At 60.3% G+C, this 100,047-nt stretch carries 92 protein-coding genes and 1 pseudogene; 59 read left to right on the top strand and 34 right to left on the bottom strand.

Features of this window, described 5'->3' with window-relative positions; all coding sequences use genetic code 11:
* Positions 1–25: 25 nt before the first annotated feature.
* From APH28_RS10365 to APH28_RS10340, 6 genes are all read right to left on the bottom strand, one after another.
* Positions 26–679 carry an HAD family phosphatase gene (locus APH28_RS10365; RefSeq protein ID WP_060509043.1) on the bottom strand — a complete coding sequence of 218 codons (654 nt, stop codon included), beginning with the start codon at positions 677–679 and terminating at the stop codon, positions 26–28.
* A 14-nt stretch (positions 680–693) separates the two neighbouring features.
* Entirely contained in the window at positions 694–1,683 is a 990-nt protein-coding gene (locus APH28_RS10360) for an ABC transporter ATP-binding protein (RefSeq protein ID WP_060509042.1), read from the bottom strand.
* 1 nt (position 1,684) lies between these two features.
* The gene (locus APH28_RS10355; protein WP_060509039.1) at positions 1,685–2,479 is read right to left on the bottom strand and encodes an ABC transporter permease; all 795 of its coding nucleotides are present in this window, start codon (positions 2,477–2,479) and stop codon (positions 1,685–1,687) included.
* Positions 2,469–3,299 carry an ABC transporter permease subunit gene (locus tag APH28_RS10350; RefSeq protein WP_060509037.1) on the bottom strand — a complete coding sequence of 277 codons (831 nt, stop codon included), beginning with the start codon at positions 3,297–3,299 and terminating at the stop codon, positions 2,469–2,471. Before APH28_RS10350 ends, APH28_RS10355 begins: the two co-directional genes overlap by 11 nt.
* Positions 3,296–4,102: an alkaline phosphatase family protein gene (locus APH28_RS10345; RefSeq protein WP_060509035.1), complete on the bottom strand. Its 807-nt coding sequence runs from the start codon at positions 4,100–4,102 to the stop codon at positions 3,296–3,298. Before APH28_RS10345 ends, APH28_RS10350 begins: the two co-directional genes overlap by 4 nt.
* A gap of 146 nt (positions 4,103–4,248) precedes the next feature.
* The gene (locus APH28_RS10340) at positions 4,249–5,313 is read right to left on the bottom strand and encodes an ABC transporter substrate-binding protein (protein WP_060509034.1); all 1,065 of its coding nucleotides are present in this window, start codon (positions 5,311–5,313) and stop codon (positions 4,249–4,251) included.
* A 317-nt stretch (positions 5,314–5,630) separates the two neighbouring features.
* Between APH28_RS10340 and APH28_RS10335 the strand changes: the two genes are divergently transcribed.
* Entirely contained in the window at positions 5,631–6,344 is a 714-nt protein-coding gene (locus tag APH28_RS10335) for a UTRA domain-containing protein (protein ID WP_060509032.1), read from the top strand.
* A gap of 4 nt (positions 6,345–6,348) precedes the next feature.
* Here APH28_RS10335 and APH28_RS10330 read toward each other — a convergent pair whose 3' ends face one another.
* The 7 genes from APH28_RS10330 to minC all read right to left on the bottom strand — a co-directional run bounded on the left by APH28_RS10330 (position 6,349) and on the right by minC (position 12,983).
* The gene (locus APH28_RS10330) at positions 6,349–8,502 is read right to left on the bottom strand and encodes a mechanosensitive ion channel family protein (protein WP_060509030.1); all 2,154 of its coding nucleotides are present in this window, start codon (positions 8,500–8,502) and stop codon (positions 6,349–6,351) included.
* A gap of 44 nt (positions 8,503–8,546) precedes the next feature.
* Positions 8,547–8,714, bottom strand: a complete 168-nt coding sequence (locus tag APH28_RS28845; RefSeq protein WP_177334254.1) for a hypothetical protein — start codon at positions 8,712–8,714, stop codon at positions 8,547–8,549.
* Between the two features lie 205 nt (positions 8,715–8,919).
* Positions 8,920–10,209, bottom strand: coding sequence for a M18 family aminopeptidase (locus APH28_RS10325; protein ID WP_060509028.1), 1,290 nt, complete (start codon positions 10,207–10,209; stop codon positions 8,920–8,922).
* Between the two features lie 44 nt (positions 10,210–10,253).
* Positions 10,254–10,889 (bottom strand): RluA family pseudouridine synthase, encoded by a 636-nt coding sequence (locus APH28_RS10320; RefSeq protein ID WP_060509026.1) that lies wholly within the window; start codon positions 10,887–10,889, stop codon positions 10,254–10,256.
* A gap of 152 nt (positions 10,890–11,041) precedes the next feature.
* The gene (gene minE / locus APH28_RS10315) at positions 11,042–11,296 is read right to left on the bottom strand and encodes a cell division topological specificity factor MinE (RefSeq protein WP_003252572.1); all 255 of its coding nucleotides are present in this window, start codon (positions 11,294–11,296) and stop codon (positions 11,042–11,044) included.
* Between the two features lie 3 nt (positions 11,297–11,299).
* Entirely contained in the window at positions 11,300–12,112 is an 813-nt protein-coding gene (gene minD / locus APH28_RS10310; RefSeq protein ID WP_054893840.1) for a septum site-determining protein MinD, read from the bottom strand.
* A 100-nt stretch (positions 12,113–12,212) separates the two neighbouring features.
* Positions 12,213–12,983: a septum site-determining protein MinC gene (minC, locus tag APH28_RS10305; protein WP_060509023.1), complete on the bottom strand. Its 771-nt coding sequence runs from the start codon at positions 12,981–12,983 to the stop codon at positions 12,213–12,215.
* Between the two features lie 111 nt (positions 12,984–13,094).
* On the opposite strand from minC, the gene APH28_RS10300 reads away from it, so the two are divergent.
* Complete coding sequence (locus APH28_RS10300; RefSeq protein ID WP_060509021.1) at positions 13,095–14,030, top strand: lipid A biosynthesis lauroyl acyltransferase; 936 nt, start codon at positions 13,095–13,097, stop codon at positions 14,028–14,030.
* A gap of 64 nt (positions 14,031–14,094) precedes the next feature.
* The gene (locus APH28_RS10295) at positions 14,095–15,243 is read left to right on the top strand and encodes a patatin-like phospholipase family protein (protein ID WP_060509019.1); all 1,149 of its coding nucleotides are present in this window, start codon (positions 14,095–14,097) and stop codon (positions 15,241–15,243) included.
* A 12-nt stretch (positions 15,244–15,255) separates the two neighbouring features.
* Here APH28_RS10295 and APH28_RS10290 read toward each other — a convergent pair whose 3' ends face one another.
* Positions 15,256–15,999 carry a VacJ family lipoprotein gene (locus tag APH28_RS10290; RefSeq protein WP_060509059.1) on the bottom strand — a complete coding sequence of 248 codons (744 nt, stop codon included), beginning with the start codon at positions 15,997–15,999 and terminating at the stop codon, positions 15,256–15,258.
* Positions 16,000–16,075: 76 nt separating this feature from the next.
* On the bottom strand, positions 16,076–17,374 hold the full coding sequence (locus tag APH28_RS10285) for a serine/threonine protein kinase (RefSeq protein WP_060509018.1): 1,299 nt from the start codon (positions 17,372–17,374) through the stop codon (positions 16,076–16,078).
* Between the two features lie 189 nt (positions 17,375–17,563).
* Here APH28_RS10285 and APH28_RS10280 point away from each other — a divergent pair, with 189 nt between their 5' ends.
* Complete coding sequence (locus tag APH28_RS10280) at positions 17,564–17,932, top strand: hypothetical protein (protein ID WP_060509016.1); 369 nt, start codon at positions 17,564–17,566, stop codon at positions 17,930–17,932.
* Between the two features lie 25 nt (positions 17,933–17,957).
* Here the strand turns inward: APH28_RS10280 and APH28_RS10275 are convergent, their stop codons facing one another.
* Entirely contained in the window at positions 17,958–19,520 is a 1,563-nt protein-coding gene (locus tag APH28_RS10275; protein WP_060509014.1) for a hypothetical protein, read from the bottom strand.
* A gap of 196 nt (positions 19,521–19,716) precedes the next feature.
* Between APH28_RS10275 and APH28_RS10270 the strand changes: the two genes are divergently transcribed.
* The 3 genes from APH28_RS10270 to APH28_RS10260 all read left to right on the top strand — a co-directional run bounded on the left by APH28_RS10270 (position 19,717) and on the right by APH28_RS10260 (position 22,794).
* Positions 19,717–20,577: a glycine betaine ABC transporter substrate-binding protein gene (locus APH28_RS10270; RefSeq protein ID WP_060509012.1), complete on the top strand. Its 861-nt coding sequence runs from the start codon at positions 19,717–19,719 to the stop codon at positions 20,575–20,577.
* A 244-nt stretch (positions 20,578–20,821) separates the two neighbouring features.
* Positions 20,822–21,133 carry a DUF485 domain-containing protein gene (locus APH28_RS10265; RefSeq protein ID WP_060509010.1) on the top strand — a complete coding sequence of 104 codons (312 nt, stop codon included), beginning with the start codon at positions 20,822–20,824 and terminating at the stop codon, positions 21,131–21,133.
* Positions 21,130–22,794, top strand: coding sequence for a cation acetate symporter (locus tag APH28_RS10260; protein ID WP_060509008.1), 1,665 nt, complete (start codon positions 21,130–21,132; stop codon positions 22,792–22,794). Before APH28_RS10265 ends, APH28_RS10260 begins: the two co-directional genes overlap by 4 nt.
* Positions 22,795–22,848: 54 nt before the next feature.
* Here APH28_RS10260 and APH28_RS28035 read toward each other — a convergent pair whose 3' ends face one another.
* Positions 22,849–23,001 (bottom strand): DUF3309 family protein, encoded by a 153-nt coding sequence (locus APH28_RS28035; protein WP_012271016.1) that lies wholly within the window; start codon positions 22,999–23,001, stop codon positions 22,849–22,851.
* Positions 23,002–23,205: 204 nt separating this feature from the next.
* Between APH28_RS28035 and APH28_RS10255 the strand changes: the two genes are divergently transcribed.
* Entirely contained in the window at positions 23,206–24,015 is an 810-nt protein-coding gene (locus APH28_RS10255) for an SDR family oxidoreductase (RefSeq protein WP_060509006.1), read from the top strand.
* A 128-nt stretch (positions 24,016–24,143) separates the two neighbouring features.
* The gene (gene csrA / locus APH28_RS10250) at positions 24,144–24,332 is read left to right on the top strand and encodes a carbon storage regulator CsrA (protein ID WP_060509004.1); all 189 of its coding nucleotides are present in this window, start codon (positions 24,144–24,146) and stop codon (positions 24,330–24,332) included.
* A gap of 51 nt (positions 24,333–24,383) precedes the next feature.
* Here csrA and APH28_RS10245 read toward each other — a convergent pair whose 3' ends face one another.
* The 5 genes from APH28_RS10245 to mnmC all read right to left on the bottom strand — a co-directional run bounded on the left by APH28_RS10245 (position 24,384) and on the right by mnmC (position 31,601).
* Complete coding sequence (locus APH28_RS10245) at positions 24,384–24,611, bottom strand: YheU family protein (protein ID WP_060509002.1); 228 nt, start codon at positions 24,609–24,611, stop codon at positions 24,384–24,386.
* 55 nt (positions 24,612–24,666) lie between these two features.
* Entirely contained in the window at positions 24,667–25,851 is a 1,185-nt protein-coding gene (locus tag APH28_RS10240; RefSeq protein ID WP_060509000.1) for an osmoprotectant NAGGN system M42 family peptidase, read from the bottom strand.
* Between the two features lie 109 nt (positions 25,852–25,960).
* Positions 25,961–27,706 carry an N-acetylglutaminylglutamine synthetase gene (gene ngg, locus APH28_RS10235; protein WP_060508997.1) on the bottom strand — a complete coding sequence of 582 codons (1,746 nt, stop codon included), beginning with the start codon at positions 27,704–27,706 and terminating at the stop codon, positions 25,961–25,963.
* Positions 27,707–27,709: 3 nt separating this feature from the next.
* Entirely contained in the window at positions 27,710–29,497 is a 1,788-nt protein-coding gene (locus APH28_RS10230) for an N-acetylglutaminylglutamine amidotransferase (RefSeq protein ID WP_060508995.1), read from the bottom strand.
* Positions 29,498–29,633: 136 nt separating this feature from the next.
* On the bottom strand, positions 29,634–31,601 hold the full coding sequence (mnmC, locus tag APH28_RS10225; RefSeq protein ID WP_060508993.1) for a bifunctional tRNA (5-methylaminomethyl-2-thiouridine)(34)-methyltransferase MnmD/FAD-dependent 5-carboxymethylaminomethyl-2-thiouridine(34) oxidoreductase MnmC: 1,968 nt from the start codon (positions 31,599–31,601) through the stop codon (positions 29,634–29,636).
* A 106-nt stretch (positions 31,602–31,707) separates the two neighbouring features.
* Here mnmC and pap point away from each other — a divergent pair, with 106 nt between their 5' ends.
* Both pap and APH28_RS10215 read left to right on the top strand, forming a co-directional pair.
* Positions 31,708–33,201, top strand: a complete 1,494-nt coding sequence (pap, locus tag APH28_RS10220; protein ID WP_060508991.1) for a polyphosphate:AMP phosphotransferase — start codon at positions 31,708–31,710, stop codon at positions 33,199–33,201.
* A 117-nt stretch (positions 33,202–33,318) separates the two neighbouring features.
* The gene (locus APH28_RS10215) at positions 33,319–34,278 is read left to right on the top strand and encodes a DMT family transporter (protein ID WP_060508989.1); all 960 of its coding nucleotides are present in this window, start codon (positions 33,319–33,321) and stop codon (positions 34,276–34,278) included.
* Positions 34,279–34,419: 141 nt separating this feature from the next.
* Here APH28_RS10215 and APH28_RS10210 read toward each other — a convergent pair whose 3' ends face one another.
* Positions 34,420–35,814 carry a class II fumarate hydratase gene (locus APH28_RS10210; RefSeq protein WP_060508987.1) on the bottom strand — a complete coding sequence of 465 codons (1,395 nt, stop codon included), beginning with the start codon at positions 35,812–35,814 and terminating at the stop codon, positions 34,420–34,422.
* A gap of 154 nt (positions 35,815–35,968) precedes the next feature.
* Between APH28_RS10210 and APH28_RS10205 the strand changes: the two genes are divergently transcribed.
* From APH28_RS10205 to APH28_RS10175, 7 genes are all read left to right on the top strand, one after another.
* A complete protein-coding gene (locus APH28_RS10205; protein WP_060508985.1) occupies positions 35,969–36,493 on the top strand; it encodes a DUF2059 domain-containing protein in 525 nt (174 codons plus the stop codon).
* A 10-nt stretch (positions 36,494–36,503) separates the two neighbouring features.
* Entirely contained in the window at positions 36,504–36,800 is a 297-nt protein-coding gene (locus APH28_RS10200) for a BolA family transcriptional regulator (RefSeq protein WP_060508984.1), read from the top strand.
* Positions 36,801–36,909: 109 nt separating this feature from the next.
* Positions 36,910–37,842: a rhodanese-related sulfurtransferase gene (locus tag APH28_RS10195; protein WP_060508982.1), complete on the top strand. Its 933-nt coding sequence runs from the start codon at positions 36,910–36,912 to the stop codon at positions 37,840–37,842.
* A 3-nt stretch (positions 37,843–37,845) separates the two neighbouring features.
* A complete protein-coding gene (locus APH28_RS10190; protein ID WP_060508980.1) occupies positions 37,846–38,478 on the top strand; it encodes a DsbA family protein in 633 nt (210 codons plus the stop codon).
* Positions 38,471–40,303 carry an ABC transporter ATP-binding protein gene (locus APH28_RS10185; RefSeq protein WP_060508978.1) on the top strand — a complete coding sequence of 611 codons (1,833 nt, stop codon included), beginning with the start codon at positions 38,471–38,473 and terminating at the stop codon, positions 40,301–40,303. The genes APH28_RS10190 and APH28_RS10185 overlap by 8 nt, the downstream gene beginning before the upstream one ends.
* Before the next feature lie 223 nt (positions 40,304–40,526).
* Entirely contained in the window at positions 40,527–42,983 is a 2,457-nt protein-coding gene (locus APH28_RS10180; protein ID WP_060508977.1) for an EAL domain-containing protein, read from the top strand.
* 39 nt (positions 42,984–43,022) lie between these two features.
* On the top strand, positions 43,023–43,808 hold the full coding sequence (locus APH28_RS10175) for a TenA family transcriptional regulator (RefSeq protein ID WP_060508975.1): 786 nt from the start codon (positions 43,023–43,025) through the stop codon (positions 43,806–43,808).
* A 125-nt stretch (positions 43,809–43,933) separates the two neighbouring features.
* Here the strand turns inward: APH28_RS10175 and APH28_RS10170 are convergent, their stop codons facing one another.
* The 3 genes from APH28_RS10170 to ubiG all read right to left on the bottom strand — a co-directional run bounded on the left by APH28_RS10170 (position 43,934) and on the right by ubiG (position 46,194).
* Positions 43,934–44,674: a YciK family oxidoreductase gene (locus tag APH28_RS10170; protein WP_060508973.1), complete on the bottom strand. Its 741-nt coding sequence runs from the start codon at positions 44,672–44,674 to the stop codon at positions 43,934–43,936.
* A 147-nt stretch (positions 44,675–44,821) separates the two neighbouring features.
* Positions 44,822–45,493 (bottom strand): N-acetylmuramic acid 6-phosphate phosphatase MupP, encoded by a 672-nt coding sequence (gene mupP / locus APH28_RS10165; RefSeq protein WP_060508971.1) that lies wholly within the window; start codon positions 45,491–45,493, stop codon positions 44,822–44,824.
* A gap of 2 nt (positions 45,494–45,495) precedes the next feature.
* Positions 45,496–46,194: a bifunctional 2-polyprenyl-6-hydroxyphenol methylase/3-demethylubiquinol 3-O-methyltransferase UbiG gene (ubiG, locus tag APH28_RS10160; RefSeq protein WP_027918179.1), complete on the bottom strand. Its 699-nt coding sequence runs from the start codon at positions 46,192–46,194 to the stop codon at positions 45,496–45,498.
* A 112-nt stretch (positions 46,195–46,306) separates the two neighbouring features.
* Between ubiG and mtnA the strand changes: the two genes are divergently transcribed.
* The 7 genes from mtnA to rpsA all read left to right on the top strand — a co-directional run bounded on the left by mtnA (position 46,307) and on the right by rpsA (position 57,605).
* Entirely contained in the window at positions 46,307–47,383 is a 1,077-nt protein-coding gene (gene mtnA / locus APH28_RS10155) for an S-methyl-5-thioribose-1-phosphate isomerase (protein ID WP_060508969.1), read from the top strand.
* Between the two features lie 303 nt (positions 47,384–47,686).
* Positions 47,687–50,458 carry a DNA gyrase subunit A gene (gene gyrA, locus APH28_RS10150; RefSeq protein WP_060508967.1) on the top strand — a complete coding sequence of 924 codons (2,772 nt, stop codon included), beginning with the start codon at positions 47,687–47,689 and terminating at the stop codon, positions 50,456–50,458.
* A gap of 70 nt (positions 50,459–50,528) precedes the next feature.
* Complete coding sequence (serC, locus tag APH28_RS10145) at positions 50,529–51,614, top strand: 3-phosphoserine/phosphohydroxythreonine transaminase (RefSeq protein WP_060509057.1); 1,086 nt, start codon at positions 50,529–50,531, stop codon at positions 51,612–51,614.
* Entirely contained in the window at positions 51,614–52,708 is a 1,095-nt protein-coding gene (pheA, locus tag APH28_RS10140; protein ID WP_060508965.1) for a prephenate dehydratase, read from the top strand. Before serC ends, pheA begins: the two co-directional genes overlap by 1 nt.
* A 160-nt stretch (positions 52,709–52,868) precedes the next feature.
* Positions 52,869–55,121, top strand: a complete 2,253-nt coding sequence (locus APH28_RS10135; protein WP_060508962.1) for a bifunctional prephenate dehydrogenase/3-phosphoshikimate 1-carboxyvinyltransferase — start codon at positions 52,869–52,871, stop codon at positions 55,119–55,121.
* Complete coding sequence (gene cmk, locus APH28_RS10130; RefSeq protein WP_060508960.1) at positions 55,118–55,804, top strand: (d)CMP kinase; 687 nt, start codon at positions 55,118–55,120, stop codon at positions 55,802–55,804. The genes APH28_RS10135 and cmk overlap by 4 nt, the downstream gene beginning before the upstream one ends.
* Positions 55,805–55,928: 124 nt before the next feature.
* Entirely contained in the window at positions 55,929–57,605 is a 1,677-nt protein-coding gene (gene rpsA / locus APH28_RS10125) for a 30S ribosomal protein S1 (protein ID WP_027918186.1), read from the top strand.
* Between the two features lie 141 nt (positions 57,606–57,746).
* Here the strand turns inward: rpsA and APH28_RS10120 are convergent, their stop codons facing one another.
* Positions 57,747–58,340 carry a hypothetical protein gene (locus APH28_RS10120; RefSeq protein WP_060508959.1) on the bottom strand — a complete coding sequence of 198 codons (594 nt, stop codon included), beginning with the start codon at positions 58,338–58,340 and terminating at the stop codon, positions 57,747–57,749.
* A 364-nt stretch (positions 58,341–58,704) separates the two neighbouring features.
* On the opposite strand from APH28_RS10120, the gene ihfB reads away from it, so the two are divergent.
* From ihfB to APH28_RS09990, 26 genes are all read left to right on the top strand, one after another.
* Entirely contained in the window at positions 58,705–59,001 is a 297-nt protein-coding gene (gene ihfB, locus APH28_RS10115) for an integration host factor subunit beta (RefSeq protein WP_054886605.1), read from the top strand.
* Between the two features lie 18 nt (positions 59,002–59,019).
* Complete coding sequence (locus APH28_RS10110) at positions 59,020–59,283, top strand: LapA family protein (RefSeq protein ID WP_027918188.1); 264 nt, start codon at positions 59,020–59,022, stop codon at positions 59,281–59,283.
* A 101-nt stretch (positions 59,284–59,384) separates the two neighbouring features.
* Entirely contained in the window at positions 59,385–60,812 is a 1,428-nt protein-coding gene (locus APH28_RS10105; RefSeq protein ID WP_060508957.1) for an MBL fold metallo-hydrolase RNA specificity domain-containing protein, read from the top strand.
* Between the two features lie 212 nt (positions 60,813–61,024).
* Positions 61,025–62,074: an LPS O-antigen chain length determinant protein WzzB gene (locus tag APH28_RS10100; protein ID WP_060508955.1), complete on the top strand. Its 1,050-nt coding sequence runs from the start codon at positions 61,025–61,027 to the stop codon at positions 62,072–62,074.
* Positions 62,075–62,243: 169 nt separating this feature from the next.
* Positions 62,244–63,623: a Wzz/FepE/Etk N-terminal domain-containing protein gene (locus tag APH28_RS10095; protein ID WP_256249023.1), complete on the top strand. Its 1,380-nt coding sequence runs from the start codon at positions 62,244–62,246 to the stop codon at positions 63,621–63,623.
* A gap of 273 nt (positions 63,624–63,896) precedes the next feature.
* Positions 63,897–65,207 (top strand): UDP-N-acetyl-D-glucosamine 6-dehydrogenase, encoded by a 1,311-nt coding sequence (gene wbpA, locus APH28_RS10090; RefSeq protein WP_060508953.1) that lies wholly within the window; start codon positions 63,897–63,899, stop codon positions 65,205–65,207.
* Between the two features lie 69 nt (positions 65,208–65,276).
* Entirely contained in the window at positions 65,277–66,227 is a 951-nt protein-coding gene (gene wbpB / locus APH28_RS10085; protein WP_060508951.1) for a UDP-N-acetyl-2-amino-2-deoxy-D-glucuronate oxidase, read from the top strand.
* A 72-nt stretch (positions 66,228–66,299) separates the two neighbouring features.
* Entirely contained in the window at positions 66,300–68,192 is a 1,893-nt protein-coding gene (locus tag APH28_RS10080) for an acyltransferase family protein (RefSeq protein WP_256249022.1), read from the top strand.
* On the top strand, positions 68,189–68,764 hold the full coding sequence (wbpD, locus tag APH28_RS10075) for a UDP-2-acetamido-3-amino-2,3-dideoxy-D-glucuronate N-acetyltransferase (RefSeq protein WP_060508949.1): 576 nt from the start codon (positions 68,189–68,191) through the stop codon (positions 68,762–68,764). The genes APH28_RS10080 and wbpD overlap by 4 nt, the downstream gene beginning before the upstream one ends.
* Positions 68,765–68,766: 2 nt before the next feature.
* Positions 68,767–69,864, top strand: a complete 1,098-nt coding sequence (locus tag APH28_RS10070; protein ID WP_060508947.1) for a DegT/DnrJ/EryC1/StrS aminotransferase family protein — start codon at positions 68,767–68,769, stop codon at positions 69,862–69,864.
* On the top strand, positions 69,861–71,129 hold the full coding sequence (locus tag APH28_RS10065) for a lipopolysaccharide biosynthesis protein (RefSeq protein ID WP_060508945.1): 1,269 nt from the start codon (positions 69,861–69,863) through the stop codon (positions 71,127–71,129). Before APH28_RS10070 ends, APH28_RS10065 begins: the two co-directional genes overlap by 4 nt.
* 91 nt (positions 71,130–71,220) lie before the next feature.
* On the top strand, positions 71,221–72,633 hold the full coding sequence (locus APH28_RS10060; RefSeq protein ID WP_256249021.1) for a hypothetical protein: 1,413 nt from the start codon (positions 71,221–71,223) through the stop codon (positions 72,631–72,633).
* Positions 72,634–72,815: 182 nt separating this feature from the next.
* Entirely contained in the window at positions 72,816–73,238 is a 423-nt protein-coding gene (locus APH28_RS29335) for a CatB-related O-acetyltransferase (RefSeq protein WP_305729009.1), read from the top strand.
* Positions 73,235–74,377 carry a glycosyltransferase family 4 protein gene (locus APH28_RS10050; RefSeq protein ID WP_060508941.1) on the top strand — a complete coding sequence of 381 codons (1,143 nt, stop codon included), beginning with the start codon at positions 73,235–73,237 and terminating at the stop codon, positions 74,375–74,377. The genes APH28_RS29335 and APH28_RS10050 overlap by 4 nt, the downstream gene beginning before the upstream one ends.
* 15 nt (positions 74,378–74,392) lie before the next feature.
* On the top strand, positions 74,393–75,529 hold the full coding sequence (locus APH28_RS10045; RefSeq protein ID WP_060508939.1) for an N-acetyl sugar amidotransferase: 1,137 nt from the start codon (positions 74,393–74,395) through the stop codon (positions 75,527–75,529).
* The gene (gene hisH, locus APH28_RS10040) at positions 75,526–76,140 is read left to right on the top strand and encodes an imidazole glycerol phosphate synthase subunit HisH (protein WP_060508937.1); all 615 of its coding nucleotides are present in this window, start codon (positions 75,526–75,528) and stop codon (positions 76,138–76,140) included. The genes APH28_RS10045 and hisH overlap by 4 nt, the downstream gene beginning before the upstream one ends.
* A gap of 13 nt (positions 76,141–76,153) precedes the next feature.
* The gene (locus APH28_RS10035) at positions 76,154–76,936 is read left to right on the top strand and encodes an AglZ/HisF2 family acetamidino modification protein (protein ID WP_060508935.1); all 783 of its coding nucleotides are present in this window, start codon (positions 76,154–76,156) and stop codon (positions 76,934–76,936) included.
* Positions 76,937–76,967: 31 nt separating this feature from the next.
* A complete protein-coding gene (locus APH28_RS10030) occupies positions 76,968–78,002 on the top strand; it encodes a polysaccharide biosynthesis protein (RefSeq protein WP_060508933.1) in 1,035 nt (344 codons plus the stop codon).
* A gap of 3 nt (positions 78,003–78,005) precedes the next feature.
* A complete protein-coding gene (locus APH28_RS10025) occupies positions 78,006–79,118 on the top strand; it encodes a capsular polysaccharide biosynthesis protein CapF (RefSeq protein ID WP_060508931.1) in 1,113 nt (370 codons plus the stop codon).
* Positions 79,119–79,146: 28 nt separating this feature from the next.
* Positions 79,147–80,277, top strand: coding sequence for a non-hydrolyzing UDP-N-acetylglucosamine 2-epimerase (gene wecB / locus APH28_RS10020; RefSeq protein WP_060508929.1), 1,131 nt, complete (start codon positions 79,147–79,149; stop codon positions 80,275–80,277).
* Between the two features lie 6 nt (positions 80,278–80,283).
* Positions 80,284–81,504: a glycosyltransferase family 4 protein gene (locus tag APH28_RS10015; RefSeq protein WP_060508927.1), complete on the top strand. Its 1,221-nt coding sequence runs from the start codon at positions 80,284–80,286 to the stop codon at positions 81,502–81,504.
* Positions 81,505–81,548: 44 nt separating this feature from the next.
* Positions 81,549–82,145, top strand: coding sequence for a sugar transferase (locus tag APH28_RS10010; protein ID WP_060508925.1), 597 nt, complete (start codon positions 81,549–81,551; stop codon positions 82,143–82,145).
* Entirely contained in the window at positions 82,142–82,765 is a 624-nt protein-coding gene (locus tag APH28_RS28030; protein WP_082432285.1) for an acetyltransferase, read from the top strand. Before APH28_RS10010 ends, APH28_RS28030 begins: the two co-directional genes overlap by 4 nt.
* Positions 82,766–82,854: 89 nt before the next feature.
* The gene (locus APH28_RS10000) at positions 82,855–84,030 is read left to right on the top strand and encodes a DegT/DnrJ/EryC1/StrS aminotransferase family protein (RefSeq protein WP_060508920.1); all 1,176 of its coding nucleotides are present in this window, start codon (positions 82,855–82,857) and stop codon (positions 84,028–84,030) included.
* A 49-nt stretch (positions 84,031–84,079) separates the two neighbouring features.
* On the top strand, positions 84,080–86,077 hold the full coding sequence (locus tag APH28_RS09995; RefSeq protein ID WP_177334253.1) for a nucleoside-diphosphate sugar epimerase/dehydratase: 1,998 nt from the start codon (positions 84,080–84,082) through the stop codon (positions 86,075–86,077).
* A gap of 116 nt (positions 86,078–86,193) precedes the next feature.
* Positions 86,194–88,206: a nucleoside-diphosphate sugar epimerase/dehydratase gene (locus tag APH28_RS09990; protein ID WP_060508918.1), complete on the top strand. Its 2,013-nt coding sequence runs from the start codon at positions 86,194–86,196 to the stop codon at positions 88,204–88,206.
* A gap of 80 nt (positions 88,207–88,286) precedes the next feature.
* Here APH28_RS09990 and APH28_RS29130 read toward each other — a convergent pair.
* Both APH28_RS29130 and APH28_RS29125 read right to left on the bottom strand, forming a co-directional pair.
* Positions 88,287–88,815, bottom strand: a pseudogene (locus APH28_RS29130) (DegT/DnrJ/EryC1/StrS family aminotransferase); the annotation flags it as partial.
* Entirely contained in the window at positions 88,796–89,272 is a 477-nt protein-coding gene (locus tag APH28_RS29125) for a hypothetical protein (protein WP_060508916.1), read from the bottom strand. The pseudogene APH28_RS29130 and the gene APH28_RS29125, both read right to left, overlap by 20 nt.
* A 234-nt stretch (positions 89,273–89,506) precedes the next feature.
* On the opposite strand from APH28_RS29125, the gene rfbB reads away from it, so the two are divergent.
* The 3 genes from rfbB (at position 89,507) to APH28_RS09965 (ending at position 91,998) form a co-directional block, all read left to right on the top strand.
* Positions 89,507–90,589: a dTDP-glucose 4,6-dehydratase gene (gene rfbB, locus APH28_RS09975; RefSeq protein WP_060508914.1), complete on the top strand. Its 1,083-nt coding sequence runs from the start codon at positions 89,507–89,509 to the stop codon at positions 90,587–90,589.
* A complete protein-coding gene (rfbA, locus tag APH28_RS09970) occupies positions 90,586–91,479 on the top strand; it encodes a glucose-1-phosphate thymidylyltransferase RfbA (protein ID WP_060508913.1) in 894 nt (297 codons plus the stop codon). Before rfbB ends, rfbA begins: the two co-directional genes overlap by 4 nt.
* A gap of 186 nt (positions 91,480–91,665) precedes the next feature.
* Complete coding sequence (locus APH28_RS09965) at positions 91,666–91,998, top strand: ComEA family DNA-binding protein (protein WP_060508911.1); 333 nt, start codon at positions 91,666–91,668, stop codon at positions 91,996–91,998.
* Positions 91,999–92,049: 51 nt separating this feature from the next.
* Here APH28_RS09965 and APH28_RS28020 read toward each other — a convergent pair whose 3' ends face one another.
* A complete protein-coding gene (locus APH28_RS28020; protein WP_003252762.1) occupies positions 92,050–92,217 on the bottom strand; it encodes a DUF2897 family protein in 168 nt (55 codons plus the stop codon).
* Positions 92,218–92,400: 183 nt separating this feature from the next.
* On the opposite strand from APH28_RS28020, the gene pyrF reads away from it, so the two are divergent.
* The 3 genes from pyrF (at position 92,401) to APH28_RS09950 (ending at position 94,107) form a co-directional block, all read left to right on the top strand.
* A complete protein-coding gene (gene pyrF / locus APH28_RS09960) occupies positions 92,401–93,102 on the top strand; it encodes an orotidine-5'-phosphate decarboxylase (protein ID WP_060508910.1) in 702 nt (233 codons plus the stop codon).
* Between the two features lie 422 nt (positions 93,103–93,524).
* Positions 93,525–93,806, top strand: coding sequence for a hypothetical protein (locus APH28_RS09955; RefSeq protein WP_060508908.1), 282 nt, complete (start codon positions 93,525–93,527; stop codon positions 93,804–93,806).
* A 37-nt stretch (positions 93,807–93,843) separates the two neighbouring features.
* Positions 93,844–94,107: a DUF3077 domain-containing protein gene (locus APH28_RS09950; protein ID WP_060508906.1), complete on the top strand. Its 264-nt coding sequence runs from the start codon at positions 93,844–93,846 to the stop codon at positions 94,105–94,107.
* A 74-nt stretch (positions 94,108–94,181) separates the two neighbouring features.
* Here APH28_RS09950 and kdsA read toward each other — a convergent pair whose 3' ends face one another.
* The 3 genes from kdsA to APH28_RS09935 form a co-directional block, all read right to left on the bottom strand.
* Positions 94,182–95,024, bottom strand: coding sequence for a 3-deoxy-8-phosphooctulonate synthase (gene kdsA, locus APH28_RS09945; protein WP_060508905.1), 843 nt, complete (start codon positions 95,022–95,024; stop codon positions 94,182–94,184).
* Between the two features lie 37 nt (positions 95,025–95,061).
* A complete protein-coding gene (locus tag APH28_RS09940) occupies positions 95,062–95,901 on the bottom strand; it encodes a lipopolysaccharide kinase InaA family protein (RefSeq protein WP_060508903.1) in 840 nt (279 codons plus the stop codon).
* 135 nt (positions 95,902–96,036) lie between these two features.
* Positions 96,037–97,038, bottom strand: a complete 1,002-nt coding sequence (locus tag APH28_RS09935; protein WP_060508901.1) for an NADP-dependent oxidoreductase — start codon at positions 97,036–97,038, stop codon at positions 96,037–96,039.
* 172 nt (positions 97,039–97,210) lie between these two features.
* Between APH28_RS09935 and APH28_RS09930 the strand changes: the two genes are divergently transcribed.
* Positions 97,211–97,972, top strand: a complete 762-nt coding sequence (locus APH28_RS09930; protein ID WP_060508899.1) for an SDR family oxidoreductase — start codon at positions 97,211–97,213, stop codon at positions 97,970–97,972.
* Between the two features lie 90 nt (positions 97,973–98,062).
* Positions 98,063–98,890: a hypothetical protein gene (locus tag APH28_RS09925; protein WP_060508897.1), complete on the top strand. Its 828-nt coding sequence runs from the start codon at positions 98,063–98,065 to the stop codon at positions 98,888–98,890.
* A gap of 17 nt (positions 98,891–98,907) precedes the next feature.
* Here APH28_RS09925 and APH28_RS09920 read toward each other — a convergent pair whose 3' ends face one another.
* Complete coding sequence (locus APH28_RS09920; RefSeq protein WP_060509045.1) at positions 98,908–100,044, bottom strand: MFS transporter; 1,137 nt, start codon at positions 100,042–100,044, stop codon at positions 98,908–98,910.
* Positions 100,045–100,047: the final 3 nt, after the last annotated feature.

The raw sequence follows: 100,047 nt of genomic DNA, 5'->3' as shown, positions 1-100,047 counted from the left end.
CCCGCGAAGAGGTCCACACTAATCTTCAGGACCAGCTCAGAATCGGCCAGCCATTCTTCTCGGCATGCTCGCGCAACACCGCATCCGGGTTCACTGCGTGCGGATAATCGACCTTTAGCAACAACGGCAAGTCATTGCGCGAGTCGGAATAGAAACTCGCTCCCTCCAGATTCTCCTGCTCCTGGTCCAGCCATTCCAGCAACCGGGTGATCTTGCCCTCGCGGTAGGTCAGCACCCCGTGGGTCCTGCCGGTATACACCCCGTTCACTGCCTCCAGCTCGATCGCCAGGTACTCATCCACCCCCAGCCGCGCCGCAATCGGCCCGACCAGGTGCGTGCCTGAAGCAGAAATGATGAGGATGCGATCGCCCCGCTGGCGATGCTCGGCAATGCAGCGGCAGGCGTCACCGTAGATGATCGGCTCGATCACGTCCTCGACCCACGGCGCCACCAGGTGCTCGACTTCCTCCAGCGTGCGCCCGGCAATCGGCTCCAGGCTGAAGGCCATGTAGTCTTCCATCTGCAGGTGGCCCTTGCCGTAAGCTTCCATCAGTTCATGGTCGCGGCGCAGGAACGCCTTGCCGTCGACCCAGCCCAGCCGGGCCATCTGTTCGCTCCACAGCGACGCGCAGTCGCCGTGGATCAGGGTTTCGTCCAGATCGAAAATTGCCAATGCCATGGTGTTGATTCTCCTTAGGCCACTTCGCGCAGCGCAGTGGGGTCGATCGACAGCGACACCCGCTGGCCATCGGCATGCAGGTCGCCAGGCGAACGGTTGAGCACGTCGACCACCAGTTCCACCTCACGCACTTTTACCCGGTAGCGGATGACGTTGCCAAGCAGACTGTGACTGCGTACCTCGGCATCCAGTTCGCCGTTGACGCCCAAGGTGATTGACTCCGGGCGGATCGCCAGGCGGCCGGCCACCGGGCGTTGCAGCAGGCGGCTGGCGCTTTCGGCGTCAAGCAGGTTGTAGTTGCCGATAAACCCGGCGGCGAACAGGTCCACGGGCGCGGTGTAGAGGGTTTCGGCATCGCCGCTCTGGACGATGCGCCCCTGGTTCATCAGGAAGATGCGGTCGGACATCGTCAGCGCCTCCTCCTGATCATGGGTGACGAAGATGGTGGTCAACCCCAGCTCGCGCTGGATCGCGCGGATCTGCTCACGCAGGTGCTTGCGGATGCGGGCATCCAGCGCCGACAGCGGCTCGTCGAGCAGCAGCAGGCGCGGGCGGGTGACCAGCGAGCGGGCCAGGGCCACGCGCTGGCACTGGCCGCCGGACAGCTGGTGCGGGTAGCGCCCGGCAAAGTTGCCCAGCTCCACCAGGTCCAAAGCTTCGCGCACGCGCTGCTGGCTTTCATCCGCCTTGACCTTCTGCATGCGCAGGCCGAAGGCGACGTTCTGTTCCACGGTCATGTTAGGGAACAGCGCGTAGCTCTGGAACACCATGCCGATGCCACGCTTCTGCGGGCTGACCGGCACGATGTCGTGGCCGTCGAGGAGGATCTTGCCGCCGTCCACCGGGGTCAGCCCGGCGATGCAGCGCAGCAGGGTGGACTTGCCGCAGCCGGAGGGGCCGAGCAGGGTGACGAACTCGCCGCGCTCGATCTGGCAGTCGATGTTCTCGAACACCGGGCTGCCGGCATAGCTTTTTTGCAGGTTCTGTACGCTGACGAAGCTCATGTCAGGGTTTGTCCTTGTTCAGGCGGTTGGCGACCCAGGTCAGCACCAGCACGAAGGCGAAGTACGAGATCACCAGCGCGCTGTTGAAGTGGCCGCTGCTGTTGCGCATGTTGTTCAGGTACACCTGCAGGGTTTCGTAGCGGGTGCCGACCAGCAGGTTGGCGAACACGAACTCGCCGAACAGGAACGAGAACGACAGCAGCAGCGCCACCATCAGGCCCTTGCGCAGGTTTGGCAGTACCACCAGCAGTGCGGCCTGCCAGGTGCTGGCGCCGAGCAGCTGGGCGGCGTCCATCAGGTCGCGCAAGTTGATCGCCTGCAGGTTGTTGGTGATCGCCCGGTACATGAATGGCAGGGCAATGGTGAAGTAGCAGCCGATCAGGATCCACGGCGTGCCGACCATCGCCATCGGGCCGCTGCCATACAGCTGCAGCAGGCCCACTGATGACACCACCGGCGGTACCGCGAACGGCAGCAAGATAAGGATGTTCATCAGTGCATCGAGTTTCGGGAAATGGTAGTGCACCACGAACAGCAGCGGCAGGATCAGTAGCACCGACAGCAGCAGCGCGCCCACGCACACCAGCAGCGATTGGCCGAACGCGGCCAGGAAGCGTGGCTCGCTCCACAGTGCGATGTACCACTTGAAAGTCAGGCCGCTGGGCAGCAGGCTCGCCGACCAGCTGGTGGCCAGCGAGTAGAGCAGGGTGCCGGCCAGCGGCAGCAGCAGGATCAGGAACAGCAGGTACACCACCACACGGTGGTAGAGCCCGGCAGAAGGCGTTTCAGCGCGCATGGTAGCTCCTCTTGAGCAGCCATTGGTGGACCACCGTGACCAGCGTCATCAACCCCACCAGCACCATCGCCAGGGCGCTTGCCAGGTTCGGGTCGAGGCTGATGTCACCGGCCACCAGGCCGGCGATGCGGATCGGCAGCACGTTGAAGTTGCCGGTGGTCAAGGCGTACACAGTGGCGTAGGCGCCAAGGGCGTTGGCCAGCAGGATGACGAAGGTGCCGAGCAATGCCGGCGTCAGCACCGGCAGGCCGATATGCCGCCAGAACTGCCAGTGGCTGGCCCCGAGCAGCGCGGCCGATTCACGCCAGTCTTCGCGCAGGGCGTCGAAGGCGGGGTAAAGCAGCAGCACGCCGAGCGGTATCTGGAAGTAGGTGTACACCAGGATCAGGCCGCTCTTGGAGTAGATGCTGAAGTCCTCCAGCAGGCCGATCTGTTTCAGCAGCAGAGTCAGTGCGCCGTTGAAACCGAGCAGGATGATGAAGGCGAAGGCCAGCGGCACCCCGGCGAAGTTGCTGGTCATGTTGGCGAAGGCGCTGACGAAGTCGCGCAGCTTCGAATCAACCTGGCGCAGCGAGTAGGCGCCGAGGGTGGCGATGACGATGCCGAACAGGCTCGACCAGAAGCTGATCTCCAGGCTGCGTTGCAGCGCCTGCAGGTAGAACTTCGAGGCGAACACCTTGCTGAAGTTGGCCATGCCCCAACCCGCTTCCGATTGCAGGCTGTTGATGGCCACCCAGGCCAGCGGGGCAATCTGGAAGATCACGAAGAACACGGCGAACGGCAGCAGGCAGAGCAGGGCCAGGTAGCGGCCGCGGTTCACTTGAGCAACTCCCGGCAAACCGTCTTGTCGTGGGCAGCCCCCAGCAGTTCACAGATGGTCCCGCACAGTTCGGTCTGCAGCGGCTTGGCGGCCGGATCGAGGCTGAAGGCATCGCCGAACACGAACAGCGGCACTTCACGCTCCTCGGCCAGCAGGCCGTTGTGCGACCGGTCGTTGTTCATGCCGTGGTCGGCGGTGACCAGCACTTGGTAGCCCTCTTCCAGCCAGCCCGGCAGGTAATCGGCCAGCAGAATATCGACACTGCGCGCAGCGTTGCGGTACTGGCTGCTGTCGAGACCGTGGCGGTGGCCGATATCGTCGATGCTCATCGGATGCAACAGGAGGAAGTTCGGTGCGTGGCGGCGACGCAGGTACTCGCCATCGGCCAGCAAGTGCGAATCAGGGTAGCGATCGTCCCAGTAGAACAGGCCATGCTGGATCGGCAGCTTTGGCGCATGGGTGTGGCGGTCCCGCTGGGGGTCGAAGGGGGAGCGGTTGTACAGCTCGCTCATCCAGTGATAAGCCGCTGCTGCAGTGCCCAGGTTGGCCTCGCGGGCGTAGTGGAACACGCTGCGCTGGTTGGACAGGCGGTTGATGTTGTTGTGCACGATGCCGCTGTCGATAGGGGCCACGCCCGTGAGGATGCACTCGTACAGCGGCCGGGACAGCGACGGCAGTTCGCATTCCATGCGGTATAGCGCGGCGCGGTCGGCCTCGACGTAGGCGTGCAGGTGGCCCATGGCGTGGTGGGCGACCTGGTAGTTGAGGCCGTCTAGCAGGACCAGGATGACGTTGTGGTTCATGTGAAGCTCCGCGGGGTTTCAAGAGCGGCCGCTTTGCGGCCTTTCGCGGGGCAAGCCCGCTCCTACAGGTCATTCACAGGCGTTGAGGCATGGGGTGTTCCTGTAGGAGCGGGCTTGCCCCGCGAACGAGGGCGTAGCCCTCGCCGTTACTCCATCTCGATGATCACTTGCTCCTGCCACTTCTGCGGCAAGGCCTTGGAGGTCGCTTCCCATGCCGCAGCATCCTTGATCGGCTGCGCTGCCTTGTATTGCTCGTTCGGCAGCAGCTTGGCCTGCACGTCTTCAGGCAGCTTCAGGTGCTCGGCACGGATCGGCCGCGCATGCCCTTTGGCCAGGTTGATCTGCCCGGCATCGCTGAAAATGTATTCACGCGCAAGCTTGGCCGCGTTCGGGTGCTTGGCGTATTTGTTGATCACGGTGGTATAGCCGGAAATCACCGAGCCGTCCGACGGGATCAGCACTTCGAAGCGCTTGGGGTCGATCTGCTCGCGGTAGCTCAAGCCGTTGAAGTCCCACACCACACCGACCTCGACCTCACCCTTTTCGATGGTCTGGATGGTCGGGTTGGCCAGCGACAGGCGCTTCTGCTGGGCCAGCTTGGTGAACAGCTGCAGGCCAGGTTCAATGTTCTTTTCGTCACCCTTGTAGGCAATGGCTGCAGCCAGCACGCCATTGGCGGCCTGGGCTGCGGTGCTGACGTCACCGATGGCGACCTTGTACTTGCCTTTTTCCAGGTCGTGCCAGCTGGTCGGGCGATCGCCTTCCTTGACCAGGTCCTTGTTGATGATGAAGGCGATGGTGCCGGTATAGGCCAGCGCCCAGTGGCCGTCCTGGTCCTTGGCCCACTCAGGCACCTGGTCCCAGGTGCTCGGCTTGTACGGCAGGGTGACGCCCTTGCTGGCGGCGATCGGGCCGAAGGCGGCACCCACGTCGCCGATGTCGGCACTGGCGTTGTCCTTCTCGGCTTCGAACTTGGCGATCTCCTGGGCCGAACTCATGTCGGTATCGCTGTGTTTGAGTCCGTACTTGCTGGCCAAGTCTTCCCAGGTGCCTTTCCAGTTGGCCCAGGCATCGGGCATGCCGACGCTGTTGACGGTGCCTTCCTTGCGGGCGGCGTCCTCCAGGGCCTTGAGGTCGGGGCCTGCGGCCATCGCCGAGGTGCAGAGGGCAATGGCCGAGCCGAGCAGTGACGCCATGAACAACTTTTTCATCCGAAGCTCCTTGAGTGGGTGCCTTTAGCGATCGTTGTTATGAGTGAAGCTGTTTTTGCTGACCCTTGGTCTAGGTCAGCAAAGCTTGAGCCAAGGTAGGCCGCTTGCGTGACAGTTTGATGTAGGGCAGGGCGCGCAGCGGCCTTGAAGCTACAGCGTAGACCACGCAATCGCCCCGGCCCTGCTGGCCTGGCGCGTTTCTGGCAGCGGCTGGTCAAGGCCTTTGTCACAGGATGTTCATCAGCCCTGCCTAGGCTTGCACTATTCTCCAAAGGCCCTGGAATGGGGCTGGACTAGTCCAGATAGGTAACCTTTTGATGCAGTCGACGCCACCGCGCGCGGTAACAGCCATCTGCCATGCGCTGCAGGAGCAGATCGAGCACGGCCTGCTGGCGCCGGGCGGCAAGCTGCCGGCCGAACGCAAGCTCAGCGAAGTGTTCGCTACCACGCGCATCACCCTGCGCGAAGCGCTGGTGCAGCTGGAAGCCCAAGGGTTGATCTACCGCGAAGAACGGCGTGGCTGGTTCGTCGCACCGCAGCGGCTGACCTATGACCTGATCGAGCGTAGCCATTTCCATGCGATGGTGCGGAACCAGGGGCGGGATGCCAGCACCGAGCTGCTCTCGGCGCGCCTGCAGCCGGCTTCGGCAGCCATCTGTGCACGCCTGCAACTGCCGGCGCTGTCCAGTGTGGTGTGCATCTGCCGCTTGCGGCGCATCGATGGGCGGGCGGTGTTGTATGCAGAGCACTACCTGAACCCGAAGTATTTTCCCGGTATCCTCGACCAAGACCTGGCGCAGTCGCTGACCGAGATCTACGGGCGGGTGTATGGCATCCAATATGGGCAGGTGTGCTTCGAGATCCTGCCGACCGCCTTGCCGGTGGAGGCTGCGGGGGCGTTGAAGGTATCGGTGGGTAGCCCGGGCCTGCATATCACCCGGGTCAACAGCGATCAGCATGGGCACCTGATCGACTGTGACCTGGAATATTGGCGGCACGATGCCATCCGCATTCGTGCCCAAGCGGGTTAGGGCCCTAGCGGGAGGCCCCGGTCTCTGTCATGCCACCCCCACCTGCAGTCACCACCTGCACCGACAGGCGCGGTGTTGCCAGGTCCAGCCCGGCCTCATCGAGCTGGCGCTTCAACGCCAGGTTGAATGCCCGTGACACTTCCCACTGCTTGATCGGTGCGGTCTTGAACCGCGCCCGCAGAATCGCCGAGCCAGACTCGAAACTCTCCACCCCCTGCAACTCCAGCGGCGACCAGATGTTGCGGCGCATCAGCGGGTCGTTGCGCAGCTTCTGCCCCACTTCGCGGATCAGCGTGATGGCCTGGTCGATGTTCATGCTGTGCGGAATCGCCACGCGGAAGATCGCATAGCCGAACTCGCGGGAGTAGTTCTTGATGCTCTTGATCTCGCTGAACGGGATGGTATGCACGATGCCGTCGATGTCACGCAGGCGCACAGTACGGATGGTCAGGCCCTCGACCGTGCCCAGGTGGCCGCCGACATCGACATAGTCGTCGATGGCCAGTGAGTCTTCGATGATGATGAACAAACCGGTGATCAGGTCGGCCACCAGCGACTGCGCGCCAAAACCGATGGCCAGGCCGATCACACCGGCACCGGCCAGCAGCGGCGTGACGTTCATGCCCATGTTGGCCAGGGCGACGATCACCGCAATGATGAAGATCACCACGAACATCACGTTGCGGATCAGCGGCATCATGGTCTGCGCGCGGGCGTTGGCCAGGCCCCGGCGCGAACGCACCAGGGCATGGTGCACGGCAGTGTCGGCGAGGATCCACACCAGCCAGGCGACGATCAGCGTGCCGGCCAGGCCCAGCAGGCGCAGGCTCACTTCATGGCCGTCGCCTTCGGCGAAGCTGATCATCGACAGGCCCCACACGCGCAGCCCCAGTTCGATGAACACCAGCCAGATGAACAAGTGCACCAGCAGGTAGCCGAAGTTGCGCAGGCGCTCGGCGTAAACCGCCTGGCGCTTGCTGGCGCGTTTGGGGTTGGCCGCATGGCGGCGTACCAGGCCATTGAGTACCATGCTCAACACCACCAGCACGGTGCACATCAGTGATTGGCGCAGGGCGGTGCTGGTGTCACCGGCGGAAATGAAAGTGGCGAACAGCGACACGGCCACCAGGATCAGCGCCGGCACGAACCAGAAGCTGCCGAGAATCTCGATGGTGTCGCTCAGGGTGCGCCGGGTCAGGCGCCGGGCCAGCGGCTGGTTGCGGATCAGGTGAGCAATCGGCCGGCGGAAGCGCAGGATGAACAGCCCGGACGACAGCGCCGCGATGACATTGGCCAGGGTCGCCAGGGCATGGGCCAGGTGAGTACCCAGGGCCACCAGCATGCGCGGGTCGCTCATGGCCTCGCCAAAGGCGGCGAAGCTGCCGATCAGCCACAGCGGGCGGAACGCCTGGTGGCGCAGGATGTGCAGGGCGCGGTGGCGATGAGGGCCGTCGAGCAGTGAGAAGGCGATCACGCAGATGGCCGAGAAGCAGGTCCCGACCACCAGCGCATAGGCCAGCACCATGGCCAGCGATTTGCCCAGCGACGGCGGCAGGGCGAAGCTCAGGTAGACGGTGAAGATCAATGCCACCAACCACGGCCCGAGCTTGCGCAGGGCAAAGCGCACCAGGTCCCAGGTGCGCGGGTGTTGTGGCAGTTCCTCGCTCAGGCCGAAGCGCAGCCGCACGCGGTGGCCGACCCAGTTGAAGGCATAGGCCAGCAGGCTCCACACCGCGATGACCGCGGCGAAGCCGAACAGGATCGCCGGCCACTGATGCACCGGTACGATCAGTTCGGTCAGTTCGGCCTGGGCCTGTTCGATTTCCTTTGACCAACGGTAAAACGGGCTGGAATCACCGCTGAATTGTTGTTCGAAGTCGTGCAGGGCGCCGCCGATCAGGCCTAGAACACCTTGTTCGACGGTGGGTTGCGATTGTTTGGTGGCGTCGCGCAGTTTCTTCAGGTCGGCCAGCAGTTTGGCGCGTTGCTGGTCGTTCTCGAGGTTCTTGATCACCTCATCCAGCGATTTGCCCAAGGGCTCGGTGGCTTCGGGTTGGGCGGGGGCGCTGGAACCCAGCAGGCTGGGCAAGCCCGCCGCCTGGACCGGGGACATGAAGATGAACAGCAGCAGGGCTAGGCAACGCAGAAAGGCTGGCACCGGGAAATCTACCTCAGGTCAAACGATGGACCGAGTGTAGAGGTTTATGTCGGCAGTTTCTCCAGGATCGTCCAGCAGGTGAGGCCAAAGATGCCCAGCGTGCCGATCCACATCATTACCACGCCGATATTACGTTCGCGCAGGCTGAAGCCGATGGTCAGCAGCATCAGGAACAGGAACACCGGCACGAACAGTGAGAGGAAGGGGGACATGGGCAGCGATCCTTCTGCTTTGGGGGGCCATACAACAAGCATAGCGGGTTGGGCAGAACGGGGATTGATCCCGGGCAGTTGTTTGCAGGTCCGGCCCTTTCGCGGGTGAACCCGCTCCCACAGGGACCGCACAGGATTTGAGTCGTGTGGAGACCTTGTGGGAGCGGGTTCACCCGCGAAGAGGCCGGACCTGCTTAACCCGATCTTACGGCAGCTCGCGGCTGCGGTAGAACGCGCTCAGCACCTTCACCAGGTGCGCCAGGTCATGGCTGCCACACAGCTCGCGGATCGAATGCATGGCGAAGGTCGGCAAGCCAATGTCTACCGTACGCACCCCCAGATGACTGGCGGCAATGGGCCCGATGGTCGAGCCACAGCCCATGTCGCTGCGTACCACGAAGCTCTGCACCGGCACTTCCTCGGCCATGCACAGGTGGCGGAAGAAGCCTGCGGTTTCGCTGTTGGTGGCGTAGCGCTGGTTGTTGTTGACCTTGATCACCGGCCCGGCGTTGAGCTTGGGCCCGTGGTTGCCGTCGTGCTTGTCGGCGTAGTTGGGGTGCACGCCGTGGGCGTTGTCGGCGGAGACCATCAGCGAGCGCTGGATGGTGCGCACATAGGCGTCGCCGTCCGGCAGCAGGCGCTGCAGAGTCTGTTCAAGCATCGGGCCGTCGGCACCGCAGGCCGAGCAGCTGCCGACTTCTTCATGGTCATTGCACACCAGCACGCAGGTCTCGTCGCTGTCGGCACCCAGCAGCGCCTGCAGGCCGGCATAGCACGACAGCAGGTTGTCCAGGCGGGCGCCGGCGATGAAGTCGCCATTGAGGCCGATCAATGCAGCATCCTGGGTATCGTAGAAGCTCAGCTCGTAATCCAGCACCACGTCAGCGTTGAGGTCGTGCTCGCGGGCCAGCTGCTCGGTGAGCACGGCGCGGAAGTCGATACGCTCGTCACCGGCCACCTGGGCCAGAACCGGCGGCAGTTCGTTCTGCGGGTTGATCTGCCAGCCTTCATTGGCGGTACGGTTCAGGTGGATCGCCAGGTTGGGGATGATCGCGATCGGCAGCTTGAAGTCGATCAGCTGGCTTTCGACCTTGCCGTCACGGCGGAAGGTGACCCGCCCGGCCAGCGACAGGTCACGGTCGAACCACGGCGCCAGCAGCGCGCCGCCGTACACTTCCACGCCCAGTTGCAGGAAGCCCTGGCGCTGCAGCTCGGGCTGCGGCTTGACCCGCAGGCACGGGCTGTCGGTGTGCGCGCCGACCATGCGGATGCCATTGAGCAGCGGTGGCTGCTTGCCCAGCTTGATGGCGATGATCGAGGAGTCGTTGCGGGTGACGTAGTAGCGCCCGCCCGGCACCGTGGCCCAGCTGTCACGCTCGTCCAGGCGCTGGTAGCCGGCCGCCTCCAGGCGCTGGGCCAGGCTGGCGGTGGCATGGAAAGGCGTCGGTGAGGCCTTGAGGAATTCGATCAGGCCGGTATTCAGTGCTTCGCGCATAACTCACTCCAGACAGCAGTGGCGCGAGTTTAGCGCAGATACCTTCAGAAGGGGGCAGGGCACTCGAACTTCAAACGCTCGCCGCTGACCGGGTGAGTGAAGCTCAACATCGAGGCATGCAGGCACAGCCGCTCATGGGCTGCCAGCGCCTCTGGGTTGGCATACAGGCGGTCGCCCAGCAGCGGATGGCCGATCGACAGCATGTGCACGCGCAACTGGTGCGAGCGCCCGGTGATCGGCGTCAGCTCGACCCGGCAGTGGTCCCCGCAGCGCTCGACGATGCGCCAGAAGGTCAGTGCATGCTTGCCTTGCTCATGGTCCACCACGTGCCGTGGCTTGGTTGGCGGGTCGTAGCGCAGGGGCAGGTCGATGCTGCCGCTGTCCAGCGCCGGCTGGCCCCAGCACAAGGCAGTGTAGGCCTTTTCGGTTTCGCGGTCGTGGAACTGGCGCGACAGCTCGCGGTGGCTGTCGGCATCGCGGGCCAGGAGGATGATGCCGGAGGTTTCCCAGTCCAGGCGGTGCACGATCAGCGCGTCCGGGTAGCCGTTTTCCTGCAGGCGGGTGATCAGGCAGTCCTTGTTGTCCTCGGCGCGGCCGGGTACCGACAGCAGCAGGGTCGGTTTGTTGATCACCAGGACAGCGGCGTCTTCATGGAGGATCTGGATATTCGACAGCGGCATTGCTTGATCTCGGTTATATCGGGGGAAAACAGCGGGGGCCGCTTTGCGGCCCATTCGCGGCACAAGGCCGCTCCTACAGGGATCGCGTAACCCCTGTAGGAGCGGCCTTGTGCCGCGAATGGGCTGCAACGCAGCCCCAGCTTTTAGCCGGATCAGCGATCAGGCAAGGTGATGTTCAGCTCCAGAATCGAGCAGCTGCCCTGGTTCTCCAGCTCGATATGCACATCATCGTTGCCGATGTTCACATACTTGCGGATCACTTCCAGCAGTTCTTTCTGCAGCGCCGGCAGGTAGTCCGGTTCGCTGCGCTGGCCGCGCTCATGCGCCACGATGATCTGTAGACGCTCTTTCGCTACCGACGCGCTGGTCTGTTTCTGTCTGCCACGAAAGAAGTCAAAAAGGTTCATGGTTTACTTGCCTCCAAACAGGCGCGCGAAGAATCCTTGCTTCGGCACTTCGATGAAACGCAGGGGTTTCTCTTTGCCCAGGAGGCGGTCGACCGTGTCGCTGTACGCCTGGCCGGCATCGCTCTGGTCGTCGAGGATGACCGGGATACCCTGGTTGGAGGCCTTGAGCACGGCCTGCGACTCGGGGATCACACCCTTGAGTTTGATCGCCAGGATCTCTTCGACGTCGGCGATGCTGAGCATTTCGCCTTTTTCGACGCGCTCCGGGTGGTAACGGGTGATCAGCAGGTGTTCCTTGATCGGCTCTTCACCGTTCTCGGAACGGCGCGACTTGCTCGACAGGATGCCCAGCATGCGGTCCGAGTCACGTACCGAAGACACTTCAGGGTTGGTCACGACAATGGCTTCGTCGGCGAAGTACATCGCCAGGTGCGCGCCTTTCTCGATACCGGCCGGCGAGTCGCAGATGACGTAATCGAACTGTTCTTTCAGCTCCATCAGCACCTTTTCGACGCCTTCCTGGGTCAGCGCGTCCTTGTCGCGGGTCTGGCTGGCGGCCAGCACGAACAGGTTCTCGAGGCGCTTGTCCTTGATCAGGGCCTGTTGCAGGTTGGCTTCGCCGTTGACCACGTTGACGAAGTCGTACACCACGCGGCGCTCGCAGCCCATGATCAGGTCGAGGTTACGCAGGCCCACGTCGAAGTCGACGATGACAGTCTTGTGGCCGCGCAGTGCGAGGCCGGTGCCGATGGCGGCGCTGGTGGTGGTCTTGCCCACACCCCCTTTGCCGGAAGTAACGACGAGAATCTTGGCCAAGGTGTTTCACCCCTAAATAAGTCGGGACACGTGTCCCAGCAAAATGCAAAAAAACGGCAACAGATAAAAAAGTTGCTCTAAAAATGACGGCAAGTATCCGTTAAAGACGGGTGATGTTCAACACGTCACCGGACAGGCTGACTTGCACGCCGGCGCCCCACAGCGGGTCGCGGCGCAGGTCTTCGCACACCTTGTACTGGCCAGCGATCGAGACCATTTCGGCGGTCATCTGCTGGCAGAAGATACGCGCCTTGGTATTGCCTTTGATCCCGGCCAGGGCGCGGCCGCGCATGGCGCCGTACACATGGATGTTGCCATCGGCGAGAAGTTCCGCACCCGGGCTGACCGAGGCGGTGACGATCAGGTCGCCACCCTGGGCGTAGATCTGCTGGCCGCCGCGCACGGGCGAAGTGATGATCCGGGTAGGGCGCACCTCTGGTTCGGGGGCTGGCGCCGGAGCCGGGGCCGGCTCAGGGACGGGCTCGGCCTTCTTTACCTCGGGTTCGGGTTCCAGCGGCCGCTCGCGGGCGCCGGACGGCGGCAGCACCGGCAGGTCGATGGCGATCGCCGCGGCGATGTCCTCGATGCGGTTGGCACGGATCGCCAAGGTCCGCAGGCCATGGTGGCGGCAGATACGCATCAGCCCAGGCAGGTCGATCGCCCCTTCGTTGGCCGGCAGCTTGTCCAGCGCCAGCACCAGCGGCGTATTGCTGAAGAAATTCGGGGCCTGGGCCACTTTCGCCGCCAGCTGGCGGTCGAGGGCTTCCAGGTCGTTACGCCCCAGTTCCAGCACAGTGATGGCGAGCATGCTGCCCTTGAGCTGGAACACGGAGGCGGTATCGGGTGTGTGGTTTGGGCTCATGGTCTGCATAGACGGCTTGTTGCGAAAAAAGTGCCCTGACTTATAGCGATAAGACCGGTTGGCCGCAACCGGTGCCGATCCGTTGTAGAATGCTCGGCCTTTGTCTTGCCGGAAGCTTCAATGGAACGCCCGCGTTTTCGACCCTACTTCCTCCACCCGCGATTCTGGGGCCTGTGGCTGGGCCTGGGCCTGCTGTGGCTGGTGGTGCAGTTGCCGTACCGTGCCCTGCTGTGGCTCGGCAGTGCCCTGGGCGCGCTGATGTACCGTGTGGCCGGCGAGCGCCGGCGCATTGCCGCGCGCAACCTTGAACTGTGTTTCCCGGAGCTGTCCGACGACGAACGGCGGCGGCTGCTCAAGGCCAACTTCGCCTCCACCGGTATCGCCTTTTTCGAAATGGCCATGAGCTGGTGGTGGCCCAAGGCCCGCCTGGCGCGCCTGGCCCATATCGAGGGCATCGAGCACCTGCAGGCTGCGCAGCAGGCCGGGCAGGGCGCCATCCTGATGGCGGTGCACTTCACCACCCTGGAAATCGGCGCCGCGCTGCTGGGCCAGGCCCACACCATCGACGGCATGTACCGCGAGCATGGCAACCCGCTTTTCGACTTCATCCAGCGCAGTGGCCGTGAGCGGCACAACCTGGATTCGCTGGCCGTGGAGCGTGATGATGTGCGCGGCATGCTGAAGCTGCTGCGCTCGGGCCGCGCGATCTGGTACGCACCGGACCAGGACTACGGCGCCAAGCAGAGCATCTTCGTGCCGTTGTTCGGTATCCCGGCGGCCACGGTCACCGCAACCACCAAGTTCGCCCGGCTGGGCAAGGCGCAGGTGATTCCGTTCACCCAGAAGCGCCTGGAGGACGGCAGCGGCTATCGTCTGGTGATCCACCCGCCGCTGGAGGGCTTCCCTGGTGAGAGCGAAGAAGCCGATTGCCTGCGCATCAACCAGTGGGTCGAAGGCGTGTTGCGCGAGTGCCCCGAGCAGTACCTGTGGGCACACCGGCGCTTCAAGTCGCGGCCAGAAGGTGCGCCTCGGCTGTACGACAAGAAAAAACGCTAAGCCGTTTGTTGCCTGTGCCCGCGAAGAGGCCGGGCCTGAAAACAGCTGATCCAGGAAGCAATCCATGGCACCACCCCCGGTAACCGGTCTGATCCTCTCTGGCGGTGGCGCCCGTGCTGCCTATCAGGTCGGCGTCCTCGCGGGCATCGCCGAGCTGCTGCCGCCCGGTGCGCACAACCCGTTCCCGGTCATCGTCGGTACTTCGGCGGGCGCCATCAACGCCGTGACCCTGGCCAGTGGCGCCACCCGCTTCAACGACGCCGTGCAGCGCCTCACCACCTTCTGGCAGAATTTTCGCAGCCGCCTGGTCATCCGCAGCGACTGGCCCGGGGTAATGCGCCAGGCCAGCCGTTTCGTCGGCCACAGCCTGCTGGGCCTGGGCGGCCAGGTGCCGGTGGCCTTGCTCGACAGCAGCCCCCTGCGCGGCCTGCTGCAGTCGCACCTGGACCTGGATGGCATCGGCCACTCCATTGCTGCCGAGCAACTGCGGGCAGTCGCCGTGACCGCATTCGGCTACGAAAGCGGCCAGGCGGTGACCTTCTACCAGGGCCGCGGCACCATCGATGCCTGGCTGCGCCACCGGCGCATCGGCGTGCCCACGCCGTTGACCATCGACCACCTGCTGGCCAGCGCGGCGATCCCGCTGCTGTTCGCCCCGGTGCGTCTGGGCGATGAGTACTACGGTGACGGCGCAGTGCGCCAGTCGGCACCGATCAGCCCGGCCCTGCACCTGGGTGCCAGCCGGGTGCTGGTGGTCGGGGTCAGCGGCAACCCGCAGCGCCCGGCGGCGCCGTTGCCAACCCAGCGTGTGTTCAGCGGCCAGCAGCCCAGCCTGGCGCAGATCGGCGCGCACATGCTCAACAGCACTTTCATCGACAGCCTCGAAGACGATATCGAACTGTTGCAGCGGCTCAACCACCTCAGCCGGCTGTTGCCGGCGCACCTCGATGCACGGCGCCTGGGGTTGGCGCCGATCGAAGTGCTGGTGGTAGCGCCCAGCCAACCGCTGGACGAGATCGCCGCGCGGCACCGGCGCGAGTTGCCGGCGGCGTTGCGCCTGTTCCTGCGTGGGCCGGGGGCGACCCGGACCAGCGGGGCAGGGGTGTTGAGCTATTTACTGTTCGAGGCCGGCTATTGCAGCGAGCTGATCGAACTGGGGCGGCGCGATGCCCTGGCCAAGAAGCGCGAGCTGTGCCAGTTCCTGGGCATTTAAGGCCGGGCCTGCTTACTCGGCAATTTGCAGCTTGCGCGCCTGGGTATACACATACCGCACCTTTTCATACTCGAACGGCGAGTTGAGCTGCCCATAGCGGAATTTGGTGGTGTAGCGCTTGTCCACCACGCGCAAGGCGAAGATCTCCGGGTGATGCTCGCTGGCCTCGGCCACGTTCAGGTAATTGACCGCTTGCTCGCCGGCATAGTCCACCACCAGCCCGGTGGTGTCGCGCAGGTTCGATGGGCCGAGCACCGGCAGCATCAGGTACGGCCCTTCTGGCACGCCATAGAAGCCCAATGTCTGGCCAAAGTCCTCGCTCTGGCGCGGCAGGCCCATGCTGGTAGCCGGGTCCCACAAACCACCCACACCGATGATGGTGTTGAACATCAGCCGGGCGGTGATTTCCGCCGAGCGCTTGGCCTTGAGCTGCAGCACGCTGTTGAACAGGTTTGGCACGTCACCCAGGTTGTTGAAGAAGTTGCTCACTCCAGTGCGCACGAAGCTAGGGGTGACGTACTGGTAGCCGTTGACCAGTGGCAGCAGCACCCATTGGTCGAGGCGGTAGTTGAAGTGGTAGATGCGCCGGTTCATCGACTCCAGCGGGTCGTACACGTTCAGCGCTTCGAGGGTCGAGCGCTCGAACTCGCGCTGGTCGAGCCCAGGGTTGAATTTCAGTTCGCGCAGCGGGTCGATGAAGCCGTCGGCCTCGGGTGACAGCGGCGCTTGAGTGACCTGCGGGTCGGCTTCGATCACGCTGGCCCGTGGCGCGGTTTCCGCGGCCAGGGCATTGCCGGCGACGACTAGCAGCGCGGTTGCGAGGAGGTAGGGGTTAGCCACGGAAGAACTCCAGCATGGCGTCGCTGTTGACGCGGTAATTGAGGTTGCCGCAATGGCCTCCATGGGGGTAAAGGGTCAGGCGATCGCCGAACACCTTGCGCAGGAAGCCGATATCACCGGGGCCGAGGATGACGTCGTCGGCGTTGTGCATCACGGCGATCTTGTCGCTGTTGTGCAGGTAGTCTTCCAAGGCATACAGGCTGACCTGGTTGACCAGTTGCAGGATGCTGTTGCCATCGGTGCGGGCGCGCCACATCGGGATCACCTGCTCGGTCATGTAGCAATCGAAGTCGCACTGCAGGGCCCGCTTGAAGAACGGCGTCAGGCTGCTGCCTTCGGTGATCGGGAATTTCGGCGGAATGATCAGGCCGCGGCGGTTGATCAGGTCGGAGGTGAAGGCGATGTCGGCCGCCGAGAAGCGGAACGAGGTGCCGATGAGCATGGCCATCTGTTCGTTGGACAGGTGCTGTTTGGACTGCTGGAAGTCATACAGCAGGGCGTCGTTGAGGTCGATGTAGCCCTTGTCCTGGAAGTAGCGGGTGAGCTTTTCCAGCATCAGCTCATAGAAGGTGGTGCTGCGGTCGATGCCCTTGACCTGGGTCTGCACCAGTTTGTCGAGGTTGTTGATCGAGGTGTACAGGTTCACCGGCGGGTTGAGCAGCAACACGCGCTTGAAGTTGAAACTGCGGCGGGTTTCGTCGAGGTGGCTGACGAAGGCCGCGTCCAGCGCACCCAGGCTGTAGCCAGTGAGGTAGTACTCACTAACCGGCAGGCGCGGGTGCTGGGCACGCACGGCCTGCATCACCCGGTACATGTCTTCGGCGTCTTCCTGGCTGACGCCGGGGGTGGCGAAGCGTGAGGCGGCGCTCATGAAGTCGTAGCTGGTCGGCGATGACAGCTGAACCACGTGGAAGCCGGCCTGGTAGAACAGCTTTTTGAGGTATTCGTTGATGCTGCTGGAGTAGGGCGCACCGGTACCGGCGATGAGGAAGATCAGCGGTGCCGCGTGGTCCTGGCGCGCCAGGCGGTACTTGAGCTTCTTCACGGCCCAGAAGTTGTCGGGCAGGGTGAACTCGCGCTCCGGGCGCAGGTTCAGGCTGTAGTCGGACTGGTCGATTTCGTCGTCGCTGAGCAGGGTCGGGCGTTGATCCGGCGGCGTGGTGGCGATGGTCGCCTCGAACGGGTTGGTCAAGGGGTAGCCGTAGCTCGCGGCGTCGATATCCCGCGCCGAAGCGGCCGCAGCCATGAGCAGGCCGCCAAGAAGGGCGGCAAGGCGCCAAGATCGAAGCATGTAGTCCCCCAGAAGGATCAAGGTCGTGCAGTACGCAGGCTAGGACCACAGTTGCCTGGGCAAAGTTGCCAGGTGCGGTGGCCTTTGGTGTGCTTGTTATCTGCAACATAGCTGCAGGGTTGTGATTTTGCCTTACAACATGGCTTGGGCGATCATGGATGATTTCGATTACCGCTATTGGAGAATGGGATGTCTCGATCATTGCCAGCCGCTCTACTGCTGATGTTTCTGGGGCTTTGGCTCGCGGCCAGTTATGGCGTGCGCTATGGGTTGATGGAAGACGGACAGTGGGTCGGGCTGTGCACAGTGCCAGGCGACCACTGGCAGTGCCAGGCACGTGCGCTGCTGGGGTTGGGCATTCACTTTCAGATCATGGCCTGGGCCGGATTGGCGCTGGCGTTGCTCGCGCAGCTGGTTGCCGGGCGCGCCGGCTGGTGGCTGGCGGTATTGGCGCTGGTGTTCGGCATTCCTGCCCTGGTTTTGTATACCGCCAGCATTGCGGTGTTTGTGGTGGTGCTGGCGGGGTTGCGCCTGGTTCGGCAACCGCACCGGGGCTGACGGGCCGCAAAGCGGCCCTGGTATTTCAAGCCTGACGCAATCGCAAGCTGCGCCACAGAGCTGCGGTCATCAGCACACTGACCACCGCCCACCCCCAAGCCTGCTGGTTTTCCAACCCTTCCCGATACAGCTGCGGCAACACCCCGGCCCCGACGATGAAGGCCAGCAACGCCACCTCCGCTCGCCGTGCAGCCACTGGCCTCAGCAAGTACACCACCGCCGGCAAGGCCAGCGCCACGCTAGGGAAGCTGCGGTAGCGCGGGTCGAACACCATCGCCAGCATGCTCACCGCCGCTGCAAAACCGGCCGCGAGCAACAGCCAACCCGCCCGAGCCTGCAAATAACCGAACAGCCGTTCACGCCAGCCATTACGCCGGGCCAGGGCAAGGGCTGCATGCATCAGCACCAGCAGGTTCAACCCGGCCAGCACCACCGCCCACACCCATTCCCCGGCAAACCGCGCATGGGTGCGCATCAACTCGCCCCACAACCCCAGGCATCCCGCGCCGAATGCGGCCAGCAGCGGCAGCAGCATGGCCGTCAGCGGTGTAGCGGGGCGCCCGGCCATGAGCAGCGTGGCCGCCATCAACAGCACGCTCGCCAGCAACCACTGCGGCCAGTAGTGCAGGTTGCTGACCGGCCCTTCGAGCACGCCCTTGTCCTGCCGGTCGGCATCGTACAGCCCCCAATAGCCACCCACAGCGCCCTCGCTGGCACGCTTCCACGGCTGGTCGAACGCTTCAATCAGGTTGTAGTGCCAGCCATTGGCCTCGGCCAAGCTGACGAAGCCGCGAATGAAGCGCGCCTCGTTGGCCCGGCTGGGCACGGCGGTTTCGCGCTGGCGGCCTTCGCTGGGCCAGCCGGTTTCGCCGATGAAAATATCCTTGGGCGCGAAACGGTTGCCGAACACCTGGCGCACCTCGGCGACATGGGCCAGGGCATCGTCGATGCCGCGCGGTTCGTCTTCCCAGTAGGGCAGCAGGTGGATGGTCAGAAAGTCCACCGCTGGCGCCACCTGCGGGTGCTGCAGCCAGAACTCCCAGACATCGGCATAGGTCACCGGTACCTTGACCTGGCTTTTTACGGTGTTGATCAGCGTGGCCAGCTGCTCGCCAGTGACTTCCTTGCGCAACAGCGCCTCGTTGCCGACGATCACCGCGCTGACCACGTCCGGGTTGGCGTTAGCGGCGGCGATCAGCGCATCCACTTCCTTCTTGGTGTCAACCGGGTTTGCGTTGACCCAGGCGCCAAGCATCACCTTCAGGCCATGCTTGCGCGCCAGCGCCGGGATTGCCTCAAGGCCGGTCATCGAATAGGTGCGGATGCACTGGAACCGCTCGGCCAGCAACGCCAGGTCGGCATCCATGCGTGCCGGGCGCAAGCGGAAAGGCTGGTCGAAGGGTGACTGATCCTTGTCGAACGGCGTGTAAGACGCGCACTGCAGTTTATGGGTGGGGCTGGCCGCGTCGGGCAGCACGACGGGCTTGCCCAGCCCGTACCAGAGCGCCCCCAGCCCGAGCAGGGCGAGCAGGCAGGCGAGCAGGTACAACGGCAGCAAGCGGGAAGCATCAGGCATCGGGCGGTCCATCGTCAGGCGCAAAGGGTTAGATAGTAGCCCGGCGCCAAACCTTTGGCATGCAAGGATCGCGCAGGCCGGCGTAGGTCGATGCCGCTAATGGCACAGTGCTGTCGCCCATGGCGCGATACAGGTCGCAGTGGGAGCAGGTCGCGCTTTGTTGCAGGAAGATGATGCAAACTCCAAGACCTGACGAGGGGATGCTTTGATGGCAACTTTTACAAGAATGCGCCGTTTCCTGGGTGTGGGCACTGCCCTGGTATTGGCCATGGGCGCTGCACAGGCCATGGCTAAAGAAGTCAGCATTGGTTACGTGGATGGTTGGGCCGACAGTGTGGCGACCACCAACGTCGCCGCCGAAGTGATCAAGCAGAAGCTCGGCTATGACGTGAAGCTGCAGGCCGTGGCCACCGGCATCATGTGGCAGGGTGTGGCCACCGGCAAGCTCGACGCCATGCTCTCGGCCTGGCTGCCGGTCACCCACGGTGAATACTGGACCAAGAACAAGGACAACGTGGTCGACTACGGCCCGAACTTCAAGGATGCCAAGATCGGCCTGATCGTCCCCGAGTACGTCAAGGCCGTGAGCATTGCCGACCTCAAGACCGACAGCAGTTTCAAGCAGAAGATCGTGGGTATCGATGCCGGCTCCGGGGTGATGCTCAAGACCGACCAGGCGATCAAGGACTACGACCTGACCGGCTACAAGCTGCAGGCCAGTTCCGGCGCGGCAATGACCGCCGAGCTGGGCCGTGCCTATGCGAAGCAGCAGTCGATTGCAGTGACTGGCTGGGTGCCGCACTGGATGTTCGCCAAGTGGAAGCTGAAGTTCCTCGAAGACCCGAAAGGCGTGTACGGCGCGGCTGAAACCGTCAACAGCATCGGCAGCAAGGAACTGGGCACCAAGGCGCCGGAAGTGGCCGAGTTCCTGAAGAAATTCCAGTGGCAGTCGAAAGATGAGATCGGTGAGGTGATGCTGGCGATCCAGGAAGGTGCCAAGCCTGAGGCGGCGGCCAAGGACTGGGTGGCCAAGCACCCGGACCGGGTGAAGGAGTGGACTGGCAAGTAACCACCCTTCTAGGGCCAGTTTTGCTGCTTCGCGGGCGCGCCCGCTCCCACAGGTATGTCACTGCCCTCAGGCCTTGTGATGTCCCTCTGGGAGCGGGCGTGCCCGCGAATGGACCGCAAGGTTTGTTACGCAATCGGTAAAACACCGTTGCATCTAAGACTAAGGTCGTCTGGTTGCCGTCCAACAGCTGCATAAAGTAAGGGTGTGGGTTCCATCCCCTACTCGTGCTGCTAGGACAAAAACAATGAACGACAGCATTTACCTCTCGATACAAAACAGCCCGCGCTTCAAGGAGCTGGTCAGCAAACGTGAACGGTTCGCCTGGATTCTCTCGGCGATCATGCTCGGCCTCTACTGCGCCTTCATCCTCCTGATCGCCTACGGTCCTCAGCTGCTGGGCACCAAGCTCAGCCCTGGCTCGTCGATAACCTGGGGCATTCCCCTGGGCGTCGGCCTGATCGTTTCGGCATTCGTCCTGACCGCCATCTACGTGCGCCGCGCCAACGGCGAGTTCGATGAGCTGAACAAGGCCATCCTGAAGGAGGCGCAACAATGATTCGCCACGCCAAAGCCCTGGCCATACTGGCCTGCGGAGCCTTCGCACCCGCCGTGTGGGCCGCCGATGCCCTGACCGGCGAGGTGCAGAAACAACCGCTGAACGTCCCGGCGATCGCCATGTTCGTGGCCTTCGTCGCCTTCACCCTTGGCATCACCTATTGGGCCTCCAAGCGCAACAAGTCGGCGGCGGACTACTACGCTGCCGGCGGCAAGATCACGGGCTTTCAAAATGGCCTGGCGATTGCCGGCGACTACATGTCGGCGGCCTCGTTCCTGGGCATTTCCGCGCTGGTGTTCACCTCCGGCTACGATGGCCTGATCTACTCGATCGGCTTCCTGGTCGGCTGGCCGATCATCCTCTTCCTGATTGCCGAACGCCTGCGCAACCTCGGCAAGTACACCTTTGCCGACGTCGCCTCCTACCGCCTCGGGCAAAAGGAAATCCGCACCCTGTCGGCCTCCGGTTCGCTGGTGGTGGTGGCGTTCTACCTGATCGCGCAGATGGTTGGCGCGGGCAAGCTGATCGAGCTGCTGTTCGGCCTGGACTACCACGTCGCGGTGATCCTGGTGGGTATCCTGATGTGCCTGTACGTGTTGTTCGGCGGCATGCTGGCTACCACCTGGGTACAGATCATCAAGGCGGTGCTGCTGCTGTCCGGTGCCAGCTTCATGGCGCTGATGGTGATGAAGCACGTCGGCTTCGACTTCAATACGCTGTTTGCCGAAGCGATCAAGGTGCACGCCAAAGGCGAGGCGATCATGAGCCCGGGCGGCCTGGTGAAAGACCCGATCTCGGCGTTTTCCCTGGGCCTGGCGCTGATGTTCGGTACCGCTGGCCTGCCACACATCCTGATGCGCTTCTTCACCGTCAGTGACGCCAAAGAAGCCCGCAAAAGCGTGCTGTACGCCACCGGCTTCATCGGCTACTTCTACATCCTGACGTTCATCATCGGCTTCGGCGCGATCCTGCTGGTCAGCACCAACCCTGAGTTCAAGGATGCCGCTGGCGCCCTGATCGGTGGCAACAACATGGCGGCGGTGCACCTGGCCGATGCTGTGGGTGGCAGCGTGTTCCTCGGCTTCATCTCGGCCGTCGCCTTCGCCACCATCCTGGCGGTGGTAGCCGGCTTGACCCTGGCCGGTGCCTCGGCGGTGTCCCATGACCTGTACGCCAGCGTCTGGCGCAAGGGCAAGGCCAACGACAAGGATGAGATCCGCGTGTCGAAGATCACCACCATCGCCCTCGGCGTGTTGGCGATCGGCCTGGGTATCCTGTTCGAGAAGCAGAACATCGCCTTCATGGTCGGCCTGGCGTTCTCCATCGCCGCCAGCTGCAACTTCCCGGTGCTGCTGCTCTCGATGTACTGGAAGAAGCTGACCACCCGTGGCGCCATGATTGGCGGCTGGCTGGGCCTGATCAGTGCGGTGACGCTGATGATCCTCGGCCCGACCATCTGGGTGCAGATCCTCGGTCACGAAAAAGCCATCTACCCGTACGAATACCCCGCGCTGTTCTCGATGATCATCGCCTTCGTCGGCATCTGGTTCTTCTCGATCACCGACAAGTCCAAGGCAGCGGATGACGAACGCGCCAAGTTCTTCCCGCAGTTTGTCCGTTCGCAGACTGGTCTGGGGGCTAGCGGGGCGGTTTCGCACTGATCCGACCGTAAATGAAAAAACCGCGCCTTGGCGCGGTTTTTTCATTTACGGCGGCTAGATCATGCCTAGCAGCAATAGCACCAACAAAATCACTAGCACCACGCCGACGATGCCGGATGGGCCATAGCCCCAGCTGCGCGAGTGCGGGAAGACCGGTAAGCCACCAATCAGCAGAAGGATCAGGATGATGATGAGAATCGTGGTCATGAAGGAGTCCTTGCGTGGTTGAGGGTCAAAGGGCCTCGGACTGCTGGCCTCTTGTAAAATCGGACCGGTGCCGCTTGCAAAAGATTCCATTTGAGTACCGACCACTCGGTCATGCCTGCCCATTCACTATCCTGATGAACCCTGCCGGCCATCGAGGCCTTGATTAGACTCGTTGCACAACCTGTCAGAACAAGGCGTGCCACCATGCAAAACCGCATCATGATCACTGGCGCCGGTTCCGGCCTTGGCCGCGAGATCGCCCTGCGCTGGGCGCGCGAGGGCTGGCGCCTGGCACTGGCCGATGTCAACGAAGTGGGCCTGCGCGAAACCTTGGTTTTGGTACAGGCGGCAGGTGGCGAGGGCTTTGTCCAGCGCTGCGACGTGCGCGACTACAGCCAGCTCACCGCCCTGGCCCAGGCCTGTGAAGAGAAGTTCGGCGGCATCGATGTGATCGTCAATAATGCCGGCGTCGCCTCGGGCGGCTTCTTCGCCGAGTTGTCGCTGGAAGACTGGGACTGGCAGATCGCGGTCAACCTGATGGGCGTGGTCAAGGGCTGCAAGGCCTTCCTGCCGCAGCTCGAGCGCAGCAAGGGGCGCATCATCAATGTCGCCTCCATGGCGGCGCTGATGCAGGGGCCGGGCATGAGCAACTACAACGTGGCCAAGGCCGGGGTGCTGGCGCTGTCGGAGAGCCTGCTGGTGGAGCTGCGCCAGCTTGAAGTGGCGGTGCACTGTGTGTGTCCGTCGTTCTTCCAGACCAACCTGCTCGACTCGTTCCGCGGCCCGAACCCGGCGATGAAGGCCCAGGTCGGCAAGCTGCTGGAAGGCTCGCCAATCAGCGCGGCAGATATCGCCGACTACATCCACCAGCACGTTGCGGCAGGTGAGTTCCTGATCCTGCCCCATGAGGCCGGGCGCCAGGCCTGGCAGCTCAAACGGCAGGCGCCGGAGCGGCTCTACGACGAGATGGCGGACATGGCGGTAAAGATGCGGGCCAAGGCGCAGCCGCGTTGATTGTAGGAGCTGTCTGTAGGAGAAGTTACCCGCCCCTGTAGGCTCGTTCTGAATTGCAGGTGAAGTATTGTCCAGAGGAATATCCCCAAGCACTCTGCGGTCTTTTCCTGTAGCGAGAGGGCCGGAGCATGTTGGTGATCACGCGTGAAATCGGTGAAGTCATCACCATTGGTGACGATATTCGGGTCAAGGTCGTGGAAACGCGCAATGGCGTGGTGCGGTTTGGCGTGGATGCGCCGCGCAAGGTGCCGGTGCACCGTGCCGAGGTCTATCGGCGCATCAGGGCAGCGCAGGCGCGCAAGGCTGAACAGCCCTGATCGGCCTGTGCCGGCCTCTTCGCGACTATAGCCGCGAAGAGGCCGGACCTGTCAGTCGCGCAGCTCGCGCGGCACATCATGCTTGGCCAGCAACTGGCATTGCTGGCTTTCCGGGTCGAACAGGATGAGCGCCTGGCCCTTGGCCAACGCCTGACGCACCCGCAGTACCCGGGTTTCCAGCGGGGTGTCGTCGCCGTTGTCGGTGCCGTCGCGGGTGACGAAGTCCTCGATCAGGCGGGTCAGGGTTTCGGCTTGCAGTTGGTCGTAGGGGATCAGCATGGGCGGCGCACAGTCTTGTTCATGAATACCTGCATGCTACGCGATTCCACCGCGCTCAGCTTTTGTTTCCTACCAGGCTGTCAACCGCTGGCACCCGAGTTTCGCTTTCCATCTGCGCATCGTGCTCCAGCTGGTGACTGAAGCGCTCCAGTGAGGCATTGGCCGGTTGCGAGTCGCTGGCGAACACCGGCGGGCTGAGCAGGTAGGCCGAGAGCAGGCGGCTGAGTGCGGCCAGGCTGTCGATATGGGTACGCTCATAGCCATGGGTGGCATCGCAGCCGAAGGCAACCAGTGCGGTGCGGATGTCATGCCCGGCGGTCACGGCCGAGTGCGCGTCGCTGAAGTAGTAGCGGAACAGGTCACGGCGCACCGGCACATCCTGATCGCCGGCCAGCTTCAGCAGGTGGCGTGACAGGTGGTAGTCATACGGCCCGGAAGAGTCCTGCATGGCCACGCTGACCGTATGCTCGCTGGAGGCCTGGCCAGGGGCGACGGGGGCGATGTCGATGCCGACGAATTCGCTGACATCCCAGGGTAGCGCGCCAGCAGCGCCAGAGCCGGTTTCTTCGGTGATGGTGAACAGCGGGTGGCAGTCGATCAGCGGCTGGCGGCCGCTTTCTACCACGGCCTTGAGTGCCGCCAGCAGGGCTGCCACGCCGGCCTTGTCGTCCAGGTGGCGGGCGCTGATGTGGCCGCTTTCGGTGAACTCCGGCAGCGGGTCGAAGGCCACGAAGTCACCGATGGCAACCCCTAGCGCCTCACAATCGGCGCGGGTGGTGCAGTAGGCGTCCAGGCGCACCTCGACGTGTTCCCAGCTGATCGGCATCTGGTCGATCGCAGTGTTGAAGGCGTGGCCGCTGGCCATCAGCGGCAGCACGCTGCCGCGAAAAACGCCGGTGTCGGTGAACACGCTGACCCGGCTGCCCTCGGCGAAGCGGCTCGACCAGCAGCCCACCGGGGCCAGCGCCAGGCGGCCGTTGTCCTGCAACTGGCGCACGCTGGCGCCGATGGTGTCGAGGTGAGCCGAGACGGCGCGGTCGGGCGAACTCTGCCGGCCCTTGAGGGTGGCGCGGATGGTGCCGCGACGGGTCAGTTCATAGGGAATGCCCAGTTCATCCAGGCGTTCGGCCACGTAGCGCACGATGGTGTCCGTGAAACCGGTCGGGCTGGGGATGGCGAGCATCTCCAGCAGGACGCGCTTCATGTAATCAAGATCGGGTTCGGGGAGTCGGTCGGTCATGGGGTCCTCTCTTTCCTGTGATGGCCCTTTCGCGGGGCTAGCCCGCTTCTACAGGAGATCGCATGCCCCTGTAGGAGCGGGCTTGCCCCGCGAAAGGGCCATCACTGTGTTACGCCAAAGCCCGGCTATGCGGGAACAGCAGGTCGACAAACCGCTCAGCCGTCGGCTGCGGTTCGTGGTTGGCCAACCCGGCGCGCTCGTTGGCTTCAATGATCACGTAGTCCGGCTGCTCGGCATCGCGAACCATGAAGTCCAGGCCTACCACCGGGATCTCCAGCGCGCGCGCCGCCCGTACTGCAGCGTCGGCCAGCACCGGGTGCAGGCGCTCGGTGACGTCTTCCAGGATACCGCCGGTATGCAGGTTGGCCGTGCGCCGTACCGCCAGGCGCTGGCCGGCCGGCAGCACATCGTCGTAGCCCAGGCCCTCGTCATGCAGGGTGCGTTCGGTTTCGTCGTCCAGGGGTATGCGGCTTTCGCCACCGGTGGCCGCCTGGCGCCGCCGGCTCTGCGCCTCGATCAGTTGCCGAATGCTGTGCTTGCCATCTCCGATCACCTGAGCAGGGTGTCGAATCGCCGCCGCTACCACCTCATAGCCGATCACCAGGATGCGCAGATCGCTCCCGGCATGGAAACTCTCCAGCAGCACGCGGCTGTCGAAGCGGCGGGCGTTTTCCACGGCCTGCGTCACTTCCTCGATGGTGGTGAGATTGACTGCGACGCCCTGACCTTGCTCGCCGTCCACCGGCTTGACCACCACGGCGCCATGCTCGTCGAGGAACGCCAGGTTGTCGTCGGCATTGCCGGCCAGCTGCTGCGCTGGCACTTGTAGCCCGGCGTTTTGCAGGGCTTGCTGGGTCAGGCGCTTGTCCTGGCACAGGGTCATGGTCACGGCGCTGGTCAGGTCGCTCAGCGACTCGCGGCAACGGATGCGGCGCCCGCCCAGGCTGAGGGTGAACAGGCCGGCAGCAGCATCCTCGACCTGGACCTCGATACCTCGGCGCAAAGCCTCATCGACGATGATGCGGGCGTACGGGTTGAGCTTGGCTTCAGGCCCCGGGCCGAGAAACAGCTGTTGATTGATGCCGTTCTTGCGCTTGACCGCGAAGGTCGGCAGGTTGCGGAAACCGAGTTTCTCGTACAGGCGCTTGGCTTGGCGGTTGTCATGCAGCACCGACAGGTCCAGGTACGCCAGGCCTCGGCTCATGAAGTGCTCGACCAGGTGGCGCACTAGCACTTCGCCAACGCCCGGGCGGGTGCACTGCGGGTCCACCGCCAGGCACCACAGGCTGCTGCCGTGTTCCGGGTCGTCGAACGCCTTGCTGTGGTTCAGGCCCATGACGCTGCCGATCACCGCGCCGCTGTCTTCATCCTCGGCCAGCCAGTACACCGGGCCGCCAAGATGGCGCGGGGTGACCAGATCGGGGTCGACCGGCAGCATGCCACGGGCCTGGTACAGGGTGTTGATTGCCTGCCAGTCGCCAGGGTTCTGCGCCCGCCGCACGCGGAAGCCGCGGAACACCCGTTGCGCCGGGCGGTAGTCGGTGAACCACAGGCGCAAAGTGTCGGAGGGGTCGAGAAACAGTTGCTGCGGGGCCTGCGCCAGCAATTGCTGGGGTGCCGCTACGTACAGGGCGATGTCGCGTTCGCCGGGGTGCTCGTCTTGCAGGGCAGCGGCCAGGCTGGCGGGGTCCGGGTAAGTGTGGCCGATCAGCAGGCGGCCCCAGCCACAGTGCAAGGCCCGCGGCTGGTCGTGGGGTTCGCTGCCGTCGCCGGCCAGGCGCGCCTGCAGGCGCTCATAGGACGGCGCCTGGCCGCGCAGCAGGCGCTGACCGTAAGCGATTTCGTGGGCTTTCATCGGTCAGAGTCCTTGTTCGCTGAGCCACAGGTTAAGGGCCGCCAGCTGCCACAGCTTGGAGCCGCGCAGCGGGGTGAGCTGGCCGTGCGGATTGCTCAGCAAGCGGTCGAGCATGGCCGGGTTGAACAGGCCACGGTCCTGGCTCGGGTCGGTCAGCAGGTCGCGTACCCAGCCCAGGGTCGCGCCTTCCAGGTGCTTGAGGCCGGGCACCGGGAAGTAGCCTTTCTTGCGGTCGATCACCTCGTGGGGAATCACGCGCCGTGCGGCCTGCTTGAGCACCTGCTTGCCACCGTCGGGCAGCTTGAAACGTGCCGGGATGCGTGCCGACAGCTCGACCAGGCGGTAGTCGAGGAACGGCGTGCGCGCCTCCAGCCCCCAGGCCATGGTCATGTTGTCGACCCGTTTGACCGGGTCATCGACCAGCATCACCGTGCTGTCCAGGCGCAAGGCCTTGTCCACGGCATCGGGAGCGCCGGGCCGGGCGAAGTGCTCGCGGACGAAATCTCCGGCGGCGTCGGTCTCCAGCAGCCAGGGGGCCTGGACCGTGTCGCGGTACTCGTCATGGCTGCGGTCGAAGAAGGCCTCGCGGTAGGCGGCGAAGGCATCGTCGGCGCCGTCCACCTTCGGGTACCAGTGGTAACCGGCGAACAGTTCGTCAGCGCCTTGGCCGCTCTGCACGCCCTTGCAATGCTTGGCCACTTCACGCGACAGCAGGTAGAAGGCGATGCAGTCGTGGCTGACCATCGGCTCGCTCATGGCGCGGAACGCCGCTGGCAACTGCTCGATGATCTCGTGCTCGGCGATGCGCAGCTGATGGTGGCGGGTGCCGTAGTGCTTGGCGATCAGGTCGGAATATTGGAACTCGTCACCGCGCTCGCCCCCGGCATCCTCGAAGCCGATGGAGAAGGTCGACAGGTCGTCGACGCCGACGTCGCGCAGCAGGCCGACCAGCAGGCTGGAGTCGACACCGCCAGACAGCAGTACACCGACGTCCACGGCGGCGCGCTGGCGGATCGCCACAGCATCGCGGGTGGCGTCGAGCACGCGGGTGGTCCAGCCTTCCAGGTCGAGTTCGCGCTCGTCCGGGTTGGGGCCGTAGTGCAGCTGCCACCAGGTCTGGCGCTCGACTTCACCGTGGCGGTCGACGCGCATCCAGGTGCCAGGCTCGAGCTTCTGCACATTGGCCAGCAACGTGCGTGGCGCCGGCACCACGGCATGGAAGTTCAGGTAGTGGTTGAGCGCCACAGGGTCGATCATCGGGTCGATGTCGCCACCCTTGAGCAGCGCCGGCAGGGTCGAGGCGAAGCGCAGGCGCTCGCCGTTGCGCGACAGATACAGCGGCTTGACGCCCAGGCGATCGCGGGCCAGGAACAGGCGCTGGTTGTCGCGCTCCCAGATGGCCAGGGCGAACATGCCGTTGAGCTTGGGCAGCAAGGCTGCGCCCCAGGCGTGGTAGCCCTTGAGCAACACTTCGGTGTCGCCGTCGGACCAGAAGCTGTAGCCCAGGTCCTGCAGTTCCTGGCGCAGTTCGGGGAAGTTGTAGATGGCGCCGTTGAAGGCCAGCGACAGGCCTAGGGTGTTGTCGACCATCGGCTGCGCCGAACCGTCGGACAGGTCCATGATCTTCAGCCGCCGATGGCCGAGGGCGATCGGGCCCTGGCTATGGAAGCCCCACGCATCTGGGCCGCGGGGCGCCAGGTGATGGGTGATACGCTCTACCGCAGCCAGGTCGGCTGGGCGAGGGGCCTGGTTGATGGGGGTGAATCGCAACTCTCCAGCTAATCCGCACATAGGTCCTTACCGGTTTTTCCGTTGGGGAATGAGTGCCCCGGATTAGGGCACCCTGTAAGGAACTGACCTGTGTGGTTTGTGGGAGTTTTAGATCGATCTGTTATATGCAACGGGATCGCGCATTCGCCCCAGCCTTTCACTTCCCTCGAATCAGCCTGCGCAGCATGAAGCGATTCGGGTGGCAGGCCTCGGTCACTGCTCGTGGCAACGGCAACGGTTCGCCACTGGCCCAGGCGGCAATCAGCTCGCCACTCAATGGCGCCGTGATCAGCCCGCGCGAGCCATGCCCACTGTTCACATACAACCCGTCCAGCCACGGGCACTCCACCTCCGGCACCTGCCGCGCATCCTTGCCAAGCACGGCATAAGCCCCGGCAAACAACGCAGGGTCAGCCACCGGGCCGACAATCGGCAGGTAATCCGGGCTGGTGCAACGAAACGCCGCTCGCCCCTGCAGCTGCCCGGCGTCGAGTGCCTGTGCCCCCAGGCGCGAGGCCAAGTCGGTGGAAATCTCGTCCAGCAACGCCAGGTTGCCCTGGTGTTCGGCCGTCGTCGGTGTCAGGTCGTCGCTGTTGAAGTCGAAACTGGCGCCCAAGGTGTGCTCATCACCCCGGGGTGGTGCGACGTAGCCATCGGCACAGACCACGGTGCGCAATGCACGGCTGGCGTCGGTGGCTGGCAGCCGGGTGATCTGCCCGCGAATGCGCTTGAGCGGTAGCTGCGTGCAAGGCTCGAAACGGCGCACATCGGCGGCCCCGGCCAGTACCACCAGTGGCGCACTGGCCAGCAAGCGCTCGCCATCCCAGGCCTGCCACAGGCCGTCGGCCTTGCGCAGTTCGGCCACATTCTGGTGCAGCTGAACGCGAATGTTCGGGTGCTGCAGCTGCGCCTGGCACAGGGCGGGCGGGTGCACCCAGCCACCTTCCGGGTAGAACAGGCCGCCCGCTGGCAGCGCCACCCCGGCAATCGCTTCGGCTTCGGCCTGCTCCAGCACCTGTAGCAGGCTGCTGTCGAAGGCTCCGGCAAGCTTGGCCTGGCGCTCGCCTTCTTTGCTGTCGAAGGCCAGCTGGAGCACGCCGCAAGCGTCCCAATCGCGGCCACGCTGCAACCGTTCGAGCTGGCGTCGGGTGTAACCGAAACCGGCCAGAATCATCTGCGACAGGGCGGTGCCATGGGCTGACAACTTCAGGTACAGCACGCCTTGCGGATTGCCCGAAGCTTCCTGCGCGGGGGCCGCGTGACGCTCCAGTACCGTCACCTGCCAGCCGCGTGCGGCCAAGCTGGCAGCACTGGCGCTGCCCGCCAGGCCGGCACCGATCACCAGTGCCTGACGCGGGCCGGCCACGGGAGCAGGGCGAGCGTACCAGGGCGCGGCGATGGTTGCCGATGAATGCCCGGTGTATTCGCCGCTCATCACCTCCCACTTCTTGCCGATGCCTGGGATCTTTTTCATGGTGAATCCGGCATCGATCAGGCCACGACGGACCCAGCCGGTGGTAGTGAAGGTGCCCAGTGCGGTACCGGGGTGTGCCAGCCGAGCCAGTTGTGCGAACAGCTCGGGGGTCCACATGTCGGGGTTCTTCGCGGGGGCGAAGCCGTCGAGGAACCACACGTCGATGCTGGCGTCGAGCTGCGGCAGCTGCTCCAGTACGTCACCGATCAGCAGAGTCAGGGTGACCCGGCCGTTGTCGAAGCTGAACTGCTGGAAGCCGGGGTGAACCGCCACGTACTGCGCAAGGAACGGCTCGGTGAAGGCCGCCATCTCCGGCCACAGGCGCATGGCGCGGGCCATGTCGGCATGGCCGAGCGGGTATTTCTCGACACTGATGAAATGCAGGCGCGCATCGGCATGGGCCTGTTCGGCGAACAGCTGCCAGGCGCAGAAGAAGTTCATGCCGGTGCCGAAGCCGGTCTCGCCGATCACCAGGCAGCCGTTTGGCGCCAGGTCGGCGAAGCGCTGCGCCAGGCGGGTCTGCTCAAGGAATACGTAGCGGGTTTCGTCGGTGCCTTCGTTTTTTGAAAAGTAGACGTCGTCGTACTGCCGCGAGTGGGGGCGGCCCTGGTCGTCCCAGTCGATCTGGGCGTGCTGAAGGAGGGTGGACATGGTTGGCTCGGTTGCAGCGGATGTGCGGATTTTATGTCATCTGTTGGGTTTGCACAGGCACAACGCAAATCCGCTAGTCTTGCTTATCCAATGAAGGAGCCAGTGCATGTTCGAATCCGCAGAAATCGGTCACAGCATCGACAAGGAAACCTATGACGCAGAAGTCCCCGCGTTGCGCGAGGCCCTGCTGGAGGCTCAGTACGAACTCAAGCAGCAGGCGCGGTTCCCGGTGATCGTGCTGATCAATGGCATCGAAGGCGCCGGCAAGGGCGAGACGGTCAAGCTGCTCAACGAGTGGATGGACCCGCGCATGATCGACGTGCTCACCTTCGACCATCAGACCGACGAAGAGCTGGCCCGGCCACCGGCCTGGCGCTACTGGCGGGCGCTGCCGCCCAAAGGGCGGATGGGTGTGTTCTTCGGCAACTGGTACAGCCAGATGCTTCAGGGGCGGGTCCATGGCCAGTTCAAGGACGCTGTGCTCGACCAAGCCATCACCGGCGCCGAACGGCTTGAGCAGATGCTCTGCGACGAAGGCGCACTGATCATCAAGTTCTGGTTCCACCTGTCCAAGAAGCAGATGAAGGCGCGCCTGAAATCGCTCAAGGACGACCCATTGCACAGCTGGAAGATCAGCCCCCTGGACTGGCAGCAATCGGAAACCTACGACCGTTTCGTGCGTTTCGGCGAACGCGTGCTGCGCCGCACCAGCCGCGACTACGCGCCTTGGCATATCGTCGAAGGCGTTGACCCGAACTACCGCAGCCTGGCGGTGGGGCGCATCCTGCTGGAGAGCCTGCAGGCGGCGCTGGCCAACAACCCCAAGGGCAAGCACCAGGGCAACGTCGCCCCGCTGGGCCGGAGCATCGACCAGCGCAGCCTGCTCGGCGCCCTGGACATGACCTTGAGCCTGGACAAGCGCGACTATCAGGAACAACTGGTCACCGAGCAAGCCCGCCTGGCCGGCCTGCTGCGTGACAAGCGCATGCGTCGGCATGCCCTGGTGGCGGTGTTCGAGGGCAACGACGCTGCCGGCAAGGGCGGAGCCATCCGCCGCGTGGCGGCCGCGCTGGACCCGCGCCAGTACCGCATTGTGCCGATTGCCGCGCCCACCGAAGAGGAACGCGCGCAGCCTTACCTGTGGCGCTTCTGGCGGCACATCCCGGCACGCGGCAAATTCACCATCTTCGACCGCTCTTGGTACGGCCGGGTGCTGGTGGAGCGGGTGGAGGGCTTCTGCAGCCCGGCCGACTGGATGCGCGCCTACAGCGAAATCAACGATTTCGAAGAGCAGCTGGTGAATGCCGGTGTGGTGGTGGTCAAGTTCTGGCTGGCGATCGACCAGCAGACCCAGCTGGAGCGCTTTGAAGAGCGTGAGCAGATCCCGTTCAAGCGCTACAAGATCACCGAAGACGACTGGCGCAACCGCGACAAGTGGGACGACTACACCCAGGCCGTGGGCGACATGGTCGACCGCACCAGCAGCGAGATCGCGCCCTGGACCCTGGTCGAAGCCAACGACAAGCGCTGGGCGCGGGTGAAGGTGCTGCGCACCATCAACGAGGCCATCGAGGCGGCATTTGCCAAGCACAAGAAATGACCAGGCATGCCATTAGGGAATGACCCGGTGAATTTATTTCCGGGCATTTTCCTCCGGCCCGGAGCTTCAAGCCCTTAGAATTCGGTTACCCCCACCAAGGGCTAATTCGAGGACTGTATGCACACAACTTCTGGCCGTTGGGGCTACGGCCTGTTTCTGGCACTGCTGACCGCGCTGCTCTGGGGCATCCTGCCGATCAAACTCAAGCAGGTATTGCAGGTGGTCGACCCGGTGACAGTCACCTGGTATCGCCTGCTGGTCTCCGGCGGGGTGCTGTTCGCCTGGCTGGCCGCCCAGCGGCGCCTGCCTTCGCTGCGCAAGCTTGCGCCCAGAGGAAAAGGCCTGGTGGCAGTGGCCGTGTTCGGCTTGATGGGCAACTATGTGCTCTACCTGATCGGCCTGAACCTGCTGAGCCCAGGCACCGCCCAGCTGGTGGTACAGATCGGCCCGGTGCTGTTGCTGGTGGCCAGCGTGTTCGTGTTCAAGGAACGCTTCAGTCTGGGGCAGGGTATTGGCCTGCTGGTGCTGCTGGGCGGTTTCGGCCTGTTTTTCAATCAGCGCCTGGAAGAACTGCTGACCTCTCTGGGCACTTACACCACCGGTGTGCTGACTATTCTGCTGGCCACCAGCATCTGGGTGTTCTATGCCCTTAGCCAAAAGCAGCTGCTGACGGTGTGGCATTCGCAGCAGGTGATGATGGTCATCTATCTGAGCTGTGCGGCACTGCTGACGCCTTGGGTGCATCCGCTGGAGGCGCTGCAACTGACGCCGGTGCAGGGGTGGCTGTTGCTGGCCTGTTGCCTGAATACCCTGGTGGCCTATGGCGCGTTTGCCGAGGCGTTGGCGCATTGGGAGGCATCTCGGGTGAGCGCCACGCTGGCGCTGACACCATTGGTGACCTTTGTTGCGGTGGCGCTGGCGGCCATGGTGTGGCCGGACTATGTGCACGCCGAAGACATCAATACCCTGGGGTATGTCGGTGCAGTGACGGTGGTGGCAGGGTCGACCCTGGTGGCCCTGGGGCCATCGCTGGTGGCCGGGTGGAAGGCCAGAAGGGCACGATTGGCACACCTGTAGGAGCGGCCTTGTGTCGCGAAAGGGCCGCGAAGCGGCCCCAGGTTTTCTGCATTTGCGCTGATATTGCCGGGGCCGCCCTGCGGCCCTTTCGCGACACAAGGCCGCTCCTACAGGTTTCGCGCCGGCCTCGGAATCGGCTGCTCAGCCCTTGCCGCCGGGCGCAAGCATGTTCTCTGGCCTTACCCACTGGTCGAACTGTTCATTGGTCAGGTACTTCAACTCCAGCGCCGCTTCACGCAAGGTCTTGCCCTCGCCATAGGCTTTCTTGGCAATCTCCGCCGCTTTGTCATAGCCAATGTGCGGGTTCAACGCCGTCACCAGCATCAGACCGCGCTCCAGGTGCGCCGCCATCTGCTCGGCATCCGGTTCGATCCCGGCCACGCAGTGCTGCTGGAAGTTGCGACAGCCATCGGCCAGCAGTTCGACCGACTGCAGCAGGTTGTGGATGATCACCGGCTTGAACACGTTCAGCTGCAGGTGCCCCTGGCTGGCGGCAAAGCCGATCGCCGCGTCATTGCCCAATACCTGGCAGGCCAGCATCGACAGCGCTTCGCACTGGGTTGGGTTGACCTTGCCAGGCATGATCGAGCTGCCCGGTTCATTGGCCGGCAGACGCACTTCGGCCAGCCCCGCACGGGGGCCGGAGCCGAGCAGGCGTAGGTCGTTGGCGATCTTCATCAGCGCCACTGCCAAGGTCTTCAGCGCACCGGCCAAGCTAGTCAGCGGCTCATGGCCGGCGAGGGCGGCGAACTTGTTCGGGGCCGTGACGAAGGGTAGGCCAGAGAGGGCGGCCAGCTCGGCGGCCACGGCTTCGGCAAAACCATGCGGGGCGTTCAGCCCGGTGCCCACGGCCGTGCCGCCCTGAGCCAGCTCGCACACTGCAGGCAAGGTGGCGCGGATGGCGCGCTGGGCGTAGTCGAGCTGGGCGACGAAGGCCGACACCTCCTGGCCGAAAGTGATCGGCGTGGCATCCATCATGTGCGTGCGGCCGGTCTTGACCAGCTTGCTGTGGCGCGCCGACAGCTCGGCCAGGCCCGACGACAGCTCGGCAATCGCCGGCAGCAGCTTGTCGTGTACCGCCTGGGCGGCGGCGATGTGCATGGCGGTAGGGAAGCAGTCGTTGGAGCTCTGCGAGCGGTTGACGTGGTCGTTGGGGTGCACCGGCGCCTTGCCACCGCGGCCCTTGCCGGCCAGTTCGTTGGCGCGCCCGGCGATCACTTCGTTGACGTTCATGTTGCTCTGGGTGCCGCTGCCGGTCTGCCACACCACCAGCGGGAACTGATCGTCGTGTTCGCCGTCGAGCACTTCGTTGGCGGCCTGTTCGATCAGCCGGGCGATGTCGGCAGGCAGGTCGCCGTTGCGGTCATTGACCCGCGCGGCGGCTTTCTTGATGAGTGCCAGGGCGTGCAGCACCGCGAGCGGCATGCGTTCCTTGCCAATGGCAAAGTTGATCAGCGAGCGCTGGGTCTGGGCGCCCCAGTAGGCGTCCTCAGGAACTTCGACCGGGCCCAGGCTGTCTGTCTCGATACGGCTCATGCTGCGTTCACTCCTTTGTCAGTCAGAATCAGCAGTTTAGGCCCTCATGCGATCGAGCGGTTCATTCGCTTGTCGTGCCACTTGAGCGCTGCGCCCCTGCGGGAGCAGAATGCTCTACTCTGAGGTACCGCCTCCCCCTCCTGAAGGAAATGCAATGACCCGTCTCCGTGTCCTCTGTGCTGCCGTCGCCCTGGTCTGTGCCAGCGGCCAGGTACTCGCTGCCACCGCCAGCCACAATGCTGCCGCCGAGAAATTCCTGACCCTGGCCAATGCCGACAAGCTGGGCACCCCGGTGTACATGCAGGTCCAGCAGATGTTCGCCCAGCGCTTTGCCCAGACCAAGGCCCCGGCCTCCAAGCAACCGGTGCTCGAGAGCTACCAGGCCAAGGCCAACGCCGCGCTGGACAACGCCATCGGCTGGAACAAGCTGAAGCCGAAGATGGTCGACCTGTACACCCAGACCTTCACCGAGCAGGAACTCAAGGACCTGGTCAAATTCTACGAGTCGCCGCTGGGCAAGAAAGTGCTGCGCGAAATGCCCAAGGTGACCCAGCAGTCGGCCCAGCTGACCCAGACCAGCCTGGAGCCCGCAGTACCTGTGGTCAACAAGCTGCTCGACGACATGACCAAGGAGCTGGACCCGAACGCAGGCAAGGCCGCCGCTCCAGCCAAGAAGTGAGTCACAGCCGATGAGCATGCAGCAACGCATCGAGCAGCAACTGGCCACACTGGCCGCACAACACCTTGAAGTGCTCAACGAAAGCCACATGCACAGCCGTGGCCAGGAAACCCACTACAAGGCCGTGATCGTCAGCGAGCAGTTCGCCGGGCTCAACAGCGTCAAGCGCCACCAGAAGGTCTACGCCACCATGGGTGAGCTGATGGGCGAGATCCACGCCCTGGCGATCCACACCTACACCGCCGAGGAGTGGGCCAAGGCAGGTGTGGCACCGGCCTCGCCGGTGTGTGCTGGCGGCGGGCACTGAATCCTTTCCGGCATTCTGGTAGACTGCACAACGCGCCGCTTGTCGGCGCGTTTTTATTTGTCATTCCGGTCCGCCCCTTACGAGGGTGACCACCTGGAGAACCGATTTCATGTCCCAAGCTATCGTCGTGGCGGCGCTGTACAAGTTCGTTACCCTGGAAGACTACGTCGAGCTGCGTGAGCCGCTGCTCAAGGCCATGCTCGACAACGGCGTCAAAGGCACCTTGCTGCTGGCTCACGAAGGCATCAACGGCACCGTTTCGGCCACCCGCGAAGGCATCGACGGCCTGCTCGCCTGGCTGCGCAGCGACCCGCGCCTGGTCGATATCGACCACAAGGAATCCTACTGCGACGAGCAGCCCTTCTATCGCACCAAGGTCAAGCTCAAGAAAGAGATCGTCACCCTCGGCGTGCCGGGCGTCGACCCGAACCAGGCCGTTGGCACCTATGTCGATCCCAAGGACTGGAACGCCCTGATCAGCGACCCTGAAGTGCTGCTGATCGACACCCGCAACGACTACGAAGTGGCCATCGGTACCTTCAAGGGCGCCATCGACCCGAAGACCGAGACCTTCCGCGAGTTCCCCGAGTACATCAAGGCCAATTTCGACCCGAGCAAGCACAAGAAGGTTGCGATGTTCTGCACCGGCGGCATCCGTTGCGAAAAAGCGTCGAGCTATATGCTCGGTGAAGGCTTCGAGGAGGTCTATCATCTTAAAGGTGGCGTCCTAAAATACTTCGAGGAAGTGCCTCAGGAAGAAAGCCTCTGGGACGGCGACTGCTTCGTCTTCGACAACCGCGTCACGGTGCGCCATGACCTGAGCGAGGGCGAGTACGACCAGTGCCATGCCTGCCGCCACCCGGTCGATGCCAAGGACCGCGAGTCGGAGCACTATTCGCCAGGCGTGAGCTGCCCGCATTGCTGGGACACCCTGAGCGAAAAGACCCGCCGCAGCGCCATCGACCGGCAGAAGCAGATCGAGCTGGCCAAGGCCCGCAACCAGCCGCACCCGATTGGTTACAACTACAAAGCCGAGGCTTGAGCCATGACCGCCCGCCTGATCTATGTGATGGACCCGATGTGCTCCTGGTGCTGGGGTTTTGCGCCGGTGGCCGCGGCCCTGATCGCACAGGCCGCCGAGGCGGGCGTCAGCACCCGGCTAGTGCCAGGCGGCCTGCGCACGGGCGGCAGTGCGCTGGACAGCTCCACCCGCAAGTACATCCTTGAGCACTGGCAGGCAGTGGCCGAAGCCACCGGGCAGCCGTTCCGTTTCGATGGCGCCATGCCGGACGGCTTCGTCTACGATACCGAGCCCGCCTGCCGCGCCTTGGTCACTGCCCGTGAGTTGGACGCCGAGCGTGTCTGGCCGCTGCTGGCGCTGATCCAGCGTGCCTTCTACGAGCAGGGCATGGATGTCACTCGCGCCCCGCAACTGGTCGAGCTGGCCGAGCAGGTCGGCTTTGATCGCGAGCGCTTTGCCCAGCAGTTCGCCAGCCATGACATCCGCGCCGCCACCAGCGCGGACTTCAGCTGGGTACAGGACCTGGGCATCGCCGGCTTCCCGACCCTGCTGGCCGAGCGCAATGGCCAACTGGCCCTGCTGACCAACGGCTACCAGCCGCTGGACAGCCTGCAACCGCTGCTTGGCCGCTGGCTGCAGCAGGCCGTCTGTGCTTGACCTGCCAGGGTCGCCAGACCCTGTGCCAGGGAAGCCCGCTGCTGTGCCTGATCGCCTGAGCTGGGCGGAAATCCGCCGCCTGGCCCTGCACCACAAGAAAAACCTCTGGACCGCCAACCTGGTTGCTGTGCTGGCAGCCTGCTGCAGCGTGCCGATCCCGTTGCTGCTGCCGTTGCTGGTCGACGAAGTGCTGCTGGGCAACGGCGATGCGGCGCTGAAGTGGATGAACCAGCTGCTGCCGAGTGGTTGGCAAGTGGCGGCCGGCTACATCGGCCTGATGCTGGCGGCCACACTGTGCCTGCGCCTGGCAGCGCTGGCCTTCAACGTGGTGCAGGCCAAGCTGTTCGCCGGACTGGCCAAGGACATCGTCTATCGCCTGCGCATTCGCCTGATCGAGCGCCTCAAGCGCATCTCGCTCAAGGAATACGAAAGCCTTGGCAGTGGCACCGTGACGACGCACCTGGTCACCGACCTGGATACCCTCGACAAGTTCGTCGGCGAGACCCTCAGCCGCTTCCTGGTGGCCATGCTGACCCTCACCGGCACGGCGGCGATCCTGATCTGGATGCACTGGAAGCTGGCGTTGCTGATCCTGCTGTTCAACCCGCTGGTGATTTACTTCACCGTGCAGCTGGGCAAGCGCGTCAAACATCTGAAGAAGCTCGAGAACGACAGCACCTCGCGCTTTACCCAGGCGCTGTCGGAAACCCTGGATGCCATCCAGGAAATCCGCGCTGGCAACCGCCAGGGCTACTTCCTCGGGCGCCTTGGCTTGCGTGCCCGTGAAGTGCGCGACTATGCCGTGGAGTCGCAATGGAAGAGCGATGCCAGTGGCCGGGCCAGCGGCCTGCTGTTCCAGTTCGGTATCGATATCTTCCGCGCGGCGGCGATGCTGACTGTGCTGTTCTCCGACCTGTCGATTGGTCAGATGCTGGCGGTGTTCAGTTACCTGTGGTTCATGATCGGCCCGGTGGAGCAGCTGCTCAACCTGCAATATGCCTACTACGCCGCCGGCGGCGCGCTGAGTCGGCTCAACGAGCTGCTGTCGCGAGCCGACGAGCCGCAGTACCCGGCGGCCAGCGACCCGTTCGCCGGCCGTGAGACGGTGGGCATCGAGGTACGCGACCTGCGCTTCGCCTATGCCGACGAACCGGTGCTCGACCAGTTGAACCTGGCCATCGCCCCCGGTGAAAAGGTCGCCATCGTGGGTGCCAGTGGTGGCGGCAAGAGCACCCTGGTGCAATTGCTGCTGGGCCTGTACAGCGCCCAGGCCGGGACCATTCGCTTTGGCGGTGCCAGCTTGCAGGAGATAGGCCTTGAGACCCTGCGCGAGAACGTTGCAGTGGTGCTGCAGCACCCGTCGCTGTTCAACGACAGCGTGCGCGCCAACCTGACCATGGGCCGCGACTGCACCGACGAGGCCTGCTGGCAGGCGCTGCGCATCGCCCAGCTGGACGCCACCATCGCGGCCTTGCCGCAAGGGCTGGACAGCGTGGTCGGCCGCTCGGGGGTGCGCCTGTCTGGCGGCCAGCGCCAGCGCCTGGCGATTGCCCGCATGGTCCTGGCCGAGCCCAAGGTGGTGATCCTCGACGAGGCCACCTCGGCGCTGGATGCGGCCACCGAGTACAACCTGCACCAGGCATTGGCGCGTTTCCTCAGTGGCCGGACCACGCTGATCATTGCCCACCGCTTGTCGGCGGTGAAGCAAGCCGACCGCGTGCTGGTGTTCGACGGCGGGCATGTGGCCGAGGATGGCGATCACCAGCAGCTGATTGCCGAGGGTGGGCTGTATGCCAAATTGTATGGGCATCTGCAGCAAACCTGACGGCTTCATGTTGCCTATGCCGGCCTCTTCGCGGGCACGCCCGCTCCCACAGATGCCGCACTGATTTCAGATCCACTGCTGTACCTGTGGGAGCGGGCGTGCCCGCGAAGAATTCAGCGCCGTCCATGAAGGTATGAAATTCCCCTCCACTCAGATGGCAAATGGCCTACGCTGTGCTTGTCTGGGTTGATCCAAGCCTTATCTGCTCTGCGACAGGGACTAAATGAAGGGAAATCGCACTCAAGAAGCGCCAAGGTTGGTAGGTATCATCTGGCCCTTCATCGCCGTTGTCGTGTTCCAGGTATTGCTGGGTAGCCTCAGCCTTTATGCATTGTCGGCGGTCCGCGCTTACGTGGCCGGCGAAAGCCTTTGGTCCAAGGCGCAGAAAGACGCCATCTATTACCTCAACCTGTATGCCGATGACCGCGACGAGCGCACCTATCAGCGCTACCGCCAGGTAATGGCCGTGCCCCAGGGCGATCACGAGCTGCGCGAACTGCTGGACCAGGCCAGCCCGGACCTGGAAGGCGCCCGCCTGGCCGTGCTGCAGGGCGGCAACCACCCGGACGATGTCGACCGCATCATCTGGTTCTACCGCAACTTCCGCCAGATCAGCTACATGCAGACGGCAATCGAATACTGGAACATCGGCGACGACTACCTGCGCAAGCTCGATGTGCTGGCCGGTGAGATGCACGATGGTTTCGCCTCAGGGCAGGCCAGCGCCGCCCAGCTCAACGAGTGGAAGGGTCGCATCGTTGCGATTAACGAAGGCGTGACGCCGGCTGCCAAGGCCTTCAGTGATGCCTTGGGCGAAGGCTCGCGGATGCTGCTGCGGGTGCTGCTGGTCACCAACCTGCTGACCGCACTGTTTCTCATCACGATAGCCTGGCGCCGTTCGAGCAAGCTGCTGGCTCAGCGCCAGGCCTTTGCCAATGCCCTGCGGGCGGAGAAAGAGCGGGCGCAGATCACCCTCGAGGCGATTGGTGACGCGGTGATCACCGCCGATGTCGAGGGCAATATCGGCTACATGAACCCTGCGGCCGAGCAGTTGACCCACTGGCAGTCCGGCCAGGCGCTTGGCCTGCCGCTGGGGGCGCTGTTCAGCCTGCTCGACGAGCAGGAGGAGGGCGAAGGGTGCTCGCTGGTCGAGCAGGTGCTTAGTGGCAGCCTCAAGGGCGGCGCCGAGCATGCTCGGCTGATTCAGCGCCTGGATGGCAGCACGGTGTCGGTCAACCTGGTCGGCTCGCCGATCATCAATAACGACCAGGTGGCCGGTATCGTGCTGGTGCTGCACGACATGACCCAGGAGCGGCAGTACATCGCCAACCTGTCGTGGCAGGCCACCCATGACGCCTTGACTGGCCTGGCCAACCGCCGCGAATTCGAATACCGCCTGGAACAGGCACTCAACGGCCTTGTGCGCCAGGCCGGGCGGCACTCGCTGATGTTCCTCGACCTCGACCAGTTCAAGCTGGTCAACGACACCAGTGGCCATGCGGCCGGTGACGAGTTGCTCAGGCACATCTGTGCGGTGCTGCAGTCGGGGCTGCGCGAAGGCGATACCCTGGCCCGCCTGGGGGGCGACGAATTCGGCGTGCTGCTGGAAAACTGCCCGGCCGAACAAGCCGAGCGCATCGGCGAAAACCTGCGCCAAGCCGTGCAGAGCCTGCATTTCGTGTGGAAGGGCAGGCCGTTTGTGACCACCGTGAGTATTGGCCTGGTGCACATGGCCCAGGCGCCGGCCACGCTGGAGGCCTCGTTGCGGGCTGCCGACATGGCCTGCTACATGGCCAAGGAAAAGGGCCGTAACCGGGTGCAGGTGTACCACGCTGACGACAGCGAGCTGTCCATGCGCTTTGGCGAGATGGCCTGGATCCAGCGGCTGCATGTGGCCCTGGAGGAAAACCGCTTCTGCCTGTATTGCCAGGAAATCGCCGCCCTGAAGGCCATTGAAGGCCCGGGCCACATCGAGATCCTGCTGCGCTTGCACGACGAAAGCGGCCGCACCATCCTTCCGGACAGTTTCATCCCGGCCGCCGAGCGCTATGGCCTGATGACGGCCCTGGACCGTTGGGTGGTGCGCAGCGTGTTCCAGGTCATCCGCCAATGCCTGGACGAGGGCCGCGATGGGCCACTGGCGATGTGCGCGATCAACCTTTCGGGCACCAGTATCGGCGACGACAAGTTTCTCGACTACCTGCAGCGGTTGTTCGTCGAATATGCCATTCCGCCGCGGATGATCTGCTTCGAAATCACCGAGACCAGTGCCATTGCCAACCTGGGCAGCGCCATCCGCTTCATCAATGAATTGAAGGGGCTGGGTTGCAAGTTCTCCCTGGACGACTTCTGTGCCGGGATGTCGTCATTTGCCTATTTAAAACATTTACCCGTCGACTTCTTGAAGATCGACGGAAGTTTTGTCAAAGATATGCTCGACGACCCGGTCAACCGTGCCATGGTCGAGGTGATCAATCACATCGGGCATGTCATGGGCAAGCGGACCATTGCCGAGTTCGTCGAAACACCGTTGATCGAGCAGGCCTTGCAGGAGATCGGCGTGGATTACGCCCAGGGCTATCTGATTGAACGACCGCAGGTGTTCACTTGCGACAGTCTGCAGCGCCAACGGATTGCTGCGCGGCCCTTGCTGCATCGGGCGCCAGGTACTTTTCGCTGAAAACACGTCCGCAAAATCACAAGGATCAAGGAGCTGAAAGTGATTGATGCATTCGTACGTATCGGGCCCTTGATGGACCCCGCCAGTTACCCTCAGTGGGCCCAGCAGCTGATAGAGGACTGCCGTGAAAGCAAGCGGCGGGTAGTTGAGCATGAGTTCTATCAGCGCCTGCGCGACGGCGAGCTGCGCCAGTCGACCATCCGCCAGTACCTGATCGGTGGCTGGCCGGTGGTCGAGCAGTTTTCCCTGTACATGGCCCATAACCTGACCAAGACCCGCTATGCCCGCCACCCCGGCGAGGACATGGCGCGGCGCTGGCTGATGCGCAACATCCGCGTCGAGCTCAACCATGCCGACTACTGGGTGAACTGGTGCCATGCCCATGGCGTGCACCTGCACGACCTGCAGGCCCAGGATGTTCCGCCGGAGCTCAATGGCCTGAACGACTGGTGCTGGCGCGTGTGCACCACCGAGTCACTGGCGATTGCCATGGCGGCGACCAACTATGCGATCGAGGGTGCGACCGGTGAGTGGTCGGCGGTGGTGTGCGCCGAGGACACCTATGCCATGGGCTTCCCGGAAGACCAGCGCAAGCGGGCGATGAAGTGGCTGAAGATGCATGCCCAGTACGATGATGCGCACCCGTGGGAGGCGCTGGAGATCATCTGCACGCTGGCGGGCGAGAACCCGACCCTGGGGCTGCGCAACGAGCTGCGCAAGGCGATCTGCAAGAGTTACGACTGCATGTACCTGTTCTTGGAGCGGTGCATGCAGCTGGAAGGCCGGCAGCAAGGGCGCATGCGCCCGGCATTGGCTGCGGGCTGACATTTCTGGGGCCGCTTTGCGGCCCTATCACGACACAAGGCCGCTCCTACAGGAGGTTGCATATCCCTGTAGGAGCGGCCTTGTGTCGCGATAGGGCTGCAAAGCAGCCCCGGCAATTTCGAGCCTTACTGAGCGTTGAGCGCCTGCCCGTTCACCGCTTTGCTATCCGGCCCCATCAGGTACAGATAGACCGGCATGATTTCTTCCGGCAGCGGGTTGTTCTGCGGGTTCTCGCTCGGGTAAGCCTGCGCCCGCATTGCCGTGCGCGTGGCGCCTGGGTTGATGCTGTTGGAGCGCACCGGCGCCACACCTTCCAGCTCATCGGCCAAGGTCTGCATCAGCCCTTCGGTGGCGAACTTCGAGACCCCGTAGGCACCCCAGTAGGCCCGGCCCTTGCGCCCGACGCTGCTGGAGGTGAACACCACCGAAGCGTCCTCAGACAACTTGAGCAGCGGCAGCAGGGTGCTGGTGAGCATGAAGGTGGCGTCGACGTTGATGTGCATCACGCGCATGAAGTTGTCGCCCGACAGTTGTTCCAGCGGCGTGCGCGGGCCGATGATCGAAGCATTGTTGAGCAGGCCGTCGAGGCGGCCGAACTGCTCCTCGATCATCACCGCCAGCTCGTCGTACTGGTGGGGCAAGGCGGTTTCCAGGTTGAACGGGATCACCACCGGCTGCGGGTGGCCGGCGGCCTCGATCTGGTCGTAGACCTCGTTGAGGTTGGCCTCGGTCTTGCCCAGCAGCAGCACGGTGGCGCCTAGCGCGGCATAGGCCTTGGCGGCGGCGGCGCCGATGCCGCGGCCGGCACCGGTGACCAGGATGACGCGGCCGGCGAGCAGGCCGGGGCGGGCGGTGTAGTCGAACATTGAAATTTCCCTGTGTTCGTGAGGGCGAATGCGATCCCTGTGGGAGCGGGCGAGCCCGCGAACACGGGCGCAGCCCGTGCCAGCCACCGAGGTGTCTGCTTCGCGGGCTTGCCCGCTCCCACAGGGTCAGCCGTCAGTCGTTATGGATCAGCAGCCGCACAGGGCGCTGTCGATCACCTTGCGCAGCTCCAGTGGGTGGTCCACCACCACATCGGCGCCCCAGTTGTTCGGGTTGTCCTCTGGATGAATATAGCCGTAGCGCACCGCGGCCGTGCGGGTGCCAGCGTCGCGGCCGGATTCGATGTCGCGCAGGTCGTCACCGACGAACAGCACGCTGGCCGGATCCAGGTCCAGGGTTTTGCAGGCGAGGATCAGCGGCTCAGGGTCGGGCTTGCTGTTCTTCACGTGGTCCGGGCAGATCAGCAGGGCCGAACGCTCGGCCAGGCCCAACTGCTGCATGATCGGCTCGGCGAAGCGCACCGGCTTGTTGGTCACCACGCCCCACAGCAGGTTGCCTTTTTCGATGTCGGCCAGCAGCTCGCCCATGCCGTCGAATAGCTTGCTGTGCACCGCGCAGTCACGCTGGTAGCGCTCGAGGAACTCCAGGCGCAGGGCCTCGAAGCCTTCGGCCTCGGGGTTCATGGCGAAGGTTGCTGCCACCATGGCGCGGGCGCCGCCGGAGATCACGTCGCGGATCAGCTGGTCATCGATGGCCGGCAGGCCGCGCTCGGCGAGCATGGCCTGGCAGATGGCGATGAAGTCCGGCGCCGTGTCCAGCAGGGTGCCGTCCATGTCGAAGAGTACTGCTCGCAAACGCATGCTCATTCCTCGCGCAGTGTCTGGATCATGTAGTTGACGTCAACGTCGCTGCTCAGCTTGTAGTGCTTGGTCAGCGGGTTGTAGGTCAGGCCGATGATGTCCTTGACCTCGAGGCCGGCGACGCGGCTCCAGGCGCCGAGCTCGGACGGGCGGATGAACTTCTTGAAGTCGTGGGTGCCGCGCGGCAGCATCTTGAGGATGTACTCGGCGCCGACGATGGCCAGCAGATAGGCCTTGGGGTTGCGGTTGATGGTCGAGAAGAACACCTGGCCGCCGGGCTTGACCATGCGGTAGCAGGCGCGGATGACCGAGGACGGGTCAGGCACGTGCTCGAGCATCTCCAGGCAGGTGACCACGTCGAACTGCTCGGGCATCTCTTCGGCCAGGGCTTCGGCGGTGATCTGCCGGTATTCGACCTCGACGCCCGATTCCAGTTGGTGCAGCTGGGCAACGGCCAGTGGTGCTTCGCCCATGTCGATGCCGGTGACGGTAGCGCCACGCAAGGCCATGGCCTCGCTGAGGATGCCCCCGCCGCAGCCGACGTCCAGCACCTTCTTGCCCGCCAGGCCGACGCGCTCGTCGATCCAGTTGACGCGCAGCGGGTTGATGTCGTGCAGCGGCTTGAACTCGCTTTCACGGTCCCACCAGCGGTGGGCCAAGGCTTCAAACTTGGCGATTTCGGCGTGGTCGACGTTGCTCATTGAACAATCCTCTGGAACTTGCACTTCAAATGGGGCGCAGTATACCCGAGCGTCTGCGGCCGAGGGTCGCTATAATCGCCGGCTTTTGATATCCGAACGACGGGGAGAGGCGATGCGCGAGCGACTTTTGGCGGCGGAGAAGGTGACCGGGATGCGCTGGCACGGCGGCGCCCTGCACCTGCTCGACCAGCGCCTGCTGCCGTCGGAAGAACGCTGGCTGACCTGCGACAATGTCGCGCAGGTGGTGGCGGCAATCCGCGACATGGCCGTGCGCGGCGCTGCAGCCATTGGCATTGCTGCGGCCTACGGCCTGGTCCTGGCTCTGGAAGAGCGCCTGGCCCAGGGCGGCGACTGGGAAATGGACCTGGAAGAGGACTTCCTCAGCCTGGCCGAAGCCCGGCCGACCGCAGCCAACCTGTTCTGGGCGCTGAACCGCATGCGTGAGCGCCTGCTGCGGGTACGCGGCGAAGAAAACGTGCTGGCAGTGCTGGAGGCCGAAGCGATTGCCATCCATGAAAGCGATCGCGAAGCCAACCTGACCATGGCCCAGCACGGCATCGAGCTGATCCGTCGCCACCAGGGCAATGCGCAGACCTTGCTGACCTACGGCAACGCCGGCGCCCTGGCCAGTGGCGGGATCGGCACGGCGCTTGGGGTGATTCGCGCCGGTTATCTGGAGGGCATGGTGGAGCGGGTGTATGCCGGCGAAACCCGCCCCTGGCTGCAAGGCTCGCGCCTGACGGCCTGGGAGCTGGCCAACGAAGGCATCCCGGTGACCCTGTGCGCTGATTCGGCGCTGGCCCACCTGATGAAGACCAAAGGCATCACCTGGGTGGTGGTCGGCGCCGACTGCATCGCCGCCAATGGCGATGTGGCGAGCAAGATCGGCACTTACCAGCTGGCCGTCAGTGCCATGCACCACGGCGTGCGCTTCATGGTGGTGGCGCCGAGCACCAGCATTGACCTGAACCTGGCCACCGGTGAGGATATCCCGCTGGAAGAACGCGAGGCCGATGAGTTGCTGGATTACGCCGGTACCCGTGTGGCGCCGCAGGTCGAGGCCTTCAATCCGGTGTTCGACGTGACCCCGGCCGACCTGATCGACGTGATCGTGACCGAGCGCGGCATCGTCGAGCGGCCGGATACCGCCAAGCTAGCCCAGTTGATGTGTCGCAAGCGGTTGCATTGATCTTTTCTTGCGCCGGCCCTTTCGGGGCGTCGAACCGCCGCGAAGAGGCCGGCGCAGGTGATGAAATTCTGAAGATTCACACCGGCTTGCAGCAACCTGCCACATCTCCCCACCGCCCCGCCTTTGTGATAACATCCGGCAGTTTCCAAGACCGCCCACGAAGGCGGCCTTCATTGCGCAGATCCATGCAACAACTCATTGATTTGTCGTAAGTCGTCGCACCCCTATGCGTTGCGGCGGCGAGCTTCGTTCGGCCCTTGATGGAGCTGCGAAGTTTCACCAGAAAAAGGAATCAGGCTTCTCATGGGCGAACTGGCCAAAGAAATCCTCCCGGTCAATATCGAAGACGAACTGAGACAGTCTTACCTCGACTACGCGATGAGCGTGATTGTCGGGCGAGCGCTGCCCGATGCGCGTGATGGCTTGAAGCCCGTGCATCGTCGCGTCCTCTATGCGATGAGCGAACTGGGCAACGACTGGAACAAACCGTACAAGAAATCCGCCCGTGTGGTCGGTGACGTGATCGGTAAGTACCACCCGCACGGCGACACTGCGGTCTACGACACCATCGTGCGTATGGCCCAGCCGTTCTCGCTGCGCTATTTGCTGGTCGACGGTCAGGGCAACTTCGGTTCGGTCGACGGCGACAACGCCGCGGCGATGCGATACACCGAAGTGCGCATGACCAAGCTGGCCCACGAACTGCTGGCCGACCTGCACAAAGAGACTGTTGACTGGGTGCCCAACTATGACGGCACCGAGCAGATCCCGGCGGTCATGCCGACCCGCATCCCGAACCTGCTGGTCAACGGTTCCAGCGGTATCGCCGTGGGCATGGCGACCAACATCCCGCCACACAACCTCGGTGAAGTCATCGACGGTTGCCTGGCGCTGATCGACAACCCGGAAGTCACCATCGATGAGCTGATGCAGTTCATCCCGGGCCCTGATTTCCCGACTGCCGGCATCATCAACGGCCGCCAGGGCATCATCGAGGCCTACCGCACCGGCCGTGGCCGCATCTACATGCGCGCCCGCTCCGAGATCGAAGACATCGACAAGGTCGGTGGCCGCCAGCAGATCGTCATCACCGAGCTGCCGTACCAGCTGAACAAGGCCCGCCTGATCGAGAAGATCGCCGAGCTGGTCAAAGAGAAGAAAATCGAAGGCATCACCGAGCTGCGCGACGAGTCCGACAAGGACGGCATGCGCATCGTCATCGAGCTGCGCCGCGGCGAGGTGCCGGAGGTGGTGCTCAACAACCTCTACCAGCAGACCCAGCTGCAGAGCGTGTTCGGCATCAACGTGGTTGCCCTGGTCGACGGTCGTCCACGCCTGCTCAACCTCAAGGACCTGCTCGAAGCGTTCGTCCGTCACCGCCGTGAAGTGGTGACCCGCCGTACCGTGTTCGAGCTGCGCAAGGCCCGTGAACGTGGCCATATCCTTGAAGGTCAGGCAGTCGCGCTGTCCAACATCGACCCGGTCATCGCCCTGATCAAGGCCTCGCCGACGCCGTCCGAAGCCAAGGAAGCCCTGGTGTCCACGCCATGGGAATCCAGCGCCGTGCAGGTCATGGTCGAGCGCGCCGGCGCCGATTCCTGCCGTCCTGAAGACCTGCCGGAGCAGTATGGCCTGCATGATGGCAAGTACTTCCTGTCGCCGGAACAGGCCCAGGCCATCCTCGATCTGCGCCTGCACCGCCTGACCGGCCTGGAGCACGAGAAGCTGCTGGCCGAGTACCAGGAGATCCTGGAGCAGATCGGCGAGCTGATCCGCATCCTCAGCAGCGCCCAGCGCCTGATGGAAGTGATCCGCGAGGAACTGGAAGCGATCCGTTCCGAGTACGGCGATGCCCGTCGCACCGAAATCCTCAATGCCAGCCACGACCTCAACTACGGCGACATGATCCCGGAAGAAGAGCGCGTGGTGACCATTTCCCATGGTGGTTATGCCAAGACCCAGCCATTGTCCGCTTACCAGGCCCAGCGCCGCGGCGGCAAAGGCAAGTCGGCGACCGGTGTGAAGGACGAGGACTACATCGAGCACCTGCTGGTCGCCAACAGCCACGCCACGCTGCTGCTGTTCTCCAGCAAGGGCAAGGTGTACTGGAAGAAGACCTACGAGATCCCTGAAGCATCCCGTGCTGCCCGCGGCCGCCCGCTGGTCAACCTGCTGCCGCTGGAGGAGGGTGAGCGCATCACCGCCATGCTGCAGATTGACCTCGAAGCGCTGCAGCAGAACGCCGACCTCGACGAAGAGCTGGAAGAGGCTGACGACACCGTGCTCGAAGGGGAGCTGGTAGAAGCCGAAGAAGTCGACGAAGAAGACGGCGACACCCCTGAATGGGTTGCAGAGCCGACCGGCGCGTACATCTTCATGGCCACTGCCTCGGGTACCGTCAAGAAGACCCCGCTGGTGCAGTTCGCCCGTCCGCGCTCCAACGGCCTGATCGCCCTGAAGCTCAAGGAAGGCGACACCCTGATTGCCGCCGCCATCACTGACGGCGCCAAGGAAGTCATGATGTTCTCCGACGCCGGCAAGGTCATCCGCTTCGCCGAGAGCGTGGTCCGTGAAATGGGCCGTACTGCTCGCGGTGTGCGCGGTATGAGGCTGGGTAAAGGTCAGCAGATCATCTCGATGCTGATCCCCGAGTCCGGCTCGCAGATCCTCACCGCTTCCGAGCGTGGTTTTGGCAAGCGCACGCCGCTGTCCAAGTTCCCGCGCCGCGGCCGCGGTGGCCAGGGTGTGATCGCCATGGGTACCAAAGGGCGCAATGGTCTGCTGATCGGCGCCATCCAGGTGCAGGAAGGCGAAGAGATCATGCTGATTTCCGACCAGGGCACGCTGGTGCGTACCCGGGTTGGCGAGGTGTCCAGCCTCAGCCGTAATACTCAGGGCGTGACCCTGATCAAGCTGGCTGCCGATGAGACACTGGTGGGGCTGGAGCGTATCCAGGAGCCCTCCGAGGAAGAGCTCGATGAAGTGATCGAGACGGACGAGGAGGGCGTCGATGCCGGCGCGCCGGATGCGGCAGACGATGAAGCTGCAGGCGCCGAAGAGGCTCCGCAGGAATAAGCAAGCGTAAACCCGAGCGGGGCGACCAAGGTCGCCCCGTTTGACTGATAAGAGCAGAGCGAGAGTGGATGTGAGCAAACGAGCCTTTAACTTCTGCGCAGGCCCTGCCGCGCTTCCTGACGCTGTGTTGCAGCGTGCCCAGGCCGAGATGCTGGACTGGAACGGCAAGGGCTTGTCGGTGATGGAAATGAGCCATCGCAGCGACGACTACGTGGCCATCGCCGAAAAGGCCGAGCAGGACCTGCGTGACCTGCTGTCCGTCCCCTCCAACTACAAGGTCCTGTTCCTGCAGGGCGGTGCCAGCCAGCAGTTCGCCGAAATCCCGCTGAACCTGCTGCCGGAAAACGGCACTGCCGACTACGTCGAAACCGGTATCTGGTCGAAAAAGGCCATCGAAGAAGCGCGCCGCTTCGGCACCGTCAACGTTGCCGCCAGCGCCAAGCCTTACGATTACCTGGCCATCCCTGGCCAGAACGAGTGGAAGCTGACCAAGAACGCTGCCTACGTCCACTATGCGTCCAACGAGACCATTGGTGGCCTGCAGTTCGACTGGGTTCCTGAAACCGGCGACGTCCCGCTGGTGGTCGACATGTCCTCCGACATCCTCTCGCGCCCGATCGACGTCTCGCAGTACGGCATGATCTACGCCGGTGCACAGAAGAACATCGGCCCGAGCGGCCTGGTGGTGGTGATCGTCCGTGAAGACCTGCTCGGTCGAGCCCGCAGCAGCTGCCCGACCATGCTCGATTACAAGGTCGCGGCTGACAATGGCTCGATGTACAACACCCCGGCCACCTATTCCTGGTATCTCTCGGGCCTGGTGTTCGAGTGGCTCAAGGCGCAAGGTGGCGTCGAAGCCATGGAGCAGCGCAACCGCGCCAAGAAAGACCGCCTGTACGGCTTCATCGACGCCAGCGAGTTCTACACCAACCCGATCGCGCACAACGCCCGGTCGTGGATGAACGTGCCGTTCCGCCTGGCTGACGAGCGCCTGGACAAGGCCTTCCTGGCTGGCGCCGACGCCCGTGGCCTGCTCAACCTCAAGGGCCACCGTTCGGTCGGCGGCATGCGCGCCTCGATCTACAACGCCCTGGGCCTTGAAGCAGTAGAAGGCCTGGTGGCCTACATGGCCGAATTCGAGAAGGAGCACGGCTGATGTCCGAACAGGAACTCAAAGCCCTGCGCGTTCGCATCGACAGCCTCGACGAGAAGATCCTCGAGCTGATCAGCGACCGCGCCCGCTGCGCTGAAGAAGTGGCGCGGGTCAAGACGGCTTCGCTGCCTGAGGGCGAAAAGCCGGTGTTCTACCGCCCAGAGCGTGAAGCCGCCGTGCTCAAGCGCGTGATGGAGCGCAACAAGGGGCCGCTGGGCAACGAAGAGATGGCGCGGCTTTTCCGCGAAATCATGTCGTCCTGCCTGGCCCTGGAGGAGCCACTCAAGGTTGCCTACCTCGGCCCTGAGGGTACCTTCACCCAGGCGGCGGCGATGAAGCACTTCGGCCACGCCGTGGTCAGCCGCCCGATGGCGGCCATCGACGAAGTGTTCCGTGAAGTGGCGGCCGGTGCCGTCAACTTCGGCGTGGTGCCGGTGGAAAACTCCACCGAGGGCGCGGTCAGTCACACCCTGGACAGCTTCCTCGAGCACGACATGGTGATCTGCGGCGAAGTCGAGCTGCGCATCCACCACCATCTGCTGGTGGGCGAGAACACCAAGACCAACAGCATCACCCGCATCTACTCCCACGCCCAGTCGCTGGCCCAATGCCGCAAGTGGCTGGACGCGCATTACCCGAACGTCGAGCGCGTGGCTGTGTCGAGCAATGCTGAGGCGGCCAAGCGGGTCAAGGGCGAGTGGAACTCGGCGGCGATCGCCGGCGACATGGCGGCCAACCTGTATGGGCTGACCCGTCTGGCTGAAAAGATCGAAGACCGCCCGGACAACTCCACGCGCTTCCTGATGATCGGTCAGCAGGAAGTGCCGCCGACCGGCGACGACAAGACCTCGATCATCGTCTCGATGAGCAACAAGCCAGGTGCGCTGCATGAGCTGCTGGTGCCGTTTCACGAGAACGGCATCGACCTGACCCGTATCGAAACCCGCCCATCGCGCAGCGGCAAGTGGACGTACGTGTTCTTCATCGACTTCGTCGGCCACCACCGCGACCCGCTGATCAAGGCGGTGCTGGAGAAGATCAGCCAGGAGGCCGTGGCGCTCAAGGTGCTGGGTTCCTATCCAAAGGCAGTGCTTTGATTCAGGGGCTTTGGGGCTGCTGCGCAGCCCTTCGCGGGGCAAGCCCGCTCCTACAATGATTCGCAACCCCTTGTAGGAGCGGGCTTGCCCCGCGAAGGGGCGCGCAGCGGCCCCAGTCGGCCTCACAGACTGCCAAGATTTCTGAACAGGGTTCGCACCAGTGGTAAATGCAGCAAACACCAAACCCGCGCCAATCATCAATCGCCTGGTCGTGGTCGGCCTCGGCCTGATCGGCGGTTCCTTCGCCAAGGGCCTGCGTGAAAGCGGCCTGTGCCGTGAAGTGGTCGGCGTCGACCTTGACGCTCCGTCGCGCAAGCTGGCCGTGGACCTGGGCGTAGTCGACCGCTGCGAAGCCGACCTCGCCACCGCCTGTGTCGGCGCCGATGTCATCCAGCTCGCCGTGCCGATCCTGGCCATGGAAAAGGTATTGGCTCGCCTGGCCCGGCTCGACCTCGGCGACGCGATCATCACCGACGTCGGCAGCGCCAAGGGCAATGTCGTGCGCGAGGCTCGTGCCGTTTTTGTAAACGAGAGCAGCCAGCGCCTGCCGCGCTTCGTGCCCGGCCACCCGATCGCCGGCTCCGAGCAGAGTGGGGTAGAGGCCGCCAACGCCACCCTGTTCCGTCGTCACAAAGTCATCCTCACGCCCCTGGAAGAAACCGACCCGGCCGCCCTGGCGTTGGTCGATCGCCTGTGGCGCGCACTGGATGCCGATGTCGAGCACATGCCGGTGGAGCGCCATGACCAAGTGCTGGCCGCCACCAGCCACTTGCCCCACCTGCTGGCCTTCGGCTTGGTCGATTCGCTGGCCAAGCGCAATGAAAACCTCGACATCTTCCGGTACGCTGCGGGAGGTTTCCGCGATTTCACACGAATCGCCGGCAGCGACCCGACCATGTGGCACGACATCTTCCTCGCCAACCGCGAGGCTGTCCTGCGCACCCTGGACACATTTCGCAGCGACCTCGACGCCTTGCGCGACGCGGTCGATGCTGGGGACGGGCACCAGCTGCTGGGTGTTTTCACCCGTGCACGCGTTGCCCGCGAGCATTTCAGTAAAATCCTGGCCCGCCGGGCCTATGTGGACGCTATGAACGCCAACGATCTGATTTTCCTGGCCCAACCGGGTGGCCGCCTGACCGGGCGAATCCGCGTACCGGGCGACAAGTCGATTTCCCACCGTTCGATCATGCTCGGCTCGCTGGCCGAAGGCACGACCGAAGTCGAAGGTTTCCTCGAAGGCGAGGACGCCCTGGCGACCCTGCAGGCATTCCGCGACATGGGTGTCGTCATTGAAGGCCCGAACCACGGCCGCGTGACCATCCATGGCGTTGGCCTGCACGGTCTCAAGCCGCCGCCTGGTCCGCTGTATGTCGGCAACTCCGGCACCTCGATGCGCCTGCTCTCCGGCCTGCTGGCCGGCCAGCCGTTCGACGTCACCATGACCGGCGATGCCTCGCTGTCCAAGCGCCCGATGAACCGTGTGGCCAACCCGCTGCGGGAAATGGGCGCTGTGGTCGAAACCGGCCCTGACGGCCGTCCGCCGCTGACCATTCGCGGTGGCAGCAAGCTCAAGGGGCTGACCTACACGCTGCCGATGGCCAGCGCCCAGGTCAAATCCTGCATCTTGCTGGCCGGCCTGTACGCCGATGGCAAGACCACCGTTACTGAGCCTGCGCCGACCCGTGACCATACCGAGCGCATGCTGCGCGGTTTCGGCTACTCGGTCGAAAGCAACGGCCCGGTCGCCTCACTGCAGTCCGGTGGCAAACTCACCGCCACCCGTATCGAAGTGCCGGCTGACATCTCGTCGGCGGCGTTCTTCCTGGTCGCTGCATCGATTGCCGAAGGCTCCGAGCTGGTGCTCGAACACGTCGGCATCAACCCGACCCGTACCGGCGTGATCGACATCCTGCGCCTGATGGGCGGCGACATCACCCTGGAGAACCAGCGTGAAGTCGGCGGCGAGCCAGTGGCCGACCTGCGCGTGCGTGGCGCCAGGCTGAAGGGCATCGACATCCCTGAAGAGCTGGTCCCGCTGGCCATCGACGAATTCCCGGTGCTGTTCGTTGCCGCCGCCTGCGCCGAAGGGCGTACCGTGCTGCGTGGCGCCGAAGAACTGCGGGTGAAAGAATCCGACCGCATCCAGGTCATGGCCGACGGCCTGATTACCCTGGGCATCAAATGCGAGCCGACCCCGGACGGCATCATCATCGAGGGTGGCCAGCTTGGCGGTGGCGAAGTGCACGGTCACGGCGACCACCGTATCGCCATGGCCTTCAGCGTCGCTTCGCTGCGTGCCAGCGCGCCGATCCGCATCCATGACTGCGCCAACGTCGCCACCTCGTTCCCGAACTTCCTCAAACTGTGCGCCGATGTCGGTATCCGCGTCGCCGAAGAGGGCAAAGCGTGAATACCCAGGTACCGGTCATCACCATCGACGGCCCAAGCGGCTCCGGTAAAGGCACGGTCGCCGGATTGCTGGCCCGCGAGCTCGGTTGGCACCTGCTGGACTCGGGCGCGCTTTACCGGTTGTTGGCCTTCAATGCCAGCAACCACGGCGTCGACCTGACCAACGAAGAGCTGCTGACCAAGCTTGCCGCCCATCTGGACGTGCAATTCATTGCCGCCCAGCCCGGTAAGCTTCAGCAGACCATCCTTGAAGGTGAGGACGTCAGCCAGGTCATCCGTACCGAAACCGTCGGTGCCGGTGCTTCGATGGTCGCTTCGCTGCCGGCAGTGCGTGACGCGCTGCTGGAGCGTCAGCGGGCATTCCGGGAAATGCCAGGCCTGATCGCAGACGGTCGCGACATGGGCACTGTGGTGTTTCCGGACGCGCCGCTGAAGGTCTTCCTCACCGCCAGTGCCGAGGAGCGTGCCCGTCGCCGCTACCTGCAGTTGAAGGGCAAAGGTGAAGATGTTAGTCTGTCGAGTCTGCTAGATGACATTCGTGCGCGCGATGAGCGTGACACCCAGCGTGCAGTGGCCCCGCTGAAACCAGCGGCCGATGCCATTCAGCTGGACTCTACCGAGTTGTCCATCGAGCAGGTGCTGCAACGTATCAGAAGCGAGCTCGCCCAGCGCGACTTGGTCTGATAGCCAGGAGAGCAGGCAGGGGCACCAGTCAACGTCCTGCCGGCTTTCCTTTACTTAAAACAAACCCACATTGTCTGGAATGTGGCGAGGGGCGTATGTTTCGCCCGAATCTACAGGAATTAAAATGAGCGAAAGCTTTGCAGAACTCTTTGAAGAAAGCCTGAAAACCCTCAATCTTCAGCCGGGTGCCATCATCTCCGGTATCGTTGTCGACATCGACGGCGACTGGGTTACCGTACACGCTGGCCTGAAGTCCGAGGGCGTCATCCCGCTCGAGCAGTTCTACAACGAAGCTGGCGAGCTGACCATCAAGGTCGGTGACGAAGTTCACGTTGCGCTGGACGCGGTCGAAGACGGCTTTGGCGAAACCAAGCTGTCCCGTGAAAAAGCCAAGCGCGCCGAGTGCTGGATTGTTCTGGAAGCAGCTTTCGCCGCCGAAGAAGTGGTCAAGGGCGTTATCAACGGTAAGGTTAAGGGCGGCTTCACTGTCGACGTTAACGGCATCCGTGCGTTCCTGCCGGGCTCCCTGGTAGATGTCCGCCCAGTGCGCGACACCACCCACCTGGAAGGCAAAGAGCTGGAATTCAAGGTCATCAAGCTGGACCAGAAGCGCAACAACGTTGTCGTTTCCCGTCGCAGCGTGCTGGAAGCCGAGAACTCCGCCGAGCGCGAAGCCCTGCTGGAAACCCTGCAGGAAGGCCAGCAAGTCAAAGGTATCGTCAAGAACCTCACCGACTACGGCGCATTCGTGGACCTGGGCGGTATCGACGGTCTGCTGCACATCACCGACATGGCTTGGAAGCGCATCAAGCACCCATCGGAAATCGTTAACGTTGGCGACGAAGTCGACGTACGCGTTCTGAAGTTCGACCGTGAGCGCAACCGCGTTTCGCTGGGTCTGAAGCAGATGGGCGAAGATCCGTGGGTCGCTATCACTGCACGTTACCCAGAAGGTACCCGTGTACAGGCTCGCGTTACCAACCTGACCGACTACGGCTGCTTCGCTGAGCTGGAAGAAGGCGTTGAAGGTCTGGTACACGTTTCCGAAATGGACTGGACCAACAAGAACATCCACCCGTCGAAAGTCGTTCAGGTTGGCGACGAAGTGGAAGTCATGGTTCTGGACATCGACGAAGAGCGTCGTCGTATTTCCCTGGGCATCAAGCAGTGCAAGTCCAACCCATGGGAAGACTTCTCCGGCCAGTTCAACAAGGGTGACAAGATCACCGGTACCATCAAGTCGATCACCGACTTCGGTATCTTCATCGGTCTGGACGGCGGCATCGACGGTCTGGTTCACCTGTCCGACATCTCCTGGAACGAAACCGGCGAAGAAGCCGTACGTCGTTTCAAGAAGGGCGACGAGCTGGAAACCGTCATCCTGTCGGTTGACCCAGAGCGCGAGCGCATCTCCCTGGGCATCAAGCAGCTGGAAGACGATCCGTTCTCCAACTTCGTTGCTGTCAACGACAAGGGCGCTATCGTCAAGGGCATCGTGAAAGAAGTTGACGCCAAAGGCGCCATCATCACCCTGGCCGACGACATCGAAGCCACTCTGAAAGCTTCCGAAATCAGCCGTGACCGCGTTGAAGACGCGCGTAACGTCCTGAAGGAAGGCGAAGAGATCGAAGCCAAGATCATCAGCGTTGACCGCAAATCGCGTGTCATCAGCCTGTCGATCAAGTCGAAAGACGACGCTGAAGAGCGTGAAGCCATCCAGAGCCTGAAAAACGCTCCGGAAGCGGCTGCCGACACCACCATGGCCGCGCTGCTGCGCGAAGCTATGGCCAAGCAGAACTGAGTTCTGTTTGATCGGTAAAAAGGGGTGGCCTTCGGGCCACCCTTTTTTTTGCCTGCTATTTCGTCAGGTTCGTTTGCTGTGGGCCGGTTTAACGCTGCGTCAAGCCATCGAGAACACGGGCGAAGCCCGTGCCCGTTGAGGTCAGCGAACCGCTGTTTGTTCGCGTGGTGCGCCGGCTGCCGAGTTAGCCCCCAAGGTTTTGAGGTCTGCCGCCGAAGGTGTGAACGTGACGGTATAGCGACTCAGGTCGCTTTCGTTTCGCTGGAAATGCACGGCGACTCGCTTGCCTTGCCATGAGATGGTCTTCATTTCATAGGAGGCGCCCGAGCTTAACTGGATCCGACGGCTTAGGCTTGAGCTAGGTTGCCCCAGGGTATCGGTCAGAAAATCATTGACCAATTCGAGGCTGCTGGAGTTGCCAGTCAGCATCAGCTGGCTGACAGCGCCATCTTTCACGGCTGCGAAAAGCTGGTATCCAGAACTGATCGGAAGGTAGGGTAATCCGTGAATCTCATACTTGTCAGGATCCGTGGTGCTTGTCCGGCATAGCGTCGCTTGGCGGGGACTGCTGTCAGGGCATTCAGGGACCTGGGTTTTGAAGTCGCCCTGAAACGGAACGCCGAGAAACGCTGATGGCTCATCGTCCCAAGGTTGTGGCTGGCCGCCGGATTGAGCAAAGCTGACAGGGGTGCTTAAGAGGGTCGCAAGTGCGAGCGAAAAGGGGGAGATCCGCATAAACGATCCTTGTGAGTACGACTCAACGAGCAAGGTAAGTTAGGTGTTTTGCAATCCGCTTTAAGTCAGATCAAAGCAGATACGTCCTACTCGCGATTATGACAAATCCTACAAGGCTTAGGTGGGTCGCGCTGACGATTTTCATGTATACGCTGGCGACCTTTCCGGTTTGTGACATGAATACTGTCTGCGGCAAGAGCTGGCCTGGCAGCTAGAAGCGGGGGGGGGGGGGGCGGCTCTTATTTCTTATCCTTCCAATCTTGAATTTTTTTATTAAGTCAAGAACCACCCTGTTCAAATCCCTCCGAGCGTGCTACAAACTGATTAAGCAATGATCTAGCTGCTTGATAACGAAGGGAAAAATATGACGAAGTCGGAGCTGATCGAACGTATTGTCACCCATCAGGGGCTGCTCTCGTCCAAGGACGTAGAGTTGGCCATCAAGACCATGCTTGAACAGATGTCCCAGTGCCTGGCCACCGGAGATCGCATCGAGATCCGAGGTTTCGGCAGTTTTTCCCTGCACTATCGCGCGCCACGGGTGGGTCGCAACCCGAAAACCGGACAGTCGGTTGAGCTCGAAGGCAAGTTCGTGCCGCATTTCAAACCTGGCAAAGAGCTGCGCGATCGGGTCAATGAAGAAGAGCACGAGCACACTTGAGGCCGGAGGAGCAGTCTGATGCGTAACCTGAAGCGCGCCCTGGCGGCGCTGTTCGTTCTGCTGTTGGCGGCTGTGGTGCTGTTCTTCGTGCTGGAGAATCAGCAGGCCGTATCCCTAGTACTCTTCGGTTGGTCGGCGCCGGCATTGCCGGTGGCTGTGCCTGTACTTGCCGCCCTGGTGGTGGGCTTGGCTGTCGGTCCGCTGCTCGGCGCTTACGGCGTCCAGCGCAGCAAGCGGAAGATTCGCGCGTCGGCACGCCAAGCGGTGCTCAACGGCAATTGATGAAAATGCCTACAGCTTTGTAGGAATGCATCACCTATGCACGCAGCCGGTGAAATGGAGTAATACGCATCCATTCAGCAGCCCGGCGAGCGTGCGGCACCATGCAATTCCCCAGCATTTTCCATCACGGTGGCGCCCGTGGCGTAACCGGGTCTTGCCACCGGCTCCATCTGGATTCGACTACTAGTCTGCTAGTGGATTGTGGTCTGGAGCAGGGCGCGGAGGCGCCCGCGGGGGCGGGTTCGCTGCCTCCCGACTTTACAGTACAGGGTATCCAGGCCCTGGTGATCACCCATGTGCACCTCGACCATGTCGGGCGAATCCCGGCACTGCTCGCCGCTGGCTATCGTGGCCCGATCCTTTGCAGTGAACCATCGGCAAAGTTGCTGCCGCTTGTCCTGGAGGATGCCTACAAGCTGACCATCAGCAGCGAGCCTGCTCAGGTGGCGCGATACCTTGAGATTATCGATAGCCTGGTAGTGCCTGTGGCTTTTGGTCGTTGGCACTCGGTAGTCGAAAAATCCGAGCTCAAGTGCATGATCCGCTTACAGCGTGCCGGGCATTTGCTGGGCTCCGCTTATGTGGAGTGCGATGTCCAGGTGGCCGGCAACAATCAACGTATCGTCTTCTCCGGCGACCTTGGCCACGAAGGTAATCCCCTGTTACGCCAGGTACAACCACCGGAGCGAGCTGATGTACTGGTGCTGGAAAGCACCTACGGTGACCGCCTTCATCCGGATCGCAGTGATCGCCAGCAGCAGCTCGAGCGGGTTATCGATCGCGCGCTGCAGGACCGTGGCACCATCCTCATTCCCGCGTTCAGCCTGGGACGCACCCAGGAGTTGTTGTTCGAACTCGAAGATATCCTCCACCGCAAGGCATTGCTTGGCGACCCTGCTGTGGTGCAGGGCGATGACACCTATGCATGGTCGCAGCTACCCATTATTCTCGACTCGCCACTGAGCCAGCGTATTACGAGTGTCTATCGGCAGTTGCATCACTACTGGAATGACGAGGCCAGTGCGCGGGTGAGTCAGGGGCGCGACCCGCTTGGGTTCGGTCAGCTGGTGTGTATCGATACGCACGCCCGCCACCGGCAGGTGGTGAATTACCTGAAGAGCACCGGGCGGCCGGCGATTGTCATTGCTGGGAATGGGATGTGCTCGGGTGGGCGGATTGTCGCCTATCTCAAGGCAATGCTGGCGGATCCGCGGCATGAGATTGTATTTGTTGGCTACCAGGCCAAGGGCACTCCTGGGGCTGTGATCCAGGCTAGTGAAGGTGCGGAAGGGTTTGTGCAGATTGATCTGGATGGTGAGCTCTATGAGATCCGGGCCAAGGTGGCTTCGCTGGGAGGCTATTCAGGGCATGCGGATCAGGCGGGGTTGGTTGAATTTGCGCAGGGTTGTAATGCACGGCAGGTAGTGTTGGTGCATGGGGAGGGGCGGGCGAAGCAGACGCTGGCACGAGTGTTGAGGGAAGCGTTTGCAGCGGCGGGAAGTGAGCTGAGCGTCACGATTGCCGAATGACCATTGGGCAGGAAGCGGGTATTCTGACAAAAAAGTGAGGAACTTCCTTAGGTCGGGTCTCTCTACTACTGATTAATGCGAAGGCATTGAAATATCGCAGGCAGGTTGGCAAATTGCCGCTACGCTGGACCCGAGAGGGGGGAGGGCCTTGCGGCTTGGTGGTGACCCCCTCTGTTGACGCAATCAGACGGACCCAAGGAAAAAAAGACTAAATGCGCAATGAACGCGAGCGCCTAAGTGGTGGTGATGAGATTGACCTGGTTGAGCTTGTGCAGGGGGTTTGGCGGCAAAAGCTTTGGGTGGCGATAGTTGCGGTGCCGGTGATTGGTTTGGCTTTGGCTTATGTGATGCTTGCGTCTCCGGTGTATGAGGCGAAGCTTTACATTCGGCCCCCTACTCAAAATGAGATTGCACAGCTGAATTTCGGCCGAGGGGAGGGTACGGGGCTGGCCCCGATGAGCGCCAAGGATGTATACAGCATTTACATGAAGGCGCTTCAATCTGAAGCGGTGCGCGACAAGTTCTTCCGAAATGCCTTTCTTCCCACGCTAACCCAAGATGAGCGTCAGGGGTCGCGTGATGCGTTGTACGCCCAATTCAACGGCATGTTGACGGTAGCTTTGGCGGCGAGGGACATGCCTGATCGGTATGTTATTACCGCTAGTCTTGAGGATCCGCGGCTAGCTGCGATATGGGTGTCCAACTATGCCGAAATGGCCGCAGAGCGGGCGAAGGATGAGCTGTTAAGCGGTACTCGCAGCGACATATCAATCATGGCCGATAACCTTGAGCAACAGATTCGGGCTTCGCGTGCCAGTGCGGGTAATCAACGCAACGACCAGATTGCGCAGCTTAAAGAAGCCTTGAGGATTGCGAAATCTATAGGTTTGGAAAAGCCCCCGATCATCTCAAACACCTTGTCCGGCGAGGTCTCTGCTGGCATGGGGGGCGCTCTCATGTACATGCGTGGTGCAAAGGCGCTGGAGGCTGAAATTGCCAACCTCGAAGCTCGGTTATCGAATGATCCCTACATTCCAGGTCTGCGCGAGAGGCAAGAAAAGCTTAATTTTATGCGCAACCTGAAAATTGACCCTTCGTTGGTCGCTATGTATCAGCAGGATGGCGCAGTGTCTCCGCCGGATAAGCCTGTAAAGCCGCGCAAGGCAACCATCCTGCTGCTTGCCGCGCTGGTAGGTATCGGTATGGGTGTGTGTGTAGCGACCGGTCGCGAGCTGTGGCTCAGGCGGCGACATATCGAGTGATTGAACTTGGCTAGCTAAAGCAGGTCGCGTGGCGTTGTTGTTAACCACAGAAGGTGCAACAATGCACCCTCGCCGCCGATGACATGGATAGCTGGAAGAGGGTGCACGAAGCGCTTGACTGCCCTGCCTGTCTTGGGTAATACCACCATTAGCTTGCAGGCACATCATTTTGAGTATTGATCCTCGTGACCCTTACGTGGCCGCTTCTCGCGAAGTAGACCTCTTTGGTCTTTTCCGTACTATCTGGCATAGGCGCGTGTTCATCCTCGCAATGGGGATGGTTTTTGCGATCATTGGAGTCGCACTGGCCTATGTTATTCCTCCCGTATATGAAGCCTCTACCACCTTGCGTCCAGTTGAACTCAATCAACTGGATGCGTTAAATCGCTCGAAAATTTACTCGCTGCCTCCGGCAGAAGCGTTGAAAAGGGTTGGTGCAAGGCTGGACTCCTACAGTGCAAGGTTAAATTTTTTTCGAGCCAGGCCTGATCTGATCAAAGTCTTCCAGGGTGAGGGGCAAAGTATTGAGCAGGCCTTTCAGGAGTTTAATAGTTCCACGCTTAGTGTGGTTCTGGCTGACCCAAAAAAGACCGATTTGTTAAGCGAATTCATTGGCTTGAAGATGCATTATGGGAAAGATATTAATGGCGCGGCAGTCCTCAATGATTTCGTAGATTATGCCATTGAGCAGGAGCGGATCCAGCTGTCCAGGGATATGCAGGTCATTTTGTCCAATCGCTTGCTCGAGGTAGATGCAAAGCTGAACTCCGCACTTTCTGAATACCGGGCTGGAAACGAGGGGCGTATCGCTCGGCTCGAGGAAGATGACGCGATCAGGCGTGCACAACTGGATGATGAGCTCAAGGCATTGCGTGTGCAATTGAAGCTGCAGCGCCAAGCACGTTTGGCAGAGCTTGATGAGGCTATATCTATTGCCGGTAGCCTGGGATTGAAGAAGCCATCTACACCATCACAGATGGCTGATGAAGTCTCCGCCAGTGGTAATATCATCCGTACCGAAGTTAATGGTCGACCGGTTCCATTGTACTTCATGGGCACCGAGGTGCTAGTGGCCGAGCGAGCAGCCTTGCTCAAGCGTACGTCTGACGATTTTGTTGAGCCGAGAATCGGCCAGATTCGTAAAGAACTCATCCTGCTCTCCAATAATCGCAGTGTGGAGGCTATTAAGGCGCGCGCAAATGAGCGAGATTTCCTCCAGGGCGTTGAAGCATTGCGGGTTGAGCGTGCTCGCCTGCAGTCCATTGACACTCAAATGCTTGGCTTGCATCTGGTTAGTATCGACCAGCGAGCGGTGGCTTCTGCTAAACCGATAAAACCACGTAAGGCATTTGTTGTGGGGATTGCATTGATAGGTGGTCTCCTTCTAGGGATGGTCATTGCTTTGGTGCGAGCATCTTTCAAGAGTCATATGCGTCAAATGCGTACACTGAGACTAGGTGACGCTGTCGCGCCCGTATTGCCTAAGGACCTTTCGCGTCAGGGCGGAACATTGTTGTCGGAGGCTCAGAGTAGACCTTCGAATGGATGATGGTATTTTGACGGCCTTCTGCTTGTCGATTTCGGGGTAAAACACCGATGGAATGCGGCAGCTGAACAGCCTATGATTGTGGCGCCTTTCATTTTCGACGGCCTCGGTTGGTCCTCTTGGCATGTCGGGCGGGCGCTGTGCGGCGGGGCGGCAAGGCAAGTGCGTGCCGCCGGTGGATGGGTTCACTCGACTGACGAATGGATCACTGTAGGCTCTTTGACCCGTTATGCAAAAAAGGCGACGGGCGGCTAAATTCAAGGTGAGTTGTAAAGCATGACAGATAAGAATGCGGTGGTTGAAAAGTTCAAAGACCGACAGGCGTTGATTGGTATTGTCGGCCTCGGTTATGTTGGCTTGCCCTTAATGCTTCGTTATAATGCGATTGGTTTCAACGTATTGGGCATAGATATTGATCGGGATAAGGTAGAAAAGCTCAATCGTGGCGAGAGTTACATTGAGCATATACCAGGATCCAGTATTGGCAAGGCACGCAAAACCGGTTTTGAAGCGACTGTAGATTTTAGGCGTGCCAGTGAGTGCGACGCGCTGATTCTTTGCGTGCCAACACCGTTGAATAAGTATCGCGAGCCAGACATGAGCTTCGTGATTAATACTACCGATGCGCTCAAGCCTTATTTGCGTGCCGGTCAAGTGGTCTCGTTGGAGAGTACAACTTACCCGGGGACCACTGAAGAAGAGCTGTTGCCGCGTGTTCAAGAGGGCGGCTTGATAGTAGGCGAGAACATCTATCTGGTTTACTCCCCAGAGCGTGAAGATCCCGGCAATCCGAACTTCGAAACCCGCACTATACCAAAGGTCATCGGTGGGCATACCCCGAAATGCCTGGAAGTGGGTATCGCTCTATATGAGCAGGCTATCGACCAAGTGATTCCAGTCAGCTCCACCAAAGCCGCTGAAATGACCAAGCTACTGGAAAACATACATCGCGCGGTGAACATCGGCCTAGTCAACGAAATGAAGATCGTCGCGGACCGCATGGGTATCGACATCTTTGAAGTGGTTGATGCCGCAGCTACCAAGCCTTTTGGCTTTACGCCTTACTACCCCGGTCCAGGTCTGGGCGGCCATTGCATTCCCATTGATCCCTTCTATCTGACTTGGAAGGCCCGTGAATATGGAGTCAATACCCGTTTCATCGAGCTCTCGGGGGAAGTCAACCAAGCCATGCCAGAGTATGTATTGAGCAAGCTGGTGGATGGTTTGAACAACGCTGGCAAGGCCTTGAAAGGCAGCCGGGTCCTTGTATTGGGCATTGCGTACAAGAAGAACGTGGACGATATGCGCGAATCGCCTTCAGTGGAGATTATGGAGCTGATCCAGGCGAAGGGAGGGGTCGTGGCTTACAGTGACCCTCATGTGCCTGTTTTCCCTCGTATGCGCGAGCATCATTTCGACCTCAGCAGCGAGCCGCTGACCGCAGACAATGTCGCCAGCTTTGATGCCGTGGTACTGGCCACGGATCATGACAAGTTCGACTACGCATTGATCGAGGCACAGGCGAAACTGATCATCGATAGCCGAGGCAAGTACCGTGCTCCCATGGCCCATATTATCAAGGCCTGAATTGCGGATAGCTCTGACGCTCCGCCCGATCATGTGTCGGGCGGATTCACTTTTTTCGAAGGAAGCACCATGAAAAATTTCGCTCTGATCGGCGCAGCTGGCTACATTGCCCCCCGACACATGCGCGCCATCAAGGATACGGGTAATCGTCTGGTTTCCGCCTACGACATCAATGACTCGGTCGGGATCATCGATAGCATCTCGCCGCAAAGCGAATTTTTCACCGAGTTCGAGTTTTTCCTCGAACATGCTCATGCCCTGACGCGCGACGCAGCGACCGCGTTGGATTATGTTGCCATTTGCTCGCCAAACTACTTGCACTATCCACATATTGCCGCAGGCCTGCGCCTGGGGTGCGATGTCATCTGCGAAAAACCACTGGTGCCAACCCCTGAGATGCTCGATCAGCTTTCACTCATCGAGCAGGAAACCGGCAAGCGTCTGTACAATATCCTGCAGCTGCGCCATCACCAGGCAATCATCAACCTGAAGAACAAGGTGGCGTCCGAGAACCGTGCCCACAAGTACGAAGTCGACCTCACCTATATCACTTCGCGCGGCAAATGGTACCTGAAGAGCTGGAAGGGTGACCCTCGCAAGTCTTTTGGAGTGGCAACCAATATCGGTGTGCATTTCTACGACATGCTGCATTTCATTTTCGGGAAGCTACAGCGCAACATCGTGCACTTCTCGTCGGAGCACAAGGCAGCCGGCTACCTCGAGTACGAAAAAGCGAGGGTGCGTTGGTTCCTCTCCGTTGATGCAGATGATCTGCCGATGTCTGTGAAAGGCAAAAAGCCAACCTACCGTTCGATTACCGTGGATGGTGAAGAGATGGAGTTTTCCGAAGGCTTTACCGACCTTCATACTGCCAGCTATGAAGAAATCCTTGCTGGACGGGGTTACGGCATTGAAGACGCACGTCATTGTGTGGAAACCGTCAACGTTATCCGCAGCGCCCCTGTGGTTCAGGCCAAAGACAACGAGGCGCATCCCTTTGTGCTCAGCCTCGCTCGCTGATATATCGTGGTACTGGCGGTCTTGAGACCGCCCATTTTTTCGCGGAGCAATGTTTTAAAGGTCCTGGGTAGCGTGTCTAACAATAACGAATCATCGCTGAAAGCATCGAGTTTGCAGTCACCGAGCAAAGGCATCCGCCTGGATGTCCAAGGCCTGCGAGCGGTAGCAGTTCTTGCTGTGCTGGCTTACCATATAAACAATTCCTGGCTCCAGTCAGGTTATGTTGGTGTTGATGTCTTTTTCGTCATCTCAGGGTTCATCATCACAGCGTTGCTAACTGAGCCGGGCAGCAAGATCCATTTACCGTCATTTTACGTAAACCGCATCAAACGAATTGTTCCTGCGTACGCCATCATGCTGGCGGTTGCCAGTGTATTATCGGCCATTCTATTTTTAAGCACTGATTTCGAGTTCTTTCGTCAGAGCTTGAAATCAGCAGCGCTGTTTACCAGTAACCAGTATTTTTCGAGTTTCGGCAGCTATTTTGCTCCTCGCGCAGAGGAATTGCCCTTGCTGCATACTTGGTCGCTCGCGATTGAGATGCAGTTTTATTTGTTCTTTCCTTTGGTGCTGCTGGGCTTGCCGCGCTCCTGGCGATTAATGGTCCTGTCATTGCTCACCGCGGGTCTGTTCTTGTGGAGTGGCATCAAAGTCTCGGGCGGTGATCACGCTCGCGCATATTTTTCGCTGCTCACCCGTATGCCCGAATTCCTGCTCGGTGGGGTAGTCGCGCTTGGTCTGCGGCATCGAGAAATGCCTGTTCAGATTTCTGCTGTGCTCGGCTTGCTTGGAGTTACCTTGCTTACGATCAGTTTTGTCATGATTGATAGTACGCAGTTTCCGGGCTATTGGTCGATCCTGCCCTGCGTCGGGGCGGCACTGGTGATTGCGGCGCGGCGCGGACCAGTCAACAGGCTATTGTCCTCCTCTGTTCTGGTATGGGTCGGTGGTATTTCTTATTCCCTTTATTTGTGGCACTGGCCGGTTTTGGCATTCATCCGATATTACACCGGGCAGTACGAGTTGAGTTTGGGATGGCTTCTCGCTGCATTGATCGCTTCGTTTGTCCTGGCGTGGCTTTCCTATCGACTCATCGAGCAACCGGCACGCAAGTTGTCGGGGGGGCGACGTTTGATTACCAGACTTGCGCTCCCAGGAGTTGGGATTGGCTTGATGGTATTGCTGAGTATCAGGTTGAATCCCCAGATCGTTTTGCCAGTACCGCAGGAGCAAGCTCGTTATGCGGCGCCAGAGCTGATCTGCCACGGGCAACAGGTAGGGGAGTGCAAGCGCGGCCAAGCTAGCGCTATACCGTCGGTTCTGGTAATCGGCGATAGTCATGCTGCTCAGCTCAATTACTTTCTGGATCAGGCGGGTAGCGAACACGGTGTAGCGTATCGCGTGCTTACCGCGAGCAGTTGCGTGCCCATTTCTGGTTTCGACGTTGAGCGTTTGCCTGACTATGCCCAGCAGCCTTGCCGATCACAAATAATCGCTGTGAAACAGGCACTGCTGACAATGGATAAAGTGATCATTGCAGGTATGTGGCAATATCAGATGCCGAGTGCGGCATTCGTCAAAGCACTACAGGCATTTTTGAATGATGCGTCTGCAGCCCATAAACAGGTTGTGGTTTTAGGGCAGATTCCGATGTTCCGTACGGATGTGCAACGGGTTCGACGCTTCAGGGAGCTCGGGTTGCCAGCTAGCCTGGCGTTCAATGACGAGTGGAGGGCAGCGAACCACCAGGTCGCAGAACTCACGATTGGCATCCCGGGCGTACATTATGTGGATTTCTCCAGTTCAAGCTTCTTCGCTGACGCACCCTACGAAGAAGGTGATCTTATCTATCAGGATAATCATCACCTCAATGAAATCGGGGCGCGTCGTTACGGGCATTTTGCCGGTGGGCAGCTACAGCAGTTGTTCGACCCAACTCAATCCAGCGTGAGTCTAAAGCAATGAACCATTATCAGCACCCCAGTGCAATAGTCGATGAAGGCGCGCAGATTGGCAAGGATTCGCGCGTATGGCATTTCGTCCATGTCTGTAGCGGCGCGCGGATTGGTGCGGGCGTTTCCCTCGGTCAAAACGTATTTGTCGGCAATAGGGTTGTGATCGGTGACCGCTGCAAAATTCAGAACAACGTGTCGGTGTACGACAACGTCACGCTGGAGGAAGGGGTGTTCTGCGGGCCGAGCATGGTCTTTACCAACGTGTACAACCCGCGCTCGCTGATAGAGCGCAAAGACCAATATCGAGACACGCTGGTGAAGAAGGGCGCGACACTGGGCGCGAACTGTACGATTGTTTGCGGAGTTACAATTGGCGAATTTGCTTTTGTAGGTGCGGGCGCGGTGATCAACAAGGATGTGCCAGCCTATGCGCTGATGGTCGGGGTGCCGGCCAAACAGATCGGCTGGATGAGTGAGTTTGGTGAGCAACTGGATGTAAGTGCAAATGGCCAAGCCATTTGCTCGCACACAGGGGCAACGTATGTAGTGCGCGGCAATTTCCTTGAAAAACTGGATGTTTGACCATGATTGAATTCATTGACCTGAAGCAGCAACAAACACGCATCAAGGCTTCTATCAACGGCGCTATTCAGCGCGTATTGAGTCATGGCCAATACATTTTGGGCCCCGAAGTGGCCGAGTTGGAGGCGCGTCTGGCAGCTTACGTAGGGGTAGATCATTGCATCACCTGTGCCAACGGTACTGATGCCTTACAAATTGTTCAAATGGCACTTGGTATCCGCCCCGGTGACGAAGTGATCACACCAGGTTTTACCTATATTGCGACGGCGGAAACTGTCGCGCTGCTCGGCGCCAAGCCTGTGTATGTGGATGTTGATGAGCGCACCGGAAACTTGGATGTCAAGAAACTCGAAGCCGCCATCACGCCGCGTACGAAAGCCATAGTGCCCGTGTCGTTATATGGGCAGTGCGCTGATTTTGATGCGATTAACCAAATTGCCGATAAATATAGCATACCGGTTATTGAGGACGCTGCTCAGAGCTTCGGCGCAACTTACAAGGGGCGACGATCCTGTGGGTTGACCACCGTAGCATGCACCAGTTTCTTTCCAAGTAAACCGCTTGGCTGTTATGGCGACGGTGGTGCGATCTTTACTAATGATCCAGCGCTGGCTCTGGTTATTCGCCAGATTGCCCGGCACGGACAGGAAAAGCGCTATCACCATGTAAGGGTGGGCGTGAACAGTCGGCTCGATACTCTACAGGCCGCAGTGCTGCTGGCAAAGCTCGATATTTTTGATAGCGAAATAGTGCTTCGCCAGCAGGTGGCGAAACGCTATAGCGAACTGCTGAGTGGGCAGGACTCAATCAAGCTCCCTCACATCGCAGAGGAGAATACCTCCGTCTTTGCACAATTTACTGTTCAGTTAGAGGGGCGTGAGAAAGTCCAGGCTGAGCTGAAAGCGAGCGGCGTGCCGAGTGTGGTTCACTATCCGATCCCGCTTAACAAGCAAGCTGCAGTTGCTTCTAACGCTTACCTTCCTGTAGGGGATTCGCTAGCGACCAAGGTTTTGAGCTTGCCAATGCATCCCTACTTGAGTGAGGCCGATATTGAAACTGTAGTAAGCGCTTTAATTTCCGCGTGCGGTACGATTAAATGAAGGTTTTGAAATATGTCTCGTCGTATTGGCGAGACATTTTCTTGCAAGCTTCAGGGAATACAATTGCGCAGATTGTTGGAGTGTTAGGTATTCCGTTGTTGTCGAGGCTGTACGCGCCTCAGGAGTTTGCAGTGCAAAATATTTTCCTGCAGCTTGTGATGTTTTTTGCGGGTATTATGACTTGGCGATATGAATACTTTTTCCAGATGCTTAAAGATGACCAGCAAGCGCGTTGGTTGTTCTCAGGTATAATTAAACTTGGTATTGTTACAGGTTTTGTGCTGACGGTGGCGCTGTACGCCTTTTCGGCGCAAATCGCTCAGTTGTTGTCACTGGAACAAGGTGTTAACTTACTGGTTGTTGCACCGCTTAGCGCATTGCTAGTGTCGTTAGCGCTGGCGTTTCAACATAATGCCCAGCGCTCAGGCGCTTACAAAATTTCTGCATTGTCGGAAGTATTTGGCAAGTCGGCCTATGTGGCGTCGGGGGCGCTGTTGGCTGCGGTAACGACGAGCGGCCTGCTTTTTACAACATTGTTTAGCGCGTTAGGCAAGATTGGCGCCCTTTTGCCTTACTCTAACAATCTCATCTTTGGATCTTGTGCACGTGCACCTGATGCAGTGAGTCCTTTAAAAAAGCATGCGAGTGGTGCGAACGCCCTGGTCTTGTCGCATATTTTGGTTACTGTGAGCAGTGCGGCACCTATTTTCTATATATCAGCCATGTACGGCACGGAAATACTTGGGCAATTTTCGATGGTCATGGCAACTATCTTCCTTCCTTCTGGTTTGGTTGGTGCGGCCATTGGTCAGGTGTTCTACCAGCGTGCGGCGTTGCACGCGGAGGACCCCCATGTTCTTAAAGGACTTTGGCTTATGACCCTGCGAAAACTGGCGCTATTCGGTATGCCCATCTATTTGTGCGCTGGTGTTTTGTCCCCCTGGATTTATCCGTTTGTCTTGGGCGGGCAATGGCATGATGCGGGGTTGTACGCGCAAGTGCTGATGGTTGCCGCGCTCAGTGCTTTTGTCAGTACGCCGTTGGATCGCGTTTCATTGGTGCTTCGCTACAACTGGTATTTGCCTTCATTGCATGTGTTCAGGTTAATGGCCACAGGTATCCTACTCTCGCTCGCCATTCACATGGTCCTTGATTTCAAAAATTTCTTGCTATTTTATGTCGTGCAGATGTCGGCGGTCTATCTTCTAGATATTTTATTTGCTCATTTCTTGATCGGATATGCGGCCAGCAAGCGGGCGACATAATGGAAGATTTTTGATTGGGTGTTGGAACCGTCAAAGCCTTTGATATGGGCCTGGCGTGATTGGCACGTAAAGGGGTACCGCCCGAAATGACATGCGCGAGCTAACCGGAAGAGAGGTCATAATGGGCAGTGAAGTTGCGAATCGTATCAGGGAGCAGGATGCCTCAGAGTTGCCAAGCTCGCTGGCAATGGTAAAAGTGGCCCGGATAAAGCTTTTGGCGGCTGTTGTTTTTTATGTTTTTGCCCTGGTTTATGGGCACGACAAATACCTCTCTCTGGAGCAGGCGTTTTGGGGATTCAATGCGCCTCATTTTAATTTGAGCAGTATGCTGCTTATCATCGTGTTGGCGATGATTCCTGTTTTCGTTATGCCGTTATACTTCGTCAGGCCTTCCACTCTGTTTATCTATGCCTTGGTGTTTTGCGTCTACTTACCAGCGGTCGTCACGGGGATGCTTAATTATGAGGACTCCATAGAGCGCTACTTTTGGGTGTTCTTATGTTTTTGCATAGGCATAGTTGCTTGTTGCTTGGCTGTTCGCTGCGTTCCCTCGCGCAATAACGCCTCAAGGTCCTTCTCGAGGCCGTTGTTGCTCGCTTGCATACTGGGCTTCCTAATCTGCTTCGTCGTCTTGTTTCTGACGTACAGAGATATTCTGTCTTTTTCCGGCGTGAATGATATTTATGCGCAACGAGAAAAGGGGGCAGCCACATCCCTGTTCATAGGGTATTGCCAGGTTTATCTGGCTTACTTTTTCTCACCGATAGTGTTTGCTGCCGGTTTGACGTCGAGGCGTGTCCTGGTCACGCTACTAGGTTTTGCCGGCTTTATTTTTGTGTTCATGATAACTGCCGAGCGAACAGTGCTGCTTTTGCCGTTCGCAATGCTCTTGATGACGCTGATTTTTAGAGCGCGTTACGCAAATCCCAATGCTCCGGTGTACTTGTTTGCGGGTGGGGGAGTGATGGTATTCCTGATTGCGACGCTTCATGATCAAGTTGGAGTTTTTCGGGAGTTGGGTTTCTATTTTTATACGCGTTTAATCGCTTGCCCTGGTTTGTTTGTTACCCAGTATTATGATTTGTTCTCTACGCAAGGCTTTACATATTGGGCTCACGTTTCGGGTATCGGTCAGCTTGCTGAGGTTCCAGCAGCGTACGCAATGGATGAAAAATGGCCTGCTCTGGGTAAAATTCTCGCTGAACGGGTGCTGGGCGTGGAGAGTCAGTCCAATGCCAGCTTTGTCGCAACCGACGGTATCGCTGCTGCTGGCGGTCCAGGCGTGTTGGTCATCTTCCTGTTCTACACCGCTTGGCTGATTGCACTGGATTGGGTCTCCCAAGGATGGAGCAAGGTGCTGCTGCTGACGGCGCTTTTTCCGCTCGCATTTATTAGTACAAATGGTCCGTTTTCAACCATGTTGGCTTCCTTTGGCGGTGGGCTGTGGATAGCCATGCTATGGTTTGACAAATTCAGAATAAAGCTATGGGGGCATCGGCTGTGATTGGATATGTTATTTCGCGAATACTTAAAAAATCACGAGGCGCTGCGCTGGTTGACTCACAAATTCCTCGTAGTTCGAAAGTGGAGTCGGGCAGTACGTTAATTTCTACCCGCTTTGGTCGGCATAGCTTCTGCGGTTATGATTGTACGTTCATAAGAACTAATGTTGGATCATTTTGCTCAGTGGCAAATAATGTTGTGGTAGGCGGCGCCCGCCATCCAATCGAATACGTTTCGACCAGTCCAGTATTCTTGGCCCATAAAGAGAGTATCAAGAAAAAGTTTTCCCGGCATGATTATCGTTGGGAGCCCTCCACGACAATAGGGCACGATGTGTGGATTGGCGAGGGCGTTTTGATCAAGGGAGGGGTTACGATCGGAACCGGGGCGGTGATAGGTATGGGCAGTGTGGTCACCAAGGACGTTCCTCCTTATGCAATCTACGGCGGCAACCCGGCACGGCTGATACGTTTCAGATTTAGCGAGGCTATAATCGTGGGGCTTATGAAGAGCCGTTGGTGGGAACTGTCGGATGAACAGTTGACCGCGGCGGCCGTACATTTCACCGATCCAGAAGCTTTTTTGAAAAGTCAGAAGTTGCTATGAAGATTATTCATCTGTGTGTTTCATGTTTTTATATCGATGGTTATCGGTATCAGGAAAACGAACTGGTTCGAGAGCACGTAGATACCGGCCACGATGTATTAGTAGTGGCGTCCACGGAAACCTATCTGGATAATTTGACCCTCGGCTACACCGCGCCAGGAGATTATATGGGTTCGGACGGCGCTCGGGTTATACGCTTGCCTTACAGTGGGCCCGCCCCGTTCTTTTTTAAAAAGAAGCTCAGGATTCATAATGGCCTGGAACGAATTCTTGAGACGTTCGCGCCAGATGTGATCATGTTTCATGGTCTGTGTGGCTGGGAGTTGCGCACCGCAGCACGGTATAAGCGCAAGCATCCGGAAGTGAAACTTTATGTCGATAGCCACGAGGACGCAAATAACAGTGCAGTGAGCAAATTTTCAAAGCTGCTGCACAATTTTTACTATCGTCCCATTATCAGGGCGGCACTGCCTGATATAGATAAAGTGCTTTGTATTTCTCAGGAAACGCTCGATTTTTGTCGCGAGCAATATGGGATTGACGATTCGGCCATGGAGTTTTTTCCCTTGGGAGGGAAAATTGCCGATGATGCGAGCTATGCGAAAATTCGTTCGGCGGCGCGTGCGGAATTGGGTGTTGGGCCGGGCCAGACAGTGTTTATACAGTCTGGAAAATTCGATGCCAAGAAGAAGCTGGTTCAAAGTCTTCAGGCCTTCTCGCAATTGCGTTCTGAAGATTTCCGATTCTTGATCGTCGGCCAATTGCATGACGCGATTGCCCAGGAGGCGCGTGCGCTCATTGCCAAGGATCCGCGTGTCACCTTTTTGGGCTGGAAGCCTGCCGATGAGTTGTACGGCTTGTTGTGCGCGGCTGACGTCTATGTCCAGCCGGGAAGCCAGTCAGCGACGATGCAGATGAGCCTCTGCGCTCGTCGACCTGTTATCGTTGCCGACGTGCCTAGCCATGTTCCGTTTGTGCAGGGGAATGGATGGGCCGTTCGTGACGAAAGCGATCTGCTCCGCGCCTTTGAACAGATTGAGGCAGACCCTGGAATACTGGATACTTACTCGAGGCGATCTTACGAAATTGCTACGAGTCTGTTGGATTATCGCCGTATGGCAAAGCGCCTGTTGACCTAATTGCTGGAAGCTAATATGAAAAATTACAGAATTTGTACGCGTTGCATCATGGACACCAGCGACCCGAACATTCGCTTTGATCAGCATGGCGTTTGCGAGTACTGCGCCAATTTCGACAGTGAAATCAAGCCCAATTGGGACACTGGCGACCGCGGCGAGTCCGAATTGATGGCGCTGGCAGAAAAAATCAAGCAGCATGGCAAAGGCAAGGACTTCGACTGCATTATTGGTTTGAGTGGCGGTCTGGATAGCTCGTATGCTGCATATATAGCCAAGAATGTCATGGGACTGAGGCCTTTGCTTTTCCATGTGGACGCGGGCTGGAACACTGACCAAGCAGTTGGCAATATCGAGCGGCTAGTTGACGGGCTCGGCCTGGATCTCTACACCGATGTCATCAACTGGGAAGAAATGAAGGACCTTCAAGTGGCCTTCCTGCGCTCGCAAATTTCCGATCAGGATTTACCGCAGGATGCTGCCTTCTTCTCTTCGCTCTACAAGTTCGCACACAAGCACAAGATCAAATATGTCTTGACGGGCGCCAATTACTCGACGGAGTGCTGCCGTGAGCCCGAAGAATGGGGCGGCTACCCTGGGATTGATAAAACACTGTTCAATGACATTCATGGCCAATTCGGCAAGCGGTCGCTGAAGAGCTTTCCGCTCGTTGATATTTTGACTTACAAGATTTATTACCAGCGTATCCTCGGCATGCAGATTGTCAAGCCGCTGAATCTCGTGCCCTACGTCAAAGCGGATGCAGAGGCCACTTTGGAGCGCCTATTTGGCTGGAAGCGGTTCAAGCATAAACATCACGAGTCGCGCTTCACGCGTTTTTACGAAGACTACTGGATGCCGCGCAAATTCGGCTATGAAAAGCGCCGCGCGCACTTCTCCAGCCTGATCATGACCGGTCAGTTGACGCGTGAAGCAGCGCTTGAGCGCATCGCCCGGCCTGAAATGGATGAAAACTTCCTGAAATCCGAGTTCGAATACGTGGCGCACAAGCTGGACTTGACTGTACCCGAGCTACAAGGCATTTTTGACGGTCAGAATAAGACCTTCCGTGACTACAAGAACAAACGTTTCGTGATCGGCATTGGTGCAAGAGTGCTCAGTGCGATCGGATTGGAAAGAAGGCTGTTCAGATGATCACCATCATTGATTACGGCTTGGGCAACATCCAGGCCTTCGTTAACGTCTATCGACGCTTGCACATCCCGGTGGCAGTTGCGCAGACCACGGCGCAACTGGATGGTGCAACCAAGCTGATCCTTCCCGGTGTCGGCGCCTTCGACCATGCAATTGAACGGCTGGATGCGTCGGGTATGCGGCCTGCCCTAGAAGAACTGGTGCAGCAGCACAAGGTGCCTGTGCTTGGTATCTGTGTGGGCATGCAAATTCTTGCCAATAGCAGCGAAGAAGGGCTCCTGGCTGGCCTGGGCTGGGTTCCCGGGTGCGTTCGCTCCTTCAAGTCAGTCCCCAACCTTGCAGACCTGCCGTTGCCTCACATGGGGTGGAATGACGTGGCAGCCCTAAACGACAACCCGTTGTTCAAAGGTTTCGAAGAAGAGGCGCGGTTCTACTTCCTGCATTCGTTCTTCTTCGATTGCGAGCAGGAACAGCACCGTGCGGCTATGTCTTCATACGGTCTTGAGTTCAGTTGTGCTGTTCAGGCTGGAAACGTCTATGGCGTTCAGTTCCACCCTGAGAAGAGCCACCATTTTGGTGTCGGCCTGCTGAAAAACTTCGCGGAACTGTGAGCGGATACTGACAATGCTAAGACCCCGGATCATTCCATGCCTGCTCATTCAAGATGGTGGGCTGGTCAAGACGGTCAAATTCAAAGATCCGAAATACGTCGGAGATCCCATCAATGCGGTGAAGATTTTCAACGAAAAGGAAGCCGATGAACTGATCGTTATCGACATTGACGCCACGGCACATGGCGTCGAACCCAATTATACGCAGATTGCCAAGCTTGCCGCTGAATGCCGTATGCCGCTGTGTTACGGTGGTGGCATTCGCACTGCAACGCAAGCCAAGAAGATCATCCAGTTGGGGGTGGAGAAGGTAGCCATCAGCTCGGCCGCCCTGGAAAACCCCCGGCTCGTCACCCAGATCGCTGAAGAAATTGGCAGTCAGAGCGTGGTCGTGGTCCTAGACCACAAGACACGTTTGCTGAGCAAGCATCAGGAAGTGTGGACCCACAATGGCACCCGCAACACCAAGCGCAGTGTGCTGGAAATGGCCCAGGAGCTGGAAAAGCTTGGTGCAGGGGAAATTGTCCTCAACTCTATCGAAAATGACGGAAAGATGAAGGGCTACGATCTGGACCTGGCGACCAAGCTTCGCGCGGCAGTGCACATCCCGATCACCATTCTTGGTGGCGGCGGTTCGCTTGAGGACATGGCCAGCGTGGTGAAGGCGTGCGGCGTGGTTGGCGTGGCGGCGGGCAGTTTCTTCGTCTTCAAGGGTGCCTATCGAGCGGTGCTGATCAGCTATCCAAGTGCCCAGCAGAAAGACGACATCATTTATTCAGCTCTACGTGCTCGATAATCACTTGGGCATGACGCAAGGGTCAAATCATATGTTCAAAGGTAAAAAGCTTCTCATCACGGGCGGCACCGGATCTTTCGGCAACGCGGTCCTCAAGCGGTTTCTCGATAGCGACATCGCGGAAGTGCGAATTTTCAGCCGCGATGAGAAGAAACAGGACGACATGCGCAAGCGTTACGACAGCGCCAAGCTCAAGTTCTATATTGGCGATGTTCGCGACTATCAGAGTGTGTTGAATGCCACCCGGGGTGTGGACTTCATCTACCATGCTGCAGCGTTGAAACAGGTGCCGTCTTGCGAGTTTCACCCGATGGAAGCAGTCAAGACCAATGTCATCGGTACCGAGAACGTCCTAGAGGCGGCCATTCAGAACGAAGTGCGACGCGTCGTCTGCCTCAGTACCGACAAGGCGGTTTACCCGATCAATGCGATGGGTATTTCCAAGGCCATGATGGAGAAGGTCATGGTTGCCAAGTCACGTAACCTCAATGAGGCCAAGACAGTAATATGCGGCACGCGCTACGGCAACGTTATGGCTTCGCGTGGTTCGGTGATCCCGTTGTTCATCGATCAGATACGCGCGGGCAAGCCGCTGTCCATTACCGACCCCAACATGACCCGCTTCATGATGACCTTGGCTGACGCGGTAGACCTCGTATTGTATGCCTTCGAGCATGGCAACAATGGTGACCTGTTCGTGCAGAAGGCACCGGCCGCCACGGTGCAAACCTTGGCATCGGCACTGACCGCTTTGCTTGGTCGACCAGAGCACCCTATTCAGGTTATCGGTACGCGTCATGGTGAAAAACTCTACGAAGCGCTGCTTAGCCGAGAAGAAATGGCATGTGCCGAGGACATGGGCGCTTACTATCGTGTGCCGCCAGACCTGCGTGATCTGAATTACAGCAAGTTTGTCGAGCAGGGTGAAGAGAAGATTTCTCATACGGAAGATTACAACTCACATAATACTCACCGCCTTGATGTAGAGCAGATGCAGGCTTTGCTGTTGAAACTTGAATTCATCAAGTCCATCCAGCGTGGCGAGCATGCCGCGCCGGAGGAGTGACCCATGAAGGTTCTGGTCACTGGAAGCAACGGCTTCATCGCCCGTAACCTGCTTGTTCATTTGCGCGAACGCAAGGACATTGAAGTCATTCTCTACGCGCGTGGCGACGACCTGCAGGCGTTGGAAGCCAAGGTGGCGCAAGCCGAATTCATCTTTCACCTGGCCGGTGTAAATCGCCCTCAGGATCCAGCTGAGTTTGGCAGTGGCAACAGCGAACTGACTCAGCGGTTGTGCGAGGCTGTGAAAGCGTCCGGGCGGAACATTCCGGTACTTTATACTTCGTCTATCCAGGCAGAACGAGACAACCCTTACGGGCACAGCAAATTGGCAGCCGAACAGGCGTTGACTGCGCTGACTCGGGTGCATGGCAATGATGTTTATATCTTCCGTTTGCCTAACGTGTTTGGTAAGTGGGCACGCCCCAATTACAATTCGGCGGTAGCGACCTTCTGCCACAATATTGCTAATGATCTGCCGATCCAGATTCATGATGCCTCTGCAGTCGTGAGCTTGGTCTATGTGGACGACGTAGTCAGCAAGTTCCTGGCTGTCATGGATGGCGAGAGCGTGGGCAGTGGCAGGGTCGAAGTGGAACCGGTCTATAGCACCACGGTGGGCGCATTGGCTGTGCAACTGCGCAATTTCCGTGAAAGCCGCTCGACGCTGATTACCGAAAACGTAGGTGTGGGCCTTGTGCGTGCACTGTATTCCACCTACCTGAGCTACCTACCGCCTGCAACATTTGCCTATGAAGTACCCAAGTACGGCGACCCACGCGGTGTTTTCGTTGAAATGCTGAAAACGCCTGAAGCCGGCCAGTTTTCGTACTTTACGGCTCATCCAGGCATAACGCGTGGTGGCCATTATCACCATTCCAAAACCGAGAAGTTCCTGGTGATCAAAGGCAAGGCAAACTTCCGTTTTCGCCATGTCGTCACCGAAGAATTCTACGAACTTCAGACCAGTGGCGAGTCTCCGACCATCGTCGAGACAGTCCCAGGTTGGACCCATGACATTACCAACATCGGAAATGACGAAATGATCGTCATGTTGTGGGCCAATGAAATTTTCGATCGCGAACACCCTGATACTTATGCGTTGCCGGTATGCCCGTGACCCGGGTGTCGCGTGAAATGAGGACAGTATGAAAAAGCTGAAAATTGTTACTGTTGTTGGAACCCGTCCGGAAATTATTCGCCTGTCGCGGGTCATGAGCGCGCTCGATCAGCATTGTGAACAGGTGCTGGTGCATACGGGTCAGAATTATGACTACGAACTGAACGAAATCTTTTTTCAGGACTTGGGTATCCGCAAACCTGACCATTTCCTCAATGCGGCCGGAGCCTCCGGGGCAGAGACCATCGGCAATGTGATCATTGCGGTGGATCGCGTGCTGGCCGAGGTGCAGCCTGAAGCGCTGCTGGTTCTGGGCGATACCAATAGCTGCATGGCGGTGATCCCGGCCAAGCGCCGAAAGATCCCGACCTTTCACATGGAGGCAGGCAACCGTTGCTTCGACATGCGTGTCCCTGAAGAGATCAACCGACGCATCGTCGACCATACGGCTGACATCAACCTCACTTACAGCACCATTGCACGTGACTACCTGCTCCGCGAGGGTCTTCCGCCAGACATGGTGATCAAGACCGGTAGCCCGATGTTCGAGGTGCTAAACCATTATCGTCCGTCGATCGAGGTTTCCGACGTATTGCAGCGTCTTGGATTGGTAGAGGGGCAGTTTTTTGTCGTCAGCGCACACCGCGAAGAGAATATTGAGTCGGACAAGAACTTCCTGAAGCTGGTGGACGTGCTCAATACCGTGGCCGCCGAGTTCAAACTGCCGGTGATTGTTTCAACCCATCCCCGCACGCAGAAACGTGTCGATGCGCTGGGTGTCAAGTTTCACGCCAACGTTCGCCTGCTCAAGCCGTTGGGCTTCACTGACTATAACAAGCTGCAGTTGGCTTCCAAGGCGGTCTTGTCAGACAGTGGCACCATCAACGAAGAATCGTCGATCCTCAATTTCCCGGCACTGAACTTGCGTGAAGCACATGAGCGTCCTGAGGGTATGGAGGAGGCCGCAGTCATGATGACCGGCCTGGATGTGACGCGCGTGCTGCAGGGGCTGGCGCTGCTGCAGACACAGCCACGTGGCGAGAACCGAGGCCTACGCCTGGTAGAAGACTACAGCATGCCGAATGTGTCGGAGAAGGTGGTGCGAATTATCCACAGCTACCGTGACTATGTAATGCGTACCGTCTGGAGAAGGTACTGATCTGCCATGGCCACGCGCATTCTACTGCTAACTCAATGGTTTGACCCGGAGCCGACGTTCAAGGGACTGGTGTTTGCCCGCGAACTGGTGGCCCAAGGCTTTGAAGTGGAAGTTGTTACCGGCTTCCCCAACTACCCGGGTGGCAAATTGTACTCGGGATACAAGGTCAAGCTCATTCAGCGTGAAGTGATCGATGGCATCAAGGTAACACGCGTGCCGCTCTATCCCAGCCATGGGCAAAGTGGCATCGGGCGCGTACTGAATTATGCAAGTTTTGCGGCGACCAGCCTGCTCTACGGGCTGTTTGGTGCGCGCAAGCCGCATGTCATCTATGCCTACCACCCCCCGTTGACGGTCGGCATGTCGGCTGCACTCATACGGATGTTTCGTAGAGTACCGGTGGTGTATGACATTCAGGACATGTGGCCGGATACTTTGAAGGCTACCGGCATGTTTTCCAACGAGAAGGCTCTTCGGCTGGTCAGCCGGGTATGCGACTGGGTGTATCGCCGTGTCGACCAGATCGTGGTGCTTTCGCCTGGGTTCAGGCGGTTGTTGATCGAACGCGGTGTCCCGGCGGCAAAGATCGATGTGATCTACAACTGGTGCGCCGAGGAGATGGTCTGTACCGTGGATGCAGCCAAGCCTGGCAACTTCCCGACTGCCGACACCTTCCGGGTGTTGTTCGCCGGCAACATGGGCAAGGCGCAAGCGCTTGATGCGCTGATCGAGGCGGCTGTGATTCTCAAGCAACGGGAGGCTAATGTATCGCTGGTCTTTCTCGGTGGCGGCGTTGAGGTTTCGCGCTTGCAAGCCATTGCACAGCAAAGGCAGCTTGACAACGTCGTTTTTTTACCGGGCGTACCTATGGCACAGGTTGGGGCGTATCTGGCGAGTGCTGATGCGTTGATAGTGCACCTGAAGAAGGACCCGCTCTTCACCATAACCATACCCTCGAAGACACAAGCTTATATGGCTGCCGGAAAGCCGCTGATCATGGCAGTGGAAGGTGATGGGGCGCAGCTGGTGCGCGATGCAGGCTGCGGAGTGATTGCCGAGCCGCAAAACCCTCAAGCGCTGGCGGATGCCTGTATCGAACTCAGTGTGCTGACTGAGCAGGCCAGGGCTCAGATGGGCCAGAGAGGTGCGGAGTACTATAGTCAGGAGCTCTCTTTGAAAGTGGGTGTACAACGCTTTGGCGAACATTTCAGGCGCTTGGGCAAATAATGGTGAAACCAGGGTCGGGCCGATGAATTGGGTTAGGTATTGAGATGTTGAAAAGATTGTTCGATGTTGTTGCTGCGACGGCAGGCCTGATAGTGCTGTCGCCAGTATTCGTCATTGTGGCGATGATGATCAGGCGCAAGCTCGGCTCACCGGTATTGTTCCGTCAAGTACGCCCGGGTATGCATGGCAAGCCTTTCCAGATGGTCAAGTTCCGGACGATGCGCGATGCGGTCGATTGCCGGGGCAACCCGCTCCCTGACGACCAGCGCATGACCCGCTTCGGTAGCTTCTTGCGTTCGAGCAGTCTCGATGAGCTGCCCGAGTTGTGGAATGTCGTAAAAGGAGATATGAGCCTGGTCGGCCCACGCCCGTTACTGATGGAGTACCTGCCGTTGTACGACACCGAGCAGCGGCGGCGTCACGATGTACGCCCGGGCGTTACCGGATGGGCGCAGATCAATGGCCGCAATGCATTGAGCTGGGAGGAGAAGTTCAAGCTGGACGTCTGGTATGTAGATAAACGCTCGTTCTGGCTTGACCTTGGAATCATCTTCCTGACGGTGAAAAAAGTGATTGTACGTGACGGCATCAGTGCGCAAGGCGAGGTCACCATGCCCAAATTTACCGGTTCGCGAAAATGATCCGGCTGGCGATTCTAGGGGCCAGTGGCCACGGAAAGGTAGTGGCCGATGCTGCAGCGTTGTGCGGTTGGGGGCACATCGACTTCTTTGACGATGCCTGGCCTGAGCGTACCGCTTGTGGCGTGTGGTCGGTTGTTGGGGGTAGTGCGCAGTTGCTCGCAGCAGTTGATACTTATGAGGGTGTGGTCGTGGCGATCGGCAATAATGTCATCCGCCGAGCTAAGCAGCAGCAGCTTGTGCAGGCTGGCGCCGTGATGGCGACCATCGTCCACCCAACTGCCGTAGTCAGCAAGCATGCGCACATGGGGGCAGGCAGCGTAGTGTTTGCCACTGCTGTGATTAACCCGTTTTGCGAGATAGGTGACGGTGCCATCCTCAATACGGGCTGCAGTGTGGACCATGATTGCAGCCTTGGGGCTTTTGTTCATGTCAGCCCTGGTGCGCGTCTGGCAGGTCAGGTGCAGGTAGGCGACGAAAGTTGGGTTGGCATTGGTGCGAGCGTGCGTCAACTGACCACCATTGGCGCGCGTGTCACGGTTGGCGCTGGTGCAGCTGTGGTTTCGGCTGTTGCAGATGACCAGACTGTTATTGGGGTTCCTGCACGAGCAGTCGGCAAATGACCGCGATCAGCATTAATGAACCAAGCATTTGTGGCTGGCGCGGCAAGTCGCCAGCCTTGTCGAAAATTGTGGATAGCGAGTAGATCACTGTGTTGAATACTTCTTTTGCCCCTTGGCCATCATTCACCGATGAAGAGGCCAATGCAGTTCGTGATGTTGTGCTGTCCAACAAGGTCAATTACTGGACAGGCCAGGAATGCCGCCAGTTCGAGCAGGAGTTCGCTGCTTGGGCCGGTACCGCGCATGCTGTAGCCCTGGCCAACGGCACCGTCGCGTTGGACTTGGCATTAAATGCGTTGGGCATTGGCAAGGGAGACGAGGTTGTCGTCACTCCGCGTACTTTCCTCGCCTCGGTGTCCAGCATTGTCAACGCCGGGGCGGTACCGGTTTTTGCAGAAGTCGACAGGGATACGCAAAATATCACTGTCGAAACCATCCGCGCGGTATTGACGCCGCGTACCCGTGCCGTGATCTGCGTGCACCTTGCCGGTTGGCCATGCGACATGGATCCGATTATGGCATTGGCGGCACAGCATGACCTGAAAGTGATCGAGGATTGTGCACAGGCGCACGGTGCAAGCTATAAGGGGCGTTCTGTTGGCTCAATTGGCCATGTCGGCGCTTGGTCGTTCTGCCAGGACAAGATCATGACCACCGGTGGTGAAGGTGGTATGGTCACTACCAACGACCGTGAGCTTTGGGCAAGGATGTGGGCGTTCAAGGATCATGGGAAAAGCTGGGAGGCGGTTTATCAGCGCGAGCATGCACCCGGTTTCCGCTGGTTGCACGAGAGCTTCGGCACTAACTGGCGCATGATGGAGATGCAAGGGGTTATTGGGCGAATTCAGCTGCGCCGCATGCCTGATTGGAGCAAGGCACGTATGCAAAATTCCAGCGCTATCTGGAACTGTGCGAAGGGGCTCAAGGGCTTGCGCGTGCCTGTTCCGGGGCATGAAATCGGCCATGCAGCTTACAAGTGTTACGTTTTTGTCGAGCCTGGTGCATTACGCCCGGAATGGTCGCGTGACCGTATATTGGGGGCGATCATGGAACGCGGTGTGCCTTGCTTCTCCGGTTCCTGTTCGGAGGTCTACCTGGAAAAAGCATTTGATGGCACCAACTGGCGCCCAGAGCCGCACCTGAGTGTTGCCAGGGAGTTGGGGGAAACCAGCCTGATGTTCCTGGTGCACCCGACCTTGAGTGCTGCAGAAATAGAAAAAACCTGCCAGGCACTGAAAGACGTAATGGCATTGGCAGCAGCGTGACACTCTGCAACTGTAGGAGCTTTGTGAAGAATGGCATGGAAGTGCAAGCATGATTGATAGACTGCGCGCTTGGTTGCTGGCGTTGCCAAGGCGTCACAAGCGCCTTGTGCAGTTGGTAGCAGATATTCTGCTGGTGTGGGCCGCCCTGTGGCTGGCTTTCCTGGTCAGGTTGGGTATCGATGAGCTGGCCGACCCGGTTGCGGAACATGCATGGCTGTTTGTGGCGGCGCCTGCCGTTTCCATTCCGCTGTTTATTCGCTTTGGCATGTACCGGGCGGTCATGCGCTACTTTGGCAACGAAGCCCTGATAGCAATCATCAAAGCTGTCAGCTTGTCTGCGTTGATTCTGGGGCTTGTGGTGTATTGGTACAGCAACCATGAACACCTGGTGCCAAGGTCGGTCATTTTCAACTACTGGTGGCTCAGCCTGATCATGGTGGGCGGACTACGCCTCGCAATGCGTCAGTACTTTCTCGGCGACTGGTTCACTGCTGCGCAACATGTACCATTCACCAACCGGCAGGACGGTCTGCCCCGGGTCGCCGTCTACGGCGCTGGTGCTGCCGGCAACCAGCTCGTGGCGGCGCTACGGATGGGCAAGGTGATGCGCCCGGTGGCATTTATAGACGATGACGAAAGCATTGCCGACCGAGTGATTTCGGGTTTGCAGGTCTACAGGCCTGAGCATATCGAAAAAATGCTGGACGTTACCGGGGCGCAAGAGATTTTGCTGGCAATTCCTTCTGCCAGCAGGGCCCGTCGCCGGGAAATCCTGACCTGTCTTGAGTCATTTCCGCTGCATGTGCGTAGTATCCCAGGTTTCATGGACTTGGCCAGTGGCAGGGTCAAGGTGGATGATATCCAGGAAGTTGATATTGCTGATTTGCTGGGTCGAGATACAGTGCCAGCACAGGAAGACTTGCTGGAGCGCTGCATCGCAGGGCTGACGGTGTTGGTCACCGGGGCAGGCGGCTCGATAGGGTCCGAGTTGTGCAGGCAGATCCTGAGCCTGTCGCCGACGACCTTGCTGATGTTCGAGCACAGTGAGTTCAACCTCTACAGTATTCAGTCGGAACTGGAGCAGCGCATCATTCGCGAAGGCTTGCCCACGCGGTTGTTGCCAATACTGGGTTCGGTACGTAATCCCAAGTTACTGCTGGATGTGTTGCGCAGCTGGAAGGTCGATACGGTATATCACGCCGCTGCCTACAAGCATGTACCCATGGTCGAGCATAATATCGCCGAGGGCGTGCTGAACAATGTTATCGGCACCCTCAATACGGCTCAAGCTGCATTGCAGGCTGGTGTTGCCAATTTTGTGCTTATCTCGACAGACAAGGCAGTACGCCCGACCAACGTGATGGGTAGTACCAAGCGACTGGCCGAACTTGCGCTGCAAGCCTTGAGCGATGAAGCAGCGCCTGTGCTTTTTGGCGAAGAAAATAATGTTTCTCAGGTCAATCGCACGCGTTTTACCATGGTACGGTTCGGAAATGTGTTGGGTTCTTCGGGTTCTGTAATCCCGCTGTTCCATAAACAGATCCAGGACGGTGGTCCGGTTACGGTCACGCACCCAAAGATCACGCGTTACTTTATGACGATTCCTGAGGCTGCCCAGTTGGTGATCCAGGCCGGTTCCATGGGGCAGGGCGGCGATGTATTCGTATTGGACATGGGTGAGCCGGTCAAAATATTCGAACTCGCCGAGAAGATGATTCATCTGTCGGGCCTTAGTGTTCGGTCCGAACGCAACCCCCATGGCGATATCACGATCGAATTCAGTGGCCTGCGGCCGGGTGAGAAACTCTATGAGGAACTGCTGATTGGTGACAATGTGATCGCCACACGTCATCCGATGATTATGAGTGCGCAAGAAGACCGCCTGTCTTGGGACATCATGAAGCAACGGCTAACGGCGTTACTCGCAGCGATCGAAACGGACGACTACGTGACAATCCGACAAATCCTGCGTGAAACCGTGGCCGGCTATACCCCTCAAGGTGACATTGTGGATTTCAAGCATCTTCAAAATCGTCTAAATCCCTAACATACCAGTGCACTGGCTGCCGGAGTAGAAACGGACGCAGCGCTTTTTGCGTATAGGCAATCTGGTCGAGCAGTACTGAATACCGCGTCTAAAATTTCGACAGCATTGGGGGCGGCATGGGGAACAGGGTCGGCAACGGCATTCGAGAACGCTTGCAGAAGCTGCCGCGCGGGCACAAGCGCTTGCTTCAGGTAGTAACTGACGTCGTTCTGGTCTGGTGCGCTTTGTGGATGGCTTTCGTGGTCAGGCTGGGGATAGGCGATCTGATAAACCCGCTCCTCAACCATACATGGCTGTTCTTGTGTGCTCCCGTTGTGGCCATCCCGTTGTTCATACGGTTTGGACTCTATCGGGCTGTAATGAGGTATTTCGGCAACGATGCCCTTATCGCAATCATCAAGGCGGTTACCCTCTCAGCGTTGATCCTGGGTGTGGTCATCTACTGGATGGGCGACCACCATGCCGTCGTACCCCGCTCGATCACCTTCAATTACTGGTGGTTGAGCTTGATCATGGTGGGCGGGTTGCGTTTGGCCATGCGTCAGTACTTCTTGGGTGACTGGTTCAGTGCTGCAGTGCAGCACGTGCCGTTCGCCAGCCGTGACGATGGCCTTCCTAAAGTCGCTATTTATGGCGCCGGTGCAGCAGGCAACCAGTTGGTGGCTGCGTTGCGCATGGATAAAGTCATGCGTCCGGTTGCCTTCATTGATGATGACGCTAGCCTTACCGACCGTGTGATTGCCGGCCTGCAGGTGTACCACCCGGAACAGCTGCAGCGGCTGATCGACGTAACGGGCGCTCAAGAGATTCTGCTGGCAATTCCATCGTCCACTCGCACGCGTCGGCGGGAGATCCTCAATCTCCTTGAAGGCTTCCCGTTGCATGTCCGGACGATCCCCGGATTCATGGATCTGGCCAGTGGCAGGGTCAAGGTCGATGATATTCGCGAAGTCGATATTGCCGATCTGCTCGGCCGCGATGCGGTACCTGCACAGCCAGACCTGCTGCAGCGTTGCATTGTGGAACAGACAGTGCTGGTGACAGGGGCTGGGGGCTCGATCGGTTCGGAACTGTGCCGGCAGATACTCGGCCAGAAGCCGCGTACCTTGCTACTGTTCGACCACAGTGAGTTCAACCTGTACAACATCCTGTCGGAGCTGGAGCAGCGGATTTCTCGTGAATCCCTGGCAATTCGCCTTATCCCGATTCTTGGGTCTGTGCGCAACCAGACGCAGCTGCTGGACATCATGAAGGCCTGGCACGTCGACACGGTTTATCACGCCGCGGCTTATAAGCATGTGCCGATGGTTGAGCACAACATTGCTGAAGGTTTGCTTAACAACGTGATCGGCACTTTGCATACCGCTCAGGCTGCTTTGCAGGCTGGTGTTGCCAACTTCGTGCTTATTTCCACTGACAAGGCTGTGCGTCCGACCAACGTGATGGGCAGCACCAAGCGTCTCGCCGAAATGACCCTGCAAGCGCTCAGTCGGGAGCTGGCACCGGTACTGTTTGGTGATGTCGGGAATGTCTCGCAAGTCAACAAGACCCGTTTCACCATGGTGCGCTTCGGTAACGTGCTGGGCTCGTCAGGGTCGGTGATTCCGCTGTTCCACAAGCAGTTGAAGACTGGCGGCCCCCTCACGGTCACGCATCCGAAGATTACCCGCTACTTCATGACCATTCCGGAAGCTGCGCAGCTTGTCATCCAGGCTGGGTCGATGGGCAAGGGCGGGGATGTATTCGTCCTGGACATGGGCGAGCCGGTTCGCATCGTTGAACTGGCCGAGAAGATGATTCACTTGTCAGGCTTCAGTGTTCGTTCCGAGCGCAACCCCATGGGTGACATTGCCATCGAGTTCACCGGTTTGCGCCCGGGAGAGAAGTTGTACGAAGAGCTCCTGATTGGCGACAACGTGCTTGCCACGCGGCACCCGATGATCATGAGTGCCAACGAAGACTTCATCCAGTGGGAGATACTCAAGGATGCGTTGGCGCAGTTGCTGGACGCAGCATCGCATGATGACTTTGTGCGGGTGCGTCAGTTGCTGCGTGAAACCGTGATTGGCTATACCCCTGAGGGGGAGATCGTCGACTGGATCTACCAGCAGCGCCGGCTTGAACCCTAAGCCAACACCCTGACGCATAGAAAAATCTGAGCTCCGTGCCACTCGCCAGATGTCGTTCTGCGAATGGCACGGGCAGACAATCAGGCCATGGCGTTGTGCATTGTCCGCACAATTCGCTCCTGCTGTTGCAGTGACAAGCCGTGCCACAGCGGTAGGCGCAATAGGCGCTCCGAGTGCCCCTCGGTCACCGTCAGGCCACCATGGGTACGCCCGTAGCGTTGCCCAGCCGGTGATGAATGCAGCGGAACATAGTGGAATACAGCGTTGATGTCGTTTTTCTTCAATTCAGCCAGCAGGTGTCGGCGGTCAATCTCGGGCGCCAGCAGTAGGTAGTACATATGGGCGTTGTGCTGGCAGTCTGCGGGGATGATTGGCCGCCGCAAGCGTCCCTGTTGTTCCATCGGTTGTAACAGGTCATGGTAGCGTTGCCAGATCGCCAGGCGGTCTTCGGTGATCTGCTCGGCTTCCTCCAGTTGCGCCCAGAGAAACGCTGCGATCAGCTCACCGGGCAGGAACGACGACCCCACTTCTTGCTAGGTGTATTTATCTACCTCGCCGCGGAAGAAACGACTGAGGTCGGTGCCTTTTTTCACGAATGATCTCTGCGCGCTGCCGCCATCAGCAAACCGGTTGTCGTGATCAGCAGCGCTTGCAATGTCAGGCTGTTGTAGCTCGGAGTTACAAGCCAGGTATCGAAGATCAGTAATACGGCTGTTGCCAGGCCAGCACTCAATGTCGCTCGGAGTAGGAGCTCCCCTGATTGCTTTGGCAAAATTGAGTTGATAAACGCTTGCGACATACCCCACGCGAGGGCAAAGCAGATGAGTATGTTCGCTTGCCGCAAGGCAGTGATGTCCCCTCCTAGCAGTTGATAAAGCGGGTGGTAAACAAAGCCGAACTGGGTAGTGGAGACACTGTAGAGATACGGTGTGGAGATCCAGACCAGATAGAAACTTTCGTCAGTGAAATCGATTCCGTATGCGCTGAACTTGAGCAGCCATCCCAGCAACATCAATGTACCGAATGCGCACGCTACGATCGATATTCGGCGAAACAGTGCATTCACGGCGTTGAATACCTTATCGAATCTGACAGTTGAAGACGGATCAGACACTGGTTTAAAAATGGAGGCACTTTACGCGCTGCTCCACGTGTTGTCAGTAGGATGAGCCTCACATCGTCCGTGCGTCCGCTGCCTAGCCCCTCAAGCCAAACCCCGCCCCAGCCGATACGCTTTCAACGATCTCGTTTACACTTACGGCATCTTTCCTACCGACCCGCATGAGGCCGACCTGAATCCATGACTATCCTGGTTACCGGCGGCGCCGGCTTTATCGGTGCGAACTTCGTACTGGATTGGATGAACCAATCGGGCGAAACCCTCATCAACCTCGACAAATTGACCTATGCTGGCAATCTGCAGAGTCTGGCCAGTCTGCAGGGTAATCCGCAGCATGTGTTCGTGCACGGGGACATCGGTGACGGTCCGCTGTTGCAGCGGCTACTGGCCGAGCATCAACCGCGCGCGGTACTCAACTTTGCCGCCGAGTCGCATGTCGACCGCTCCATTCACGGTCCGCAGGCGTTCGTCGAAACCAATGTGGTCGGTACCTTCCAGTTGCTCGAAGCGGTACGCAGCTATTGGCAGGGGCTGGATGGTGCGACGCAGAATGCGTTTCGGTTTCTGCATGTGTCCACCGATGAGGTGTACGGCTCGCTCAAGGCCGGCGAGCCGGCGTTCACTGAAACCCATCAGTACCAACCCAACAGCCCCTATTCGGCGAGCAAGGCGGCCAGCGATCATCTGGTGCGCTCCTACCACCACACTTACGGCTTGCCTGTGCTGACCACCAACTGCTCGAACAACTACGGGCCGCTGCACTTTCCGGAAAAGCTCATTCCGCTGATGATCGTCAACGCGCTGGCTGGAAAAGCGCTGCCAGTGTACGGCGATGGTCAGCAGATTCGCGACTGGCTGTACGTCAAGGACCATTGCAGCGCCATCCGCCGAGTGCTTGAGGCTGGCACGGTGGGCGAGGTGTACAACGTCGGTGGCTGGAACGAAAAACCGAATCTGGAGATCGTCGAGCACGTCTGTGCCCTGCTCGATGAGTTGCGCCCCCGGGCAGACGGCAAGCCCTATGCGGCGCAGATCAGCTACGTTGCCGACCGGCCCGGACATGATCGACGCTATGCCATCGATGCCCGCAAGCTCGAGCGTGAGCTGGGCTGGAAACCGAGTGAAACGTTCGAAACCGGTATTCGCAAGACGGTGCAGTGGTACCTGGACAATGCGGCATGGGTCGAGGGCGTGCAGTCGGGCAGTTATCGGGAATGGGTAGAAAAGAACTACAGCTGCCGTTCAGGGAAGCACGACAAATGAGCACACTCAAGCAACGCAAAGGCATCATTCTCGCCGGCGGCTCGGGCACGCGCCTGCACCCGGCCACACTGGCAGTTTCCAAGCAATTGCTGCCGGTGTATGACAAACCGATGATCTACTACCCGCTGACCACGCTGATGCTGGCGGGCATTCGTGACATCCTGATCATCTCCACCCCGCAGGACACGCCGCGTTTCGAGCAGTTGCTCGGCGATGGCCACAAGTGGGGCATCAACATCACCTATGCCGTGCAAGCGTCACCCGATGGCCTGGCCCAGGCCTTCATTATCGGTGAGGACTTTATCGGTAACGACCTGTCGGCACTGGTATTGGGAGACAATATCTACTACGGCCATGACTTCCAGTCGCTGCTGCTCGATGCCATGGGTCGCAACGAGGGAGCAAGTGTGTTCGCCTACCACGTGACCGACCCAGAGCGTTACGGTGTGGTCGAGTTCGACAGCCGCGGCAAGGCCATCAGCCTGGAAGAGAAGCCGCTCAAACCCAAGTCCAACTATGCGGTCACCGGGTTGTATTTCTACGACCAGGACGTGATCGAGATGGCCAAAGGGCTCAAGCCTTCGCCACGCGGTGAGTTGGAGATCACCGACCTCAACCGCCTCTACCTTGAGCGCGAGCAACTGTCCGTCGAGGTGATGGGGCGCGGCTATGCCTGGTTGGATACCGGTACCCACGATTCGCTGCTCGAAGCCAGCGGCTTTATCGCCACCATCGAGCGCCGGCAGGGCCTGAAGGTCGCTTGCCCTGAAGAAGTTGCCTACCGTCAGCGCTGGATCGACGCTGAGCAACTGGAGAGGCTGGCCGCGCCGCTGATGAAGAACGGCTATGGTCTGTACCTGCAACGGGTGTTGCGCGACACAATCTTCTGACGCTGAAGGGACTGTGCGCGCTCGCTGTGGGACGTTTTACCTGGCGGGCGTGCAACATGCTGTGACGTCTAATCTGGTTACCATTCCTTTGCGACAAACGCTGGGAGAATGGCCTGTGAGCCGCTAGGTTGAGTGGGCAGCCAAGGATCTTGCTGCTTTCTAACTCAACTCACAGGAGTGACCTTCATGCGTAATACCGTCCTCAATTACCTGCTGTTGCCGCTGTTTGCCGGCTTGTCTTTTTCACTCAGCGCCGCGCCTGTCACTGACACTGCACCGAAGGAACCGGTGCCTATGGTCAGCCAAATACAAGCGCCATCCGGCATGTTGAACCTGAACACCGCAGATGCGCCGACGTTGCAAAAAGAGCTCAATGGCATTGGCAAAGCGAAGGCCGAAGCGATCGTGGCCTATCGGGACGCCAATGGGCCATTCGCTTCGGTAGATGAGCTGCTGGAGATCAAAGGGATAGGCAACGCGCTGCTGGAGCGTAACCGGGGCAAGTTGGTGGTGGAGTAGGTTAGCTGGCCGGGGCTGGCAATTGTCTGCCCCGGCGTCATCGCTTGCAACCTATCGATCCTGCGCATCCTTGGCATCCGCCTCGGCATTGCGTTCATGCACCTTGCGCAGCTGTTCTTCCGTCAACGGCAGTTTCTTCGCCGTATCGCGCAACATCATCAACCCGCCCACGATCGAGCCGAGGGCTATGATGAGTATCAGCCAGGCATACCAGGGCATTGTCGTTCTCCTATGCACGTTGAAGGCTTCGCTTGTACAAAATTTGAGCGATAGCCTTGTCTGTTGGTTCAATTATAGGAGCCGTACCTGCCTGGGCCAATTCTGATGGCGCCCTGGCCCCCAAGGCACGCTCACTTCGTTTACAATGCGCGCCGTTTACGAATTACCAAAGAGACCTTGACCATGTCCGCCTGCCAGACGCCCCTGATCGTCGCCCTGGATTTCCCCACCCGTGATGCCGCCCTCAAGCTGGCCGACCAGCTCGATCCTGCTCTGTGCCGGGTGAAGGTGGGCAAGGAGCTGTTTACCAGCAGTGCTGCAGGCATCGTCGAGACCCTGTGCGAGAAGGGCTTCGAGGTGTTCCTCGACCTCAAGTTCCACGATATCCCGAACACCACCGCCATGGCCGTGAAGGCTGCGGCGGAAATGGGTGTGTGGATGGTCAACGTCCACTGCTCCGGCGGCCTGCGCATGATGGCGGCCTGCCGTGAAGAGCTGGCCAAACGTAGCGGCCCGCAGCCGTTGCTGATCGGTGTTACCGTGCTGACCAGCATGGAGCGTGAAGACCTGGCGGGTATTGGTCTGGACGTCGACCCGCAGGAGCAGGTGCTGCGCCTGGCGGCGCTGGCGGAAAAGGCCGGCATGGACGGCCTGGTCTGCTCGGCGTTGGAAGCACCGGCGTTGAAAGCCGCGCACCCTGGCCTGCAGCTGGTGACCCCAGGCATTCGCCCGGCGGGTAGCGCTCTGGACGACCAACGCCGCATCCTGACGCCGCGCCAGGCACTGGATGCTGGTTCGGACTACCTGGTGATCGGCCGTCCGATCAGCAAAGCAGCGGACCCGGCTCAAGCGCTGGCCGCTGTGGTCGCTGAAATACGCGGCTAAACCGACTCAACGAAAAAAGGGCTGCGATGCGGCCCTTTTTCGTTTCTGTAGGTTTGAGGCTTCAGAAGGGATGTAGCGGTATGAGCGTGGGTCTGTATAGCTGTTCCTACTCTATTTTCAGAAGAGTCCTACACGTATAGGCTGGCGGCATCAGCTGGCTGGAAATATCCTACAAGCCCTGTCGACTCGCGTCTGATTGTTCCTGAATACGCTGCCCTTTAGCCTCTCTGGGTCGCTGGCAGTTCAGCGATCGGGTGTGGAAACCCGCATCAAGCATTTTGGGTTTGTCGTTAATGGCGGCTGTACCCGGAAGGCCTGTGCCTACCGAGTTTTCCTGAATGCACTCGGGTTTCCACTCCGTGTACAGCTGCCACCCTTCCTGTGGAAACGGAAGCGGCAGTCCCAAGCGTTCAGGAGTCTTCATGAAAAAGCTCGTCCCCGACCCACCCCATCACTTCGACCTTCCCTCCGACAAGACGCTCACCAACGCCGTCAGTGAGGGCATCGTCCCCATCGACCACGTGGTGATGAACGTCACCCACTACCTGATGCTCGCCTATAACCATTGCCACCGAACCCTCGATGCCATCGAAGATGACAGCACCCGGGAATCGTTGGTGAATGGGCTGCGCGCCATGCAGCTTGCTTGGGGCCAGGCGGATGCACTGTCACTGGCCTTGGAGCGGTCTACCAGCCTGCATTGAAGCCCTGACAGGCAAGCCAACTTCAGGAGAGCAATCGATGAGCACAGACGACACCCAATTCACTGTCGGCAAAACCACCTTTTGCCAGGGCGAACAGCAGACTCATCCACTGTTCCGCATCGAGCCAGGCATTCCCTGCCGGGATGCCCGCGAGCAGGCGTCGGAATTGATGGGCTATGTCCGTGAACTGACCATCATCGGCCTGATGGATGAAAAGCCCATGATGATCTGGGCCTCGCACTACCTGAGCGCGATGGCCAAGGCCCTGATGGATGATGCTGAGCTGGGCATGGCGCAATGAAGCGGCAGTCCAGAGGCTGAAAAAAGGGCTGGTATGCAGTGCATGCCAGCCCTATTGCATTGCGCAGACTTGAATCAGGCAATGACCAGTGGCGAGAACCCTTTCACCAGATCATCCAGCGCCTTGATCTGCGCCAAAAACGGCTCCAGCTTGTCCAGCGGCAGTGCACTCGGGCCATCGCACTTGGCCTGGTCTGGATTCGGGTGAGCCTCGAGGAACAGCCCGGCCAGACCAACCGCCATGCCAGCACGCGCCAGATCGACCACCTGCTCGCGACGGCCTCCGGAGGCAGCGCCAGACGGATCGCGGTTCTGCAGGGCGTGGGTCACGTCGAAGATGATCGGCAGGTTGTCGCAGGTGCGCTTCATCACGCCAAAGCCCAGCATGTCCACGACCAGGTTGTCGTAGCCCATACAGGTGCCGCGGTCACAGAGGATCAGCTGGTCGTTACCGGCTTCCTTGAACTTGTGCACGATGTTCTGCATCTGCGACGGGCTGAGGAACTGCGGCTTCTTGATGTTGACCGGCTTGCCGGTCTTGGCCAGGGCCACGACCAGGTCGGTCTGGCGGGCGAGGAAGGCCGGCAGCTGCAGCACGTCGACCACTTCGGCAACCGGTGCGCACTGGTAGATTTCGTGCACGTCGGTGATGATCGGCACGCCGAACTCGGCCTTGACCTTCTCGAAGATACGCAGGCCTTCTTCCATGCCCGGACCACGGTAGGAATGGATCGAGGAGCGGTTGGCTTTGTCGAAGCTGGCCTTGAACACGTAAGGAATGCCCAGTTTCTCGGTAACCCGAACGTACTCGGCGCACGCGGTCAGGGCCAGGTCCTCGGACTCGAGGACGTTGATACCGCCGAACAGGACGAACGGGGCGGTATTGGAACATTCGATGTTCTGGGTAATCTTGATCATTTTCTACTCTATGAAGTCCTGGGGTAGCGATGGCGCTCTACCAACGACTTTCGAGTACACCGCTGGTGAAGATATCGCGACGTTTCAGACGCCCGATTTCTTCATGTTTGGCAATCGCATACACCCGGTTGAAAGCAGCGCGTTGCACATCGGGGAAGTACTCGGCCAGTGCGCATTCTACCGCAGCATCATAGTCTGCTTCGGTTATGTAGCGGTAAATTTCTCGGTAGTAGAAAAAGCCGAACTGAAAACCGAGCGTTTCACTGGAGAAGGCCGTCGGCTCGGCGAAGCTGTTCTCCAGGTCGATGGCCAGGGCTTTGCCTTGTTGTGGCAGCATCACATTCGCCACCCACAAGTCCATATGGCTGATGCCGCTACAGTGCAGGGCATGCAGCAATTCGAAGGTTGCCGTGATAACCCGGTGGACCGCATCAGCGCTTCCTCGCAGCACTGTGAGCCCATCGACATGGCCGGTCAGTTGTTCGGTAACGAGGAAGAAGTCCTGCATCAGGCCTAATCGGGAGCGGGTGTAGCCATAGCCGACCAGGTCGGGTACTCGTGCGCCGCGGCGATTGGCCTCGCGGGTGTTGATCAGTTCCTCCAACGACCAGTCATACAGACCGTTACGCTTGGGACTGCCGCGCTGCATGCGCCATTTCTTGCGCAATGAGTCGAGTTTTTCCCGTTTGGTGAACAGCTTGCTTCTGGCGCAACCGAGCGGGGCGCTGACCCGCCTGGCGTTGGTGCTCTGATCGATCAATCTCTCAAAGGCTTGCCGGGTATGGGGAGCAATGGGGGCCTGCAGATGCAAGGTGGTGCCGCGATAACGAAGAGTGTGTGGATATTCGTTTTGCCAAAACTGAGTATTGCGTACCACGCACTCATCCTTGTGGTGTCAAAATGCCATTTTTAATGGATCCAATATTACTAGTTTTTCACAATTTTCCAACAAATCCTTCACATTCAAGGGTATAGGGAGAACGGTAGGGCCGCTTGAGCAGCCCCCGCTACTTCAAACCTTCAACACCAACTTGCCGAAGTTCTCACCGTTGAATAGCTTGAGCAGCGTCTCGGGGAAGGTCTCCAGCCCCTCGACCACGTCCTCCTTGCTCTTGACCTTGCCCGTGGCCAGCCAGCCGGCCATCTCTTGCGCGGCCTTGCCATAGTCCTTGGCGTGGTCCATCACCACGAAGCCTTCCATGCGCGCGCGGTTCACCAGCAGCGCCAGGTAGTTGGCCGGGCCTTTGACGGCTTCCTTGTTGTTGTACTGGCTGATGGCGCCGCAAATGACGATGCGTGCCTTGAAATTGATGCGAGTCAGTACGGCGTCGAGGATGTCGCCGCCGACGTTATCGAAGTACACGTCGACGCCTTTGGGGCATTCGCGCTTCAAGCCGGCCAGCACGTCTTCGGCCTTGTAGTCGATCACGCCGTCGAAGCCCAGTTCGTCTTTGAGGTACTGGCATTTTTGCGCGCCACCGGCGATGCCGACCACATGGCAGCCCTTGAGCTTGGCGATCTGGCCGACGATGCTGCCCACCGCGCCGGCCGCGCCGGAGATGACCACGGTGTCGCCGGCCTTGGGCTGGCCGACCTCGAGCAGGGCGAAGTAGGCGGTCATGCCGGTCATGCCCAGGGCAGACAGGTAGCGCGGTAGCGGGGCCAGGCTGGGGTCGATCTTGTGCAGGCCCTGGGGCTCGCCGGTGAAGTAGTCCTGCACCCCAAGGGCGCCGCTGACGTGATCGCCGGGTTTGTAGTCGGGGTGGCTCGAGGCGACCACTTCGCCGACACCCAGGGCGCGCATCACCTGGCCGAGGGCGACGGGCGGGATGTATGACTTGCCTTCGTTCATCCACCCGCGCATGGCTGGGTCCAGCGACAGGTACAGGTTGCGCACCTGGATCTGGCCGTTGGCCGGGGCCTCGGCAGGTACCGTCTCGAAGGTGAAATCGTCACGGCGCACGGCGCCGACCGGGCGTTTGGCGAGCAGGAAGCGGCGGTTGGTCTGGGTCATGGCAGGTCCTTGTGGGCGATGAGGTACAGCGGTCAATTTAACCCGCTGATGCACGTTGGTCGGCAAAATCACTGGTAAGCATGGTAGCCCAACCGTTGCCCTGATGATGCTGCCCAGCCGGGCGGTGGGCTGACTAGACTCATGGCCCAACCTTCACCCTCTGGAGTAGACGATGAGCATGACCTTTTCTGGCCAGGTAGCCCTGGTCACCGGTGGCGCGGCGGGTATTGGCCGGGCGACGGCACTGGCCTTTGCCCGAGAGGGCCAGAAGGTGGTGGTGGCCGACCTGGATCCGGTGAGTGGAGAGGCCACGGTGGCCTTGATTCGCCAGGCCGGTGGCGAGGCACTGTTCGTGGCCTGTGACGTGACCCAGGACGCCCAGGTGCGCCAGCTGCACGAACGTATCATCGAGGCTTACGGCCGCCTGGACTATGCGTTCAACAACGCCGGTATCGAGATCGAAAAGGGGCGCCTGGCCGAGGGCAGCGAGGCGGAATATGACGCCATCATGGGCGTCAATGTCAAAGGCGTATGGCTGTGCATGAAGTACCAGCTGCCACTGCTGCTGGCCCAAGGGGGTGGGGCGATCGTCAACACTGCTTCGGTGGCAGGCCTGGGGGCGGCGCCAAAGATGAGCATCTACGCCGCCTCCAAGCACGCGGTGATTGGCCTGACCAAATCAGCCGCCATTGAATATGCCAAGAAGGGTATCCGGGTGAATGCCGTGTGCCCGGCGGTGATCGACACCGACATGTTCCGCCGCGCCTACGAGGCCGACCCGCGCAAGGCCGAATTTGCCGCTGCGATGCACCCGGTGGGGCGTATCGGCAAGGTCGAGGAAATTGCCAGTGCGGTGCTGTACTTGTGCAGTGACGGGGCGGCGTTTACCACGGGGCACAGCTTGGCGGTGGACGGCGGTGCGACTGCGATCTGAACATCGCCCGGGGCAGGCTGCCTCCACTGTGCATAGGTAACTTGCTGATCCGCCGTGTATACTCTCGCTCTTCAGCGTTTGGATAACGACATGGAGAGAGTCAGCGCCAACCAGCCCGCCTGCCGCGCCTCGATAATGGATTTCGCGGCCTGCCGGGGCATAGCCGATGGGCCCGTGTTCATCGTTGCCTCAGGCGCTTCCGCCAAGGGCTTCCCACTGCAGCATTTTGCCGGTGTGCCGATGATCACGGTCAATGGCGCGATCTCGATGTTCGCGGAGCACGGCGTGCGCCCCTATTTCTATGTGTGCACCGACACCGGTTTCGCCCAGCAGCAGCCCGAGCTCTACGCCAAGGCGGTGAGGCTAAGCCAACGCCTGGCGATTTGGCCGAGTGAAGTCAGCGCATTGCCGGTAGCGACCCGAGCGCAGGTTTTTCCGTTGGCCAAGGCAGCCCGCTCAAGCTTGCTGGCCCCGCTGTTCAACACTGACCCGATGTTGGTACGCAGCCGTGCAGTATGGGGCAGCCGTTCGCGCTCGGTAGGCTTCAGCAAAAACCTGTCGCAAGGTTTCTTCGATGCCCGTACGGTGGCTTATGCGGCGCTGCAGCTTGCCTTTCATCTGGGGTTCAACAAGGTTTTCCTGGTGGGTGTGGACCTCGATCAGTCCGTAGGGCGCTTTTATGAAACCCCAGGCCAGGCGGTTTCGCGCTGCCACCTCGATGAATCGTATGAGCGGCGCATCTTGCCTTCGCTGAAACTGATGGCCGACCGGGTCGTGAACGAGCAATTCGCCGTCTACAACCTGTCTGCCACCTCGAAAATCCCGGCGTCGGTCATTCCCAAGATCACCCTCGATCAGGCCCAGGCCCTGATCCTCGGCCACGCGCCTCAGGGCTTGCTGTGTAGCCACCCAGCCTGACACGGCGGTGCAACGGCTTACGGATTGCTGGCCTGTTGCATGCTTGGCCTCAAGCTTTGCAAGGCCCCGGCTACTGCAATGCACCCCGCCAGCAATACCCCACCAAACCCCAGCAAGGCCGCGCCCGAGCCCAGGCGGTCGCTCAGTACCCCGGTCAGGATCACCGGCACGCTGAAGCCCAGGTAGGCCAGCAGAAAGAACCCCGCGCTGGCGCGTGTCTTCTCGGCGCCGGCCAGTTCATTCACCGCCGCCAGCCCGCCAAGGTAGATGAAGCCATAACAGGCACTGCTGGCCACCACCGCGCCGGCCAGCACCGCCCACAGTCGGCCGCTGTCAGCGCCCCAGGCCAGCAGGGCATAGCTGCACGGCAGGATCGCCATGCCCAGCAAGGTGGCAGTGCGGCTGGACATGCGCCTGGCCAACGGCTGGAACAGCAGACCGCAGCTGATCACGCAGAAGGTCGAGAACCCCGACCAGTCGCTTAAGCCGTGTTGCCGCAGGATCCCAGGCAGCAGGGCGATCACTAGCCCGACGCAGGCCCAGGCCAGCAGAATCGCCAGGCCATACACCACGCTGCCGCGGGGGTAGCAGGGCAGGCGCAGCATGGCGCTGCGTTGTACCGGGCGAGGGTCGGGCAGGCGCCATACCAGTAACATCGCTAGTGCTCCCAGCAGCAACTGCACGTGGAAGCTGCCGGGTGTCAGGCTCGGGCCGCGCAGCAAGAACAGGCTGGTCAGCGCGGCGCCCAGGCCAAACCCCAGCGAGGTGCTGGCGGTGACCCAGTTGGCGGCACGGGCGCTGCCGCCGGCACCCATCAACTCGGCCATGTACGCCGTTGCCGTGGCCGAGGCCAGGCCCGTGCCGAGGCCCAGGAACAAGCGCGCCACACCGAGGGTTTGCAGGCTCGGGGCGAACAGCATGAGCAGGGTGGCAACCATCGACAGCGCGAGTGCGGCGAGGATCAGTGGCCGCCTCCCGACTCGGTCGGCCAGCCCGCCCAAGGCCAGCAGCACCGGCAGCACGCCCAGCACGTAACCGGAAAAGGCCACCGCAGTGGCGGCGGCGCCCTGGCCGGAAAGGTCGGCGTAGGTGATGTAGAGCGGGGCCTGCAGGTTGACCGCCAGGGTGATCAGGCACAGGGCAAAGGCCAGCAGGCT

The sequence above is a fragment of the Pseudomonas sp. NBRC 111124 genome (assembly GCF_001320245.1).
In the GTDB taxonomy this organism is placed as follows: Bacteria; Pseudomonadota; Gammaproteobacteria; order Pseudomonadales; family Pseudomonadaceae; genus Aquipseudomonas.
The sequence above is the reverse complement of the archived record's forward strand: the minus strand, read 5'-3'. Positions and strand labels throughout refer to the sequence as shown.

What these genes read in the sequence shown, in the direction of transcription:
- APH28_RS10365 (WP_060509043.1), bottom strand. Translation starts at nt 679, where the DNA reads ATGGCATTGGCAATTTTCGATCTGGACGAAACCCTGATCCACGGCGAC.
- APH28_RS10360 (WP_060509042.1), bottom strand. Translation starts at nt 1,683, where the DNA reads ATGAGCTTCGTCAGCGTACAGAACCTGCAAAAAAGCTATGCCGGCAGC.
- APH28_RS10355 (WP_060509039.1), bottom strand. Translation starts at nt 2,479, where the DNA reads ATGCGCGCTGAAACGCCTTCTGCCGGGCTCTACCACCGTGTGGTGGTG.
- APH28_RS10345 (WP_060509035.1), bottom strand. Translation starts at nt 4,102, where the DNA reads ATGAACCACAACGTCATCCTGGTCCTGCTAGACGGCCTCAACTACCAG.
- APH28_RS10340 (WP_060509034.1), bottom strand. Translation starts at nt 5,313, where the DNA reads ATGAAAAAGTTGTTCATGGCGTCACTGCTCGGCTCGGCCATTGCCCTC.
- APH28_RS10335 (WP_060509032.1), top strand. Translation starts at nt 5,631, where the DNA reads ATGCAGTCGACGCCACCGCGCGCGGTAACAGCCATCTGCCATGCGCTG.
- APH28_RS28845 (WP_177334254.1), bottom strand. Translation starts at nt 8,714, where the DNA reads ATGTCCCCCTTCCTCTCACTGTTCGTGCCGGTGTTCCTGTTCCTGATG.
- APH28_RS10325 (WP_060509028.1), bottom strand. Translation starts at nt 10,209, where the DNA reads ATGCGCGAAGCACTGAATACCGGCCTGATCGAATTCCTCAAGGCCTCA.
- APH28_RS10320 (WP_060509026.1), bottom strand. Translation starts at nt 10,889, where the DNA reads ATGCCGCTGTCGAATATCCAGATCCTCCATGAAGACGCCGCTGTCCTG.
- minE (WP_003252572.1), bottom strand. Translation starts at nt 11,296, where the DNA reads ATGAACCTTTTTGACTTCTTTCGTGGCAGACAGAAACAGACCAGCGCG.
- minC (WP_060509023.1), bottom strand. Translation starts at nt 12,983, where the DNA reads ATGCAGACCATGAGCCCAAACCACACACCCGATACCGCCTCCGTGTTC.
- APH28_RS10300 (WP_060509021.1), top strand. Translation starts at nt 13,095, where the DNA reads ATGGAACGCCCGCGTTTTCGACCCTACTTCCTCCACCCGCGATTCTGG.
- APH28_RS10295 (WP_060509019.1), top strand. Translation starts at nt 14,095, where the DNA reads ATGGCACCACCCCCGGTAACCGGTCTGATCCTCTCTGGCGGTGGCGCC.
- APH28_RS10285 (WP_060509018.1), bottom strand. Translation starts at nt 17,374, where the DNA reads ATGCTTCGATCTTGGCGCCTTGCCGCCCTTCTTGGCGGCCTGCTCATG.
- APH28_RS10280 (WP_060509016.1), top strand. Translation starts at nt 17,564, where the DNA reads ATGTCTCGATCATTGCCAGCCGCTCTACTGCTGATGTTTCTGGGGCTT.
- APH28_RS10275 (WP_060509014.1), bottom strand. Translation starts at nt 19,520, where the DNA reads ATGGACCGCCCGATGCCTGATGCTTCCCGCTTGCTGCCGTTGTACCTG.
- APH28_RS10270 (WP_060509012.1), top strand. Translation starts at nt 19,717, where the DNA reads ATGGCAACTTTTACAAGAATGCGCCGTTTCCTGGGTGTGGGCACTGCC.
- APH28_RS10265 (WP_060509010.1), top strand. Translation starts at nt 20,822, where the DNA reads ATGAACGACAGCATTTACCTCTCGATACAAAACAGCCCGCGCTTCAAG.
- APH28_RS10260 (WP_060509008.1), top strand. Translation starts at nt 21,130, where the DNA reads ATGATTCGCCACGCCAAAGCCCTGGCCATACTGGCCTGCGGAGCCTTC.
- APH28_RS28035 (WP_012271016.1), bottom strand. Translation starts at nt 23,001, where the DNA reads ATGACCACGATTCTCATCATCATCCTGATCCTTCTGCTGATTGGTGGC.
- APH28_RS10255 (WP_060509006.1), top strand. Translation starts at nt 23,206, where the DNA reads ATGCAAAACCGCATCATGATCACTGGCGCCGGTTCCGGCCTTGGCCGC.
- csrA (WP_060509004.1), top strand. Translation starts at nt 24,144, where the DNA reads ATGTTGGTGATCACGCGTGAAATCGGTGAAGTCATCACCATTGGTGAC.
- APH28_RS10245 (WP_060509002.1), bottom strand. Translation starts at nt 24,611, where the DNA reads ATGCTGATCCCCTACGACCAACTGCAAGCCGAAACCCTGACCCGCCTG.
- APH28_RS10240 (WP_060509000.1), bottom strand. Translation starts at nt 25,851, where the DNA reads ATGACCGACCGACTCCCCGAACCCGATCTTGATTACATGAAGCGCGTC.
- ngg (WP_060508997.1), bottom strand. Translation starts at nt 27,706, where the DNA reads ATGAAAGCCCACGAAATCGCTTACGGTCAGCGCCTGCTGCGCGGCCAG.
- APH28_RS10230 (WP_060508995.1), bottom strand. Translation starts at nt 29,497, where the DNA reads ATGTGCGGATTAGCTGGAGAGTTGCGATTCACCCCCATCAACCAGGCC.
- mnmC (WP_060508993.1), bottom strand. Translation starts at nt 31,601, where the DNA reads ATGTCCACCCTCCTTCAGCACGCCCAGATCGACTGGGACGACCAGGGC.
- pap (WP_060508991.1), top strand. Translation starts at nt 31,708, where the DNA reads ATGTTCGAATCCGCAGAAATCGGTCACAGCATCGACAAGGAAACCTAT.
- APH28_RS10215 (WP_060508989.1), top strand. Translation starts at nt 33,319, where the DNA reads ATGCACACAACTTCTGGCCGTTGGGGCTACGGCCTGTTTCTGGCACTG.
- APH28_RS10210 (WP_060508987.1), bottom strand. Translation starts at nt 35,814, where the DNA reads ATGAGCCGTATCGAGACAGACAGCCTGGGCCCGGTCGAAGTTCCTGAG.
- APH28_RS10205 (WP_060508985.1), top strand. Translation starts at nt 35,969, where the DNA reads ATGACCCGTCTCCGTGTCCTCTGTGCTGCCGTCGCCCTGGTCTGTGCC.
- APH28_RS10200 (WP_060508984.1), top strand. Translation starts at nt 36,504, where the DNA reads ATGAGCATGCAGCAACGCATCGAGCAGCAACTGGCCACACTGGCCGCA.
- APH28_RS10195 (WP_060508982.1), top strand. Translation starts at nt 36,910, where the DNA reads ATGTCCCAAGCTATCGTCGTGGCGGCGCTGTACAAGTTCGTTACCCTG.
- APH28_RS10190 (WP_060508980.1), top strand. Translation starts at nt 37,846, where the DNA reads ATGACCGCCCGCCTGATCTATGTGATGGACCCGATGTGCTCCTGGTGC.
- APH28_RS10180 (WP_060508977.1), top strand. Translation starts at nt 40,527, where the DNA reads ATGAAGGGAAATCGCACTCAAGAAGCGCCAAGGTTGGTAGGTATCATC.
- APH28_RS10170 (WP_060508973.1), bottom strand. Translation starts at nt 44,674, where the DNA reads ATGTTCGACTACACCGCCCGCCCCGGCCTGCTCGCCGGCCGCGTCATC.
- mupP (WP_060508971.1), bottom strand. Translation starts at nt 45,493, where the DNA reads ATGCGTTTGCGAGCAGTACTCTTCGACATGGACGGCACCCTGCTGGAC.
- ubiG (WP_027918179.1), bottom strand. Translation starts at nt 46,194, where the DNA reads ATGAGCAACGTCGACCACGCCGAAATCGCCAAGTTTGAAGCCTTGGCC.
- mtnA (WP_060508969.1), top strand. Translation starts at nt 46,307, where the DNA reads ATGCGCGAGCGACTTTTGGCGGCGGAGAAGGTGACCGGGATGCGCTGG.
- gyrA (WP_060508967.1), top strand. Translation starts at nt 47,687, where the DNA reads ATGGGCGAACTGGCCAAAGAAATCCTCCCGGTCAATATCGAAGACGAA.
- pheA (WP_060508965.1), top strand. Translation starts at nt 51,614, where the DNA reads ATGTCCGAACAGGAACTCAAAGCCCTGCGCGTTCGCATCGACAGCCTC.
- rpsA (WP_027918186.1), top strand. Translation starts at nt 55,929, where the DNA reads ATGAGCGAAAGCTTTGCAGAACTCTTTGAAGAAAGCCTGAAAACCCTC.
- APH28_RS10120 (WP_060508959.1), bottom strand. Translation starts at nt 58,340, where the DNA reads ATGCGGATCTCCCCCTTTTCGCTCGCACTTGCGACCCTCTTAAGCACC.
- ihfB (WP_054886605.1), top strand. Translation starts at nt 58,705, where the DNA reads ATGACGAAGTCGGAGCTGATCGAACGTATTGTCACCCATCAGGGGCTG.
- APH28_RS10110 (WP_027918188.1), top strand. Translation starts at nt 59,020, where the DNA reads ATGCGTAACCTGAAGCGCGCCCTGGCGGCGCTGTTCGTTCTGCTGTTG.
- APH28_RS10105 (WP_060508957.1), top strand. Translation starts at nt 59,385, where the DNA reads ATGCAATTCCCCAGCATTTTCCATCACGGTGGCGCCCGTGGCGTAACC.
- APH28_RS10100 (WP_060508955.1), top strand. Translation starts at nt 61,025, where the DNA reads ATGCGCAATGAACGCGAGCGCCTAAGTGGTGGTGATGAGATTGACCTG.
- wbpA (WP_060508953.1), top strand. Translation starts at nt 63,897, where the DNA reads ATGACAGATAAGAATGCGGTGGTTGAAAAGTTCAAAGACCGACAGGCG.
- wbpB (WP_060508951.1), top strand. Translation starts at nt 65,277, where the DNA reads ATGAAAAATTTCGCTCTGATCGGCGCAGCTGGCTACATTGCCCCCCGA.
- wbpD (WP_060508949.1), top strand. Translation starts at nt 68,189, where the DNA reads ATGAACCATTATCAGCACCCCAGTGCAATAGTCGATGAAGGCGCGCAG.
- APH28_RS10070 (WP_060508947.1), top strand. Translation starts at nt 68,767, where the DNA reads ATGATTGAATTCATTGACCTGAAGCAGCAACAAACACGCATCAAGGCT.
- APH28_RS10065 (WP_060508945.1), top strand. Translation starts at nt 69,861, where the DNA reads ATGAAGGTTTTGAAATATGTCTCGTCGTATTGGCGAGACATTTTCTTG.
- APH28_RS10060 (WP_256249021.1), top strand. Translation starts at nt 71,221, where the DNA reads ATGCGCGAGCTAACCGGAAGAGAGGTCATAATGGGCAGTGAAGTTGCG.
- APH28_RS10050 (WP_060508941.1), top strand. Translation starts at nt 73,235, where the DNA reads ATGAAGATTATTCATCTGTGTGTTTCATGTTTTTATATCGATGGTTAT.
- APH28_RS10045 (WP_060508939.1), top strand. Translation starts at nt 74,393, where the DNA reads ATGAAAAATTACAGAATTTGTACGCGTTGCATCATGGACACCAGCGAC.
- hisH (WP_060508937.1), top strand. Translation starts at nt 75,526, where the DNA reads ATGATCACCATCATTGATTACGGCTTGGGCAACATCCAGGCCTTCGTT.
- APH28_RS10035 (WP_060508935.1), top strand. Translation starts at nt 76,154, where the DNA reads ATGCTAAGACCCCGGATCATTCCATGCCTGCTCATTCAAGATGGTGGG.
- APH28_RS10030 (WP_060508933.1), top strand. Translation starts at nt 76,968, where the DNA reads ATGTTCAAAGGTAAAAAGCTTCTCATCACGGGCGGCACCGGATCTTTC.
- APH28_RS10025 (WP_060508931.1), top strand. Translation starts at nt 78,006, where the DNA reads ATGAAGGTTCTGGTCACTGGAAGCAACGGCTTCATCGCCCGTAACCTG.
- wecB (WP_060508929.1), top strand. Translation starts at nt 79,147, where the DNA reads ATGAAAAAGCTGAAAATTGTTACTGTTGTTGGAACCCGTCCGGAAATT.
- APH28_RS10015 (WP_060508927.1), top strand. Translation starts at nt 80,284, where the DNA reads ATGGCCACGCGCATTCTACTGCTAACTCAATGGTTTGACCCGGAGCCG.
- APH28_RS10010 (WP_060508925.1), top strand. Translation starts at nt 81,549, where the DNA reads ATGTTGAAAAGATTGTTCGATGTTGTTGCTGCGACGGCAGGCCTGATA.
- APH28_RS28030 (WP_082432285.1), top strand. Translation starts at nt 82,142, where the DNA reads ATGATCCGGCTGGCGATTCTAGGGGCCAGTGGCCACGGAAAGGTAGTG.
- APH28_RS09995 (WP_177334253.1), top strand. Translation starts at nt 84,080, where the DNA reads ATGATTGATAGACTGCGCGCTTGGTTGCTGGCGTTGCCAAGGCGTCAC.
- APH28_RS09990 (WP_060508918.1), top strand. Translation starts at nt 86,194, where the DNA reads ATGGGGAACAGGGTCGGCAACGGCATTCGAGAACGCTTGCAGAAGCTG.
- rfbB (WP_060508914.1), top strand. Translation starts at nt 89,507, where the DNA reads ATGACTATCCTGGTTACCGGCGGCGCCGGCTTTATCGGTGCGAACTTC.
- rfbA (WP_060508913.1), top strand. Translation starts at nt 90,586, where the DNA reads ATGAGCACACTCAAGCAACGCAAAGGCATCATTCTCGCCGGCGGCTCG.
- APH28_RS09965 (WP_060508911.1), top strand. Translation starts at nt 91,666, where the DNA reads ATGCGTAATACCGTCCTCAATTACCTGCTGTTGCCGCTGTTTGCCGGC.
- APH28_RS28020 (WP_003252762.1), bottom strand. Translation starts at nt 92,217, where the DNA reads ATGCCCTGGTATGCCTGGCTGATACTCATCATAGCCCTCGGCTCGATC.
- pyrF (WP_060508910.1), top strand. Translation starts at nt 92,401, where the DNA reads ATGTCCGCCTGCCAGACGCCCCTGATCGTCGCCCTGGATTTCCCCACC.
- APH28_RS09955 (WP_060508908.1), top strand. Translation starts at nt 93,525, where the DNA reads ATGAAAAAGCTCGTCCCCGACCCACCCCATCACTTCGACCTTCCCTCC.
- APH28_RS09950 (WP_060508906.1), top strand. Translation starts at nt 93,844, where the DNA reads ATGAGCACAGACGACACCCAATTCACTGTCGGCAAAACCACCTTTTGC.
- kdsA (WP_060508905.1), bottom strand. Translation starts at nt 95,024, where the DNA reads ATGATCAAGATTACCCAGAACATCGAATGTTCCAATACCGCCCCGTTC.
- APH28_RS09935 (WP_060508901.1), bottom strand. Translation starts at nt 97,038, where the DNA reads ATGACCCAGACCAACCGCCGCTTCCTGCTCGCCAAACGCCCGGTCGGC.
- APH28_RS09930 (WP_060508899.1), top strand. Translation starts at nt 97,211, where the DNA reads ATGAGCATGACCTTTTCTGGCCAGGTAGCCCTGGTCACCGGTGGCGCG.
- APH28_RS09925 (WP_060508897.1), top strand. Translation starts at nt 98,063, where the DNA reads ATGGAGAGAGTCAGCGCCAACCAGCCCGCCTGCCGCGCCTCGATAATG.